The organism is Micromonospora sp. TSRI0369 (genome assembly GCF_001905625.1).
Taxonomy (GTDB): domain Bacteria; phylum Actinomycetota; class Actinomycetes; order Mycobacteriales; family Micromonosporaceae; genus Micromonospora; species Micromonospora echinospora_A.
In genome coordinates this window covers 1-93,643 of record NZ_LIVU01000016.1, presented here as the reverse complement: position 1 = coordinate 93,643, position 93,643 = coordinate 1, and the positions used below count along the sequence as shown (strand labels likewise).

Below are 93,643 nucleotides of genomic sequence, written 5' to 3'. Positions count from 1 at the left end.
TCCTCCCGGCGGGCCCGGGGGTCGCCGCCGGCCAGGCGTACGACGGCGTCGCTCGCACCATGCGGTGCAAGGTCATATTCGGTATTAGCCCCGGTTTCCCGGGGTTATCCCAAAGCCTGGGGCAGGTTGCTCACGTGTTACTCACCCGTTCGCCGCTCGAGTACCCCGAAGGGCCTTTCCGCTCGACTTGCATGTGTTAAGCACGCCGCCAGCGTTCGTCCTGAGCCAGGATCAAACTCTCCAACAAAAACTTGTCGAACAGCAATCAACCTGGCAACAAAAGTGTTGCCAAAGGAATCCCAACCAGTCAGACAACAGCCTGACCAGTCCGGGGTATAAAACAATTGGCACTGGCTTTACAAGCACCCTGTTGAGTTCTCAAAGAACAACCACACACCAACCAGAAAGCCCCACACAGTGGAACCCCCGACCGGGGCATCTCGTTCAACTGCCCGCCGCTCTCGCGCCGGGCACTTTTACTACGTTACCTCACCGTCTCTGCCGTGTCAAACCGTGTGTCCCGGTCTGTCACGCTTCGTACGGGTCGGCGCCGCTGAACCCACGCAGCAGTCACCCGCTGCGTCTGATCATCGGATTTGGCAGGCCGGCCGCTGCGGTTGCCCGCTAGCTCGCCCGGTTCCCTGCCGGTCGACAACCTTACCCGGTCGGTTTCGCTCCGCCAAATCCGCCCTCCGGCGTTTCGGCAAGCCTCGCCCGGACCAGGTCCTGCGGAGGCGAACCTCGTTAAGACCTGGCGCCAGTCCCGGTTCGGTGCTTCAGGACTTTCGTCCCGTTTGCCCCGTTCCGCGCTGGCAGAGAGAAAGTTACGCGTCCGCAGGTTTGATCGTCAAATCGGGGGGTAGCGGCGCGCGTCACACCCGTCTGCGGCATGCACGATCAAGGAGTTCGCGTCCCGATCCGTGTCCCCACCCGGACGCAAACTCCTTGATCACCTGCGCGGGGCCGAGGACGGGGAAGGGCGGCGGGCGGCGCGGGACACACGGTAGGCGCGGATACCCAGAACCCCCACAGTCGTGCCGATCGCCAGGGAGGCGCCGATCAGCAGGGCGTGTACCCAGAGGAAGCTCGTCGGACTGCCCTCGCCGACGACGTCGGCAGACCAGGCGCGCTCGTCGTCCCAGATGGCGACCGCGAACCTCGGCCAGATCACCCAGGTCCACACCCCGACGGCGACCAGGAACAGCGACCAACCACGCGACAGGACCATGGTCGGCCAGTATGCCAGCGCACCCGTCCGCGCAGGTCAGGGCTCCGGGGACGGCGGAACGTGTTTCCGTCGGGGCCGCCGGGGCACTGTGCACGGTGTCGAGCCGATGCGCGGGAGGTGCCACCTATGCAGCCGTTCAACCCCTGGGCCTGGCGGGACCCGTCCGCCCTGGCGGGTGGGTACGACCAGACCCGGCCCGGAGACGTACCGCGGCAGCGCGCCGCGGACACCGACGACCAGCTGGACGCCCCCGGCCCCGGCACGCCGCTCGACCTCACGGGCTACCGGGTGGAGGCGACCGACGGCCGGATCGGGTCGATCGACGAGGCGAACGAGGACGCCGACGCGCGCTACCTGGTGGTGGACACCGGGCCGTGGATCTTCGGGAAGAAGGTGCTGTTGCCGGCCGGCACGGTGGCCCGCGTCGACCACCTGGACCGCGTGGTGCACGTGGACCGCACCCGCGACCAGGTGAAGGAGTCGCCCGCGTTCGACAGCGATCACTTCGCGCACCCGGAGTACCGGGAGCGGGTCGGCAGCTACTACTCCGAGAGCTATCGACAGCAGTAAGCGCGGCAGGAGGCAGCGGCGCCGGCCGGTGAGCGGTTACCGTGTCAGGCATGGTCCGGCTGCGCAGCTGCCTCCCGGAGACCCGTGCCGGTCTCCCGGGCCACGCTGCCGACGGCCGGGAGCAGATCCTCGACGTACTCCGTGCCGGCGGACTTCGGTTCCGCGCCGGCGGGCGATGGCGGCGCTCGTTCTGACGAGCCCGCTCCACCGATCCGGGTGACACCCGGGTCGCGTCTCCCCGCCAGCGAACGGCACGAAAGGCGTACGACCATGCCCTCTGCACGCATGCTCACCGGCGACCGCCCGACCGGGCGGCTGCACCTCGGCCACTACGTGGGCAGCATCGCCAACCGGGTGCGGCTGCACCAGCGGTACGAGAGCTTCTTCATCATCGCCGACCTGCACATGCTCACCACGCGCAACAGCCGCGCGGACATCGAGCAGGTGGCGCACAACGCCCGCGAGATGGTCACCGACATCCTGGCCGCCGGGGTGGAGCCGGAGCGGGCCACGTTCTACCTCCAGTCGGCGATCCCCGAGGTCGGTGACCTGAACACGCTGTTCCAGAACCTGATCACGGTGCCCCGGCTGGAACGGGTGCCGTCGCTGAAGGAGATGACCCGGGACGCCGGCAAGGACGAGATGCCGTACGGCCTGCTCGGCTATCCGGTCCTCCAGGCCGCCGACATCCTCTGCGTGAAGGGGCAGGTCGTGCCGGTCGGGAAGGACAACGCCGCGCACGTCGAGGTGACCCGGGAGATCGCCCGGCGGTTCAACCACCTCTACGGCGAGGTCTTCCCGGTGCCCGACATGCTCATGTCGGCCACGCCCACGCTGGTCGGCACCAACGGCGCCGGGAAGATGAGCAAGAGCAAGGGGAACGCCATCGGGCTCTCCGACGACGCGGCGACGGTGCGCCGCAAGGTGATGGGGATGTACACCGATCCGAACCGGGTCCGCGCCGACGTGCCGGGCACTGTCGAGGGGAATCCGGTCTTCGAGTTCCACGACGTCTTCAACCCGGACCGGGCGCAGGTGGCGGAGTTCAAGGACCGCTACCGGGCCGGCCGGGTCGGTGACGTCGAGGTCAAGGAGGCGCTGGTGACGGCGCTCAACCGGTTCCTCGACCCGATCCGGGAGCGCCGGGCCCGCTTCGAGGCGCAACCCGGCCTGGTCGACGAACTGATCGTCACCGGCACCGAACGGACCCGCGTCGAGGTGCGCCGCACGCTCGTCGAGGTCCGCCGGGCGATGGGCCTGAGCAGTGCGTACACCCAGGTGCGGCGCCGGGCCGAGCGCTACCGCAAGGCCGTCGCCACCTCGGCCTGACCACAGACCGGCCCGGGGTACGCGCTTGCGCCGACCCCGGGCCGGCCGGTTACGCTGCCGACATGGCCAGTTCGCACGCGTACCCGATGACGTCCCCCGGCGTCCGGCTCGGCGCGCTGCGACGCCGGCGGTCCCGCGACCGCCTGCGCTGAGCCTTCCTCTCCTGCGACCGGCGGATCGAGCCGCCGGTCGTCATCGATCGTCCTCGCTCCGCCGTCGCGTTCCCGTCAGGTGATCCGCGCGACGGATCCACAGCGAGATCGGCGTACCCATGGATCTTGAAAAGCTGCTTGCCGACCGGCTGGCGCCCGCGTTCGCGACGGTGGCCGGCGTACCGGTGGACCCGGCCGTGCGGCGCTCGCAGCACGCGGACTTCCAGTCCGACGCGGCGCTGGCGCTGGCCCGGCTGCTCGGCCGTCCGCCGCGGGAGATCGCCGCGGAGGTACGGGAGCGCGCGGCGCTCGCGGACCTCTGCGCGGCGGTCGAGGTGTCCGGTCCGGGCTTCCTGAACCTCACCGTGTCCGGGCACGCGCTCGGCCGCCTGGTCTCCGCGATGGCCGCCGACCCGCGGCTCGGCGTGCCGGTGGTCGCCGCGCCGGAGACCGTGGTGGTCGACTACTCGGGGCCGAACGTGGCGAAGGAGATGCACGTAGGGCACCTGCGCTCGACGGTGATCGGGGACGCGGCGGCCCGGACGCTGGAGTGGCTCGGGCACCGGGTGCTGCGCGCCAACCACCTCGGCGACTGGGGCACGCCGTTCGGCATGCTGATCGAGCACCTGCTCGACCTGGGTGAGGCCGGGGCGGCGCAGGAGCTGTCGATGGGTGACCTGGACGGGTTCTACAAGGCGGCGCGGGCGAAGTTCGACGACGACGAGGCGTTCCGGGAGCGGTCGCGGCTGCGGGTGGTGGCGTTGCAGGGCGGCGACCCGGCGACGCTGCGGCTGTGGCGGCTGCTGGTGACGCAGTCCGAGAGCTACTTCCTGACCGTCTACGACCTGCTCGACGTGACACTGACCGGCGACGACTTCCGGGGCGAGAGCAGCTACCACGACCAGCTCGCGCCGACTGTCGAGGAACTGGACCGGCTCGGGCTGCTGCGGCGCAGCGACGGCGCGGACTGCGTGTTCCCGCCCGGTTCGGTGGGGCGTGACGGCGAACCGTTGCCGCTGATCGTGCGCAAGTCCGACGGCGGGTACGGCTACCCGGCCACCGACCTGGCCGCGCTGCGGCACCGGACCGGCGCGCTCGACGCGACCCGGCTGCTCTACGTCGTCGGGCTGCCGCAGCGGCGGCACTTCGAGATGGTGTTCGCGGTCGGCGCGCAGGCCGGCTGGCTGGCCGCGCCGGTACGGGCCGAGCACGTCGGGTTCGGCTCGATCCTCGGCCCGGACGGACGGATGCTGCGCAGCCGGGCCGGCGGGTCGGTGAAGCTGGTCGGGCTGCTCACCGAGGCGGTCCAGCGGGCCACCGCGCTGGCCCGGGAACGCAACCCGGAGCTGAGCGAGGTGGAGGCCGCCGAGGTGGGGCGCGCGGTGGGCATCGGCGCGATCAAGTACGCCGACCTGTCCGGGGACCGGCACAAGGACTACGTGCTGGACTGGGAGCGGATGCTGTCGCTGGACGGCAACACCGCGCCGTACCTCCAGTACGCGTACTCCCGGGTCCGGTCGATCTTCCGGCGGGCCGGCGCGGCGGCGCGGCCGGACGCGGAGGTCTCGCTCGCCGAGCCGGCCGAGCGGGCGCTCGCGATGGAACTGGTCGGCTTCGGCGCGGTGGTCGAGGAGGTGGCGGACGGTCTGGAGTTCCACCGGCTGACCGCGTACCTGCACCGGCTGGCTGTCGCGTTCAGCGCTTTCTACGAGCGCTGCCCGGTGCTGCGGGCCGACGGGCCGGTACGGGAGAGCCGGCTGGTGCTGTGCGACCTGACCGGTCGGGTGCTGCGGCAGGGCCTGGACCTGCTCGGCATCCGTACCCCGGAACGGTTGTGAGGCCGAGCGGATGCCTCCTGGGCATAGCACTTTGGGCAGCTTGTGGGCCTGATTCGCGCGTATCTATGGTCGGTGCGTCTCCGCGAGCCCGACATGGGGGTGGGTCATGCCCGAACGTCCGACGACCGGCGCGGCGACGGTGGCGCCGTCGTGAGCACCACCGAAGCACCGACCACTGTCGCCTGGGACGGCGCGGCCCGGATCCGCCGCCTCGCCGCCACGATCGCGCTCGGCGAGACGGCCGGCGTCCTGGTGCCGGTGGTGGTGATCGCGCTGATGGCCCGGATCAGCGTCGAGGCGATGTACGTGCGCTCCCTGTACGTACCGTTGGCGCTGCTCTTCGCCGCGCTCCAGGTGGGCTTCGACGTGAGCAACCAGGTCGCCGCGTCGGTGAGCCGCGGCGCCGGCCGGGCACGGGACGTCCTCCCGGTCGCCGCCAGCATGGCCCGCGTCGGCATGGCCGTCTGGGGCACCGTCAGCCTCGTACTGATCCTGGCGGCGCCCTGGCTGGCGACGCTGCTGAACGTCCCGGACGCATCAGTGGGGGAGTTCGTCGCCTTCACCCGCTGGGCCTGCCTGGCCAACCTGATCTTCTTCCCGACCGTGCTGCTCTCGTCGAGCCTGCGCGGCTACGGCCGGCCGGGCTCCGCGGCGGCCGTGGTGCTGACCGGCGCGACCATGGAGGTGGGCGGCGTCGCGGTCCTGGGCTTCGGCACCGACCTCGGCGTGTACGCGCTTCCGGTCGCGATCGCGGGCGGCGGGGTGGCCGCACTGACCGTCGGTTTGGTGCAGGTGTACCGCTGCGGGCTCTGGACGGCGAGCGGGCCGTTGACCTGGCGGCCGGAGGCGATCGGGCGTCTGACCGGCACCGGGCTGCCGGTCACCGCGTCGTTCGTGGTGATGGCCGTGGCGAACGCTGGCCTGCTGTGGGCGCTCAGCCCGTTCGGGCCGGACGTGGTGTCCGGGTACTCGGCGGCCGGCGCGCTGCAGAACCTGCTCATCGTCCCAGCCTCGGCGCTCGGTTCGGCGACCGCGATCGTGCTGAACCAGCTGCGGGGCGCGGGGCGGCCCGGGGAGTGGCTGACGGCATTCGGTTCCGGGCTTCGCCTGACCGCCGTGGTGTACGCGGTGCTGGCCGCCGCGATCTGGTTGTGCCGGGACCCCCTGGCCGCGCTGCTTGCAGGTGACCCGACCGTCGCGTCGGAGACCGGACGCTTCCTGGCGATCGTCGGCCTGACCTACATCGGTCTGGGCCTGAACGTGATGACGCTGCTCCTTCTCGAACAGGTCGGCGGGGGCCTGATCGCGCTGTTGCTGAACGTGCCCTACTTCGGGGGCATGGTGGTCGTCGGCAGCGCGCTGGCCCGGACCCAGCAGGATCCGTCGGCCCTGTACTGGACGATCGCGGTGCTCAACGTCGGCGGCATGCTGCTCGTCCCGCTGCTGACGTGGCGGCACGTCCGCCGGACCAGCCGGGCGGAGGCCCGGTGAGCCGCCCCGAGTGGCGGGCGCGGGACGTCCGTCTCAGCGTCACGATCATGCACCATCCGGCTCGCGACGTCGCCCTGGAGACGCTCGTCGAGGCGTGCCGCCCGCTGTCCGCGCGCGTCGTGCACGACCCGGCCCCCGACGCCGCCCGCAGCCCGTTGCGGACCGCGAAGGTCGCCTGGGCCTCGATCGCGGAGGGCGCCACGCATCACCTGGTGCTGCAGGACGACGCCCGGGTCTGCGACGACTTCGCCACCCACGTGGTCGCCGCGATCGCGCGTCGCCCTGCGCACGGCATCGCCCTGTACACCGACTGGAGCAGCCCGCAGAACAGCTTCCTGTGCCGGCTGGCGGCGGTCGCCGGATCGCCGTGGGCGGCGCTGTCCCCGATGGAGTGGATCCCGGCGCTGGCGTTCCTGCTGCCGGCCGACGTGGCCGCGGACCTGGCCGCCTATCTGGCGCCGATCCCGGACGAGGTCACCGACGACGACCAGATGATCGCCCGGTACTGCCGGGAACGTGGAGTGCCGTTGCTGGCGACGGTGCCGCACCTGGTCGACAACCGCGGGCTGCCGACCCTGATCGCCGGGCACGGCGGCCGGCACCACGCCACCGTGTGGGCGCCGCCGGCGCCGTCCGACACGCACTGGGACCTCGACCCCCGGATCGACACGACCCTGGCGTCGCGGTCCCGCTACCAGTCCCATGACGAGTACGTCGTGCGGGTCAAGGACTCGCGCTGCCTGATCCGGCTGCTCCGGCCGCACACCGGTGAGCCCGGAGGCAACGAGTTCTGCTGGTACTGGGCGGACTGGTGCGACCTGATCGGCGTCGACGCGGAGGAGGTGACGACCGCGCTGGCCGCGTACCTGGACAACCGTCCGGGGCCGCGGCCGCCGGCGCGGGCCGCCCTGGAGATCTGGGCCGCCGGATACCTGCTCGGGCGGGAGGCCGCGGCGGTCCGCCGTGAACTGCCCGTCCCACTCGTCCCCGCCCACCCCGCCCGGATCCGTGCGGCCGTGTCGACCTGGGTGGACTCCGGCCTGACCGCCCCGGACGGTGCGGCCCTCGGCGCCGCCGGCCGGAGCGCGCTCATCGACCTCGGCGTGGCCGCGGTCGTCCTCGGCCTGCACCGCCGGAGCCCTGGCACCTTCGTCGCGGCCGGCGTTCCGGCCGACGCCCGTGGAGAGGACACCCGACATGACCACGCTTGCCACGACTCCTGACCCGGCCCTGGGCACAGTGGTCGAACGGATGGCGCGCCGCGAGGCGGCGGCCCACTTCCTCGTTCCGGCCGATCAACCGCCGGGGGTGATCCGCCCGCCCGCACCCCCGATGGCGGTCCGGATCAAGTCCTGCCCGGACTGCGGCGCCGACGCGGTCACCTTCCGGGCCGCGGGCGTCGCGTTGCCCTTCGCGGAGTGGCGGATCGTCGCCGCGGACGACGTCGACACCGGCGGGCTGCCCACGCTGACCGTGCTCGGCTGCGAGTGGTTCGCGCCGCGCGCGATGCTGCCGGTGGCGATCGCGATCGAGCGGTTCGGCCCGGTGTCGGCGACCGGCTTCCGCAGCCGCGCGGTGGCGGTCACCGAGTTGCGTGGTCTGCCGTTCGACGCTGTACTGGCCACCCTCGACGAGCAGGAGAACTGGGCCGACGCCGTGTGCGCCGGCAGCAGCCTGCCGCCGCGGCCGGCGCGGACCGTACCGGCCGCCAGCCGGCTGGTCAGCCCGGCGGCCACCTGGGCCGCCTACCGCGCGTCGGTCGCCGCCCGGTTCCTCGGCCCGCACGCGTCCGACGCCGGGCTGGGCCGGTGGAACGAGCTGTACCTGGAGAACCGCCGGGACGCGGCGGTCCGCACGCTGGACGGCTACGCATCGTGCCCGGCCTGACCGCGGACGTGCGCTGGCAGCCGGCCTGCTTCACCGGTTCCCGGGCGATCGTCGAGCAGCTGACGTGGGGGCAGGTGCTTGTGGAACGCGACATCCGGCGGATGCCGCCGGGCACCGCCTACAACGTCACGGTGCCCCTGCTGATCCCCGAGGGCGTGGACCTGGCCATGGTGTGCGCCGCGGTGGGCGCGCTGGCCGGTCGTTTCGAGGCACTGCGTACGCGGTTCCCGCGACGGGACGGCCGGCTGGTCCAGGAGGTGCTCGACAGCGGCAGCATCCCGGTCGGGGTCTTCTCCGGCGCCGGTCCGGCCGAGCAGTTCGCGGCGGCCGCCCGGGAACTGGACGAGCAGCTCCAGGCGACACCGTTCGACCACGATCGGGACGTGCCGATGCGCGTCCTGGTCTACGTGCACCGGCAGGTGCCCCGGGCTCTGGTGCTCTGCATCGCCCACCTGGCGGCCGACCTGCAGAGCAGCCGTCTGGCGGCGCGGGTGCTGGCCGAGATGCTGGCCTGCCGGGCGGCGGGGCGCCCGGATCCGGCGACTCCGGAACTGGTTCATCCCGCCGACCTCGCCGCCTTCGAGCGTTCCCCCCGGGGTCGTACGGTCAGCGCCGCCGCTGTGGCCCACCTGCGCCGGCAACTGGACGCGGTCCCGCTCGACAACTTCGCCGCGGTCCAGCCGGTGGCGCCGGCCGAACCCCGGTTCTGGCGCGGTGTCCTGGACTCGCCGATCTCGGCGCCGGTGCTGGGGCTGCTCGCCGACCGGTACCGCACCAGCACCGCCACTGTCGCGCTCGCGGTGACCGCGGCCCTGCTGGGCGTGGTCGCCGAGACCGACCGGTGCGGGTTGCTCCTGGTCACCGGCAACCGCACCACGGCGCCACAGCGGGCCTCGATCGGCACGCTGACCCAGCACATGCCGGCCGTCGTCGACCTGACCGGGCCGGCTTTCTCCGACCTGGTCCGGCACTGCTGGGGCACGGCCGTGCGGGCCTTCCGGCACGGCCGCTTCGATCCGGTGGACGGGTGGGCGGCGCTGGCCGAGGTGAGCCGGGAACGCGGCGCCGAGCCGGAGATCCGATGCTTCTTCAACGACATGCGCGGCGCGCCGGAGACGCCGCCCGTCACCGCACCGCTCGACCGTGACGTGGCGCAGCGGGTCCTGACCGAGCCGAGCTTCCGGTGGACCGAACGCCGGCCGGCCGGCCCCTCGTTCTTCATGGAGGTCGGCGACGTGCTCGACACCCCCGGCCAGCTGCGCTGGACGCTGCTCGGGGACACCACCCTGCTGCCCCCTGACCTCATCCGTGCGGTCCTGATCGGAGTGGACCGCCTGCTGGTGCGACTGCTCGACACGGATCTGCTCCTCTCCGAGGTGGGCGAGGCCGCCGGTCTGCGCGGCGTGGTGGCCCCGCACTGAACGACCCGATCGACCGGGGCGGGGCGGCGTGGGCCTGCCCCGCCCCGGTCTCTCAGCCCTGGGCGGTGACCGTCAGCTCCGGCTGCGCGTCACCGGCCTCCGGAGCGGAGGGGACCTGCGGCCGGCCACCCAGGAAGCGAGGCGCCCACCACGCGGCGCGCCCGAGAATCGCCATCGTCGCCGGGACCAGCAGCATCCGGACGATCACCGCGTCGATCAGGACGGCCAGCACCAGACCCAGGCCGACCTCCTTGATCGGGGCGAATCCCCCGGTCATGAAGCCGGCGAAGGTGACCGCGAGGAGCAGGGCCGCGGCGGTCACGATGCCGCCGCTTCGCTGCAGACCCTCCCGTACCGCCTGGTCCGGGGCCGCGCCGGCGAAGCGGCGCTCACGGATCCGGGAGAGGACGAAGACCTCGTAGTCGGTGGAGAGACCGAACGCGATCGCCGCGACGACCACCGGCACGGTCAGGTCGATGCCGTCGAGCCGCTCACCGCCGAGCAGGCCGACCAGGTGCCCCTCCTGGAACACCCAGACCACCACACCGAGCGCGGCGAACAGGCTCAGCAGGTTGGTGAGCACGGCCTTCAGCGGGATCAGCACCGACCGGGTGAATGCCAGCAGCAGGACGAAGGTGGCCAGCAACACGATACCGCCGGCGATCGGGAGGCGGTCGCGCAGCTCCTGCTGATAGTCGACCAGGCGGGCCGCGTCCCCGGTGACCTGCACCGTGAAGGGGGCGTCCAGGTCGCGGATGTCGCGTACCGCCTGGGCGGTGTCCGGATCGCTCGTCGGGTTCTTCGGCGTGGCCTGGAGAACGGCCAGCCCGCCGCCGCTGCGCCCCGGGTTCACCACGGAGACGCCGGGCACCGCGGCGGCCCGCTGCCGGAACTCGGCCAGGTCGGGGTCGTCGGCCGAGGTCCGGGCGACGATCGTGATCGCGCTCGGGCCGGCAAGTGCCGGGAAGTGTTCACGCAGCTCCTCGGTGAGCTGGCGGGTGGCACTGTCGGCCGGCAGCGACCTGGGGTTGCTGGTGTCCAGCCGCAGGTTGGTCGCCGACAACCCGGCCACGAGCAGGCCGACGAGCACCACCAGCAGGGTGAGCACCGGCATCTTCTGCACGCCACGGGCGACCGTGGCGAAGGACCGGCCACGTTCCTTCCGCGCCCGGGCCGGCTTGATCCTGTTACGCAGCAGCTGGAGCAGCGCGGGAAGCAGTGTGATCGCGGCAAGCATGTCGATCAGCACCACGGCGGCGCCGGCCACGCCGATCGACCGCAGGAACGGATCGGCGAAGACCACCAGGCTGGCCAGGCTGACCGCGATGGTCAGACCGGAGAAGACGATGGTCCGGCCGGCGCGTTCGGAGGCCCGCACGAGCGCCTCCTCCGCGTCCTCGGTCAGCGCCCGTTCCTCCCGGAACCGGCTGACCATGAGCAGCGCGTAGTCGACGCCGAGGCCGATGGCGAGCATCGTGGTGACCTGGATCGAATAGATCGACACGTCGGTGAAGAAGCTCATCACCAGCAGCGTGGAGAAGGTTCCGCCGACACCGACCAGCGCGATCAGCAGCGGCAGCCCGGCGGCGATCAGCGACATGAAGACCAGCAGCAACAGGAGCAGCAGCAACGGCGCGGACACGATCTCGGCCCGCCGGGTGTCCGAGGTGGCCTGGTCGTTGAACTCGCGGTCGGTGAGCGGGCCGCCGGAGACCACAGCTGTCGTGCCGTCGATCCCGGTCAACTGCGTCCGTACCTTGTCGGCCAGCACGTCTCCCTGGTGCGCCAGTTCCACGTTCACCAGGACCGCCGCGCCGTCGGTGGCGACCGGGGCCTGGGGACCGAACGGGTCGGTCACCGCCAGCACGCCGTCGATGGAGCGCAGCTCGGTGAGCGCGGCGGAGACCTTGGTACGAAAGGCGGGGTCGGTGGCCGGGCCGCCGGAGATGACCGCGTTGATCACGGGTGGCGCCAGCTTGGCGTCACCGAGCGCCTGTGCGCCCTGCTGCGACTCGCTGCCGGCGATGGCGCCGACGCTTGTCGTCATCCGGGCGAAGACGCCGTTTCCGACAGTGAAGCCGGCCGCCGCGATCACCAGCCAGATGACGAGCACGACGGCAGGGCGCCGGCGAGCGAAACGCGTAACGGCACGGATCATCACACGGCTCCTCAGGACGGAAAGATCGATGTGATCTCATCCTGATGAAGCGGGCCCTCCGGCGGATCGCCGACGAGAGCGAAATCCGGTCTCACCCGAGCGAGGGAGAGCGCTCAGTCGAGATCCTCACCGGGACTGATCAGCCCGGCCTCGTAGGAGAAGACCACCGCCTGCACCCGGTCCCGCAGGCCCAGCTTGGCCAGCACGTTGCTGACATGGGTCTTGACGGTGTGATCGCTCACCGTCAGCCGGGCGGCGATCTCGGCGTTGGAGAGCCCACGGGCGACCAGGCAGAGGATCTCCCGCTCCCGGCCGGTCAGCTCGGCCAGCAGAGCCGGCGGGCGGATCGCGCCCTGGGGCCGCCGCAGCAGGTCGGCGATCACCCGCCGGGTCACCGTCGGCGCGAGCAGCGCCTCGCCCTTGGCGATCACCCGTACCGCCTCGACCAACTCGGCCCGGCGCATGGTCTTGAGCAGGAAGCCGTTCGCGCCGGCCCGCAACGCGTCGTGCACGTGCTCGTCGACGTCGAACGTGGTGAGGATGAGCACCCGCGCGTCCGTGGTGGCGCAGATCCGGCGGGTGGCCTCGATGCCGTCGATCGGGCCGTCCATCCGGATGTCCATGACCACCACGTCCGGCTTCTTCTCGGCCACCACCCGCAGGGCCTCCAGGCCGTCCGCCGCCTCGCCCACCACCGTCAGGTCCGGCTCCGCGTCGAGGATCATGGCGAAGCCACCCCGAACCAGATCCTGGTCGTCGACGACCACGATGCGCACCATGGGGCGCCACCCCTCGATTCGTAGCAGCTCACTCGGTGGGCAGGACGGCGCTCACAGTGAAGCCGCCGCCATCGGGACCCGCTCCGATGCTCAGCTCACCACCACAGGCGGTGACCCGCTCCCGCATGCCCATCATCCCGTATCCGCCGCCGACATCCACCGCACCGATGCCGTCGTCGGTCACCGTGACCCGGATTTCCCGCGGATTGAACTCGATCAGCACGTCCACCATCGACGCCCGCGCGTGCCGGATGGTGTTTGTCAGCGCCTCCTGCACCACCCGGAAGACCGTGGCGTCCACGTCGGCGGGCAGTGGCCGCTGCTGCCCGCGCCAGCGCACCGCCGCCTCCAGGCCGCCCCGGCGCGCCTCGCCGAGCAGTTGCGGTACGTCACCCACCCCGGGCGCCGGGGCCGGCCGCTGCTCGCCCTCCGCCGAACGCAGCGCGGCCAACGACCGCCGGAGCTGGGCGATGGCGGACCGGCCGCTCTCGGCGATCACCTCGAAGGTCTTCTCGACCCGAGCCGGGTCGGTGCGGGCCACCACCGGCCCGGCCTCCGCCTGGACCACCATGATCGCGACCGTGTGCGCCACGATGTCGTGCACCTCGCGGGCGATCCGGTTGCGGTCGCGCGCGGCGGCGGCGGCTCGTTCCTCCTCCTGGCGGGCAGCCCGTTCCTCGAGCACCGCGATCCGGTCGCCGCGCCCTCGGGAGGCGATCCCCATGCTGTACGCCGCCACGTACGCCATCCCGACGTACCCGAAGGTGGCGGCGCTCTCGCCCGGGACCACAAGTGAGACGACCACCCCCACGGCCTGCACGCCGATCGCGACCTGCCGCCACGGGGACGGGCTCAGCGACGCGAACGTGTACGTCGCGACGAGCGGCCCGAAGGGCAGCGGCGGCATCTGGTGCGAGAGCCCGAGGACGCTGATCGCCAGGCCCACTGTCACCGTGGTGAGCAGCGGAGCCCGTCGGCGCCAGATCAGCGGTAGCGACGCGCCGGCGGCCACCAGGATGTGCCAGACCTTCCCGTCCTCGGAGAACGCCACCGGCAGGGCGGTGCCGACGAACACGGCCACCGCGATCAGCCCGTCCAGCCAGAGCGTGGCGTTGCGGGGCAGCCGCGCGGGTCGCGCCTGCGCCCGGACGGTGGCCGGAAGAGGCATGGACAACGGCACGATCGGCTCCTCAACGCGCGGCGGTCCCCAGTATGCGGCTCCGGAGAGCCGTCCGGCCGGTACGCACGCCCTCGGACCGCCGTCGATGTCCTGTTCAGGACATCGAGGTGGAGACCGCGACGAGCGGATCGGTTGAATCGGGTTCTGTCGCAGAGAGAAGGAGGCACCACGTGGGCGCAGTCCGCGTCGCCATAGCCGGGGTCGGCAACTGTGCCGCGTCGCTGGTGCAAGGCGTCGAGTACTACCGGGACGCGAGGACGACCGACACCGTTCCCGGCCTCATGCACGTCGCCTTCGGCGACTACCACGTCGGCGACATCGAGTTCGTCGCGGCTTTCGACGTGGACGCGAAGAAGGTGGGCCGGGACCTGTCCGAGGCCATCGTCGCGAGTGGCAACAACACCATCAAGATCTGCGACGTTCCCCCGTCCGGGGTCGTCGTGCGGCGTGGCCCGACGCTCGACGGTCTCGGTGAGTACTACCGGGAGATGATCGAGGAGTCCGACGAGCGGGCCGTCGACGTGGTTCGCGTACTGCGCGAGTCCGGGGCCGACGTCCTCGTGTCGTACCTGCCGGTGGGATCGGAGGATGCCGACCGGTTCTACGCCCGGTGCGCGCTGGAGGCGGGGGTGGGGTTCGTCAACGCGCTACCGGTGTTCATCGCCTCGGACCCGGTGTGGGCGGCCCGGTTCACCGAGGCCGGCGTGCCGATCATCGGCGACGACATCAAGTCGCAGGTGGGCGCCACCATCACCCACCGGGTGCTCGCGAAGCTCTTCGAGGACCGCGGGGTCCGGCTGGAGCGCACCTACCAGCTCAACTTCGGCGGCAACATGGACTTCATGAACATGCTGGAGCGTCGGCGGCTGGCATCGAAGAAGCTGTCCAAGACCCGGGCCGTCACCTCGCAGATCCCCCACGAGATGGCCGCCGGCGACGTGCACATCGGTCCCAGCGACTACGTGCCGTTCCTGGAGGACCGCAAGTACGCGCTGGTGCGCCTGGAGGGGCGGGCGTTCGGCGACGTGCCTCTGCAACTGGAGTACAAGCTCGAGCTCTGGGACTCGCCCAACTCGGCCGGCGTGATCATCGACGCGGTCCGGGCGACCAGGATCGCCATGGATCGGGGAGTCGGCGGGCCCATCCTCTCCGCCTCCTCGTACTTCATGAAGTCGCCGCCCGAGCAGTACGACGACGCCGCCGCCCGGGACGCCGTCGAGCGCTTCATCCGCGGCGAGGTCGAACGCTGACCGGCAGGTGACGGGGGAGCCGGAGTCCGGCTCCCCCGTCGTCGTCCGTCAGGGTTTCCGCCTCAGATCGCGACGGAACTCGTGGTGGTGACAGGCCGCGGGATGCGCTCCGGCCAGCGCCACGGAAGGCGTCGTGGTCGGGCAGGTCCCGCAGGAAGTAGGCGCCCGTCCAGGTGGACGGTCCAGACGTCGACGCCGTCCGGCTCAGTCACTGTCGAGTTTGCCCTGGACGAGGCCCTGGAAGGTGTTGAGTCGCTGGATGTTGCCGGTGCCTTCCATGAATTCGACGCCCCGGGCGTCGCGGATCAGCTTGTCCAGCATCGGCTGCGTCAGCCGTGCGCCCGGGCCGAAGTACTCCAGCGCCTCCAGCGTCACCTCCTCGGCCAGCCGGGCCGCCCGGGCCTTCGCCGCCGAGGCCAGGTGGCCGTTGGCGGGCTGGGCGTCCACGATCGCGGCGGCCTGCCAGATGAGCTGTCGCACGCCGTCGATCCGCCGGCCGGTCCGTTCCCAGCGCAGCCGGTCGGCCTTGGACAGCGAACCGCGTTGCTCGGTGACGTAGTCGTGCGCGGACCGGGCGATGCCCAGTGCGATCGCCGCCACACCGGGTCGGAGGCGGTTGAACATCTGCACGCCGCTCCACACCCCGCGCCGGGTGGGGCTGAGGTGGCGGCCGAGCACCCGGCCCTCCGGTACCGGCACGCCGTCCAGGGTGATCGCGCTGAGCTGGGCGCCGCGCAGGCCGATCGTCGGGATCGGCTCGGCCTTGAAACCGGGCGCGCCGGTCTCGACCAGCACCGCGGTGGCGCCGAGGGGCCCGGGCCGGTCCCGGGCGAAGACGACGCCGACCTGGGCGCGGGCGCCGTTGCCGATGTAGCGCTTGGCGCCGCGCAGGAGCAGACCTCCCTCGCCGTCGGGGTCCAACCTCGTACCCATCGCAGCCGCGTCCGATCCGTGGTCGGGCTCGGTCAGCGCGAAGAAGGTCCACGTCGGCGCGGCCAGCAGCCGGCCGTAGAACCACTCCTTCTGCTCCTTGTCGGCGAGCAGGTCGACGAGCACCCCGGACAGCGAGGCGCCGGGGGACGCGAGCATCATGCCGGCGTCCCCGGCGGCGATCTCCTCGGCGAACACCACGCGTTCCATTGCCGTCATGCCGTCGAACCGGTACCCGCCGATGAGCGTCCGGTCCGGCAACCACGGCGCCGGGATGAGCATGGTGGACAGGTGCCGTACGGCGGGGTTGTCCAGGCACCGGTACACGGTGTCCGGGTCGCGGTCCAGCTCCAGCGCCGTCGAGCGCAGGTCGCGCGCCCAGTCCCGGGCGTGCGCCCGGGCGGCGCCGAGCCGGTCGTCCAGTTCGATCACGGCGCCCACTCCTCTCCACCGATCCAGGCGTCGGCCAGCAACTCCGACGCATTGACCACCGCGCCCGGTCCGTCAGCGGTGAACCCGCTGGCCCCGAGCAGGCGCAGCAGCATGCGGTCGGCAGTGGTGATCTGCCGATGCAGCCAGGCCAGGGAGCCGGCCGGTGGCGGCGTACCGGTCAGCCGGACCTTGATCTCGATCTGCTCGGTGACGGCGTCCGCCAGAGCGCCCTTGATCATCTGTTGCAGCACCAGCGGGGTGTCGCCGACGCGGCGGTCACCGAGGTGGGCGAGAGTGACGTCGAGCAGGGCCTCGGAGAGCCCGAGCCGGAGCCCGGCCAGCGCGGCCAGCCAGTCCGGCCAGGGCGCCGGCGTACCGGTCGGCCCGGGGGCGCCCCGGTAGCGGACGGCCGTCAGCGGGCCGTCCGGTGTCTCGACAGTGCCGAGCCGCTCCACGGCGACCGGGTCCAGGGCGGCGATCGTGTCCCCGGTCCAGACCCGGCCGGCGTCGTGCAGCGCCGGCTCGGGCAACACGCAGCACCCGGTCGGGCCGCACGGCAGGACCCGGTCCGCCAGCGTGGCGTGCATCGCGGTGAGCGTGGCGGTGAGCCCGCCGGTCCGGGCGCTGCGCCGGGCCTCGTCGGCGATCACGACCGCGCCTCCGGGTCCGAGCCGGCGAAGACCGCCACACAGAGGGTGCCCGAGACCGGGTCGTGGTCCGCCACCGCGATCGGCCCGGCGGTGCCCGCCCGCTGCCGGGCGAACTCGGCCCAGACACCGGCCGCACCCAGCCCCGGCGCCGGAACCGCCGGGCGGCCGGCGGTCAGGCCGGGACCGGCGATCAGGACGGCGTCCGCCGGCACCAGTTCGTCGAGCAGCGTCCCGGCCGCCGCCGGTGAGACGTCCGGGCGCTGGTGCACGGTGGTCCCGTCCGAGGCGGCCGGCTCCAGCAGCACAGCCACCCCGACGTCGTGGCCGGGTACCGGATAGCGGGGCCCGACCAGCTCGTACGACATCGTCGTCTGTTCCAGGATCAGCAGCAGCGCCCGGCAGCCCGGGAAGTCGCCGGAGTAGGTCCCGAGCAGCCGCAGGGCGGTGAACGCCGCCGCCGGCCCCTGATCGGACACCGCGAAGGCGAGGGGATCGCCCGGCACCAGCTCGTTGAGGTAGCAGGCGGTGACCCGGCGTGGGTCGCCGTCCGGAGTGGAGTGCGCGATGGCGATCAGGTCCACCGGCGCCGCGAGGTCGAGATCGCGCACCAGGCGGTCCGCCATCCCGGTGAACGAGTTACGGGCGGCCGCCGCGTGCAGATCCCGGTCGAAGCGACGACCGTACAGCTCGGTCATGTCCGAGAGGTATTCCTCGAGCAACGGATCGTCCCGGTACGGCTCCGGATCGGGGTCGAACCGGCGGGCGATCACCTGAGTCGGCCTGAGCCGGCCCGTACGGACCGATGGGGCCGGGGCGATGGACAGGAACATCGGCGTCAGGCCAGGCCCTGGCCGATGACGTAGTCGGCGAGGGTGCCGACCGACTCGAAGTGGTGCTGCTCCAGCGTGTCCGAGTCGATCACGACGTTCAGCCGGTCCTCGATGTGCATGAGCAGTTCGAGGACGTTCGTCGAGTCCAACCCGAGCTCGTCCATCAGCCGGGTCTGCTCGGTCACCTGGACGGAGTCGCGGTTCAGCACCGCGACAACGGCGTCGATCATGTGGTCGACGACCGCGGCGCGGTCGACTGTGGCTTCCGAAGCCATGGTCATGGCGGGCCTCCTGTGTGCCGGTCGGGATGGGTTGTCAGTCGAGGATCTGCGGGCCGAGCAGGTCCTCGACGGTGTCGCGGCGGCGGACCAGGCGGGCCCGGCCGCCGTCCACCAGCACCTCGGCCGGGTGGCCGTGGCTGAGGAAGAGCACCGGCGAGGCGCTCGGGCCGTACGCGCCGGAGCGCAGCACGCCGACCAGGTCGCCCGGCCGCAGCTCGGGCAGATCCACGTTGCGGCCGACGGTGTCGTTCGGTGTGCACAGCGGGCCGGTGACGTTCCACGGGCCGGCGTCCGTGCCGGCCCGGTTGAGCAGCCGCATCGGAAAGTTGCGTTTGACGTAGGAGCCGATGCCGACGGCCGCCATGTGGTGGTTCGTGCCGCCGTCGGTGACCGCGAAACGCTCCCCCATAGAACTCTTCACGTACCGCACGCGGGTGACGTAGGTGCCGCACGGCGCGGCCAGGTACCGGCCGAGCTCCAACAGCAGCCGGGCCCCGGGGTGCGCGGCGTGGAACGCCTCGACGACCGGGTTGAGCAGGTGGGCGACAGCGGCCGGGTCGAGGTCCGGCTCGCCGGGGAAGTAGGCCACGCCGAGGCCACCGCCCACGTCGACCGCTTCCAGGACGAAGTCCAGCCGCTCGGCGAGTCGCTCGGCCAGGTCGATGATCCGGCGGGCGTTCTCGGCGATCACCTCGGGATCGAGGATGCGAGTGCCCAGGTAGGCGTGTACGCCCAGGACGCGTACCCCGGGATGGTTCTTGACCAGGTCGGCCTCGTCGAAGAGCTGCTGCTCGTCGATCCCGAACTGGCGCGGTTTGCCGCCCATGGTGAGGCCGGAGCCCTTGACCGCGAAGCTCGGGTTGACCCGCAGCATCACCGGGGCGATGACGCCCCGCTCCCGGGCCAGCTCGTCGATCACCGCCAGTTCCCCGAACGACTCGCAGACCAGCGCGAAGACGCCCTCGGACAGGCATGCCTCGAGTTCGGCGCGGCTCTTGCCGGGGCCGAGGAAGATGATGTCGCGCGGAGCCACCCCGGCGGCGAGCGCGGTACGCAGCTCCACCATCGACGACACCTCCGCCCGGGCGCCCAGCGAACCGAGCAGGGCGCAGACGGCCACGTTCGGGTTGGCCTTCAGCGAGTAGAAGATCTCCATCGCCGGATGCAGCCGCTCGCGCAGCCCCAGGTACTGCCCGCGCAGGCTGTCGCCGTCGTACACGTAGAGGGGCGTGCCGAACCGCTCGGCCAGTTCGGACATCGCCACGCCCTGGATCGTCATTTCTCCGGTCACTGTCGTGTTCCTTCCGCCACGGCCGCCAGGCGGCCCGCGATCTCCCCGTCCATCGCCGCCAGCTCGTCGGCCGTCGGCGCGGTCAGCAGGCCGTACAGCCGGCCGTCGGCAGCTCCCGCGCCCTCTCGCACCAGGGCGTTCACCGTCGAGAAGTTCTGCACCACCATCCCGGCGTCACCGGCGGCGCTCAGCAGCCACGGCCCGAGCCCGTCCCGGACCTCGCCGAAGCGCAGCGGCCGCGCCAGGCGCAGCGGGTACTGCCGGGCCAGCGCGTACCAGCCCGCCGGCACCAGGTGTTCCTGGAGACCCACCTGGTACGTCGACATGTTGTGCCGCGCGTTGATCTCCACGACCGGATAGACGCCGCCCTCCGGGTCGAGCATCGCGTCCACCCCGACCACGCCGTGGTAGCCGTCGCGGGCGAGCCGGGCGCCGAGCACCGCGGCGCTGTGCGTCACGATCGCGAGCTGGCCCTCGGTGAGCCCGGCCGGCATCCGGTGCCCCTTGTGTACGCCGTTGGCGGTGACCGCCTCCTTGACGAAGTCGAAGTGCACCCCGCCGTCGCGGAACACGGTGAACTGGTAGTTGAGGTCGACGGTCTTGGCGACCCACTCCTCGACCAGCAGCGCCAGCCGCTGATCGCCGGAGCGGTCGGCCCGGCGGCGCAGCGTCCGGTGGATCTGGTCCAGGCGCGCCGCGTCCCGGATCAGCAGCAGGCCCTTGCCGGACACCCCGTACGAGTCCTTGAGCACCACCGGCCGCCCGGCCGCGAGCAGGGCCCGGGCGTGTTCCACCGCCTCGTCCAGGTCCTCGACGGTCTCGCAGATCCAGCCCGCGGACTGGCGCAGCCCCAGCTCGGTGGCGATCCGCCGGCTGTAGATCTTGCCGTTGACGGCCTTGCAGACGGCTGCCGGCGACCCGGCCAGCGCGACCCCGGTCAGCGCGGCGAGCGCCTCCTCGTCCCCGGAGACCCCGTGCGGGACGATCGCGGCCGCCCCGGCCAGGGCGGACAACCGGGCCAGCAGGGCCGGGCTGTCCAGCGCGTCCTGGGTCACCGTGCGGTGCGGGTCCTGGCGGTCGGTGATCAGCAGATGCGGCAGGGCCGTGCCGAGCGTCTCCAGATGGGCCAGGTGCTCCGGGTCCGGCCGGTCCTTGAGCACCACGTAGTCGTCCGGGCCGGCCAGCAGCAGGGCGAACTCGTCCATCCGGTTGACCATCGCGTCACCCGCGGTCAGCGCGACGCGGGGCAGGCCCGGCTCGTCACCGCCCCACCGCTGCTCGACCTCGAAGTTGCCGAGGAACACCAGCGGGATCCGGGCGGTGCCCAGCAACGCCGTCCGCAGCCGTCTGACGAAAGGTTCCTGTGTCGTCGTCATAGCGTCCTGTCAGTGCTCGAAGACCGCGGCGGCGAAGGTCGAACCCAGTCCGACCGCTGCCATCAGGTAGCGGTCGCCGGGCCGTAGCCGGCCCAGCTCGCGGGCCGCGACGTAGTTGAGGAAGGAATCGGCGCAGAAGCAGTGACCGGTGACCGGCATGTTGTCCAGGAACAGGCGCTCCACCGGGATCCCGACCTTGCGCGCCACCCGGACCCAGGACACCCGGTTCACGTTGTGCGGCAACACCACGTCCAGGTCGGCGACGGTGATCCCGGCGCGCGCCACCGCCGCGAGGATCACCTCGGCGAGCGCGTCCGGATAGCGTTGCTGGAACTCCAGGGACATCTGCGCGGTCAGGGACAGCCCGGCGTTGAACTCGCCGTGGGTGGCCGAGGCGTACGACAGCAGCCGGTCGCGCCGGCCCGTGCCGACCAGGACGGCCGCGCAGCCCTCCCCCATCAGCGCGGTGCCGGGGATCATCCGGGCCGACGGGGTGAACGCCTTCTCACCGACGAAGACCAGGGCCAGCGCGCCGGGCTCGCCGTCCTCGGCGAGCAGCCGGCCGGCCATCTCGACGGCGAGCAGCCCTGAGGCGCAGGCGTGCTGGGTGACCGCGAAGGCCCGCGCGTGCCGCAGGCCGAGGGCCCGCACCACGTCGTGCAGCGGATCCTCGGGGTACGGCGCGATCGCCTGCAGGGTCCGGGCCTGCACCACGTACCGGACCTGGGATTCGCGGCCGCGCAGCTCGGACAGTTTCGCCGCGGCGTTGAGCATCAGGTCGGTGATCGTGCCGGTCGGTTCCCGCAGCACCTCGGCCAGTCCGTAGTACCGGCGGAACATCCGGACCTGCGTGTCGGTCAGTCCCAGCTCACCGGCCAGCGAGTCGATCGGCACCCGTTCCGGCGGCAGGTAGGCGGAGACCGCTTCGAGGGCGGTCACGTCCCGGCGTCCAGCGGCAGGCCGGACAGGTACTCGGTGAGCGCGTCGATGCTCGGGTGGTCCCACACGATCGTCGGTTCCAGGGGCACCCCGAGGTGGTCCTCGATCTCGCCGCAGAGCGCGAGCGCGTACACCGAGTCGAGGCCCAGATCGGCCAGGGGCGTGGCGGTGTCGATGGTGGCCGGGTCCCGGTTGGTGAAATCGGCGACGCGGTCCCGCAGCCACGGACGGAGCTGTCCGGCGGCCCGGTGGTTCGGCAAGATGGTCAATTCCGGCTCCTAGGAAGGTCGGGCAGCACGCTGTCGGACAGGTCGAAGGCCCGGCCGGCGGCGTACCGGCGGGCGAGCTCCGCGTGGATCGGGCCGGCCAGCGCGGCCGGTAGCGACCGGGACGTGCCGTCCAGCTCGTCGGCCAGCCGCAGCAGGGCCGCCGTCACCCAGGCCGGGTCGGCCAGGAAGGTTCCGGGGCGGCGCTGCTCGGCCAGCCAGAGGTTCAGGCAGGTGGCGGCGGTCAGCACCGTGGTGTACCGGGCGGTCAGGTCGAGTGCGGCCGGGTCGCCGCCGATCGCCAGGTCAGCCGGACGGAGTCCGAGCGCCGCCGAACGCAGCCGGGCCAGCTCGGCGGTGAAGCGCCGGACCAGTCCGCGCAGCCGGTCGTCGCCGGCCGGCATCGCCTCGGCGGCGGCGAGCAGCTGCGCCGTGAGCGGGTCGGCCGTCGAGGCGATCCGGAGCCGGTCGAACGGCAGGGCCGGAAGATCGGCGTCCAGGTCGTACAGGGCGGGCGGTGGCTCCTGGCCGGTCGCCCAGGAGCGCCGGGCCAGCCGGGGGAGCTGCGGGAGGACGGTGGCCAGGCAGGCGACCCGGGCTGCGTGCCCGAACCCCGCCGGCGCCAGGTCGCGCTGCAACTTCTGGAAGATGCCGTACTCGCCGGTGCGCAGGTAGCTCTGCGCGCCGAGCAGCTCACCGAGCCGGGCCATGGCGCGGATGGATCGGCCGGACACGACGTACTTGACGGCCGAGGCGTACGCGTTGGTGTCCTCGGGCAGCAGGTGCACGGCGCGGGCGACGGTGGTGGACAGGCAGTCGGCGATCAGCAGGTCCGTGAACGCCTCGGCCAGTGCGGTACGGACCACCGGCATGGCGCCCACCGGCCGTCCGCGCAGCCGCCGGTCCTCACCGAACCGCAGCACCGCGCGCAGGCCGGTGTCCAGCACGCCCAGCGTCATCGCCGGCAGCCCGGTCCGGGTGAGCTGGAACGAGCGCAGCGCGACCTCCATGGCCGAGCCGGGCGGCCCGAGCGCCACGCCCGCGTCGACCGGGCACCGGTCCAGCTCGATCCCGCCGAGCTGCACGCCGCGCATCCCGCTGCTGGAGAACCGCGGCAGATACCGCAGCGCGTCCGGCGGCAGCGTGTCCTTCTCCACGAACAACTGGGTGTGGCTGCGGCCACCGGCCGCGTCCGAGGTGCGACTGAAGATCACCATCGCGCTGCACCGCTGCGCGTTGGTGACCACCTCCTTGCGGCCGCTGAGCAGCAGCTCGCCCGGCCGCCCCGGGTCGGCCCGGAAGTCCACCCGCGCGAAGTCGTTGCCGTGTGCCAGCTCGTGGTAGACGGACGCCACCCGCCGGCCGGAGAGCAGCAGCTCCGCCAGCCGTCGCTGCTGGGCATCGTCGCCGCCGGCCCACACGTTGACCGAGGCGATGAACGAGCTGGCGCCGTAACCGAGGCCCAGGCAGGGGTCCCGCCGGAACACCGAGCGCATCATCCGGATCAGCCGGTCCAGGCCGGCCATCCGGCCGCCCCGGGCGACCGGCACGAACTCGGCGTTGAGTCCGAAGTCGTCGAGCATCCGCTCACCGTCGGCGAACATCTCCTGCCGCTCGTCGGCCGCCAGCACGGCCCGGTTCCCGAGGGGGTTCGCCGGGTCCCACGGATCACCGAAGCGGCTCTCCAGCTCCCGCACGGTGCTCATCACGCCTCCTCGGCGCCGTCGAGGTCGAGCACCGAGGGGCGACGGCCCGGGACGAGGACCGCGTACACCCGGTCGTAGCTCTCGGGACGGTCCGGCGCGACGCCGAGGCGGTGCAGCACCCAGGTCAGCGCCGCGTCGAGCCACAGCCCGTCCGCCCACAGCGGGTCGGCGCCGGCGTGCTCGTGGTTGTGCAGCCACAGGTGCACCGCGCTCGCGCCGGCCACGCACAGCTCGTACCGGTGGGCCAGGTCGTAGGCGGCGGGTTCCACGTCGTGCGGCCGTGGGCGGTACCCGGCGAGCTCGGTGTGCAGCAGTTCGGTAGCGGCCAGGAGCGCCTCGGCCCGGGCCGCCGGGCCGCCGGCCGCGCGGACGGCCGGCACCGCAGCGGCCAGCCCGCGCAACGGCAGGCAGCCGCGACCGGCGGCCAGCGAGATCCGGTCCGGGTCCAGCTCGGGCACCGGCACCCGCAGGTCGGCCAGCGACCGTAGCCGGGCCGCGTCCACCGGGCCACCGGGCCAGCCCCGCGCCAGTTGCGGGAACTGGTTGATCAGCGCGTTGCGGTTGACCGGGGTGCTGCCGTCGAAGATCCCGACGATCCGGTGGTCCCGCTCCACCTTCTGGAAGCGTCCGTAATCAGGGATGCCGGTCAGGAAGGCACGGGCGCCGAGTTGCTCGCCGCACCCTGCGATCAGTTCGTCGGTGAGTGCCGGCACGAAGGCCTTGAGCACCGGGGCGAGCACGCCCAGTTCCTCGGTCTCCGCCGTCGCCGCCCGCGTGACCAGGGCGGTCACCGCTTCGGCCAGGAACAGCATGGCGTGCAGCCGGCCCACCCCGCGCCGCAGGTACGGCACGTCGGCCAGCCGCCGGCCGTACAGCCGACGGTCGGTCAGGTACCGCCGGACCAGCGCCAGCGCGTGGTCGGCCGCACCGAGCGACAACGCGGCGCAGGTGGTACGCGTCAACTGCAGGGCGCGCAGCACCGTCTCCAGGCCGGTGCCACGCGCGCCGACCAGGGCCGTCTCCGGTAACCACGCGTCGTCGAGGACGATCCCGCTGATGTCGGCGCCCCGGATGCCGTGGGTCGGCTCCCTGGGCAGGCACCGGTACGAGTGCGCGGGAAGTTCCCGCTTGTCGACGAGCAGCACCGTGAAGCCGCGTGGCCCGCCGGCCGGGTCGGTCCGCGCCAGCAGGCACACCACGCCGGCCCGGGTGGCGTTGTTGATCAGCCATTTCGTCCCGGTCACCCGGTACCCGTCGTCGTGCGGAACCGCCGAGACCTCACCGCCGAGCAGGTCGCTGCCGTGGCCCGGTTCGGTGAGCGCCCAGCAGACGGGCACTCCGGCCAGGATCGTGCCGGCGAGCGCGCGGGCCTGCGCCCGGTCCGCCTCGTCGCGCGGCGGCCGGGCCCAGACCGAGGCCGCGCCGAGGAACGTCTTGCCGTGTCCGATGGCAGTCGTCAGGTCCCGGCGTGCGATCACCCGCAGGACCTGGACCAGGGTGTCGAAGCCGCGCAGCTCACCGCCGTACGCCGCCGGGACGTAGTGCGCCGGCAGGCCGAGCCGGTCCAGGTGCGCGCAGATCTCCGCCGGGAACGCCTCGCTCTCGTCCGCGGCGGCGACCCGGGCGTGGCTGAAGACGACGTCGGCGTCGTCCGGATCGCCCAGCCGCTCGTCGAGGTGCCGGGCCACGGTCGCGGCCAGGGGCAGGGTGGGCGCGGTCATCTCAGGCCCGCACCCGGTCGTCGGACCGGCGCGCGGCCCGGACGCCGTCGGTGAGTTCTTCGTGCTCGGTGCCGAGGGCGCCGGTCAGGAAGAGCATCCGGGCCAGGCCGCGCTGGATCTTGCCGCTGGTCGTGCGGGGCACCGTGCCGGGACGGACCAGCACCACGCTGACCGCGCCGGTCCCGAACTCCCGCGACAGCACGTGGCGGACGGCGGTGACCACGGCGGCGCGGCCCGCCGGGTCGAGGGACCGGGAGCGGCACTCCTGCACCACCACCAGTTCCTCGTGCGGCACCTCGACGGTGAAGGCGGCACCGACACCTCGGGACAGGCTCTCGTCCACCGCGCGCACCGTCACCTCGATGTCGTGCGGGTACAGGTTGCGGCCGTTGACGATCAGCAGCTCCTTGATCCGGCCGGTCACGTAGAGCTGGCCGTCGCGCAGCAGGCCCAGGTCCCCGGTACGCAGGAAGCCGCCCTCGCCGTCGGCCAGCTCGTTGTCGAACACCTCCCGGGTGGCCTCCGGGTTGGCCCAGTAGCCGCGCGCCACGCTGGTGCCACGCAGCCAGATCTCGCCGATCCGGTCGGGCGGTTGCGGCAGCCGGGTGGCCGGATCGACGATCCTGATGTCGAACTCCGGAGTGGACTCGCCGCTGCTTACGAGTTCGCGCACCGGCTCCGGGTGGTCGGCTCCGACCGGTGTCACGACGTTCCGTTCCAGCTCTTCGGCGTCGACAGTGAGCACCACCGGCGGGCGACCGATGGTGGCTCCGCTGACGCTGAGCGTGATCTCGGCCAGGCCGTACCCGGGGCAGATGGCCTCCGGCCGCAGCCCGGCGGCGGCGAATCGACTGCCGAACGCGGCCAGGGTGGCCGCCTGCACCGGTTCCGAGCCGTTGACCGCGCGCTTCCACCGGGACAGGTCGACGCCGGCGATCTGCTCGTCGGTGATCCGCCGGGTGCACAGGTCGTACGCGAAGTTCGGCGCCGGAGAGATCTCGATGTCGTGGCGGTCGATCAGCCGGAGCCAGGTAGCGGGGCGTTTGAGGAACGTGGTGGCCGACATCCCGACGCTGCACCCGCCCCGCGAGAGTGGGGCCAGCAACTGCCCGATCAGGCCGAAGTCGTGGTACATGGGCAGCCATCCGCCGACGCGTACGCCTTCGCCGCCGCCGAGGATCTCGTTGAACGCCCGCAGGTTGGGCAGCAGGTTCGCGTGGTCCACGACGACACCCTTGGGGTCGCTGGTGGAACCGGAGGTGTACTGCAGGAAGGCGATGGTGGACCCGGCGACGGCCGGCCGCCGCCATGCCGCCGCCCGATCCAGGGGGATGTCGTCGAAGGCCAGGCACGGTACGTCGGACAGCCCGGACTCGCCCGCCCAGTCGCGAACCGCGTCGAGGGCCGCGGCGTCGGTGACCACCGCGGCCACCTGGGCGTTGTGCGCGATGCCGGCCAGCCGCTCCCGTTGCCGGCGATATCCGTCCGGCAGCGGGGCCGGGACCGGGATCGCACCGGCGTGCTGGACGCCGAGGAAGTTCTCGGCGAAGGCGGTGCCGGGCTCGTTCAGCACGAGCACCCGGTCACCGGCGCGGACGATGTCGGCGAGCAGCACGGCGATCTGCCGGGCCCGGGCCGCCAGGTCGGCCCACGACACCGTACGCACCCCGGCGTCGCCCGGTCCGGGATCGGTGTCGAAGATCAACGCCGGTCGCTCCGGGTGGACGGCGGCACGCTCCTGCAGCAGGTCGACGAACGTTTCGTGGTCGGGCATCAGGCGCTCCCCGCGGGTCGGTGACGTGCCGGACCCAGCGTCGCGCCGGATCCGGCATGTGCAGAAGGCTCGATCGAGCGGGCGGTTGGGGTAGCCGAACAGGTATGCCAGGCGGTCACGACGCCTCCTGCCAGCCGCCGAGCCAGCCCTGCGACACCCCGGCCAGGCCGATGGCGACCAGCGCCGCACGCCGTTCGACGGTCAGACCGGCGGCGTCCGGCTCCGCCAGGCCGGAGGTGATCCAACTGGTCATCGCGGCCTGGGCGAGCCCGGCCCCGACGGCTGCCGGGGGCCAGACGCCGTCCGCCTCGCCGCGGCGGACCGTCACCGCGTCCGCGCCGAGCAGGTAGCCGGCCGCCCACACCTCCAGGGCGAGTCGCCAGGGCAGGCCCGAGGGCAGGCCGGTGACCCCGAGCAGGCGGTCGAACCCGTCCACCACCTGGCTCACGGTCAGCCCGACCAGGCCGCAGTGATCAGCCCAGTACCAGCCGAAACCGTGTTCGACCGGTTCCCCGCTGCCGGGTCGCAGCGGCCGCAGCAGGCACCGGCTGCGATGCAGCTGCACGGTGTAGGGCAGCTTCTCGTCGGAGCGGCACCGCCGTGCCAGGGCCTCCTCGGCGCTCGTGCTGAACTGCCAGTACGTCGGCGACAGGACCGGAGCCGGCAGGAAGACGGTGGCGTGGAACCGGCCGGGATGCCCGACGATCGTCGGATCGAACCGGTGATCGACCAGGTGCGGCACGGTCCCGACGACCGGGATGCCGGCCTCCCGGCAGAACATCACCACCATCTCGTCGTCGTCCTTGACGTCGTCCGGAATGCCGGCCAGGTAGTCGGCCAGCTCCCGGGCCACCCGCACCGGCAGGACGAACCCCTGGGTGGGGGTCCACTCGAACAGCGACAGCGGCGCGAACGGCCAACCGGCGATCACCGCGCGGCGTACCAGGTACGAGTTCTGCGGGCTGTCCCAGTGCGAGTAGAGCGAGATGCCGTGTTCCGGACGGGCCGCGATCGCGTGGTGGACCTGGGTGGCGAAGCTCCGGATCAGCCGGATGTCGTCCTGCAGCACCAGGTGGTGGGTGGCGCCGTCGGCGACGGCGCGCCAGGCCACCTTGGCGGTACGCAACGGGCTGGGCACCCCGTCCGGGTCCGGATCGGTGACCACCCGGGCGGTCAGCGGGGCGCAGTCGCGCACGAGCGGTGGGATGCGCTCCCGCCGCCGCGGGTGGTGCATGATCGCCACGCTGAGCCGGATCTCGCTGGCCGTCACCGCGCTTCCGCGGCCGAGAGGCCGGCCGGCACGACCGGCTCCCCACCACAGGTCGCCGACCGGTAGGCCGCCTCGATCAGCGCCGTCGTGGTGACGACCTCCCGCATCGGCCGGTCCCAGCCGGTACCAGCGGCCACCAGGCCGGCGAAGTCGGCGAACATGCCGGGGAACCACTCCTGGTGGGTCTGGTCCCGGTTCGGCGGGGCCAGGTCGGTGCGCTCCAGCCCGTCCGCCGTACGCACCTCGGCCATCCCGTCGTGCACGTCGGCGGCGCCGTCCGGGCCGCTGACCAGATAGCGGTTCGACCGGGTGTCACTGACCCAGCTCAGGTCGATCTCGCAGGTCCCGCCGTCGCCGAACTCCAGGTCCAGCCGGGCGGCCACGTCCATCCCGGCGGTGGCGTCACCGTCCGCCCACTGCGCGACGCAGGAGACCGTCCGGGGCGCCTCGCCGAAGAGCTGGGTGGCCATGTACGCGCAGTGCGTCCCGTGGTCGAGCATGATCCCGCCCCGCGCCACCGAGATGTCCCGGCGCCAGTCCGGTTGCCATCCCGGCACTCCGCGGGCGTGCGAGTCACGGGCGATCCGGAACCGGGCCCGCAACGGGCCGCCGAGCCGCCCGCCGGCGACCGCGCCGGTGAGCACCCGCATCATCGGCGAGAAGCCGTAGTTGTGCGCGGGGTAGAGCAGCAGCCCTCGGTCCCGGGCCAGGTCGATCAGGTCGAGCGCCTCGTCGGTGCGCACCGCGACCGGCTTCTCGCAGATCACGTGCAGGCCGGCGGCGAGCGCCTCGCGTTCCAGCTCGACGTGATGGTTCGGTGGGGTGCAGATGTCGACCGCGTCCACCGGCTGGGCGGCGAGCAGCTCGGCCAGTGTCGGGTAGGTGGCCAGGCCGGGGTCGAGCTGCCGGGCCCGGGCCCGCCGCTCCGGCGACGGGTCGAGCACCGCGACGACCCGGCCGGCGGTGACCGTACGGTATGCGTGCAGTCGCCCTTCCCCAGCGGTGCCGAAACCGATGACGGCGATCCTCATGCCGGTACCTCCTCGAGGTGCTGGGGCGCCGCGCCGTCGATCAGGACGCGGCGGATGATCTCGACGGCCTGCTCGGCCAGCTCCGCGTCCACGTTCAGCGGTGGGTAGAGGCGCAGCGTGGTGCCTCCGGTCATCACCAGCACCCCGGCGTCGACCAGTGCCAGGAACGTCTCCCGGAAGGTGCCCTTGTCCAGTGGCCGGCGGGACCGCTTGTCGGCGACCAGCTCGATGCCGATCGCGAATCCGGCGCCCCGGACGTCGCCGACCAGCGGGGACTCGTCGACCAGCGGCTCGAGCGCGGCCAGCATCTCGGCGCCGAGCTTGCTCACGTGGCTGGGCAGGTCCTCGTCGACCAGCACGTCGGTGGTGGTGGCGACCGCCCGGCAGGCCAGCGGGAACGCGCCGAAGCTGGACGAGCTCGCGCTCGGGTCGGCGAACGGACTGGCGGCCATCAGCTCCGCGGTGGAGATCACCCCGGTGACCGGGTATCCGGCGCCCATCCCCTTGCCGACCGTGACGATGTCCGGCGCCACCTCGTCACGCATGAAGGCGAACGACTCACCGGTACGACCGAAACCGGTCATCATCTCGTCGACGATCAGCAACGCGTCGAACTCGTCGGCGACCGAGGCCAGCGCGGTCAGGTAGCCCGGTGGCGGCACCACGTTGCCCGACCGGCCCTGCACCGGCTCGACGACGAGGGCGGCCAGTGAGCCGGTGGAGTTCTCCTTGATGGTCTCCCGCACGGTCTCCACGCAGGCGTAGCCACAACTCGGGAAGGTCATCTTCAGCGGGCAGTGGTAGCAGTTGGCGTACGGTGCGCTGAAATAGCCGGAGGGCAGCGGGCCGAGACCGGCCCGTGCCCCCGCGGTGAGCGCCAGGCTGCCCAGCGTCTTGCCGTGGAAGCCGCCCCAGAACGACAGGAACTCGTGCTTGCCGGTGACCGACTTGGCCAGCCGCAGCGCCGCTTCCACCGCCTCGGTGCCGCCGCTGTAGAGCTGGATCCGGTCCAGCGGCGGCGGCAGGAACTCGCGCAGCGACTCGGCCATCGCCCGGCGGCCGGCCGACCCGAACGCACCGGCCGGCGCGGTGGCGAGCTCTGCGGTGAGGGCGGCGATCAGACGCGGGTTGGCGTGGCCGATCGAGTTGACCCCGCCGGCTCCCTGGAAGTCGATGATCTCGTTGCCGTCCACGTCGACCAGGACCGCGCCGGCGGCGGACTCGACGCACAACTGCGCCCAGAGCATGACGGCCTGCAGGCCGGGTCCGATCACTTCCTGCTCAGCGGCCCAGTGCTGAGCACCACGTGGCCGGTCGGGCGTACGCCCAAAACGCCGGCCGTCGCCTGAACTCTCTGCCATCGCTCCGCCTCTCGGGTGCGGCCGATCCGCCGGTCACGCCGACAGCGGACCGCTTTCCGCCCATGCTCGGGATCCGGCGGCGGGCCCGGGAGCCTCCATCGGCCACGACGAATGGGCATGCCCGGACGGCTGACACGTCCGGGCAGCGCGGCACCGGGGCGGACGCGGTTAGCGTGGCGCCGTGACCAGCACGGTGCAGGACCTCATCGACGTGGCGGCGCAGTCCGCCGTGGACGCCGGCCGGCTGGTCCGGCAGCGGTTCGGCGAACCGACGGACGCTTCCCCGAAGCAGGCGGCCCACGACGTCGTGACCGGGACCGATCTGGCCGCCGAGGCGTTGATCCGCGCCGCGTTGGGTGACGCCGCCGCGCGCTCGACGGTGGTGGGCGAGGAAGGCGGCCGGCAGGACGGCCCCCCGACCGGCCCGGACGACCCGGTGTGGCTCGTCGATCCGATCGACGGCACCTACAACTTCGTCCGGGGCATCCCGTTCTTCTGCGTGTCGATCGGACTGCGGATCGGCGGTCGCACCGTGGGCGGCTGCGTCTACGACCCGCTGCGCGAGGAGTTGTTCACCGCGGCGGACGGCCGCGCCTGGTTGAACGGCGCTGCGCTGCCCACGCGTACCTCCGCGTCGTCGGCGCCGCCGCTCGTGCTGTGCGACATCCCGAACGCCGGAGGGCCGCCGTCCACCACCGAGACCGACCTGCTGGCCGCGCTGCTCACCGCCGCCGCGGACGTGCGGCGGCTCGGTTCGTCCGCGCTGGCGCTGGCGTACGTCGCGGCGGGCCGCGCCGACGTGGCCGCCAACGCGGACGTCTACGACTGGGACACCGCTGCCGGGCGGGCGCTGGTCACCGCCACCGGCGGCGGTTACCTGAGCCATCCCGATCCGCTGCCGACCCGGCGGCGGGGCAGCTTCGTCGCATGGGCCCCCGCGTACGCGACCCTCGGCCGCGCGGTCGGCGAGGCCCTGCAGCCCGACAGCCTCGCGGAGGTCGTGTGACACGCCGGCGCTTTCTGATCATGGGCGGCATGCACCGCAGCGGCACCACCCTGCTGGCCGCGCTGGTCGGCACGAACCCGCAGGTGGCCGGGTTCCGGCAGACCGGCGCGCCGATGGACGAGGGTCAGTACCTGCAGACCGTCTGCCCCTACGACGAGCAGCACGGCGGTCCGGGGCGGTTCGCGTACGCGCCTGGGGCGCACATGACCGAGCACCACGAGCTGGCCAACCCGGCCACCGCCCGGCTGCTGCGCGAGCAGTGGGACCGCTACCTGGATCCCGGCCGCCCGGTCGTGCTGGAGAAGTCGCCGCCCAACCTGTTGCGCTTCCGGTTCTTCCAGCGGCTCTTCCCGGGCTCCCGGTTCGTGCTGGTCAAGCGGCACCCGGTGGCAGTGGCGATGAGCACCCGGAAGTGGACGCCGGCGCTGACCGTGCGGCAGCTCGTCGAACACTGGCTGCACGCCCACGAGCTGGCCCGGGCCGACGCCACACACCTCGACGCGATGTTGACCGTCCGCTACGAGGACCTGATGGACGACCCGGACCGGACGTTGGGGGCCGTCGCGGCCTTCGGCGGCCTTCCACCCGTCTTCGACGTCGGCGACCTGGACCGGGACACGAACACCCGCTACCTGCGGGCATGGCGGCAGGGCCCGGGGGCCGACGACGACCTCGCCGACCTCGCCGATCGGGTCGCACGGTACGGCTACCGGCTGCCCGCGCGCGCCTGAACCGGCTTCGACCGAGAGGGAGAACGGATGTCCCGGTTGCTCATCGTGCACGGCACCGGCGGACCGCGGCGCTCCGACGACTCGGTCCGCCGGGAGTGGATCGGCTCCGTCGAGGACGGTCTGGCGCTGGCCGGCTATCCCGCGGTGGCGCCGGATGCCGCCCTGGTCAACCTCGACGCCCCGGACCGCGTGCCGGCCGTCGGCGACAGCGATCCGGCCGCCGAGGCCGCACTGTTGCGGCGCTGCTGGCGGGCCGCCACCTTCGACACCGAGGCCGGTGCGGAGCCGGTCGGCGCGGACGCGTTGGCCGGCCGGCTGGCCTGGTCCCGATACTTCTGCGGGCTGACCGCCGAGGAGTTGACCGGGACCCTGCGTCAGGTGCTGGCGTTCGCCGCCGGCGCGACGGCCGGGCACGCCGCGATCGACGCCGTACGCGCCGCGCTCACCCCGGACACCGAGATCGTGATCGGCCACTGCCTGGGCGGGGTGGCCGCCGCACTGGCCCTCGCCGACGCCGGCGCCGCCGCCCCCGCGTTGATCACACTGGGCGCACCGCATCCCCCGGCCGTGGGACCGCCCGCCTCCGGACCGGCCGTCTGGGTGGATGTCACCGACGTGCAGGACACGCTGCTCCTCGCGGCCGGGACCGGTCCGGCCGGCGTCACCGAAAGGGTGTCAATCGACTGCGACCCTCGACTGCGCGGCGCTCGCAACTATCTGGCCTCGCCGGAGTTCGGCAAGGTGCTCGGCAGCCTGCTGGAGACGTCTGACGGCGGCTGACCTCCGGAGCATGTCCGGAACGAGACATGGTCCTGGATGGGGCGTGCCGCCGTCCGTTTCGATGATTCGTGTGACTCCGAGTGAGAGGAGCGCGGTCATGACCGCGACGATCGTCGAACACCATCCGCACCGCGAGTCGGCAAGCCTGCGCATCGCACTCGTAATGATCAACGACATCCTGCGGGACGGCCTCAGCATGGCACTTCGCGGCCTGGCTCTGACCACTTCCGTCCGTTCCTACCGCTCGATGCCGGAACTGCTGACCGAGGCCGTCGACAAGCGACCGGAAGTGCTCGTCGTCAACGCGGCCGACGGCGTCGCGGGCATCGCGGCCGCCGCGCTGATCGCCCCGGAGAGCAAGATCGTCATGCTGATCCACGACGCCCATGCCGCCGAGGCGGTACTGGCAGACGGCGTCGTGGTGGACGGCTTCCTGCTTCAGCAGGACCTGTCCGGTCGCACCTTGGAGAACGCGCTCCGGGCGATCATGACCGGTGAGGTGCCGATGCCCGCGGTCCTGGCGCAGCAACTGCTGGCCCGGGCCGGCATTCGCCGTACACCCACCTCGATGGCGCCCATCAAGCTGACGCCGCGCGAGCACGAGACGTTGTTGCTGCTTGTCGAAGGGCTGAGCAACAAGCAGATCGCGCGACGCCTCAAGATCTCCGACCACGGCGCGAAGCGGCTGGTGGCAGGGGTACTGCTCAAGCTCGGCTGCACCAATCGGACGTCGGCGGTGGTCACCGCCATCCGCTCCGGCCTGGTGGAGTGCGCGTAGGGCGGGCGGCGCGGGGCGACCGTACACAAAGGTGGCGGCACCGCAGCGGTGCCGCCACCCGCACGGTCCCTCAGACCGCCTGTCGCAGCGGGGGCCGCTCGTAGAGGCCGTGCACGGCCAGTTTGATGCCGAGTTCGAGCCGACTCCGGGCACCCACCATCTGCATGATCTGCGTGACCTGCCGCTGGACGGTACGGGTGGACACGGCCAGCGCCCGCGCGACCACGTCGTCGGTGGCCCCGCCGGCCAACCGCCGCAGCACGTCACGCTGCAACGGGTTGAGCCTGCCGTGAAGGTCACTGAAGTCCGCCCGCGCCTCGGACCAGTGGTGGTGGAAGATCGTCGTCAGCGCCTGCACAGCGGTCGGCGAGCGAACGGCCAGCGGCGACGTGGCCCCGCCCCGCGACACGATCGCCAGGTTGCGGTCCAGCACGACCATCAGCGTCGGCGAGTGCTTTCCGCTCCGCACGTCGGCCCGGACGCCCAGCAGGGCCCGCAGCCGGGCGCCCCGGTCCAGCAGGGTTTCCCCGGCCACCACCACGCGCACCCGGGCGGCTCCGGACCATCCGGCCAGAGGCGGCCAGGTCCGGCCCGGCTCCTGATCGGACAGCAGCGCACAGTTGGCCGGAATCAGCGCGAGCACCTCGTCGCGCGCGGCTCTGATCACCCGCGCCGCCAGACGCCAGCCGGCGGCCTCGGCCTCGATGACCTTCGGCTCGGGATCCACGGCTTCGTTCTGCATCAACTCTCCCCCGAGTTGACGTCGCCGACACGTGGTCATGCGACAAGCGGACAGTGATTGAAAGGTAGCGATGGGCGAACGTCGCGGGTACCGGGAAATCCCTGCCTCGCCGAGCCGGATTTCACCGGCTCACCCCGGGCCGGCGTCCGTATGGAACGGCGCTAAGGTCCCCAGCCGCCGGAGCTGTTCGACCGGAGGTACATCAGCACTGCCCGTACCCGCCGGTGCACACCCTCCGCCGCGTCGATCTGCAGCCGCTCCAGAATGCTCGTCACATATGACTCGATGGTCTTGCTGCTCAGCCGCAGACGGTCGGCTATCGCCCGGTTGGTAAACCCCTGCGCCATCAGTGCCAGCACCTCCTGCTCCCGGACGGTCAGGCGGTCGATCCGGCCACCCGTCCGGCGCCGGGCCATCAGCTCCTCGACCAGGGCCGGATCGATGACCGCTCCACCGCTCGCCAGCTCACGCAACGCGGTGACCACCTGCTCGACGTCGAGGATGCGCTCCTTGAGCAGATATCCGACGCCACCCTCACCCGAGTTGACGATCGCCAGCGCGTACTCCGTCTCGATGTGCATGGAGAGGACCAGCACGGCGATGCCGGAGTAGTCCCGCCGGATCCGCTCGGCGACGGCCAGCCCTTCGGTGGTGTAGGTCGGCGGCATCCGGATGTCGACGATCACGGCGTCCGGACGGTGCCCGGCCACCGCGTCCAGCAGTTCGTGCGCGTCCTTGACCGCCGCGAGCACTGTCATCCCGGCCTGCCGCAGGAGGGCCGACAAGCCCTCCCGGATCAGCACCGCGTCGTCTGCGATGACGATGCGCACGGGATCACCGTCCGCAGCGTCGTGCCGACGCCGGGTCGGCTCTCCAACTCCAGCCGGCCGCCGAGTGCTTCGGCGCGGCGGCAGAGGTTACTCAGACAGTCTTCGTCGTCAAGGGTCCGAGTCGAGCCGGAGCCGTCGTCGCACACCTCCAGGTACAGGCAGTTCTGCTCCATCCGCATCCGGATCACCACCGTCGAGGCGCCCCCGTGCCGGACCGCGTTGGTCAACGCCTCCGCCACGACGAAGTAGGCGGCTTCCGCCACCTCACGCGGAACCAGGCGAGGCCGGCCCTCGATCCGCACCGTCACCGGCGTGTTGGTGGTCAGGGCGGCCAGCGCCTCGTGCAGCTCGCGCCGATCCAGCGCGGGCGGACGCATCCCTCGGCTCAGCAGCCGCAACTCGGTGAGTGCCATGCCCAACTCGGTGACCGCCGCGTCCAGGTGAGCGTCCGCCTCGGCGGTGTCCCGCTTCGTCCGGCGCGCCATCTGCACCAGCAGGGTCGCGGTGACCAGCCGCAACTGCGCGCCGTCGTGCAGGTCCCGTTCGATCTCGCTGCGCGCCCGGTGCCGGCCGTTCCGCGCCTCCTGCTCGTAGCGACGTTCCCAGAGCGCGGCGTCGGCCCGCCAGCCGCGTGCGTTGGCGAGCAGCACCGACGGCGGTATCAGAATCTGCAGGACCACACCTGCCGCATTACTCACCAGCCAGGCCAGATGGGGCGTAGTGGTCAACACAGGCACCATCGCCGCGGCGCTGACCTGCACGCAGAGGAGGATGCCCGGAAGCGCGACGACCCGCTGCGCGCGCTGCCATCGCCTGATCAGGTGGACGGCGAGCCAGATCGCCACCACCGAGACCACCAGCCGCGCGGCCACCGGCCCGTACGGCTCGGCGGCCCAGCCCGGCTCGGGAAGGCAGGCCAGGCACGGGTCGATCGGGCTGGCCGGAGCGGCATAGCTGTCGATGACCAGCAGCGGCAGCCCGCCGAGCGCGGCGGCCAGCAGGACGCGATCCGCCCGGGTACGCGTACGGCCGTGCGGCTGGGTGACCAGGACGGCCACCAGGAGAGTCCAGATCAGCGGGTGCGCGACGGCGGCCACTCCGGTGCCCGTCTCGCCGTGCAGCGGCCCGGTGCTCCGGGCCAGCCACACCATCGCGACGGTGAAGAACAGTGTGCCGGTCACCGGGTTGGCGGCCGACCCGATCAGGATCATCCCGGCGGTGCCGTAGGAACAGACCAGAGCCAGAGCCGTCGCGACGAAGAACGTGGTCTCCGCGTCACCAGACTGGATCACCCGAACCGCGGCGACCACGCTCCCGCCCAACATCACACAGACCAGCATCGCGACAGCCGCGCCCCGCAACGCTGGCCCCGCGTCGACTCGGCTGACCCTGCCGGGCATCGGAAGCCGGACCAATCGTCCCTCCGCGGTCGGTAGCCGATGGAGCCGACCAGTGGACGGTGGTGAACCGATGAACGGTCGCTCGACGGTCGCGACGCGATCCCTGAAGATGATCAGACCGCCCGAATCGATCTCCTCGATCGGCGTCAATACTATCGCATCGCCGATTAATTGGGGGCAGGTAAATTGCATAAGAGTTTCCACAAAAGCGGTCATTACTCACCCACAGCCGCCGTAGCGACCCCAAGCGCTCGAACCGGACAGTCCGATGAGCCGCAGCCCGATATCACCTATGATTCTGCGGGTATTTGGCTTCCATTCGTAGCAGCAGGTCGACGCCCTCCCTATCCGCCCCGCCCCGGCCGCACGGCAGCGAATTCCACCCTGCGGGCAGGCTCCGACGACGGAGCAGTTCGGCAGCCAGATCGACGCGCCACGCGACAGCCCGGCCGGCCGGGAAGCCGGCACGCATCCCAGCAATCAGGATAATTGTCGTCCACTCCCGGGAAACAGGCCCGCGCATACCGTCGGCAGCCAGATGTCGGGGCGCCGACACAATAGAGATAGTCCGGGGCGATCCCGGCAAGGCGTGATCGGCATCCATCCGAAACCCGCCCGACCGCAATTTGCCTGGCCATGCGCCGCACAGGACCGAACTGCGCGTCCGAAAGGTGACCTCGTCCCGAGCACTACTCGCCTCTGCGGCTGCCCTGGAACGGCGGACAACATCGTTCCGGACGAAGCAGTAGCGTGACGCATCGATCGAACGAGAGGCAGGCGACCGTGGCGGATCGGCGCGCGGTACTCGCTCCGGGAACGGGGCTACGACACCCGGGGGCCGCTCTTCGTCTACATCGGGGAGGCGTTGCGCCGACTCGGCTTCGACGTGCCGGCGCTGTCGACAGCTGACGGTCAGCGGCGCTCACGTGACCGGCGCCGCGCCCACACCCCCGCCGCCACCGCCGCGACGAGCGGCACGAGGCAGCAGATCGCCAGGACGGACAGGTGCCACGGCTTGATCGCTCCCATGGGCCGAACGATAGGCGTCGCTGTCCACACCCGCTACGCGGAGGCTCGGGCGGCCTTGCCGTCCAGCCACAACGTGTCGCTGTCGTCGCGGTGCGAGCCGGTGGAGCCGACGTGCTTGACGCTGATCTTCGGCCCGTTCTTGATCACGTGGACCAGGGCCATCGCGTGTCCCCTGCCGAGGCCGTACTCGTCCTTGAGCCAGCCGACGATCACGCCGGCCTTCACGTCCGCCGCGTCGTAGCCACGCTCCCTGGCCTGGTCGACCAGGACGCGCGGGGTCTTGCCGGTCTTGTCCTCGATCGCGTCGAGGTATGCCTGGAACGACATCTGCCCAACCCTTCGCTCGGGAGGTGGTGACAACTCCACCCTCCCGGGCCAGGCGGTGCCGATCAACGCCGGACCGGGCCACCGTCGTTGCCTCCGGGGCAACGATCGCCGTCGGGCGAGACGCCGGAGAGCCCGGCCCGCGTGGTTCGCGGGCCGGGCTCTCCACACCTCGGGGTACGCGCTCAGCGCTGGAGGGTGAGCAGTCCGGGGCGGTAGGGCAGGAGGCCGTAGTCGCCGCCGGAGTTGGGGGAGCGGCCTTGGTAGAGCAGTTGGAGGTTGCAGGGGTCGACGGTGAAGGTCTGGTCGGCGGTGGTGCGGATCAACTCGCCGTGGCTGATGTCGTTGGTCCAGGTGGCGCCGCTGTTGGCCTTGCCGGCGAAGGGGTTGGATTCGGTGGCGGCCTGCGGGGTCCAGGAGCCGCCCAGGCTGGTGGCGGTGAAGGACCGGAAGTAGCGGCCCTGGGAGCCGATGGCCTCGACGATCATCAGGTAGCGGGTCTGGCCTTGCAGCTTGTAGACCTGCACGGCTTCGAACAGGTTGTTCGTCGAGTCGCTCATGATGGTGGTGTAGTTGGAGCCGAAGCTGCCGGGGAAGTTTCCGATCGGCATGCTGGAGCGGTAGATCTTGCCGTTGTCACCGGCGAAGAACAGGTACATGTTCTGGTCGTCGGCGATCAGGGTCTGGTCGATCGGGCCGGTGCCGGAGCCGGAGATGCTGCCGGTGAACAGCGGCTGCGCCGACGACCAGCCGTTCGGGTTGGTCGGGTTGGTCGAGGTGCGGTAGGAGAACGCGGTCGGGCCCCACTGGTAGGCCAGAACCCAGATGTTGCGCGGCGCGAAGTAGAACAACGTCGGCGCCACAGTCCCCGAGGACATCGCGTTCTGCGACGCCGTGGCCATCTGCGACCAGTTGGAGAACAGACCGAAGTTCATCGACCCCCACGACGAACCGGTGTCATGCGTGGTCGCGTAGACCAGGTGCTGCCCGTTGTAGGGCACCACTGTGAAGTCCTTCAACGACACCCAGCCCGAACGCGGCTGCGCCAGCACACCCGTCGACGACCACCGGTACGACGACGGCAGATTGCAGGTGCCACCCGGCGGCGGCGTGGTGGGCGGCGCCGTGGTGGGGTTGCCGCCGCCGCCGTCGACGCGGACGAGCTGCCACTGCTGGTTGGCGCCGTTCCAGTCGTCGTACTGGACGATGTTTCCGCCGTCGGCGGTCGAGGCGCCCTGCACCTCCACCACCTTGTTGCTGTTGCGGTTGATCAGGCGGACGTACCCGCTGTCGGAGTCGGCCAGCCGGAACTGCTGGTTGGTCCCGTTGGTGTCGGACCACTGCACGATGCTGCCGCCGTTTGCGGTCGACCAGTTGTAGACGTCGAGCACCTTGCCGGACAGCCGGGACTTCAGCCGGTAGTAGCCGCCGCCGGAGTCGACGAACTGCCACTGCTGCTGGTTGCCGTTGTTGCGCGACCACTGCACGATCCGCGCGCCGTCGTTCGTGGCCAGGTTGTAGACGTCGAGCGCCTTGCCGCTGTTGCGGTTGACCAGGACGTACCAGGCACTCGTGTCGACGCTCGCGGCGGCGGCGGGCGCGGACACGACCGCCACGGCGCCGGCGCCGACGAGGAGCGCCGCGGCGCCTGTCGCGACGACTCGCGGCAGCCATCCGCGCCGTCGTGGCGGCGACACCGTCGATGGGGATCTACCAAAAGCAAACATGTTCCTCCCTCAGATCACATTTGTGAGCGCTAACAATTAGCGCTGGCGCACTGACCCCACACCCGGCCTGCCACCCGGCCGCCCGCGCCCGCTCGGCGACCCGTCGCTCCCGCCGCGCTGTGCCATCGACTGTGAGCGATAACACGTCGTTCGTCAAGTCGTAACAGTCGATGGATGCCGGGCCCGACGGCCACGGAGGTCATGTCGGCTTGTCGACCCAGCACTAGCGACGCCCGCATGGCGGCCCGACAGTGCACACGGCTGGAGGGCGGTGGGGGATTTGGGGCAGCCGGCGGACGAATCCGTCATGATCCGGGACTGGTTCAGCGTGCCGCGGGTGTCCGCCGAGGACCGGGCCGCGGTCTTCGGCGTACGCACTCAGGACCCGCGGGTGGAGTTCGTCGCGCTGACCGTCAAGTACTGGATGGACGCCCACGCCACCCGGTCGATGACCCGCGACCGGGTCCTGACCGCGATGAGAGGCCGCATCACCACCGACAACGTCTGGGACCTGGTCGCGATGCTCGCGAAACTGCGGCTGGCCGAGGCGTTCTTCGACCTGGCCGCCTCCGACGTCGACACCGACGGCGCGTTCCGCCGCCACCTGCTCGGCCTCGACCCCGCGCTGCTCGACGCGATGCGGCACTACGCGGCCTGGAACGGGATCAACCCGAAGCTGTTCCTCGACGGGTTCGCGGTGGGTGTCGGGGAGTCCGTCGCGACGGTGGTGGTCGACCTCGGCAAGCTCGTGCAGTTGATCGGCCGGCTCCAGCAGGAACAGTTCACCACGCTCATCGTGCTGACAGTCGATCCCCGCGCCGGTGTGCAGCGCATCGCCGACCAGGCCACAGTCGTACGCCAAGCGCTGGCCGGGATCGTGGCCGCGCTGGACCCGACAACCGTCCCGGAACGGTTGCTGGCGCTGTGGCGCGGCTGGGCGGCCGAGTTCGCCCGGCACCTGGAGAACCTCGACCCGTTCGCCGCCGGCCGACTGCTCGGGCGCGTCGCCGGCGACCTGTACCAGGTGCTCACCGGACTGGTACATCTCGCCCGGCTGCTCGGCGGCGTCGCGGTGCGCGCCGCCGTCCGGTACGTGCCGCTGCTGCTCGCGGGCGCCCGCGAGGCGCGCCTGCTGACCGCCCAGATGGCCGCGCTGCTGGTGGCGATCGGCCGGGCCGCGATCGCCGCCACGCCCCGGGTGGGGCTGGCCGTCCTGCGCACGCTCTTCCCGCCGAAGGTGCTCGACGCGCTGTTCCGGCAGGGCCGGGTGCTGCTCGCCGACGCCGAACTGACGCTGAGCGTGTTCAACCAGGCGGCGCACGCCGAGGCGTTCGCGGGCGCCGGGGCGGGCACCCGGCTCGGCGCGCTGGTCAGCCTCGACGGCCGGCCCGTGCTGATGGCGAGCATGTCCGAGACGGTGTCCTCGGCCGGCCGGGCGGCGACCCGCGCCGAACTGAACGAGGCGCTGGACGAGATCATCAAGCGGATCGAGGACCTGCGCGAGCTGAAACCGCCGAAGACACCCCGGGACATCCAGGCCGCCGTCGTGCGCGCGGCCATCGCCCGGCAACTGGAGCAGCGGCTGACCACCGCGTTCAACCGGGCGCTCCAGACCGCCGCGTACGAGGAGTTCCGCGCGCTGCGCAAGGCCGGGCAGGCGCAGCCCTGGCGGCTCGGGCAGCAGGTGCACCGGCGGATGGCCGCCGAGGTCGCCCAGCTCGTCGGCCGGTCACCGGGCCTCGAGGCGTTCGCGGAGAAGTCGCTGGCGACAGTGGTCGAGGCGGTCCGCGCGGCCCACCCGGAACTGGCGCCCGCGCTGCGCGGCTCCGAGGCGGTGCTGCGCCAGACGGTCGCCCAGATGCTGCTCGGCCACCCGGACCGGGACCTGCTGCTGCGCCTCGTCGGCTTCACCGGCAACCCAGCCGCGACCGGGGCGGAGAAGGCCCTCGCCGGCCACCTCGCCGAACGGTTCCGGTGGAAGGCGTCCACCACTGTCGGGGACCTCCGTTCCGACCTGCTGCTCGTCGACCCCGATGCGGCCCGCGTCACGAACGTCGACTGGACCTCCTCGACCAAGCTGGAGCGCTTCGAGAAGACCTGGGGCACCGTCGCAGACGACCTCGGGGAGACGTTCGACGGTCGCTGGGAGGCGATCGCGGAGGCGTACCAGCGGGCCGCCAAGGGCGGGGTGCCAGCAGAGGTCGTCGCCGGTCTCGAAGAGCTGACCGCGCACGCCGTACGCGAGACGGTCGTCCGGCAGGCCGCCCTCAGTCAGTTGTTCCCCGGGTTCTTCGTCACCTCGCACGAGATGACGTACCAGGGGCTGCACTCCCTGTTCACCCTGCCGCTGTAGAGGAGCACCGATGGGCAGAGTCGTCGTCGCCGACGCCGATCCGGCGACGCTTGGTTTCAGCACCGCGCATTCCGACCGGTACGTCTACTCCAACTACTTCGTACCGGTCCGGCTCACGTTCGGCGGTGGCGAGACGCCCATCCTGCCGTTCTACGTCAAGCAGGCGCTGATCGAGGCGATCCGCTACGGCGGGCTCGACGGCGACCGGCTGCCCCACCTGCTCAAGCAACTCGGCCTCTACGACCTGTGGAAGGCCAACGAGATGGACGCCGCCACCGAGGCACTGCCCGGCGCCGACTCGGGCATGTCGTACCGGGAGCCGCCGGCGCGACGCCAGACGCTCCTCGGTGACCAGCAGGCGGAGTTCGTCGCCGGGCTGCTCCAGTCCGACGTGGGCATCGCGTTCCTCGACCGCACCCGGATCCGGCCGGTGGGCTTCGCGCTCGGCGAGCACGTCTACGCGCTGGCGCTCGCCCCCGGTGAGGAGGCGGTGCTGGAGCAGCGCACCTACACCAAGCGCGAGCTGACCCTGGAGGAGCAGAACGAGTCGGAACAGCAGACCGACGTCGAGCTGACCAGCGCGCTCACCACCGAACTCCAGGAGGGCTTCGAGCGGCAGAAGTCGCTCACCGACACCTGGGGGCTCAACGCGAGCCACACCGGCCAGTACACCAGCCCGACCGGCATCTGGGGCACCTTCAACGCCAGCCACACGATCGGCTTCGCCAGCAGCGTCACCGCGGCGAGCCAGGAGACGAGCCGCCGCGCGGTCAAGGACAGCCGGACCGCCACCTCGAAGGTCGCCGCGCGCTACCGCACCCAGCACAAGACCGACTTCAAGCTGGTCAGCGAGACTGGTACGGAGTCGGCCTCGAAGCGCACCGTCCGCAACCCGAACCGGGCCACGCCGATCACGCTGCACTACTTCAAGGTGCTGCAACGGCTGGAGCTGGCCCACGAGCGGTACGGCGCACGGGTCTGCTGGGCCCCCACGATCAAGGATCCGGCGTTCGCATTCGCCCAGAAGATCGTTGACGGGCGGCAGCGGATCCGCGACAACGCGGTCGCCGCACTGCCCCCGATGCCGGTGAAGCCGGAGCGCCCGCCGCGTGGCGCGCCCGCAGCGGTGGAGACGCGCGTCGTGTACTCCCCCGTGGTCACGCTCGACAAGTGGGGATTCACGGGTGACATGAGCGCGGACTACGACGTCGACGTCCCCGTCGACGCCGGCTGGGAGTGGGACGGCAACGTCGACACGATCCGGCAGAACCTCACGCTGATCACCCGCCGCCCGCCGGACGCGATCGCCGCCCGGGTGGTGGGCGTGCCGGTGGTCACCGAGGCGGACGGACGGCCGGTGCTGCGCGTACGCGTGCACGTCGGCGCCCGGAGCTGGCTGGCGGGTCCGGGCGCGGACGTGCAGCTCGCCGCCGGGTTCCGGCGTACCCCGACCGTGGTGGACCAGACCGCCGATGACGCGGCGTACAACGCGCTGGTCGCCGGCTACCTGACCGACCTTCAGGAGTGGCAGGACCGGCGCGACGCAGCGCTGGCGGCGGCCCAGACGGCGGGGGACGAGTTCGAGGCGCGGCTACGGGCCGGCTTCTCGCCGGTCAACGAGATGGTCTCGCAGATCGTGGAGGCGCACTTCCCGGCCAGCGTGCGGGACGAGGCGTGGGAGATCGACTTCTGGCACCGGGTCTTCGACTGGGAGCGCGCGTCGTTCGTGTCGTACCCCGGGTGGTGGTCCGGCGGTGACGCCCGCGCCCCGGAGCGCGATCCTGGCGACTTCGTCAACGCCAGCTGGGCGAAGCTCTACCTGCCGGTGCGGGCCGGCATGGAGCTGACCGCGCTGCGGTGGATCTTCGGCAAGGTGGTGGCGACCAGCCTCGCGCCGCAGGTGGAGCACGAGCTGAAGGCATTCGTGGACGAGCTGACGGCGTACCGGACCGGCCACCTCGGCACCGGCGACGAGATGCCCGAGCTGGCCACCGAGTGCCAGGACGTGCCGGAGCGGGTGTACTGCCTGGCGAAGTGGACCGAGTTGATGCCCACCGACGGCACTCACCTGGAGGTGGTGCAGGGCGCCACCACTGCCGCCGACGCGGTGACCGCCAAGGAGATCAGCGACGCGGAGGAGCTGCGGGCGGCGCTGCTCGACGGCGAGGTGCAGACCAACCGGCTCCGGACCAGGGCGTACGACCAGATGACCGAGCCGGCCGACGTCGGCATCCATCTCGGCACGCCGTCCGGGAGCGGCCCGGCCGTCTGAGCCACTCGTCCACCCCGACCCATCGCCTGACCAGGGGATCGGGGTGGACGAATTCTGGCAAAGTCTGAACTTTCGATTCGTGGCCTAGATGGGCAAAAAGGCGCATAATTGATCCCTTACGGTCGCTCCCTCGGGACGACGACGACGCCGGCCGGCGAACCGTCCAAAAAGAACCGTCTCCCCACCGGTGGGTCGATGGTGCTGGATCCCCAGAGGCACTAAGTTGGCCGTCGCCGCTGTGCTCGGCCGGCGCATTCACGAACCTAAGGAACACTCATGACAACCGCACCCTTGCGCCAGGATGAGCCCCCGGTCTCGCTGGTCAGGGTCCGCGCGGAGCCGCTCGACCGGCTCTCCGCCGCGGACATCTCCCCCATCGTGCGCCGGGTGATGGCGGCTCACCTCGATCAGAGCAAGGTTCCGGCGGCCAAGTTCGCGTCGTTCATCTGATCCGCGATGACCCCGGAGCCCGCCCGCGCGGCGCTCACCGAGTTCGTCCTCAAGGTGCACGCCAGGTGTGACCTGGCGTGCGACCACTGCTACGTCTACGAGCACGCCGACCAGAGCTGGCGCCGCCGTCCGGTGCGGATGACGCCGGACGTGCTCCGGGCCGCGGCCGGACGGATCGCCGAGCATGCGGCGGCCCACGAGCTGCCGGACGTCACAGTCGTCCTGCACGGCGGGGAGCCGCTGCTGCTCGGCCCCGACGGGCTGGGCCAGGTGCTCGCCGAACTGCGGCGCGTCATCGGCCCGGTCACCCGGCTCCGGATCGGCATGCAGACGAACGGCGTGCTGCTCTCCGAGCGGTTCTGCGACCTGCTCGCCGAACACGACGTCGCGGTCGGTGTCTCGCTCGACGGCGACCGGGCCGCGAACGACAGGCACCGGCGCTTCCGCTCCGGCGCCAGCAGCTACGACCAGGTGCTGCGCGCGCTCGCCCTGCTGCGCCGCCCGGCGTACCGGCGGCTCTGGTCGGGTCTGCTCTGCACCGTGGACGTGCGCAGCGATCCGGTCGCCGTGTATGAGGCGCTGCTCGCCCAGGAGCCGCCCCGGATCGACTTCCTGCTCCCGCACGCCACCTGGGACAACCCGCCGTGGCGGCCGGCCGCCGGGGACACCGCGTACGCCCGCTGGCTGCGCGCCGTCCACGACCGCTGGCGCGCGGACGGCCGCCCGGTCCCGGTGCGCCTGTTCGACTCGCTCCTGTCCACCGCCCGCGGCGGACCCAGCGGCACGGAATGGCTGGGCCTCGACCCGGTCGACCTGGCCGTGATCGAGACGGACGGCGAATGGGAGCAGGCCGACTCGCTCAAGACCGCGTACGACGGCGCGCCTGCTACCGGCATGACCGTCATCTCGCACGCGGCCGACGCCGTGGCGGCCAGCCCGCTCCTGGCCCGCCGCCGCTCCGGCCGGGCCGGTCTCAGCGACGAGTGCCGGCGGTGCCCGGTGGTCGACCAGTGCGGCGGCGGACTCTTCGCCCACCGGTACGGCGCCGGGCACTTCGACCATCCGAGTGTCTACTGCGCCGATCTGAAAGAGCTGATCGTGCACGTGAACGAGAACCCACCGGAACCCGTCCGGCTCGACGCCGGCCTGCCCGACGACTTCATCGACCGCCTCGCGGCGCCGACCGGCGACCGGGTCGCCATCGGCCGGCTCGTGGAGGCACAGATCGCCATCGTCCGCGCGCTGCTCGCCGAGGTGGCCGACCGCCTGCCGGCCGGCGGGGCCGGAGCCGACGGCTGGGAGGCGCTGACCGCCCTCGACCGTGGTGCGCCGGAATCAGTCGCCCGAATCGCGGCCCACCCGTACGTGCGGGCGTGGGCTGTCGACTGCCTCGCCGGCACCGGCACCGGCGCCCGCCAGGGGCCCGACTACCTGAGCGCGATCGCCGCCGCCGCCGCGCTCGCCGCCGGCGTTCCGGTACGCCTCGCCGTGCCGGTACGAGGCGGTCGCCTGCACCTGCCGACGGTGGGCACCGTCCTGCTGCCCGAGACGGCCGACGGCACCGCGCGGGTGGAGATCGACCCGGGCTCGCTGCGGGTGCGGGCCGGGGACGTGACGGTGGCCGTGAGTCCGGGCGCGGCGGGCGGGCCCCGCTGGTGGCCGACCCGCCGTCTCGTCGCGCCGGACGTGTCGGTGCTGCTGGAGGACGGCGACCCGCACCGCGACTGCCACCGGCTGCCCGCCGGTGACCGGGTCGACGACGCGGGCGCCGCGCGCTGGACGGAGACGTTCGCGGCGGCGTGGCAGGTGATCCGGGACGAGGTGCCGGGCCACGCCGAGGAACTGCGTACCGGGCTGCGGGCGGTGGTGCCGTTGCGGCGCAGCGGCGACGGGGTCAGCGAGGCGTCGACCGCCCGGCAGGCGTTCGGCGGCGTCGCGGCCACGGAGACCGACGCCGGGTCGCTGGCGGTGCTGCTCGTGCACGAGTTCCAGCACAGCAAGATGAACGCGCTGCTGGACGTCTGCGACCTGGTCGACGGCACCCGGCCGATCGACATCACGGTGGGCTGGCGGCCCGACCCGCGGCCGGCGGAGGCCGTCCTGCACGGCATCTACGCGCACGCGGCGGTGGCCGACATCTGGCGCGTCCGGGCGGACCGCCAGGTCGACGGCGCGCAGGCGGTCTACCGGCAGTACCGGGACTGGACGGCCGAGGCGATCGGCGCGCTGCAACGGGCGGACGCGCTCACCCCGGCCGGCTCACGGCTGGTCCGGCAGGTGGCCCGCTCGATGTCCGGATGGCCGTCGTGACCACCGCCGTCCCGGCCGCGTACCAGGTCGACACGCTCGCCGCCGACCTGCGGGCGCTCGGGCTCGGCAGCGGTGACGTCGTGCTCGTGCACTGCTCCCTGCGTGCCCTCGGACCGGTGGCCGGCGGGCCGGCCACCCTGGCTGCGGCGCTGCGGGCCGCCGTCGGTCCGTCCGGCACCGTCGTGGTCCCGGCGCAGACCCCGGACAACTCGGTGAGCAGCCCCGCGTACCACGCGGCGACCGTCGGGCTGACCGACGAGGAACGCCTGGCGTACGAAGACCGGATGCCCGGCTTCGACCCGGCCGTCACACCGTCGTTCGGGGTCGGCTCGTTCGCCGAGCACGTACGCCGCCTGCCCGGCGCGGTCCGCAGCCGGCACCCGCAGACGTCGTTCAGCGCGTGGGGACCGCTGGCGGAGGATCTGATGCGCGTCCACGACCTGGACTCCCACCTCGGGGAGCGGTCCCCGCTCGCCGCCCTGGAGGCCGCCGGTGCCCGGACGCTGCTACTCGGTGTCGGTTATGCGACATGCACCGCGCTGCACCTCGCCGAGTACCGGTTGCGCCGCCCGGCGCCGCGTCGTCCGTACCGCTGCTACGTGGTGCGCGACGGCCGCCGGGAACGGCTCGACTTCGAGGCGCCGCACCTGGATGCGGCCCCTTTTCCCGCAATCGGCGCGGAACTCGACCGGGCGGCGTTCACCCGGCACGGGACGGTCGGCGACGCCCCGGCCCGGCTGCTGCCGATATCCGACGCGGTACGCACCGCCGTCGCCTGGATGGACACCCACATCGGACGGTGAGGGCCTGGTAACCCGAGCGCAACCTCTCTACCCTGATCGATAGACGCCGTATCGTGTCGACTGGGGAGCAGCGCGTGATCATTGACGGTTGGGGGTCAGGCGCTCTTCCCGTGGAACGGTCGTGTCGTCGTGACCTCTGAGCGGCCCGCGCTGCCGGGCCCGCCCTATTTCTTCCTCAGCTACGTTCCCCCACCGACACACAACGACCGCACCCTGGGCGACCACTGGGTCCGCCGCTTCTACCACGATCTCAACCTGGCGATCGACGGCCGGCCCGGCGACCGGTTACGCCGGCAGGGCTTCGCCGACTTCATGGTGCGACCGCCGGAGGCCCGGACGGAACGAAAACGCATCGCGCTGGCCGAGGCCGAGGTGTTCGTCCCGCTGTACTCACCGGCCTACCTCAACCGGAACGACTCGCGCCGGGAGCGGGAGTGGTTCCGGCAACGGCTCATCCGGGCCGGCCGGCCGCCCGACGGCGACAACATCCTCCCGGTCCTGTGGATCCCGTCGCCGGCCTCCGTCCACGCACCGGACCAGGCGCGCGCTGTGGCGATGGCCGCCGACGTGGACGCGTACGCCGCCAACGGGATGAGCGCGCTCTGCCGGCTCCAGAAGTTCCAGCATGCCTACAAGGAGGTGCTGGGCCGGCTCGCCCAGCACATCGTCGACACCGCCGAGCAGACGCCGCTGCAACCGGCCGAGCCGCCGACCGGCCCGACCGACCTGCCGTCGTCCCCGACCAGCGAGGTGCCGTTCCGGGCGGTGGTGATCGCACCCGAGCAGCCGGGGGACCCGGGCCGGCTCAACGGACGCTCCGACACGCACGCCGGGCGGTGGCGCCCGTTCCGCGGCCGGCCGCCGGTGGTCGACGACGTGGCCGACGCGGTGCAACGGCTGCGAATGCCCATCGACGTTCGCGACTTCGTACCGGACGCCGGGCTGTTCCGGGCCTGTCCGGGCGTACTCATGATCGATCCTCGGGTGGTCGCGACGCCGGACGGCGCGGAGGCCGTCCAGGCCGCCGTCGACTGCCTGCACAGCTGGGTGGGCGTCGTGCTGATCAGCGAGGACGCCCGCCCCGGCCACCGCTCGCACGCGGCGGGACTGCTCGACCGGGCGGCGAGCATCCTCTCCGCCACGACGCGTCCGCTGATGATCACCGCGTGGGACGACTGGCGGACCGAGATCCACGATCTGGTCCGCCGGATGCGACGCCGATACCTGGAGGCGGGACCGAACTACCCACCGCCGGGACCACCCATCAACAAGCCCCGGCTCTGGGAGAACCCGCCGCCCGACGAGGGAGTGGACACATGACCCGACGTGAGGGACAGGTCGTCACCTTCTACTCCTACAAGGGCGGCACCGGCCGGACGATGGCGCTGGCCAACGTCGCCTGGATCCTCGCCGCGAACGGCAAGCGGGTGCTCGCCGTCGACTGGGATCTGGAGTCCCCCGGCCTGTCGCGCTTCTTCGCGCCGTTCATCGACCGGGACGCGCTGGAGAGCACCGGCGGGGTGATCGACCTGATCCGGGAGTACGAGTGGGCGACCACCACCAAGCAGGACAAGAGCGACGACCGCTGGCACGAGCAGTACGCCCGGGTGCACAAGTACTCGTTCTCGCTGAACTGGTCCAACTTCCCCGGTGACGGGACGCTCGACTTCCTCGGCGCCGGGCAGCAGAACAACGACTACGCGGGCGCGCTCGCCGGGATGAACTGGGACGAGTTCTACGAGCGGCAGGGCGGCGGCTACTTCTTCGACGCGCTGCGCGCCGACATGAAGCGCAACTACGACTACGTGCTCATCGACAGCCGTACTGGGTTCTCCGACGTCGCCGACATCTGCACCATCCAGCTGCCGGACGTGCTCGTCACCTGTTTCACCCTCAGCGAGCAGGGCATCACCGGCGCCGCGAAGGTGGCACGGCTGGTCGAGCACCGGTACGGGTCGCGGCGGATCCGGGTGCTGCCGGTGCCGATGCGTATCGACCCGGCGGAGAAGGTCAAGGCGGACACCGGGCGGGCCGTGGCGCGACAGCGTTTCAGCGGTCTGCCCAGCGGCATGAGCGAGGCCGAACGGGACCGGTACTGGGCCCGGATGCAGGTGCCCTACCAGGCGTTCTACGCGTACGAGGAACTCCTCGCCACGTTCGCCGACCAACCAGGCGTCAACGGGTCGCTGCTGTCCGCGTACGAGGCGCTGACGCGCGAGATCACCCGGGGCGAGGTGGAGTCGCTGCCGTCGATGAGCAGCGCGGTACGCGAACGGGTCAACGCCCGGTTCACCCGCACCTCCAACTCGGTGGAGAACGAGATCCTGCTCCGGCACGCCCCGTACGACAGGGTGTGGGCGGAGTGGATCGGCCACCTCCTGGTCTCGGCCGACGTGCGGGTGACCGACCCGTGGTTCACCGACGACGAGACGCCCCGGACGGCCCGGGAGCTGATCATCGTCTCCGAGGCGAACGCCACCGAGGAGGCGGTGCTCGCCGCGCCGGACCGCTCGCCCGACCAGGTGCCGCTCGTCGTCTACGTGGCCGACGTACGGCGCCTGGCCAACGTGCCGGTCGCGCACACGGTTTCGGTGGCCGGCCTGGAGGCCCGGACCGCAGCCACGCGGATCCTGCGCCTGGTCGGCCGGGAGGGGGTGCCGGCCGACCTGGAACTGCCGACCGGCCCCCGGTTCCCCGGCCGGGACAACACGGTCTTCGAGGTGCCGGGCCGCAACAAGCGCTTCACCGGCCGCGAGGCGGACCTGCGCGAGCTGCGGACGCTGCTGCGCAGCAGCCCGAAGGTGGTGCTCTCCGGCACCGGCCCGGTGGCGTTGCAGGGCATGGGCGGCATCGGCAAGAGCCAGCTCGCGCTGGAGTACGCCCACCGCTACCGCGCCGCGTACGACATGGTGTGGTGGATCGACGCCGACCAGGTGCCGTTCATCGAGTCTGCCATCGGCGACCTCGCGCCCTACCTGGGCGTGCCGTCGTCGGAGTCGAACCGGGAGAACGCCCGGCTGGTGCTGCAGGCGCTGCGCCGCACCGACCTCCGGTGGCTGCTGATCATGGACAACGCCGACGAGGTCGAGGGCGTCCTGCCGTACGTGCCGGACGGCAGGGGCCACGTCCTGATCACGTCCCGGAACCTGCAGTGGATCGAGCGGGCCACCACTGTGCAGGTCGACGTGTTCAAGCGCCCGGAGAGCATCCAGCACCTCACCGAGCGGGTGCCGACCATGCGCGTCGACCAGGCCGACCGGATCGCCGCCCTGCTCGGCGACCTGCCGATCGCTGTCACCGCCGCCGCGGCCTGGCTGGCCGACACCGGCCACTCGGTCGACAGCTACCTCACCGAGATCGCCAAGTTCGGTCCGGGCGCGGTGATGGAGCCGAACAGCAACGTGTCGGTGGAGGCCACCTGGGAGCTGTCGCTCAACCACCTGCGTACCCGGAACCCGGCGGCCTACCGCGTGTTGCAACTCTGCTCGGTGTTCGCGCCGGAGATCTCCGCCGACCTGGTCTACAGCGACGAGTTCGCCGAGGCGCTCGTGCCGTTCCACCCGCAGGCCAAGGAGCGGCTGGTCCGCCAGCAGTTGGTGCAGCAGGCCAACCGGCTCGCGCTGGTCCGGGTCGACCTGCGGGCCGAGAACCCGTCCGGCGGTGACCGGGGCCGCGGTGGGCTGGTACTCATGCACCGGCTGCTCCAGCACGCCGTCCGGTCCCGGATGACCGAGGAGGAACTCGACGAGGCGCGCCGCCAGGTCCACCTGGTGCTCGCCGCCGCCCGGCCCGAGGGCGAGGTGGACGACCCCGACGGCTGGCCCCGGTTCCGGGTCATCTGGCCGCACCTGGAGGCGTCGAAGGCGCCGCTGAGCCGCCGGGTGGAGGTGCGGGCGTTGATGATCGACCGGGTCCGCTACCTCCAGTTGCGCGGCGACCTGGAGACCGGCCGGCGGCTCGGGGAGGAGGTCGCGCAGACCTGGGAGCAGATGCTCGCCGACGAGACCGACCCGCGGGCGCGCGACGACCTGCGCCGGCAGTTGCTGCACCTCCAGTTCAACCTCGCCAACGTCCTCTCCTTCCTCGGGCAGTTCACCGAGTCCCGGGCGCTGGACGAGGAGGTGCTGGCGGCCCAGCGGGAACTGCTCGGCGAGGACCACCCGCACACGCTGATGACCGCCGGCGGGCTGGCCCGCGACCTGCGCGGCATGGGCATGTACAACGAGGCGCTGCGCCTCGACGAGATCACGTTCAACGCGTGGAAGCGGAACTTCACCGAGGAGCACCCCCGTACGCTCGCCGCGCTGAACAACCTCGCCGCCACCCAGCGCCTGATGGGCGACTTCCGGGAAGCCCGCAAGAACGACGAGATGGTGCTGGCCGGGCGCCGCGCGATCCTCGGGGAGAACCACCCGGACACGCTCGCCTCGTCCGCGTACGTGGGCATCGACATGCGCGACGCCGGCGACTACGAGCAGTCCATCGCCCGGCTCCGTGGCGTCCACCGGGACCTGCTGCAAACGGCCGGAGCCGAACACCTCATCACCCTGCGGACACAGACCAACCTGGCGGTGTCGCTGCGCTCGGCCGGGCACGCGGTCGAGGCGGGCAAGCTCCTCGAAGCCGCGTACGAGCTGCTGAACGAGCGGTTCGGGCCGGACAACCCGGAGACGCTCACCTGCCGGCTGAGCCTGTCCGTCAATCTGCTCACCGTCGACCTGTTCCAGCGCGCCAGCCGGGAACTGACCGAGGTGCACCGCGTCTACCAGCGCAACCTCGGCCCGGAGCACCCGCTGACGCTGGTCTGCATGGTCAACCTCGCCATGGTCGCCCGCCGCGCCGGGGACTTCGCCGAGGCCCGGCAACTCGCCGGCCGGTCCGCCGACGCGCTCGCCGACGTGCTGGGCAGCGATCACCCGTACCCGCTGTCCGGGTGGATGAACCAGGGCATCTGCATCGCCGAGCAGCCGGACCCGCCGGAGGGCCGGGAGGCGGCGGACCGGGAGGCGCTGAGGCTGTTGCGGCGCGCCCACGACGGCCTGACCCGGATGCTCGGCCGCGACCACCCGAACACGCTGCGCTCCCGGGCGAATCTGGTGGTGATGCAGGAGCGGATGGAGAGCGGGCGGCGGGCGGAACTGGAGGCGGTCATGCGTGAGCTGGCCTACCGGCTGGGCGAGAACCACCCGGCCGTCAAGACCGTCCGGGAGAACCAGTTGCAGCGGCGCATCATCGACCCGCATCCGATCTGACAGCGGCGCGCTCCACCGGGTCGGCCAGCCAGGCGAGGATCTCCGGCAGCACCTCGACCGCGCCGAAGTGCGCGCTGCGCGGCTGCACGTGCAGTTGCGCGCCGGGGATCTGCTCGGCCAGCCACCGGGTGTGGCTGGCCGGGGCGAAGTTGTCGTCGGCGCCGTGCCAGAGCCGGACCGGCATCCGGATGTCCGCCAGCGTGACGCCCCAGTCGGCGCGCAGCGCGAGGACGTCGTCGATCCAGCCGTGCGGCCCCTGGCGCAGCGCCTCGGCGTAGGCGTCGGTGAGCTGCCGGCGGATCGGCACCCCGGCCACCACCCGGCGGTCGGCCGCGGTCATCTGCTCGACCAGCAGCGCGAGCAGTGAGCCCGGGTCGTCCATCGTGCGCTCGGCCCGCAGCCGCAACTGCTCGGCGAGCACCGGCACGGCGCGCTCGGCGGCGCCGTAGTCCCGCACGTTGGCGTCGGTCATGCCGCCGAACCAGTCCAGTCCGGCCGCCCCCGCCGGGGCGAGGCCGACCAGGACGGCCGTGCGCCGTACCCGCTCCGGCAGCAACGCGGCGCAGGCCAGGGCGTGCGGGCCGCCGCCGGATCGGCCGACCACCGAGAACCCGTCCAGGCCGAGGTCGTCGGCGATGGCCGCGACGTCGGCGGCGGCGTCCGCGATGCGGCGGCCGGGCAGGCGGCTGGAGCCGCCGTAGCCCGGCCGGTCGTAGGAGATCAGGCGTACGCCGAGGCGGTGTAGCACGATCGAGCGTGGTCGCGGGCCGTTGCGGCTGCCCGGCGTGCCGTGCATCAGGAACACCGGCCAGCCGTGTTTCGCCCCGGCGATGTCGACCGCCAGGTTTCTCCTTCCCGTCCGGACGATGTGCTCACGATGCGGGGGCGAGTGTGCCAATCGGGGCCTCCGAACGGGTGGTGGCGGTGCGGGTGGCGCGGTCAGACCGCCTTGGCGGCCGGGATCTGGTCGGTCTGCTCGGGCTGGTCGGTCGCTGCGAGGACGCGCAGCGTGTCGAGGGCGGACGCCAGCGAGACCTCGGCCGGCGCCCGGTCGTGCGCCCGCAGGTAGTCCACGAGCAGCCGGCACAGGCTCGCCTCGTCGAGGAACTCGTCCGGCAGCCGGTGGGCGAGCAGCTCGGCCATCGTCCGGGGCGGGATCTTCCGCCAGGCCAGGTCGCCGTACTCGGTCAACGCCATGAGCAGCCACAGCGCGGTGCGGTTGTCGACCCGCGCGGCCGCGAACTGCTCGGCCATCTCGGCCGACACCACGCCGTCCTCCAGCGGCAGCTCCGCGAGCCGCCCCTCGATGTCGGCGAGCACCGCCCGCACCCGGGGCACGTACCGCCGGGGCAGCCGGCCGAGCCCGTGCCGCAGGATGAGCGCGTGCAGGACCGCGTGGTCGTCGGTCGTGCCGAGCGAGTCGACCAGCTCCGGGAACTCGTCGATCAGGTACGGACACGAGATGATCAGCTCCGGCGGCGCTGTCGGTGAGCTGGGCAACCGGCTCAGCGCCACCCGGGTCAGCCCGCACACCACCTCGCGGGGCAACTGCGCGCCGTCCTCGGCGAGGCATTCCAGCAGGACCGTGGCGCTGGTGCTGGACACCGCCTCCGGGAACTCGACGGCACGCGCCCACAGCCGCCGGTAGCTGCGCTCGTCGTACAGGATCAGCTGGTGCAGTGACGGCACCGGCCAGCGGCGGGTGGCCAGCTCCACCAGGTCGGCGTGGAACCGGCCCGCCTCGAAGCTGGTCGGCGCCTGGCCGCGCCACGTCCGCGCGCCGGCCTGCAACTGGCCGTAGGTGGTGACGTCGCCGAGCAGCCGGGCCTCCTCGGCCGCCACGTTCACCTTCTCCCCCCGCCGTTCCCGCCGCAGCCCGGCGACGATCCGGCCGTCGGCGTCCCGGCGCAGCCAACTGATCATCGCGAGCTGGCCCTTCTCGTCCAGGCCCGCCCGCCACAGCCGCACCGTGGACATCCAGGTCTCGTCGTCCATCAGGTCGCTGTGGCGCACCCCGTCCGGTGACACGAGCGCGGCCAGCGCGACCAGGTTCGCGGTGTACGCGGCGAGCAACCGCACCGGGTCGTACGGCGCGGGCCGGTAGCCGTCCACCCCGGCCAGGTTGGTCCGCTGCCGGGCCTCGGCCAGCAGGCCGGCGACCGTCTCCACGATCGAGTCCCGCTCCCCCGGGTGGCGGGAGGCGAGTTCCCGCGCGAAGCTGACCACCGCCTCCCGCTTGACCAGCGGCTGGTGCGAGAGCAGCGCCCGGAACTGGCCGGTGTCCAGCTGATACCCGAACCCGGCCGGGCTGCGGGTGTGCCGCCGCAGCTCGGCCAGGCTCCGCAGCGCCCCGATGACGTACTCGGCGATCAGGAAGTCGCCGATGGTGGCGTGCAGGAACTCGTACGTGCGCCGGGCGTCCTCGCCCTGCACGTCGTCCGGGCCGTACACCACGAAGAAGGCGGCGGTGACCAGTTGCTCCGGGCCGAGCACGTCGCCGAGTTCGAACCGGGAGCCGTCGCCGGCCCCGGGCCCGAAACAGCCGAGGTCGGCGCGGAGCGCGGCCCGGTTCACGAGTTCCCGGTTGCGGTTGAACATGGCGAACGCGGTGATCGCCAGGTCGCGCCGCAGTTGGTGTTCGCGGGCCTCCCGTTCGTGGTGCGGGAGGGCGGTCGGCGCCTTCTCGCTCACCTGCCGTCTGATGAACGCGGTGAGCAGGCCGGTGAACAGGTCGGACGGGGAGATGGCGGCGCCCGGACGGCGGTCGGCCCAGTGCTCGTTGTAGTAGATGGCGAGCAGCGTGAGCAGCAGCGGCTGGCGGGCCAGCTCGCCGTGCGACAGCAGCTCGCGGGCGGCGAGCCGGCGGTATCCGGGCCGGTCCTCGTTTGCCGCGTTGACGGCGGCCAGCCAGGCCGTCACCTGGGCGTCGGTCAGGTCCTCCAGCCGCACCAGCACGGTGCCCTGCGGCACGCTGGCGCGGTCCATCACCAGGATCCGGGACGTGATGATCGGGATGACGGAGTAGCCCAGGTCCCACTGGGCCTCCTGGAACTCGGCCACCCGGTCGATGTACTGGGAGTGGGCGGTGCCGGTGACCTGGACGAGCTCGTCGAACCCGTCGAAGATCACCACGACTGTGGTGTTCTCGGTGGCCCGCCGCAGATCCGCCCAGCGGATGCGCTCGTCCATCACCTGCTCGATCGCGGCCTCGATCTGTTCCGTCGGCGACGTGTCCCCGGACATCCGGCGCAGCGGCACCACTATCGCGGTGAACCGGCTCGCCGGCAGCCGGGCCGCGATGACCCGGGTCAGCAACGTCTTGCCGGCGCCCGGCTGGCCGAGGAGCAGCAGCGGACGGTGCAGGCTCGCCGGATCGGTCAGGTACTCGGAGAGGAAACCGACCAGGTCGCCCCGGCGCGGCTGGTCGTCCCACCAGCGCTCCCGCTCCGGCGACGTGTGCTTGCCGTACTCGGCGGCCCGGAAGTCCGGGCTGATGAACCCCTCCTCCACAGTGGGCAGGCGCAGGTGGAAGTCGACGTCCTTGATCCGTAGCAGCGGCTGCCGGAACACCGCGGCCAGCGAGCCGGTGAGCCGGTCGAGGGACTCGCGCAGCAGGTCGGGGCGGTCGGCCGAGGCCGGGCCGGACAGCTCGGCGAGATTGCGGTACAGCTGCGCCAGCGCGTCCAGCCGGGCCGAGACCTCGGTGGTCAGGTTCCGGTTGTCGATCAGGTTGTGCTCGATCGCCTGCCGGAGCATCCGGAACCCGAACTCGGGGAGGTCCGCGGCGAGGCGGTCGAAACGGTCCTCGTAGTGCCACATGGCCCGGCCCACCACCCGGGACCGCAGCGACGTGAGGTCGAGCCCGCGCCGCACCGACGGCCAGGCGGCGAGGCCCTCGCAGAACGCGATGGTGGCGTCGTAGAGCTTGACGTAGGCGGCCTCGACGTCCCGGCGGGTGTCGTCCATGCCGTGGACCGAGGAGGGCAACGGGAAGTACCCGCCGTCGATCTCCTTCGGCAGCGTGTGCTGGCGACGGTCGGCCGCCACCATGCCCACCTTTTCCGCGTCGGTCAGCTCCAGCCGGTCGAAACCCGGCCCGACCTCGTCCCGGAATCCGTCGAAGAACGCGGAGAGCGCCAGCACTGTGTGGCTGGCCTCCAGCAGCTCGTAATACGATTTCCCGCCGGTTGTGCGGATGCGGCCGGCCTGGTTTCCGGTGGCGTCCCGGACGAGTTGCATGAGCGCGTTCTTCGGGCCGAGCAGAGCGAGCGCCGTGCCCTGGGTGAGCGCCCCGGCGCCCAGAATCCCCGCGCTGACGACCTTGTCGGTCTCGGTGATGCGCGTGCTGCCCGGGGCCAGCAGCTTCAACGCATCTCGATAGCTGAGGCTCGAACGGCGCGGCATGCCGCCCCTTCCGCTGCTGGCGATCGGGATTCTTCAAGGATAGAAACTTCAGTGACGGAAAGCTATCGATTCCTCACCGGGCGGCTGCTTTACGACGACTTTTCCATTCATTCATCTCATTCATCTGCTAAATGCGGCCAAGGCGTCCGACCCCTATGCTCGAGCGGTGGACGACACACGGGTACGGCAGGCGTACGGGGCGGTCGCGGAGCTCTACATCGAACTGTTCGGCAGCACCGCCCATGTGCATCCGGACGACCTCGCCCTCATCGGGCGGCACCTGGCCGGCCGGACCGGCCCGGTGCTCGACCTGGGGTGCGGACCGGGGCACCTCACCGACCACCTCCGGTCGCTGGGCGTCGACGCCACCGGGATCGACATGGTTGCGGAGTTCGTCGCGCACGCGCGGGCTACCCATCCGGGCGGCGCGTACCGGCTCGGGTCGCTGGCCGACCTCGCCGTCCCCGACCACTCCGTCGACGGCATCCTCGCCTGGTACTCGCTGATCCACCTCCCGCCGCCGGATCTCGACGCGGTGCTGGCCGGGTTCCGCCGCGCGATCGTGCCGGGTGGACCGCTCGTGGCCGGCATCTTCGTCGGCGACGAGGTGAGCGCCTTCGACCACAAGGTCACGACCGCGTACCGCTGGCCGGTGGACGAGTTCTCCGCGCGGCTGCGGCAGGCCGGGTTCACCGAGGTCGAGCGCCTGACACGCCTGGACGACACCCACCGTCCGCACGCCGCCGTCGTCGCCGTCGCAACCGGGCCCTGAGCGTCCGCTTCTCCTGCGCGAAAAATGGCGGAGCGAACGGCGGCGACTGTGCCAAGATCGACACTCGGAGCCCGACCGACCGGAAGGACACCATGCCCGCGTACGTAATCGCCCACCTCCAGGACGCCGCCCCGCACCCGGACATCGCCGAGTACGTCGAGCGCCTTCCGGCAACCCTCGCCCCGTACGGCGGACGGTTCCTCGTGCACGCCACGCCGCACGAGGTGAAGGAGGGCGCCTGGCCCGGCGCGGTCGTGATGCTCGGCTTCCCGGGCATCACCGAGGCGCGCGCGTGGTGGGACTCGCCCGCCTACCAGGAGATCGCGCCGCTGCGCTCGCGGCACATCGAGGGCGACATCATCCTGGTCGAGGGCGTCCCCGACGACTACTCACCGACCGGCCTCGTGCAGGCGATCCGGGCGGCGCTGCCCTGAGCCGGACCGGCCGGCGCGCCCGGGACCTCGGGATCGTCGTCGGGTCGCTGCCCCCCGGACGCCACAACGCGATCACCGACGTCCCCGGCGTCCTGGTCGGTCACACCACAGTCGACAACGGTGGCGACCTGCACACCGGCGTCACAGCCGTCGTACCGGGCCGGCTCGGCCCTGGGCGGTGGACGATGCCGGCGGCCGTGTTCTCCGGCAACGGGCACGGGAAACTCGTCGGCTCGACCCAGGTGGACGAACTCGGCGTACTGGAATCCCCCGTGGTCCTGACCGCGACGCTGTCGGTGTTCCGGGCGGCGGACGCGCTGCTCAGCTGGTTGATGGAGCGCCGGCCGGACGGGGTGTCGTTCAACCCCCTGGTCGGCGAGACGAACGACGGGCACCTGTCGGACATCCGCCGCCGCCCGATCACCGAGGACCACGTCCTGGCCGCCGTCGCCCAGGCGTCCGACGGGCCGACCGCCGAAGGCTGCGTCGGCGCCGGCGCCGGCACCACCGCCCTGGGCTTCAAGGCCGGCATCGGCACCTCGTCCCGGACCGTGCGGACCGCCGGCCGTACGGGGACGGTCGGCGCCCTGGTCCAGTCGAACTTCGGCGGCGTCCTCACCGTGCTCGGCGTGCCGATGCCGGCCGACGAACTGGTCCCCGCCGCCGACCGGACCGAGCCGCCCGGCAACTCGTGCATGATCGTGGTGGCCACCGACGTACCGGTGGACGCGCGACAGCTCGGGCGGCTCGCCCGCCGGGCGGTCTTCGCCATGGCCCGGGTCGGCGCGTCCTTCAGCAGCACCAGCGGCGACTACGCGATCGCGTTCACCACGTCGGATCAGCCGCCGATCCCGGACGGGGAGATCGACCCGGTGTTCGCGGCCGTGCTGGACGCCGTGGAGGAGGCGCTGCTGAATTCGCTGTTCACGGCGGTCACCACCACGGGCGTGGGCGGTCGTACCAGTCACGCGGTTCCGCACCGCGCCGTGATCGAGCGGCTGACGGCGGCCGGCCGGTTGCCCGCCCCTCCGCTGATTCCGGAATCACCGTCGGAAACGCGCTGATTGCTCGCAACTCGGCGCTGCCCGCCCCGCCGCGGCGGCTACGGTTGGCGCTGCCGGAGGGTCCGGCCGAGGAGGCGTCGAACTGGCCGTGGACGGCTATGGCGTGCAGGTCACGCTCGTGTTCGTGTTGGTGTTGGTGAACGCGGTGTTCGCGGGCAGCGAGATGGCGTTGGTGTCGCTGCGGGAGAGCCAACTGCAGCGCCTGGAGCGGACCTCCCGGGGCGGCCGGGTGCTGGCGAAGCTGGCGCGGGATCCGAACCGATTCCTGGCCACCATTCAGATCGGCATCACGCTGGCCGGTTTCCTCGCCTCGGCCGCCGCCGCGGTGTCCCTCGCGGCGCCGCTGGTGGGCCCACTGGGATTCCTCGGGTCTGCCGCCGAGCCGGTCTCGGTCGTCGTCGTCACGATCATCCTGACCTTCGTCACCCTGGTGCTCGGTGAGCTGGCGCCCAAGCGGATCGCGATGCAGCGCGCGGAGGGCTGGGCACTGCTGGTGGCCCGCCCGATCGACGCGCTGTCGACGTTCTCCCGCCCCGCGGTGTGGCTCCTGAGCAGGTCGAGCGACGCCGTCGTACGCCTGGCCGGCGGCGACCCCCGGGCCCGCCGGGAGGAGGTCACCACCGAGGAGCTGCGGGACATGGTCGCCGCGCAGCGCAACCTCACCCCGGAACACCGCACGATCATCTCGGGCGCGTTCGAGGTGGCCGAACGGATCCTGCGGGAGATCCTCGTCCCGCGCCGCGACGTCGTCACCCTGTCGGCGGAGCTGTCCGCGCCGCAGGCGCTGCGCGAGCTGGGCAAGTCGGGGCAGACACGCGCACCTGTCGTGGGCCGCGGCGGACTGGACGACACCGTCGGCGTGGTGCACATGCGGGACCTCCTCGACCAGGAAGGGCCGGTCGCCGACCACGCCAGCCCGGCGGTGTACCTGCCGGAGACGCTGAAGGTGACCGAGGCGATCCGGGAGCTGCGCGCCCAACGGCAGCAGTTCGCCCTCGTGGTCGACGAGCGCGGGTCCATCGACGGCATCGTCACGATGGAGGACCTGGTCGAGGAGATCGTCGGGGAGATCTACGACGAGACCGACCGGGACGTGCAGGCCGTCGTACGGGAGGCGGACGGCGCGCTGCTGATGCCCGGCGGGTTCCCGCTGCACGACCTGGTCGACGTGGGCATCGACCTCGACGAGGCCACGCTGGAGGCCGGGGACTACACCACGGTGGCCGGCCTGGTCCTGGCGCATCTCGGCCACATCCCGAAGGCCCCCGGCGAGACGATCGAGCTGCCCGGCCTGACCGCCGAGGTGGCGGAGGTGACGGGCCGGGCCATCACCCGGGTACGCCTGCGGACGCCGCCGACGCGCGGCGAGCCGGGCTCCTGAGTCCGGCCGTACTAGTCAGCCCGGCTCGGCGTCGAAGGTCCGGCGGGCCTGTTCGATCTGGGGCAGGTGCGCGTCGGCCCAGTCGAGCAGGACGTCGATCGGGGCACGCAGGGTCTTGCCCAGCCGCGTGATCCGGTACTCGACCGCGACCGGACGGGTCGCCACCACGTGGCGTTCGACGATGCCGTTGCGTTCGAGCCGTCGCAGCGTCGCCGTGAGCGACTTCTGTGTCACCGCCGGGATCGCGCGGCGCAGTTCGTTGAATCGGCACGGCCGCTCGCACAGCTCGTTGAGGACGCTCAGCGACCACTTGTCCAGCACCTGATCGAGCAGCTCGCGGTGCGGCGCGTCGATGCGCAGCTCGTCGGCGCGAACGCCTGCGGTATCGCCCATGAAACCAGGTCTCCTTGAAGTGTCCTTCGTCAACTAGGTATCAATGGTAAACCTAGCTTGGTTCGTGAAGGAGAAACGATGTCTGTCACCCGCTTCAGCCCCGCCGGTCTTCAGCCGCACACGCCGTACCACCACGTGGCGGTGGGCACCGGCACCCGTCACATCCACGTCAGCGGTCAGGTCGCCCGGCTCGGCGACGGCTCACCCGTCGCACCTGGGGACCTGGCCGGGCAGGTCGCTCAGGTGCTACGCAACACGGGGCGCGCCCTTGCCGGAGCCGACGCCTCGTTCCAGGACGTGGTCCGGCTGACCTTCTACGTCACCGACTGGACGCCCGACAAGATCGGGCCGTTCATGGCCGGGATCGAGTCGGTCGTCGAGGAACTCGGCCTGCCGTGGCCGCTTCCGCCGGCATCCCTGATCGGGGTCGACCACCTGTTCGAGCCCGACGTGCTCGTGGAACTGGAGGCAACTGCCGTCTCGCAGAACGGTGACTTCCTGGGCCAACTCGACCGAGCTGGTGTTCGCCGCCGTGCTGGGCGCGGTCGAGGAGAGTCACTGGTGAGCTCGAACGTCCTGTTGGTCGTCGACGCGGCCGGGCATCCGCGAGCCCGGCTGCGCCGACACCGATCCGCTGCCGACCGCCCGTTCGGTTCGCACAGCCGGAGGGCGCGCCGATCAGGCCCACTGTCGTCACTCTGAGTGACCACGCCGATAAGGATATCGCGGTGGCTGCCGTTACCGTTACGAGACCGGGACAACGTTGCCGGTCGAATGTGGACTCCCTAACCTCGACCACGACGAGGGAAATTAAACGTCATCTTTATGACGCGATGACCGCCGATGCCGGTCGGCAGCCGTTTCGGCGTAATGCCACCCGGGGCTGACCGCAGTCCATGCTCACCCAAAGTGAGGGAGGTTGTGGTGAAACCAGTTCCCGAGGCCTCTCCCCAGATCATCGGCGCGGCCGAGGCACGGACCGGAACCGAGTGTCCGGAACCGAGGGCGGAGGGCGGCCGGTACCTGGTGACCGGCGGGCTCGGATTCGTCGGCAGTCACCTCGTACGGCACCTGCTCGCACTCGGCGTCCAGGTCACCGTGTTGGACAGCGACCGCACCTCGACGCGCGCCGACCGATTGCGTGCCGGCGTGCCTGCCGGCTCGGTGGCACGGCTGAGGATCGTGGCCGGTGACGTCCGGCGTCCGGAGGACCTGCACGATGCGCTCGCCGACGGCCCCTTCCGCGCGGTGTTCCACCTGGCGGCGTACTCGGTGATCGAACGGGCCGCGCAGGATCCGACCGGTGCCATCGCGACGAACGCGATCGGCACTGTCAACTTGCTCGACGCGCTGCGGCGCGCGCCGTCCGCCCTGCCCGACGCGGTGGTCATCGCCAGCACCGACAAGGTGTACGGGGAGATGGAGGGGAGCCGGTACACCGAGCAGAGCGCACTGCGGGGGATCGGCATCTACGACGCCGCGAAGCTCGCGGGTGACGTCATGGGGCAGGCGTTCCATCAGTCCTTCGGCGTCCCCACCGTCGTCCTCCGCCTGTGCAACGTGTTCGGCCCGGACGACCGGAACAGCCGCTATCGGCTTGTCCCTCGCTCGCTGTCCCTGATCTTCGACCCCGCCGGCCCACTCCCGCCGGAGTTGTACTTCGAATCGATCGGGCATTGGCGGGACTACATCTACGTCGACGACGTGGTGACCGCGTTGCTGCTCGCCGCGGGTCACCCCGCCTGCCGGGGTGAAGTGTTCAACGTGGCGGGCTGCGTCAACCTCAGCACCCCGGAGGTGCTGCGCCGGGTCGTCGAGGCCGCTGCCGAGTACGAACGCCGCCTCGACCCGGAGCGCGCCGAGCGGATCATGGCCAACGGGTTCCGGGTGGTGGTCCGTGGCCAGACGCCCGGGGTGACCACGATCAGCCGCCAGCACCTCGACGGCACGAAGTTCGCTCAGACCACCTCCTTTCGGGCCCGGACCGACTTCGACCACGGGCTGCGGGTGACCGTCCGGGCGGCCCGGGCGGGGTACCTCGACCCGACCGCCGACCCGGTGCTCGCCGGCACGACGCGATGACCGCACCACTCCCCTCCGTGGCAGGGCACCCGCCCGCGAGCGTCGACCCGGCGAGATTCTGGGCCGGCCGGCGGGTCATGGTCACTGGTGGCTGCGGTTTCGGCGGTGGTCATCTGGTGCTCCGGCTGGTCGCGCTCGGCGCCGAGGTGGGCGTCTTCGACCGGCAACCGGAGCAGCCCGGCGTACTTTGCGGGGATCCGGCGCGAGCCGAGGTCGACGTGATGCGTGGAGACGTCCGCGACCAGGCGGCGGTGGTCGCGGCACTGCGTCGGTGGCGTCCCGAGACGGTCTTCCACCTGGCCGCCCAGCCCCTGGTGCCGGAGAGCATCCGCACGCCGGCCGACACCCTCGCGGTGAACGCCGGCGGCACATACACGCTGCTGGAGGCGGTCCGCCGGATCGACCAAGGAACCGCCTTCGTCCTCGCCTCCACCGGCGGCTACTACGGCGAGAACCACGACGATCGGCCGTTGCACGAGGAGGACCCGGCCCGCGCGGCGGCGAATCTCTACGGCGCCTCGAAAATTGCTGCCGACGTGGCCGTACAGGCGTACGCCCGCACCTTCGGCCTAGCCGCCTCGGTGTGCCGGTTCATGAACACCTACGGGCCGGGCGATCGACAGACCTCCCGCCTGGTGCCACACGCACTCCGGCGGCTGCGCGAGGGTGGTCCGTACGACTTCGGCGACCGCGATGACGGCACGACGCGGTTGGACTTCCTGTTCGTCGGTGACATGGTCGAGGGCTACCTGCGGGTGGCCGAGCGTCTCGCCGGGAGTCCCGGGAGCTGCTACAACTTCGGCTCCGGCCGTCCCACTGCCATACGGGCCGTCGCCCGGATGGTGAGCGAGGCGTACGACGGTGTGGCGCGGGAGCCGCTGTTCCGGGGCCCGCGCCGGGACCGGCCGATTGTCAAGAGCCTGGACGTCACCCGGGCACGGACCGAATTGGGGTGGGTGCCCACCGTCTCGCTCGCCGACGGGCTGGCCCGCACCGTGCGGTACGCGACGGCGGGACCAGCGGGATGAGTGGCCCGCTGGAGCGGATCCTGCGGGACGCGCACTTCCGAATGGATCTGTTCCCGGTGAGCCGGGATCGAACCTTCCTCGCCCATGCCGCAGTCGCTCCGCTGCCCAGGCCCGTGGTGGAGGCGGTCACCGCCTACCTGGAGCGGGCCGGCCGAGAAGGACAGTTCGACCTGCTCTGCCCGGGCCTGGCAGAAGACGTGCGGTGTCTCGCAGCCGAACTGCTGGGGGTCGACACCGAGGAGATCGCTCTGAGCCCGTCCACCTCGGCCTCGCTGGGCACGGTGGCCGGGGCTCTGCGCTGGCAAGCCGGCGACCGGATCCTGGTGGCCGCCGACGACTTCCCCAGCCTGCTACTTCCCTGGACCAGTCTCCGGGAGCAAGGCGTCGAGGTGGCCACGCTGCCGTACCGGGACACGCCCGTCGGCACCGATGAGGTGCTCGACGCCGTCGACCACCGGACCCGGTTGGTGGTCGTCTCCACCGCCCACTTCGTCACCGGTCGGCCCGTGGCAGACCTGCCCGGCCTGGGCCGCGCCCTGCGCAGACGGTCGGTGCTGCTGGCGGTGGACGCGATCCAGACCCTGGGGGCCGTCCCGGTGGACGCTCGTGACGTCGACTTCCTCGCCGCCGACGGGCACAAGTGGCTGCTGGCCCCGGCCGGAATGGGCGTGCTCTACGTCCGCCGGGCACTGCTCGAGCAACTCCGGGTCCCGGTCGTCGGCTGGCACAGCATGGACGACCCGAAGCGGTACACCGCCGACGGCGTGCTCGCCGCCGGCGCACGGCGGTTCGAGCCCGGTTCGCTCAACGTGCTCGGGCTGCTCGGTTTGCGGGCCGCGCTGCGCCTGCTGCACGAAGTAGGGGTTCCGGCCGTCGCCGACCGGCTCGGGTCGCTGCGCCGGACGCTTGTCGCCGGCCTCACCGGGCGTGGCTACCAGGTGCCCGGAGCCACCGAGGAGCGCTGGAGCGGCATCACGGCGTTCCGCCGGGACGGCGTCGACGCCGAGGACCTGGCCCGGCGGCTGCTGGCCGGCCGGGTCGTCACCTCGGTGCGTCGGATGCCGGGTCCGGGAACCGCCCACATCCGGCTGGCCCCGCACTACTACACCACCGACGAGGATTTGGAGCGGCTGTGGACGAGGCTGTGAAGCCGGGAGCGCCGTACGCTTTCGACGGGCTCGCCGCGCAGTACACGACGCTGGTGGAGACATCGTGGCAACGACTGCGGCACCGGCTGATCGTCGCCAATCTCCGGCGACACCTGACCGACGGGCCACGCCGGTGGCTCGACGCGGGCGCAGGGGACGGTCTGCTCGCCGTGGACCTCGCCGGGGACGGCCATGGGGTCACCCTGGTCGAGCCGGCCGCCGACCTGCGGGACGCGGCCGGTCGCCGACTGTCCCGGGCGGGACTGCTCGCACGGTGCGACATCGTCCCCGGCACCCTCGACGACGTGCCCGCATTGATCGGGCGGTCCGGACCGCGAGGACTGAGCCTGCACAACGTGCTGGAGTACGTACCCGATTGGGGTGCGGCCCTGGACGGCTGCCTGCGTGCGGTGCCCGTCGGTTGCCTGGTCTCCGTGGTGGTGAGTAATCCGTACGGCCAGTTGCTGGCCGCCGCCGCGCGGGGCGCGGACCCCGGTGATCTGCTCGACCGGCTGCGCTCCGGCACTCTCACCGTGGGCCTCGACGGGCACCGGTTCAGCCGAGCGGCGCTACCGGTCGGGCAGGTCGCGGAGCGGATGGAGGCGGCCGGACTGCGCCTGGTGGGCCGGTACGGCGTCCGGGTCTTCCACGACGTCCTGGCCGCCGGACACGGCGACCGGATTCTTGACCCGGAGACGGTGTTCGCGTTGGACGACGCCGCCGGCCGGAACCCGGAGCTGGCCATGCTGGGTCGACACGCGCACCTGGTGGGAGAGAAGGCGTGAACAGCTCCCCGGTGGCCGAGGTGCCGGCCTTCCACACCCTCTGGACCGCGCCGAGCCGAGCCCGAGGTGTGGCGTACGAGTTCACGCCGTGGGAAGTCGTCACCGCCGTCCTGTCGGTTCGTTCGTGGCAACGATTCCACGGACCGGTCCGCCTTTACACCGACGACGCAGGCGCCCACCAGCTGGACCGACTGGGACTGCTCGACCTCTATGCCGACGTGTCCACCGACCTCGACGACGTCACCCCGTACGACGTCGACCCGGTGGTCTACTACACCGGCGGGAAGCTGGTGGCGCTGGCCGCCGAGCGCGCCCCGGTGGCCATGCTCGACCTCGACCTGTTTCTGCTCTCCTCCGTCGACACCACCTGCGCCGACTTCGTCTTCGCGCACGTCGAGCGTGCCACCGGCGACATCTACCCGCCGCTGGAGCGACTCCCCGGCACCGACCGGGTCGCCGGCACCCCGCCGGACCTGGCAGCGAACACCGCGTTGGCGGTGTTCAACAACGAACGGCACCGGGCCGCCTTCACGACCGCTGCCCGCACGTTCATGCGGGGCAACGCCGATCCGGCCGGCTGCGCCCCGGTCGCCCTGCCGGCCTTCTGCGAACAACGACTGGTGCTGTGCGAGGCGGAGCGGCTCGGACTGAGCTACGCGCCGGTGACGCCGGCGGTCTGGGATCCCCGGGAGCGAGCCTGGTCGGGCGACACGAGGAGGGCTCCGTTCCACCACACCTGGATCCGCAAGCGTCTGCTCGCCCGCGACCCGTTGCGGCAGGCCCGCTACGTCCGCCGACTGGTCACCGAGGTCGCCCGCAACTGGCCGGCGGACCTGGACCGGCTCACCGCGCTCGCTTCTCTCGCCCCGGCGGTCGCCGAGGTGCGGAGCCGGGGACCGGTGTCGGGGCCATGACCCTGCGGTTCACTGTGCTCGGTCCGGTCGGCGTCACCGTGGGAGCGCGCCCGGCCGAGATCCATCGGCCCCGCCGGCTGGGAATCCTGGCATATCTCCTGCTCCACGCGAACCAGGTGGTCACGGTGGATCGGTTGATCGCCGCGACCTGGGGCGACGCGCCACCGACGACCGCCCGCGCACAGGTCCAGTCGGACATCCACGGGTTGCGGCGGGCCATCCGCGCGGCCGGTTCGTCCGACAATCCGATCTCCACCCAACCCGGCGGGTATCGGCTCGAACTGCGCCCGGAGCAGCTGGACCTGGCCCTCTTCACCGACCAGGCCGCCCTGGCCCGCGCCGAAGCGGCCCGGGGCGAGGCGGAAACCGCAGCCGGCCTGATGCGGTCCGCCCTGTCACTGTGGCGGGGCCCGGCCCTCTCCGGGGCCAGCGGCGACTTCCTTGAACCGGCACAGGCCCGCCTGGAGGAGGCCCGCCTGGATCAGTACGAGTGGCTGGTCGACCTGGAACTGGCGCTCGGCCGGCACCACCGGCTGGTCACCGAGCTGACCGAGTACCTCACCGAGCATCCGCTCCGGGAGCGGCTGCGCATCCAGCTCATGCTCGCGCTGTACCGCAGCGGACGGCAGCCGGACGCGCTGCGGGTCGGGCGGCGGGGCCGGGAGATCCTGGTCGACGAGTACGGTCTCGATCCCGGTCCGGCGCTGACCGAACTGGAGACGGCGATCCTGCGTCAGGATCCCGCGCTGAAAGCCCCGGGAGGATCACCGGCCGAGCCCGCCGCCACCACGGTCGGCGACCGTCCGGCCGTCTCGACGTCCTGCCGCCCGGCGCAGTTGCCGCCGTTTCCGGTGCCGTTCGCCGGGCGGGCCGACGACGTCGTCCACCTCGGCGCCCACCTGCACGCGGAGGAAGGCCCCGAGAGCCGGCCGGCCCCACCGGTGCTGCTGCTGCACGGGATGGCCGGTGTCGGGAAGACCGCCCTGGCGGTCCGGATCGCGCACACCGTCCGGGCCGACTACCCGGACGGTCACCTGTACCTCGACCTGCGCAGTGGCGGATCCGAGGCGCGGGCGCCCCGGCACGTCGTCGCCGAGGCGCTACGGGGCCTCGGGGTGGACCACCGGGAGCTTCCCTACTCGCTTGACGAACGCGCCGCCCTCTACCGCAGCCGGCTGGCCGACCGGCGGCTGCTGGTCGTGGTGGACGACGCCGGCTCGGTCGACCAGGTCCAGCCGCTCGTTCCGGCCGCCCCGGGCTGCGCGGTGCTGGTGACCAGCCGATTCCTGCTGGACCTCCCCAGTGCGCGGCGGCACCGGGTGGACCCGCTGCCCGAGTGCGCCGGGCTGGACGTGCTGACGGCGCACCTCGACGACCGGCGGAGTGAGGTGGCGCCGGCCGCCGCGCGGGCGGTGGTCCGGGCCTGCGGCGGGCAGCCGCTCGCGCTAAGGATCGCGGCGGCCCGGGTCCGATCCGGAACGCGGCTGACCGATCTGGCGGAACTGCTCGCCGATCCACGGCACCTGCTCGACGAACTCGCAGTCGACGGGCTCTCGGTGCGGGAGGGCCTGGCCGCCGTTCACCGGTCGCTCAGCCCATCGGCGACCCGGGTGCTGGCGGCGGCGGCCCAGCTGCCGACTCCGTCCGTGCCGGACTGGGTACCGGTCGCCTGCGCCGGTCTCGGTGCCCGCGAGGCGGTTCGCGTCCTGGACGAACTGGTCCGCTGTCACCTACTGACCCTCGCCCCGGGTTCGGCCCCGGGGCCGAACCGGTACCTGGTCCATCGACTGGTCGCCGCGTTCGTGGCCGCCGGGGAGGGCGGCGACCCGCCGGGCGACGATCCGGTGGCCCGTGCCGCGCACACCTGGGGTGTGCTGGCCGGCGAGGCGGTCCGGCGGATCACGGCTTCTCCGCACCCCGCCGAACCCACGCCGCCGCCGGACGTGGACCTGCACAACCGCACCCTCGCCGATCCGGCCGGGTGGCTGCGAAAGGAGCGGGCGAACCTGATCGCGGTGCAGTCCCTCGCCCAGGACCGGGACTGGCCGGAACTGGCGGATCGCATCGCCGCCGCCCTGGCCGACCGGCACAGTCACGTACGCGCCTGCCCGCCGGTGCCGACCGCCGTCGGCCAGTCGAGAAGTTCCTGGTAGGCAGCCACCGTCGCGGCGGCGGCGCGGGCGCGTAGGCCCGGTGCCACCTGGGGGGCGTCGCCCCGTACGGCAGCGACCATTGCCTCCAACCAACGCCGGATCTCCGCAGCGCTCATCGTCACCGCGTAGTCGGCGTCACTGGCCGGCGGGTCGAGACAGACGCCACCGGCGCCGACGGCCTCGGGCAGGCCACCGACCCGGGTCGCCAGGACCGGTAGGCCGTGCAGCGTCGCCTCCCGCGCGACCATGCCGAAGCTCTCCCGCCAGAGGCTCGGCGCGAGCAGGAGATCGGTCTCGGCGTACAGCGCGCAGACGTCCTCCCGGAACGGCGTCACCTCCACGTTCGGGCAGCGGTCCGGGTCGACGCCGACCCGGCGCAGGTCAACAGCGGTCCACCGCCCCTCCACGAGCCGGAACCGGAACGGCAGCCGGCGCGCGGCAGCGACCCCCGCCAGGGTGAGCACGACGCCGAGGCCCTTGGCTGGTTCGGGGTTGACGAAGGTGACCCGGACCGGTCCGCGCCGGCCGACCGGCGGGCGCACCGCCGGGCAGGCGCAGGGGCGCGACATCGGCGCGACGACGTGTGCCCACGGGCCACCGCCGGCCGCGAGCTGCTCCCGGGCGTACGCCGACGGAACGACGACCTCGTCGGCGCGTTCGAGGGTTCCGGCGGCGGGTGGCAGGTCGGCGGCAGGGTGCTCGACGACCAGTCGGACCCCGGCGGCGACCAACCGATCGACGAGAGGCGTCTCCTCACCGTCGGCTCCCGGCCAGAGCAGGGCCGCGTCCGGCCGGTCGGCGCGGAGCAGCCGGTCCAGTTCGGCGCGGAGCGGACCGAGCTCGGTCTGCGGGTCGCTCACCGGCCGGCCCGGATGCAGTGGTCCGTCCAGCACGGTCGTCCGGTGCCCGGCGACGGTCAGTGCGCGGGTGAGCTCGCGTAGGTGAACGGCCTCACCGGAGCGGCCCTCCGCCAGGCGGTACCCGCTGAGCACCAGCAGGTGCCTCACCGAGGCGTCCACAGGCCGCCACGGCGGTACGCGGTCAGGCCGAACGCGGTTCGTATCCGTTCGAACGCGACCACGCGGCGACGCAGATCGGACCGGCTGGCCGGATCGCTCTTGCGGTAGGTGAACGGGGCCAGCCACACCAGCGCGCGGGAGTCCAGCGGGCGTAGGGTCCACGGACCGTCGGCCAACGCCGGATCGTCCTGGTTGGCCCGCCAGTACGCGACCACGAGCGCCGGGTCGAACGGCAGGCAGGCGGTGTGCCACTCCAATCCGACCGGGCGGCCGGCGACCGCCTCCGGCTGGTCCGCGCTTCCTCCGACGACGCGCAGGTCGTCAGCGTGGCCGACTGCGTCGAGAGCCACCCGCAGGCCGTGCTGCCCGGCGATCCGCCGGATCTCGGCGACGATCGTACCGAGCATGGGCCGGGAGACGGCGCCGACGGTCAGGTACAGCACCAGACCGTCATGAGCGGTGGTGACGCCCTGCATCTGCCGCCGCGCCACGGGCTGGAGCAGTGAGCCGGTGACCAGCCGATGGTGCAGCAGTTCCCGCCAGCATCGCAGCAGTGCTTCGGTCGGTTCGGGGCCTGCGAGCAGCACCAGTGGCGCGGTGTACGGCACCGCGGGCGGCAGGACGTGCGTCAACTCGACCACCACCGGACCGTGCCCTCCGGTCTGGAAGACCGTCCCGCGCGAGTGCGGACCGGGCGGGTAGGGCAGCGCGCGCCGGACCCGGTCGTCCTCGTCGCCGGTCCAGTCGAGCCGGGACAGTGTGCCCTCCCGGCTGAGCACGAGGAAGTCCCGGCAATGCTGTTCGCGTTCGCCGAGCCCGGCCAGTAGCCCTCGGTCGAGAGCGTTGCCCAGCACCGAGGTGTGCGGACCGGAGCCGGGTGGGGGCAGCCGGTACGGTGCACCGGCCTCGTCGAGCGCACGCTGCAGTTGCGCGAAGGTGACCCCGGGCTCGACGGTGGCCAGGCCCAGTTCCGGGTCGAGGTCGAGCCGGTCCAGCCGGGCGAGCCGGACGATCGCACCCGGCTCGGGCACCCGGGCGTCGTCATAGCCCCAGTTGCGGCCGAGTGCGTCGACCCGCCAACGGATCCCGGCGGCGTTGAGCACACCGACGACGGCCATCAGTCCGGCCAGCGATTCGGGCTCGACCAACCAGTCGGGTCGGTGTCCACGCGGGACGGTGGAGTCGGGGGCCGCGCGGACCACCGCACCGGCGTTCGCCAGCAGATCTGGCAGGGCTGTGGCAGTCATGCCTGCTCCAGGGCGACGCGCAGTTGCCCGGGCGCCACGCCGTAGTCACTGACGAGGATCCGGCGGATCATGGTGAACACCTCGACGATCTGTTCGGCACCGCCGCCTCGTTTCAGGTTCCACAGGTGGCCGAAGGCCGGGGGTGGGCTCAGCCAGCGCAGCGAGCGGGTGGACCAGCGGGCGGCGAAGATGCTGGTGACCGGCTGGCCGGCGCGCACCGTCAGGTCGGTGGCGAGCACCTGCTCGGCAACGGTCATGTGCAGGTGAGGGTCCCGCCCGTGAGTGGCCGGGTTGCCGTCCAGGAAGGCCAGACCGGTGGCGCTGATCCGATCCGCGAGTGCCCGGTCGGCGGCGCGGAACAGGGCGGTGTTACCGACCAGTCCGGGAGCGTCGGGCAGATCCACCCCGGCCGGGTTGCACAGGCCGCGCAGGCCGGCATAGAAATCACCGTCCCCCACCTCGAGGTGCGCGAAGTGCGATCCGGGGCCGGTGAGCCGCAGCGGCGCGAGCAGGTAGGCGTCGGTGTCGACCAGGACCGCGTCCGGGAACCGGGCCAGGGCGAGCAGCTTCGGCAGCGCGAAGCAGGCGCTCCTGTCGTACCGGTGGTCGAGCCCGGTGTCGTCGAGCGGTGTGGTCCGGTCGTAGAGGTCGAGCCAGCCCAGCCCGGCCAGCCAGTCCGTGGTCGGGGCGTCGGCGTACAACTCGACCGGGCCGGCGTGACGCCGCCAGGACAGCACGCTGAGCAGCCAGGTGGCTGCGGCCAGCTGCCGGTACGCCCGGGGCCGCCGGCCCGGCACCCGCCAGTACGCGTGCACACCGCGCAGCCCCTCAGCCATGGTCGGGCACCAGCCGGGAGATGCCGTCGGCGGACCGTTCCACCACAAGGTGCCGACTGCCGAGATGCGCCGCGACCGGCCGATGGCTGACCACCACGAGGGTCTCCACCCGCTGCTGCACCGCTCGCAGCAGTCGCAGCTCCATCGCCCGGTCCAGGGAGTTCGTGGCCTCGTCCAGGATGAGCAGGGACGGCCGGCGCAGCAACGCCCGGGCCAGCGCGAACCGCTGTACCTCCCCGGCGCTGAAGGTGGCGTTGTCGATCTGGAGGGTGGTGCGCAGCCCCAGCCGCAGCGGTCGCAGAACCTCGTCCAGCTCGAACAGGCGAAGCACCTCGTGCAGGTCCGCCTCCCCGATGTCGTCGGCACCGCTGCACAGACTGTCCCGCAGGCTGGTCCGGGCGAAGTCCGATCGGGGTGGCACGTAGCAGACCATCGGGCGGAGCCGGTCGGGGTCCCAGTCGGCGACGGGGACGCCGTACACCTCGGCGTAGCCGGACGGGACCGGATCGAGCCCGCACACGATCCGTGCCATCGTCGACTTGCCGGCACCGCTCGCCCCGCCGACGGTGACCGTCTCACCTCTCGCCACATGCAGGTCCAGCCGTAGGTCGAACCCGTCGCGCGGCCGGTGCACCCGGACGTCGCGCAGCACCACAGCGGGGGCACCCGGTACCGGCTCGGTGCGGGTGCCGGCCGGTACCACCGGCAGGTCCATCAGGGTCGCGACGTAGCGAAGCTGTCGTTCCAGTTGGGCGGCGGCCGGCAGGCTCTCCGCGACGTTGACCACGGCGAACATCACCGTGCCACCCATGGTGAGGAAGCCGAAGAGTTCTCCGGTGCTGACCGCGCCGGCGGAGACGAGCACCGAACCGACCAGCAGAATCGCGTAGAGACCGACGAACCTCAGCGCCTCGGTCGGGCCGGTGACCCAGGAAAGCCGGAAGTTCAGTGCGCGGATCGCCTCGTTGAGCTGGTCCAGGCGGCGCGCGTGGGTGTCTCGCAGGTGCCCGGTCGCACCCAGTCCCCGGAATGTGGACAGCCCGCGGGTGAGGGTGATCAGAACCTCGTGGACCTCACCCTCGAGCCGGAGCCGCTCGTCGTAGTGCCGCACGATCGGCCGCCGGGCCAGCATGGTCAGCCCGACGTGCCCGACGGCGAGCGCGGCGACCACCGCGGACAGCGGCAGCGACATCGACACCATGAAGCTCATCAGGACCAGCACCGCGCAGACGTCGGTGAACACCGCCAGGGCCAGCCCGGTGCTTCCCTCACGGACCTCGCGGACGGTGGTCACCCGGTGCAGCAGGGAACCGGACGATGTCTCGACGTTCGTGGCGGTCCGGGAGAGCCGGTCCACCAGGTGGTTGAGCAGGGCCCTGTCGAACGCCAGCCCCAGCGTGGTGAGGTGGCGGTGCCGGAACCAGAACATCGCGCTGAGCGCGAGGAAGAACAGAATCAGGCCGGCGACGAGGCCGGGAGCGCTGTCCCCGCCCTGCCCGCTCGCCCGGTTGAGGTACGGCATCAGCACCAGGTTGAGCAGCGTCAACCCGGTGTAGAGCAACAGGCTGACGGCGAGTACCGGCACGACGTGACGGAAACGGAGACCTCCTGCCCGTACCAACGGGCGCAGCCACCCGAGCCGGGCCACGCGGGGCCGGACGCTCGGTGCGGGGCTTTCCCGCGGCACCAGCACCCAGCCGGAGCAACGTTCCCGGTACCGGCGCTCGTCCAGCCACTCCGGGCCGGTGGCCGGGTCGAAGATCCTGACGCGGCGGAACCGCCGGCCGATCACTGTCACGAAGTGGTCGGCGCGCAGGTGCACCACCGCTCCGGTGGTCAGCGCGTCGAACGGGCAGTCGCGCGTACCCCGGTAGCCGACACCGCAGACCTCGGCGGCGGTGTCCCTCAACTCCCGCATCGATCGGGCGCCCCGGGCATCGAGTGTTTCCCGCAGCCGCGCCTCGGGCGGGTCGTGTCCCAGGAGCCGCAGGCTGACGACCAGGGCTTCCACGCCGCAGTCGTTGTCCTGGCGTTGCAGGGTGAAGGTCATCCCCGCGCTCCGACCACGGTCGCCGTCCCGTCACCCAGGCTCAGAACCGCGCCCCACCACGGCGGTGTCGGTTCGGTCGCCTCCACCAGCGCCAACGCGACGCCCAGCGGACCACTGAGCAGGGCGTGCGCCAGTGGCATGCCGAACACGGCGTTCAGCCCGCCGTCGTCGGTCCGGTCGAGATAGGCGACGAGCCGCGCGGTGAGCCGGACACGCAGGTCATCGGGTACGAGGCCGGCCCAGAGTGGGGCGAGCCTGGCCGCCAGGGCCACTCCGGCCAGGCCGTGACAGAGCGTCTCGTCGCTGCCGGGATCGGCGACCAGGGTGGCCAGCCGGGCAAGCGTCGGGGTGGTGACCGGCGCCTGCGTCACCGAGACGGCCAGCGCGGCGTCCACGTCGGGGCCGAGCGCGACCGCCGTCCCCGGCAGCCCTGAGCACAGGGTGACGCCATCGACACCGAGTTCCCCGGTGTCCAGCGCGGCGGGGGTCAGTCGGAGCAGGTCGCCAACAACCGTCGTGGCCGCGGCCTGCTCGTCCGCGACGTCCGCCAGCATCCGCCGGAGCAGGAGGTTGCCCGGGCGGCCGTGGTACAGGCCGTTACTACGCTGTGCGGCGATCCGCCGGGCCACGTCCGCGAGCGAGGCGGCCATGCTGCCCCGCAACTCGTCGTCGGCGACGTCCCACAGTCGCATGCCCACCCCGCCGGCCCCGTTGATCAGGTCGACGTTTCCGGCTTCCAGGTCGGACCGGTACTGGGCCCGAAGCGCGGCGACGGCGTTCCGGTGGGCAGCCGCAACCAGGCGCGGGTCATCCGGCTCGTCGCCGAGGCACTCCCGGGCCAACCGGTGGAGCAGCCAGGCGGTGCGGTCGTCGGCAGCCGGCCCGGCGCCGAGTGCGACCCGGGTCAGCCCGGCCGCGAGTGGTCGCCGGTGCAGGCGCTGTGCGAGCAGTGCGATGCCGGCCAGGGTCGCCGCAGGAGCCCCGCCGCGCTCCCGCAACTCGACGACGAGCTTGGCGAGCAGACGCCCGGCGGCCTGCGGGTCAGACATCCGCGCCGTCCCGGTCGGGTGTGCGGGTCGGGCACGCCGTCGCCGGTGTGGCGACGCGCTCCGCCGACGACCGGCCGGCCCGACCGGCATCCACGGAGCGAGCCGTACGGGCCCGTAGCAGGCGGGCGGCGGCCATCACGATCTCCGGCTCCCGGGACACCGCCTGGTTGAGCGGGAGGCCCCGGTTCACAGTCATGTGGATCAGGCTGTTGAGCGCCAGTAGGCGCGCGTCCGGCTCCAGCCCGGTCAGGTACGCGAGGGTGGGTTCGGGAACGCGGCTCTCGGTCGCGAACCGGTCTTCCAGCTGGGGCCGGGCGATGCGGTAGCTCGCCATCCACTCCCGTTGGTCACGGCTACTCGGCAGGCGAGGGTCCAGGCCGCGCAACCGGGCCAGGAAGGCCACCGCGTCGGGCCCCGCGAGTTGGTGACACCAGGTGGCGATCCGGGTCACCGCGAGGACGTACCGCGCGGTGACCTCCGGGGTTCTGGCCAGGCGGCGGATCCACCACGCCGAGTCGGCGCAGAAGTGGGCCACGGTCGCGGCGCGGGCGTCCCGGCCGCCGTACCGGTGGTCCTCAGGCACCCATGGGTGCGTCTCCACCGGGCAGGGGTGGTGCGGTGACCAGGCGGCGAGGTGGGCGCGCAGGTCGGCCAGCAGCTCCGGGGTGGCTGCCGGCAGCCGCAGCCGCAGCCGCAGGTGCGGGCGGTCGTCCCGGTAACGGATGTGGAACAGTTCACCGCGGTCCATCAGGGCGAGCACCTCTGCACGGGCCAGCCAGGTCTCCACTATCCGGTCCGGCGCGTAGACGTACCAACTGGTCCATTCGGGGTCTGCGGCCGGCGGTCGTCTGACGATCCGGGTGCTCGCCAGCCTCGCGGTAGCCGGGAGGTCGGCGCGCACCCACGGCACCCAGACGTCGTGTGCGTGGTCGCCGAGCCGTGAGGTCACCGGCGTGGCGACGGGCAGTGCCTCCTGCAGGACCAGCCGGTCGGAGCGGCGCAGCCGGCGAACCAGCCACCGACGGTGGTCGGCGTCGGTGACGTCCACCCGCAGCGTCAGGTCCGCGGAGCGTTCGGTCACCTCGACCACCGGGCCGAGCCCCACCTCGCCGAGCACCCCGGCCAGCGCGCCCGGGTCGTCGGCGAGAGCGAGCAGGTCGGCACGGTGACCGGCGTCCAGGACCACCCCGCGCCGGGCGAAGAGACAGCGGCCACCGGTGATCCGGGGCACAACCGACCCCGGGGGCAGCTGGAACGCGGGGTCGATCATCCGGCCGGTGGCGTTGCCCTCGACGGCCACCATCCCCAGCAGCCGCACCACCCACGGGTTGGTCGGCTGATCCAGGTTGAGTGGGCTGTCGAACCGCAGTTCGACCAGTCGCCCGTCCGGCCGGTGCACCAGGTGCAGGCGACCGTCGAGCACGGTCACCGCCAGGTCGGCCAGACCGATGTCGCCGGGCCGGGCCGGCAGGTTGAGGTTCAACCGGGGCAGCGGCCCGGCCGGCCGGCGGGTCAGCGGAGCACGACCGTCGACGGGCGTCCAGCCGAGCTCGACGGTCAGCCGGTCGGGGTCCACCCGCTCCGGCGGCGCCGGCAACGCCACCACGTCCGCCAGCCGCGCACCCGGACCGTGCCAGAGTCCCGACAGGGCCATCTTGAGCCACACGTCCGTCCCGGAGACCGGGTTGGCCAGCACTGCGCCGCAGACCATGCCGTTCGGCGGTTCGACGGCCGCGACCGGACCGGCCGGTCCGCCCGCCCGGGAGGTACGCCGCGGGCGCCAGCGGTCCACGTCCTGAGCGGTCCGCCACCAGTCGACCAACACGCCGTCCCGGTCCTCGGCGGGCACGAACAGCCGACGGGCCGGACCGGGCGGCGGCTCGGTCCCGACCGGCGGCGCTGGTTCCCGGCGCCAGCTACCGAGCGGATGGTCCACCGGTGCGCTCAGCAACCAGGACAGCGGCACCGCCCCACCGCTCACCATGGACTCCAGGTGGTTGCGCAGGGATGCCAGCCGGTCCCAGGGCCAGGTCATTCCGAGCAGCCGGGCCGCGCCGGCGACCAGGGCGGTGGCGGCCGTCCGGTCCACTGCGGGACGCACCGCGCTGAACGCGTCGGCGAACTGGTCTGGGCGGAACGGCCGCTCGGTGGCCATCAGAGCGCCCACCGTCACCGCATGCGGCTGCGGAATGGCCGCGGAAAGCCGCGGGCGGTCGAGACGTGGCGTGTCGACGAACGGTCCCGGCGTGTGGACCGGCAGGAGCACCTGCTGCTCGACGCACCTGTCGAACTCCTCGCGGCCTAGTTCACCGATCCAGTCGGCGGCGCCACGAGGGCCGGTTGTCCGGCGCTGCGCGATCAGACGCAGCGCGGGCGTGTCCGGGGCCGACGAGGCGGCGCCCCGGTCCGGACGCAGGTACATCCACCGGCCGGCGTCGGCGGCGAGGGTGGGGTTGGCGAACCACTCGTCGATGCGCCGGGGCACGTCAACCGGATGTACCACGACGTCGGTCTCCAGGTCGACCCGCGTGGGTCCGGGGTCGTCGACCAGGTCGGCCCGGGCGGAGAAGGCGAACAGACCGAACGGGGTGGGACGGTGCCTTGCCCGCGCCGCGTACACGGCCCGTAGGGTCCGATCGGCCCGCCATTCGCCGTCCGGCCCGGAGGACCGGCCGTACGTCGAGGCGTACCCGACCGCCAGGTCGAGCAGCCGCCCGGCCGCCTCGTGCGCGTGTACGTCGGCGGGGTCGACCCGCGGCACTGCAGGCAGCATCGGCACCCGGATCAGGCACCAGTCGCCGACGCTCAGCCGGGGCGCCGTACCGCCACTCACCCCGACCGTCCGTGCAGGTAGGAACGCATGGCACCGTGCGGGCGCATGGTCTCACCGTCCCGCCGCGCCGTGACCAGCCGGGCCCGCAACGCGGGGTCGGCGGTGTCGCAGGCGGCCGCCAGCGCCAGGACCGCGTCCAGCGCTACGTGGTACGCCCCGGACAGCAGCGCCCGGAACTCGGCGCGCAACGGCGGGGCGAACGGCTTGAGACGCCCGTTACGGGCCAGGGTGTCGAGGTCCCGCAGCATGTCGGTGACGCCGTGCCGAGCCAGGACGCACCTGCTGTAGGCATCGCTGTAGGTGGTCGCCCACGCCGAGGTGCCCGTGACGGTGGGCCCGAGCAGTGCCAGCAGACCTTCGGCCAGGCCCAGTGGCACGCCGGGCATGTTGGCCAGGAAGAGTTCCCCGTCGCCGTAGATGCCGGTGGGCCGGTCCGACGGGACGTCGGTCAGGTCGACGACGTCTGTCTCATCGACGTGGACGTCATCGGCTCGCAGTGTGTGGCTGGTGGTGGCGAGCAGGCCCGGCCCGGCCCAGGGCTCGTCGACGCGGAGCAGGTCCCGGCGCAGCAGCGCACTCCGCCGCCGGCCCTCCACCGGCACGCAGCCCATGGCGAGGTAGGTCGCCCGATCCGCGCCGGAGGCGAAACGCCACCGTCCGTCGATCCGCGCGGTCCCGTCTCCATCGGGACGGAGCACGCCCACCGGTGCGACGACGCCGAACACCTGGTTGTCCCGGGCGTACGTCCGGTCCAGCAGTTCGTCGGACGCGAAGGTCGAGAGGTAGTGCGCCGTGCCGTTCGCGATCATGCACAGCCAGCCCTCGGCGACGTCCCCGGCCGCCACGTGACGGACCAGTTCCAGCCCTTGGACGAGGCTGCGCGACTCCTCCGGGCCGCCTCGAAGCCACACCAGCGGGTACGGCGACTCCGCGCCGGCTCTCGGATCAGCGGTGTCCGGCGAGACAACCTGCTCCACGCGGCCCACGCGGCCTCCCGTGTCGGTGCAAAGGTCAGACATGGTGGATGCTTCCCGCGCCGGAGCGGGCTCCTCGTCTGCGGAACGAGTCTGGTCCGACCCGCTATCCGGCTTCTCCTCGTCCGCTATCCGGCGTCGAGCCGGCCACGCGCACACGCCGGGCGGTACGGGGCCGACAATTCGGCAGTGCCCCGTACCGCCCTCAGCCGGGTGTCGGACGGATCAGTACTGCTGACCGTTGCAGCCGGCGGTGGCGCACCTTCCGGTGATCGTGCACAGGTCGGTCGGCCGGAACCCGCCCGCGACATCCTCGGTCGCCTCGACCTCAAGAGCGGCGAAGTCCAGGTCGTCGAGGTCGATGAAGTTCTCGCTGGCGGACGTTCCCGGCACGGCGGCCGAGTTCGTGTCGTACGACATGCGTTCTCCTCGTGGTCGGACCCTGTTGGACGGCCGGCGTACCGGCCTGTGTCAAGTCTCGGGCCCGGCGCTATCCCCGCCCTATCCCGCGGCGATGCGTCGGATGACGCCCTCGGGCAGGCTGGCGGCTCGACGCGCCAGCTCACCCACCCGCATGACGCGACCCTGAATCCGCACCCTCGGGTACGGGTCAAGCTCCGCACCGCGGACCACAGTCACGGCCAGAGCATGCAGTGGGCCCAGCCGGCGATCGAGATCAGCTTTTGCCGGGGGTGCCCCTACGCTCCAGGGTCAGCTGGACCGTAGGGGCACCTGGTCGACCACACCCACCCGAGCCGTTGCGGTGGCCTGGGCGGGCCACCGGGATCAGCCCGTGGTGCAGGAACGGATCTGCGGTCTGGCGCTGCTGTTGCCGTTCATCATCGTGGTGAAGCCGAAGGTGTTGCCGCTGCCGTTGGACCGCATCGTCATCACGTAACCGGTGCTGTCCCAACTGGGGGAGCCGTTCCAGGTAGTGGAGACCCGCTGCGGCGGGGTCAGAGCCACGACCACGGTCCAGTTGCTGGCCCCCTGAACCGTCACCGAGGTGTTGTACCGGTCACCCCAGACGTTGGGGGTGGTCGCCGTCGCCGTGCACCCGCCGCTGGGAGGCGGAGTGGTCGGCGGCGGAGTGGTCGGCGTGCCGGTCGGCGGCGGAGTCGTCGGCGGCGGGGTGCCGTCCGGGGCCACCGCCCGGCCGGTGCTCGGTGAAATCATGCCCGGACAGAGGTTACGGCTGCTCAGGTTGGCCATGATCTGCGGAATCGCGTCGCGGGTGTTCTGAATGCCGTCGTGCATCAGGATCACCTGGCCGTCCTGAAGGCGGCTGGCGTTGGAGACGATCTGGCTGACGCTGGCGCCGTTCCAGTCCTGGGAGTCGACGTCCCAGATCACCTGGCGCAGGCCGAGCGACGAGGCGACCGACTGGAGGGTCGAGTTCGTCTCCCCGTAGGGCGGGCGGAACAACTGCGGCCGGACGCCGGTCGCCGCCTGGATCGCCGAGTTGGTCTGGGAGAGGTCCGACTGCATCTGGCTCTGGTTCATCGAGGTCATGTGCGCGTGGTTCCAACTGTGGTTGGCCACCCACATGCCCGCGTCGACCTGGGCCCGCGCGGCGGACTGGTTGTTCTGCACATTCTGGCCGACGTTGAACATGGTCGCCCGTACGCCGTTCGCGCGCAGCACGGACAACAGGGCGCTGGTGCTGCCGGTCGGCCCGTCGTCGAAGGTGAGGCCGACGTACCCGTTGCAGGTGGCGGCGCTGGACGGAGCGGCGGCGACCGCGAGACCGGCGGCGGTCAGCGCCACAGTGGAGGCGAGCACTGCCAACCGGACGGTGAGACGCGATGTTCGGAGGGCGGACGGGCGGCGGGAGCCGCGGATGCTGGCGTACATGCGCAGGTCCTCCTTGGGACGGGTGACACCCGACGACGCGTGGCTTCAATCGACACACGCTGATGTCGCAGTGCTCGGAGTATTGCAGCGGCGTTTCGAACAGGTCAATGATTTTCCGGAAGTTTTCCGGAAGGATCGGCTCTCAGCCAGTCGCTGCGCATCCAGCGCCGTTGCTGTCAGCTTGGCCCTACGGCCGCTGGCCGACCTTGTCCACGATCGCCTGGACGGTGGTGTCGGTTCCCGTTCCGAGATAGGCGTACGAGACCGGGTCGAAGATCCACATCGCCGTGCCGTTCCCGAATCGCCAGGACACGCCCGTGCCTTGCCTCCCGGTGGCATCCACCGCACCCTCGACAACCGTTACTCCCTCGATCTTCGCCGCCGCCTGGTAGAGCGCCGCTCGCTGTGCCGGCCGGAGGTAACGCGAGGTCGCCAGATGCCACATGTCCTTCGCGATGCTGTTCGTCTTGTTCGGCGCGGGATCGCCGTTCAGGTGGGCGTTCTGTTCGTTGAGGTAACGCACCATGGCGTAGACATCCGTCGGAAGATTCGGCAGGTAGGCAGGCATGGGTGTGCACTTCTCGCCCCGCTCGGTCCCGGAGATGTAGCGCCCGTCCCGGCAGCCGGCAAAAACGAACCGCGCCATGCCGCTGCTCTCGCGGTTGAAGCCGAGGCCGTCCCTGGTGCCGTCGATCGAGTACCACCGCTCGGCGTTGACACGCCCGTCGCGTCCCACCTCCCGCATGTAGAGGTACTGGTCATCCCGCGGCAGTACGTCCGGCTCCCGGGCTGCTGTCTCGGCCGCCGCGCCGAGCACCTGCGAGACGGGCCGCAGCGACAGCTTCGTGCCCGGCCCGAACCCCGGCGTCTCCGACACCATGCCCGGAGCGCGTACCGGACCGGCCGATGGCGCCGCCACGTCCTGGAACGGCTCGGGCGGCACGGCCACCCCCACCATGACCACGGCCACGGCGGCCGCCGCGACACTCGCCGCCGCACCCCACGCCCAGGCGGTACGGACCCGGGCGGCCCGGACGCCACGGCGCGTGACGGCCACGAGATCCTGTGCCGGCGGGGCAGCCGCGGCGTCGGCCGCGAACAGCTCACGCAGTCGCTCTTCGATCACGGTGCTCATCGGGTCTCCTTCACGGGGGAGAGGGCGGCGAAGCCACGCAGCCTGGCCAGGGCACGGGATGCAGTCGCGCGCACAGCGCTCTCGGTGACGCCCATGGCCTCCGCGATCGCGGCGTCGTCCAGGTCGAGGTAGTACCTCAGCACCAGCACTGTCCGCGCGCGCGGTGCGAGACCCGCCAGCAACGTCCGCAAGTTCTCGCGTTCGACGACTGCGTCGCTCGGGTCCCGCATCTCGTCGGCGGCGGCGTCACCCAGTTCCGCGGGTCGTTCACTCGTCCAGCGTCGCCGTCGCCAGCTCAGGTGCGCGTTGATCAGCATCCGACGCACGTAGGCCTCGGGGCTCCGGGCCGCCACCACCTTCGACCAGTGCCGGTACGCGTCAACGAGCGCGCTCTGGGTGAGGTCTTCCGCAAGCTGGCGGTTCCCGGACAACACGAATGCCAGCCGCAACAACGACTGGCCGTGCTCGGCCACAAAGCCCTCGAATGTCATGCCTGACTCATCAGTTGCCATCGCCCTGTAGACGCACCGACGATCCGCGTCCGCTGCAACCGATCACCGATCGGTGCGCGCGGGGGTGGCTGGGCGACCCGATGCGAGGCGGCACGACCGCCGCTGGACCGCACGAAAAAGGAGCCGTCCCGGTTTCCCGAAACGGCCCCTCATCTGCTGTGCGCCCGAAGGGACTCGAACCCCTAACCTTCTGATCCGTAGTCAGATGCTCTATCCGTTGAGCTACGGGCGCTTGTGCTCGGCCAGTCTACACACCCGGCTTTCGCGCGGAGACTCCGGGATTCGAACCCGGGAGGGGCTTTAAGACCCCAACCGCATTAGCAGTGCGGCGCCATAGACCAGACTAGGCGAAGTCTCCCTGGTGACCCTGAGGTCACCGCGCCCGAGGATACAGGCCCGGACCCGCCCGGGGCAAAGCGGATACCGGGACCGGCCCTCGCGACCGCGTTTCCGTCGTGTGCCAGATCACGCCCACGGCTACGCTCCATCGATATGCAGGAGCAGCCGCCGAGCGATCCGCCCCGTCGCGAGCCTGCCGCGAAGGCCCGGCGGACCCGCTCCCCCCGCCCCACGTTCAGTCCGCCGCCTACGCCGGAGCCTCCCACCGGGAGCGCGATGAGCGACACACCACCGCCTCGGCGTCCGCGCCGGGCCGCGCCGACTGTCGTCTTCCAGCCGCCGACGGCGGCCGACGCCGCAGTGCCGGCACCGCGACCACGCCCGGCCGCCGAGCCTCCGACACACGATCCGGGTACGCCTGCCGCCGCGCAGCCCGACCCCGTGCCCGCCGAGACTGACGCGAGCACGCCTCCGGACAAACCGGCCGCGCGATCACGCCGTCCGGCCGAGGAGTCGGTGCCGACCGAACCGCCGAGCGAGGACGAGACGCCGAAGCGGACCCGCCGTGCGCCCGCCGCGAAGAAGGCCGTCCCGAAGGAGGCCGCTCCCGCGGTCAAGAAGGCCGCCCGGAAGGCGACCCTCCCGAAGCAGGCGGCGCCCGAGGCACCGCCCGAGCCGGAAGCCACCGTGTCCGGGCAGAAGCCCGGCGGGACCGACGCGGTAACGGTGGAGAAGCCCGGCTCCGCGCCGGCGAGAAGAACCCGGACCACCAAGAGCGCCAAGGCCCCCATGACCACCGAGGCCTCGACGGCGGCCACGGGCGCCACCCCCGCCACGGCGGCCACCCCGGCCACACCCGCCACCGAAGCTACGGCCGTTACGGCGACCACCCCAGCCACGGCGGCCACTTCCGCCATAACGGCTACGGGCGTGGACGCGACGGCCGAAGCGAAGCCGCACGACGAGACCGAGAACCTGCCGGCCACCGTCGACGTCCAGCACGCTGCGCGTACCCAGGAAAAGGGCTGGCGGGCGGTGGGGCCGCAGCTGCGCGACCACCCCGGGTTCGCGCCGGAGCTGCTGGCGCTGGCGGCGGTGGACGCGCTCGGGCCGCGCGCCCGGGACTGGGTGGCGCAGGTCCGGCGGGCCTACCCGGAGGCGGACGCCGACGGGGTGGCCCGGCTGGCGACGCGGCGGTTCGTCCGGATGGCCGGTACGGGTGGGGCGCTGGCGGCTGGCGCCGGGATGTTCGCGCCGGTCGCGGAGCTGGCCGCGGTGCTCTGGACGCAGGCGAACCTGGTGCTGCACCTGGCCGCTGCGTACGGGCGGGATCCGGCGCATCCGGATCGGGCGGCCGAGCTTCTGGTGCTGACGTTGGTGCACCCGGACGACGGCACCGCGCGGGCGGCGCTGGCGGCGGCTCTGGCGGCCAACGAGCCGGCGGACGGGCCGTGGGGGCGGGCGGCGCAGGCGGCGTGGCGGCTGGCCACGCCGGTGGCGGCGCAGGCGGGCGGGTGGCTCGGGCTGCGGCTGGCCGCCCGGTTCCTGCCGGGTGCGGCGGCGTTGGCGGCCGCGACCGGCGGTACGGCGACGGCCGAGCGGGTGGCCGCGCGGGCGGTCGCCCGGTACCGGCCCGGCCGCACCTGATCAACACGTGTTCGGCGAGGTGGCGGGGTCCGTCGGGCCGCGATACCGCCACCTCGCCGAACCGGCGCGGGCCGACGACCTGCCGGGCCCACGGAACCACCAGGCCGGGCAAGCCGGCAGCCGGGGTCAGAGCCAGTCGAACCAGGACTTGGGCAGCATCGCGTACCCGACGAACGCGAAGATGTCGAGCAGCGTGTGCGCGACGATCAGCGGGGCCACCCGGCGGGTGCGCAGGTAGAACAGCCCGAAGATCACGCCCATGACGGCGTTGCCGACGAACGCGCCGAAGCCCTGGTAGAGGTGGTAGGAGCCGCGCAGCAGGGCGCTCGTGGCCAGCACGGCGCCGATCCGCCAGTTGAGCTGCCGCACCCGGGTGATCAGGTAGCCGACCACGATCACCTCCTCCAGCACGGCGTTCTGCACGGCGGCGAGGATCAGCACCGGCACCGTCCACCAGAGGTCGGGCAGCGCGGCCGGGACCAGCGTGGCGTTGAGGCCGAGCTGCGCCGCCGCCCAGAACAGCGCCAGCCCGGGCAGGCCGATGAGCGCGGTCAGGCCCGCGCCCCGGGCCAGGTCCGAGCCGGGCCGCCGGAAGTCGACGCCGAGCGTCCGTGCCGGGTCGCCGGGGTCGCGCGCCAGCAGGTGTACGGCGAGCAGCACCGGCAGCAGCGCGAAGACGATCCCGAGTAGCTGGTACGTCAGGTCGAGGTAGGGCCGGGCCGACGCCGAGGTGTTCAGCGCGGCGGTCTGCTTGGACAGCCCACCGGTCGCGGTGAGCTTCGCGATCAGCGACACCAGCGCGTACACGGCCGACTGGCCGAGGGACAGACCGAGCACGAGCAGCGTCTCGGTGCCCAGCATCCGGCGGGAGACCGGGCGGGCCAGCTCGTCAACCGTCACCGGACCATGAAATCACTTCGGCGTCCCGACCTGGCGATCGCACAGTCTGTGCGACCGGCATACACGCTCCGTGGAGATTCTATTGCTGCCGATCCGCCCGTACGGAGAAGGAGCGTGCCCCTGTGGAGAACTTCGCGCGGCTGCTGAAGGAGAGCTGGGCCCTGGTCGAGGAGGACCGGGAGCGGCTCAGCGGTCACTTCTACGCCCGGCTGTTCCTCCTCGACCCGGAGCTGCGCAAGCTCTTCCCGGTGCAGATGAACGGGCAGGGCGACCGGATCCTGGAGGCGATCGTCACCGCGACCCAGACCGTGGGCGACCCGGAGAGCTTCGACGAGTACCTGCGGGCGCTGGGCCGGGACCACCGCAAGTACCACGTGTCGGCCGAGCACTACGCGACCATGGGTGTCGCGCTGCTCGACGCGCTGCGCAGCACCGCCGGGGACGGCTGGAACCTGGAGTACGACCAGGCGTGGCGGGAGGCGTACGCGAGCATCAGCGCGCGGATGCTGGCCGGCGCGGAGGCCGACGGCAACCCGCCGTACTGGCACGCCGAGGTGCTCACGCACGAGCGGCACGGCCCGGACACGGCGGTGCTGACCGTACGCGCGCTCCAGCACCCGCTGCCCTGGCAGGCGGGGCAGTACGTCAGCGTGGAGGTGCCCCGCTACCACCCACGGGTGTGGCGGACGTACTCGGTGGCGAACGCGCCGAACGAGGAGAACGTGCTGGAGTTCCACGTGCGGACGCCGCCCGGCGCTGCGGGCTGGGTGTCCGGCGCGCTGGTCCGCCGCACCAAGCCGGGTGACCTGCTGCGGGTGGCCGCGCCGATGGGCTCGATGACGCTGGACCCGGAGTCCACCCGGGACGTCCTCTGCGTGGCCGGCGGGGTCGGGCTGGCGCCGATCAAGGCGCTGGTGGAGGAGCTGACCCGGGTCAACCGCACCCGCTGGGTGCACGTCTTCTACGGCGCGCGCCGCCCCGACGAGCTGTACGGGCTGGCCGGCCTGGAGGACCTCGTCGCGACCCACCCGTGGTTGTCGGTGACGCCGTCGTGCAGCGAGGACCCGGACTTCGGCGGGGAACTCGGTGACGTGTCCGAGGTGGTCACCCGGTACGGGCCGTGGACCACACACGACTGTTACGTCTCCGGCTCGGCCGCGATGGTCCGGGCCACCCTGCGGGCGCTCGCCGCCGACGACGTCCCGCCCGATCACATCCGGTACGACACGTTCGGCAACCTCTGAACCTTGCTCCCCCCGAGCCGGGTCGCGTGCCCCTGCCCCCTGGGGCACGCGACCCGGCCCCCCGTTTCAGTAGCGCCAGGGGGTGCCGGTCTCGCGGTACTCCTCCACCGGCACGAGCGGCACGCCGGGCGCCATCCGGTCGACGTAGAGCCGCCCCTCCAGGTGGTCGATCTCGTGCGCGACCAGCCGCGCCATCGCGTACTCGAACGAGGTGATCACCCGGCTGCCGTCCCAGAGCGCGTGCTCCACGTCGATCCGCAGCGGCCGGGGCACCAGGCCGCGGTGGTCGAAGAAGGAGAGGCAGCCCTCGTACTGCTCGTCGGTCTCGGCGGCGGTGTCCACGACGCGCGGGTTGAGCAGCACCACCGGTTCGGCCGCGCGGTCGGCGGGCCGGACCAGCGCGGCGGCCCAGCCGATGCCGAGCTGGGGCGCCGCGAGACCGACGCCCTTGCTGAACGGGTGCAGCTCGTCCAGCCGGGCCAGCATCGCGGCGAGCCGGTCGATGACCTGCCGGGCGTGCGGCTCCTCGGCCGGCAGGTCGAACTGGCGGGCCGGCTGCCGCAGCAGGTCGTCGCCGCGCTGCACGATGCCCACGGCACGCATCCGGTCGCTGGCCCGCACGCGGGCGCCACCGGTGGGGGCGTTGTCCGGCTCGGCGTCCGGCTGTGGGCTGCGGAACCGCCACTGCATCCGGTAGCGGGCGTTGAGCGGCGGGTCGTCGGTCCCCCAGTCGAAGATCACCCGGTCGCCGTCCACGGCACGCTGGATCGGCGTACGCAGCGGTCCTTCCTCGGCCGACAGCGAGGTCTCCGCGCCCCGCACCTTGGGGTCGAGGTCCGCGGGCAGGTCGAGCCGCACCGCCAGGTGCCGGGTGGGCAGGCGTACGGCCCGCTGGAACCAGGGGCCCCACTTGTCCTGGCCGACGCGGTACGCGTACTCGATGGTGACCCGGTCGCCCGGGTAGAGCGGGAAGCGTCCCTCGTCGTTCTCGAAGAGCAGCCAGATCTCCTTGAACGCGTCCCGGTCGTGCTTGGCCCGCCAGTGCATCGGCTCGCGTCCGCTGCCGTCGTCCCGGTACGCGGTGAGTTGCAGCTCGGCGAAGGTGAGCGGGTGTTCCCGGTGGTGCCGGTTGGAGCGGCCCGGGTCGCTCGGGTAGCGGTCGACGGCGACCCGGACCAGGTAGCGGGTGACCGGTTCGGTGCCCGCGTTGTACAGCTCCCGCCGGATCGCGCAGTGGTAGCCGTCGCCGATGTGGGTGAGCGTGGCCACCTCACGCTCGACCACGAGGCCGGTGCCGGGCGGCAGCCACTGCCCGGGTACCGGCGGGTCGCGGTGCGCTCCGCCGGCGCGGCCGTGCCGCAGCTCGTCGTACTCCCGGAAGCGCTGCCAGATCGCGCCGCTGGCCTCCAGGACGGCCTCGGCGCGGCGGGCGAAGTCCTCGGTGGGCCGGTGCCGGCGCCCTTCGACGTGGCTGACGTAGGACGGGTCGAAGCCCATCAGCGTCGCCAACTGCTTCTTGGACAGCCCTCGGCCGGTCCGGTGCCGGGCAAGTTCCGCCGCGAACGAGTCCGCGGCACGCTCGATCGGTGAGGTCGTCATCAGCTTCCTCGTGGCGGGAAGCCCATTTTCACGTTGGGTGGCCGAACGTGTACGGAAACTGCCTCGTATTCGACATACACCTTGACATCTCAACGGAGCGCGTCGATCCTTACACCGTGCGTCGCCGTTTCCGGCGGCGTTTTTCGTCTCCCGGGCCGGGTAGTACGCGACCGGCGCCGGAGTGACCGGGACCTCCCCGCGATACCGCGACGTCACTTCCCCTCCCGCCGCGGGAGTGGTTAGGCTAGCCTTAGCTACGGTCGACGGCGCACGCCGGCCGACAGGGCGACCAGACAGGGGACGGCCAGGTGACTGCGGTGATGCCGGGGCGCGACGCCGCCACCCCGTTCGCCCCGGTGACCGCAACCCTGCGCGCCATGTTCGGCACCGACGACCTGCCCGGGCTCGCGCCCGGCCTGCTGGTCCGCGACGAGCTGGACCGCTGGTCCCCGGCCGCCCGGCTGATCGACGGCACACTGCTTCCCGAGTTCCTGACCCGCGCCGGCCGCCGCTGGGGCGGCACCCCGCACGCCTGTGCCGCGCTCGCGTGGAAGTCCTACAGCTACTGGACGGCGCTCCCAGCGGTGCTCGGCTGGGCGTCGGCCCGGCGGGTGCCGCTGCTCGATCCGGCCGACGTGCTCGTGCACTTCGAGGACCACCACCAGTTGCTCACGCTGGGGCTGCGCGCGTCGACCCCGGTGGCGGTGCTGCCCGCTGACCCGCTGGCGCTGGCCGGCGCGCCCGGCGTGCGGGTGGTGCCGGACGAGGCCACGCTGCTCGGCGCGCTGCGCGCGTCCCTGCTCGACGCGCACTTCGCCCCGCTGATCGCCGCCATCCAGGGCGAGGTCCGGATCGGCACCCGTACGCTGCTCGGCTCGGTGGCCTCCGGCATCGCGCACGGCATCCTGCGCGCGGCGGACGCGCTGCCCGGCTCGTCAGTGGCGACCGTCGGCACGCTGCTCGGCGCGCTCGACCTGAGCGACCTGGTCGAGTTGGTGCCCGGCCCGGGCGGCGAGCCGACCGTGCAGCGGCGCACCTGCTGCCTGGCGTTCACGCTGCCCCGGCCCAAGGTGTGCCAGGGCTGCTGCGTCCGCCAGGGCTGACCGCTCAGTCGGCCAGCGGCCGGACGTCCCACAGCCACACCCCGCCGGTACGGGTGGGGGTGATCCCGCTCAGCTCCGTCATCGCCCGGCGCAGCGCCTCGGCCTGCGGCAGCCGGGGGTCGAGGATCACCGCGCCCGCTCGCCAGTAACGCAGGTCGTCGACGGCGGCCACCCGGTCCTGCGGCGTGATCGGCGGGACCGCGTCGGTTCGCCGTACCGTCTCGAAGAATGTGCTGGTGGGACGCGGCGGCGCGGTGAACAGGGCGATCCGGTCCCCGCCGGGTCGGGTGTCCGGATAGAGGAAGTAGCCGCGGGCCAGCGGCATGTCCAGCCGGGTCTCGGCGGACCAGCGCAGCGGGACCGCGTACGTGGTGTCGGGCAGCGGCAGCGTGACCACGCTGCGCCCGTCCGCCACGTAGGGGCGCCAGGCGCCGGAGGTGACGAACGCCGGAGTCTGGTCGAGGCGCTTGGCCGGCAACGGGGTGGGCAGGATCGGCAGCAGCGCCATCGCGAGCACGGTGACGGCGGCGAACCGGATCTGCCCGCGCGCCTCCGGGTGCCGGGCGGCGAGCCGGCGGACCTGCTCCGCGCCGAGCGCGAGCAGCACGCCGATGATCGGGGTGAGCGCGAGCGACCAGCGGGTGGGCACCACCGAGTGCAGGACCGGCAGGTTCTCCAGCGCGGCCCAGGGGCCGGGAATGCCGGTGTCGCGTCCGTCGTAGCGGATCTCCCGGCCGAGCGAGAAGAGCGCGAACACGAGGCCGACCGCGGCCAGGCCGAGCACGACCGCGTTGCGGCGCATCCACCAGACCAGCGCGATCACCAGGATCACCAGCGGCCAGCCGAAGAACGCGTTCTCCTCGGTGGCGTTCTTGACAAGCGGTTCACTGCCCCGGGCGTCACCGGCCACCGACTCCCGCGACCAGGCGACGTACGCGGCGAGGTCGGTGGAGTAGCCCCGGATCAGCGTGGAGAGCCCGCTGTACGCGCCGGGACCGAAGAACTGGACCCAGAGCGGGTACGCGAGCAGCGCCCCGGCGACCACCGCGGCCACAGCGAGTCCGGCGGCAAACGGGCGGGCCGCCGAGCGCAGCGCGGGACGGCCGAGCGCGAGCGCGAGCACCACCGCGCCGAGGCCGATGGCGGTCATCAGCAGGATCTCCAGGTTGAGGAACGCCTGCCAGACGATCACCAGGGCGAGCAGTACGCCGTTGCGCAGCCACCGGCCGGGTTCGGCCAGGCGCAGGGTGCGCCAGATGATCAGCGGCACCACGAACTGGCTGACGATGTTGGGGTGCGAGTTGGCGTGCGAGATCATCGCCGGCGCGAACGCGCAGAAGGCGGCGCCCAGCCAGGCCGGACCGCGGGACCGCACGACAACTCGGGAGAGAAGGAAATACCAGGACACGCCGGTGGCGGCGAGGCCGAGAGTGAGGAAGATCAGGAATGACCAGCGCGGACCCGCCCAGAGCGTGATCGGGGTCAGTGGCAATGAAACGGATAATACGGACGTATTAGCCATGAGATTGACGACATCCGGCACATTCATCCGGTCCGAGGTGAACGGATAGGCGAAATCCGTGACGACGCGCGCACCATGCGCCATCATCCATTCGAATTGCGCCTGATCTGTACGATTGTCCCGGATGCCATTGCGAGGGTCCACCCACAACCGGGCGGTGACCCAGAGCGCGAGCAGCACGAAGCTGAGCACGGCGAGCGCATCGATACGCCTGCCCTGCCCCGTTTTCGACGGGTCCGCCGCTGATTCCGGAGTAGTCATGACATTTCAGAGCGTAGTCAGGGTATGACCGGCAGGTGCAATGTTCCGCAGACTCACGTACTATGTGCCGAGTTCGCCGATCGCCGATCAGGCACCCCTCCGCATCACAATTCGACCCCCCTCCGTCCCCCGATTTCCCCATCAGCCATCCAGATGGTTGACTCTGACGGTCCAGGCGCGGGTCAGTCATATCGTGAGGAATCGACGCATGGCAGAAATCACTGGGGATCAGCGCGTCCAGTCCGAGGTGCTCGAAGGCCTCGCGACCGCGGTCAACCACCGGCAGTGGTTCGTCGAGCTGGCGGTGCCCTACCTCGGTGACAACCCGATCGAGATCGGCAGCGGCCTGGGCGACTACGCCTCCGCGTGGGCCGAGCAGGTACCCCGGATCACCGCCACCGAGGCGGACCCGGACCGGCTGGTCCAGCTCAAGGAGCGGCTGTCCGACCACCCGGGCGTCGAGGTCCGGCAGATGCTGCTCCCGCACCACGAGCGCGGCGACTACAGCGCGGCCGTCTCGTACAACGTGCTGGAGCACATCGACGACCACGTGGGCGCGCTGCGCAGCATGCGCGACCTGGTCCGCCCGGGCGGCGCGGTGGTCATCATCGTGCCGGCGTTCCAGTTCGCCATGAGCCCCGCCGACATCGCCACCGGCCACGTCCGCCGCTACACCAAGAAGACGCTCGCCGCGGCGATGACCGAGGCGGGCCTCACCGTGGAGCGGATCCACTACGCCAACGCGCTCGGCCTGATCGGCTACTTCATGGCCACCAAGGTCTTCCGGCTGATGCCGAAGGAGGGCCCGATGGTGAAGGTGTACGACACCCTCGTGCTGCCCGTCACCAAGGCCGCCGAGCAGCGCGTCCGCCCGCCGTTCGGCCAGTCCGTCTTCGCGGTCGCCCGCGTGTAAGGAAGGGCCCCTTTTCTCCGTGGGTACGCTGAGCAACGGATCAGGGGACGCGCTCCTGCCGATTCCCCCGAACGTCGACCTGCGCACCTACACCGTGGTCGACATCAGCGCGGAGCAGTA

At 72.0% G+C, this 93,643-nt stretch carries 74 protein-coding genes, 2 tRNA genes, 1 rRNA gene and 1 pseudogene; 35 read left to right on the top strand and 43 right to left on the bottom strand.

What is annotated here, in order from left to right; genetic code table 11:
* A 16S ribosomal RNA gene (locus AMK25_RS32525) occupies positions 1-247 on the bottom strand; the annotation flags it as partial.
* 702 nt (positions 248-949) lie between these two features.
* Positions 950-1,228 carry an SCO4848 family membrane protein gene (locus AMK25_RS30240; RefSeq protein ID WP_073831763.1) on the bottom strand — a complete coding sequence of 93 codons (279 nt, stop codon included), beginning with the start codon at positions 1,226-1,228 and terminating at the stop codon, positions 950-952.
* A gap of 126 nt (positions 1,229-1,354) precedes the next feature.
* Here AMK25_RS30240 and AMK25_RS30235 point away from each other — a divergent pair, with 126 nt between their 5' ends.
* From AMK25_RS30235 to AMK25_RS30205, 7 genes are all read left to right on the top strand, one after another.
* On the top strand, positions 1,355-1,798 hold the full coding sequence (locus tag AMK25_RS30235) for a PRC-barrel domain-containing protein (protein WP_064448820.1): 444 nt from the start codon (positions 1,355-1,357) through the stop codon (positions 1,796-1,798).
* Positions 1,799-2,068: 270 nt separating this feature from the next.
* Positions 2,069-3,127: a tryptophan--tRNA ligase gene (gene trpS / locus AMK25_RS30230; RefSeq protein WP_073831762.1), complete on the top strand. Its 1,059-nt coding sequence runs from the start codon at positions 2,069-2,071 to the stop codon at positions 3,125-3,127.
* Between the two features lie 271 nt (positions 3,128-3,398).
* Positions 3,399-5,117 (top strand): arginine--tRNA ligase, encoded by a 1,719-nt coding sequence (argS, locus tag AMK25_RS30225; RefSeq protein ID WP_073831761.1) that lies wholly within the window; start codon positions 3,399-3,401, stop codon positions 5,115-5,117.
* A gap of 150 nt (positions 5,118-5,267) precedes the next feature.
* Positions 5,268-6,608, top strand: coding sequence for an MATE family efflux transporter (locus tag AMK25_RS30220; RefSeq protein WP_073831772.1), 1,341 nt, complete (start codon positions 5,268-5,270; stop codon positions 6,606-6,608).
* Positions 6,605-7,831 (top strand): hypothetical protein, encoded by a 1,227-nt coding sequence (locus tag AMK25_RS30215; protein WP_143194822.1) that lies wholly within the window; start codon positions 6,605-6,607, stop codon positions 7,829-7,831. Before AMK25_RS30220 ends, AMK25_RS30215 begins: the two co-directional genes overlap by 4 nt.
* Complete coding sequence (locus AMK25_RS30210; RefSeq protein ID WP_143194821.1) at positions 7,806-8,495, top strand: hypothetical protein; 690 nt, start codon at positions 7,806-7,808, stop codon at positions 8,493-8,495. Before AMK25_RS30215 ends, AMK25_RS30210 begins: the two co-directional genes overlap by 26 nt.
* Positions 8,483-9,916, top strand: coding sequence for a condensation domain-containing protein (locus tag AMK25_RS30205; RefSeq protein ID WP_073831758.1), 1,434 nt, complete (start codon positions 8,483-8,485; stop codon positions 9,914-9,916). Before AMK25_RS30210 ends, AMK25_RS30205 begins: the two co-directional genes overlap by 13 nt.
* Before the next feature lie 52 nt (positions 9,917-9,968).
* Here the strand turns inward: AMK25_RS30205 and AMK25_RS30200 are convergent, their stop codons facing one another.
* The 3 genes from AMK25_RS30200 to AMK25_RS30190 form a co-directional block, all read right to left on the bottom strand.
* Complete coding sequence (locus tag AMK25_RS30200) at positions 9,969-12,074, bottom strand: MMPL family transporter (RefSeq protein WP_073831757.1); 2,106 nt, start codon at positions 12,072-12,074, stop codon at positions 9,969-9,971.
* 113 nt (positions 12,075-12,187) lie between these two features.
* A complete protein-coding gene (locus AMK25_RS30195; RefSeq protein ID WP_073831756.1) occupies positions 12,188-12,853 on the bottom strand; it encodes a response regulator in 666 nt (221 codons plus the stop codon).
* A gap of 28 nt (positions 12,854-12,881) precedes the next feature.
* Positions 12,882-14,033, bottom strand: coding sequence for a sensor histidine kinase (locus AMK25_RS30190; RefSeq protein ID WP_143194820.1), 1,152 nt, complete (start codon positions 14,031-14,033; stop codon positions 12,882-12,884).
* Positions 14,034-14,203: 170 nt separating this feature from the next.
* Here AMK25_RS30190 and AMK25_RS30185 point away from each other — a divergent pair, with 170 nt between their 5' ends.
* Entirely contained in the window at positions 14,204-15,283 is a 1,080-nt protein-coding gene (locus AMK25_RS30185) for an inositol-3-phosphate synthase (protein ID WP_073831754.1), read from the top strand.
* 204 nt (positions 15,284-15,487) lie between these two features.
* On the opposite strand, the gene AMK25_RS30180 is transcribed toward AMK25_RS30185, so the two are convergent.
* From AMK25_RS30180 to AMK25_RS30115, 14 genes are all read right to left on the bottom strand, one after another.
* Positions 15,488-16,645 (bottom strand): acyl-CoA dehydrogenase family protein, encoded by a 1,158-nt coding sequence (locus AMK25_RS30180; RefSeq protein ID WP_073831771.1) that lies wholly within the window; start codon positions 16,643-16,645, stop codon positions 15,488-15,490.
* A complete protein-coding gene (locus AMK25_RS30175; RefSeq protein WP_073831753.1) occupies positions 16,642-17,295 on the bottom strand; it encodes a hypothetical protein in 654 nt (217 codons plus the stop codon). Before AMK25_RS30175 ends, AMK25_RS30180 begins: the two co-directional genes overlap by 4 nt.
* Entirely contained in the window at positions 17,292-18,065 is a 774-nt protein-coding gene (locus tag AMK25_RS30170) for a hypothetical protein (RefSeq protein WP_073831752.1), read from the bottom strand. Before AMK25_RS30170 ends, AMK25_RS30175 begins: the two co-directional genes overlap by 4 nt.
* A 65-nt stretch (positions 18,066-18,130) precedes the next feature.
* Positions 18,131-18,406: an acyl carrier protein gene (locus tag AMK25_RS30165; protein WP_198937718.1), complete on the bottom strand. Its 276-nt coding sequence runs from the start codon at positions 18,404-18,406 to the stop codon at positions 18,131-18,133.
* A gap of 34 nt (positions 18,407-18,440) precedes the next feature.
* Positions 18,441-19,697: a diaminopimelate decarboxylase gene (lysA, locus tag AMK25_RS30160; protein WP_143194819.1), complete on the bottom strand. Its 1,257-nt coding sequence runs from the start codon at positions 19,695-19,697 to the stop codon at positions 18,441-18,443.
* Entirely contained in the window at positions 19,694-21,073 is a 1,380-nt protein-coding gene (locus AMK25_RS30155; protein WP_073831750.1) for an ATP-binding protein, read from the bottom strand. Before AMK25_RS30155 ends, lysA begins: the two co-directional genes overlap by 4 nt.
* 9 nt (positions 21,074-21,082) lie before the next feature.
* Complete coding sequence (locus tag AMK25_RS30150; RefSeq protein ID WP_073831749.1) at positions 21,083-22,012, bottom strand: ketoacyl-ACP synthase III family protein; 930 nt, start codon at positions 22,010-22,012, stop codon at positions 21,083-21,085.
* Complete coding sequence (locus tag AMK25_RS30145; RefSeq protein ID WP_073831748.1) at positions 22,009-22,281, bottom strand: acyl carrier protein; 273 nt, start codon at positions 22,279-22,281, stop codon at positions 22,009-22,011. The genes AMK25_RS30150 and AMK25_RS30145 overlap by 4 nt, the downstream gene beginning before the upstream one ends.
* Entirely contained in the window at positions 22,278-23,984 is a 1,707-nt protein-coding gene (locus AMK25_RS30140; RefSeq protein WP_073831747.1) for an acyl-CoA dehydrogenase family protein, read from the bottom strand. The genes AMK25_RS30145 and AMK25_RS30140 overlap by 4 nt, the downstream gene beginning before the upstream one ends.
* A complete protein-coding gene (locus tag AMK25_RS30135) occupies positions 23,984-25,705 on the bottom strand; it encodes an acyl-CoA dehydrogenase family protein (protein WP_083664873.1) in 1,722 nt (573 codons plus the stop codon). Before AMK25_RS30135 ends, AMK25_RS30140 begins: the two co-directional genes overlap by 1 nt.
* 1 nt (position 25,706) lies before the next feature.
* Positions 25,707-27,479 carry a fatty acyl-AMP ligase gene (locus tag AMK25_RS30130; RefSeq protein WP_073831746.1) on the bottom strand — a complete coding sequence of 591 codons (1,773 nt, stop codon included), beginning with the start codon at positions 27,477-27,479 and terminating at the stop codon, positions 25,707-25,709.
* A gap of 115 nt (positions 27,480-27,594) precedes the next feature.
* On the bottom strand, positions 27,595-28,749 hold the full coding sequence (locus AMK25_RS30125) for a hypothetical protein (protein ID WP_073831745.1): 1,155 nt from the start codon (positions 28,747-28,749) through the stop codon (positions 27,595-27,597).
* Complete coding sequence (locus tag AMK25_RS30120) at positions 28,746-29,780, bottom strand: Gfo/Idh/MocA family protein (RefSeq protein ID WP_073831744.1); 1,035 nt, start codon at positions 29,778-29,780, stop codon at positions 28,746-28,748. The genes AMK25_RS30125 and AMK25_RS30120 overlap by 4 nt, the downstream gene beginning before the upstream one ends.
* Positions 29,777-31,054, bottom strand: coding sequence for an aspartate aminotransferase family protein (locus AMK25_RS30115; protein WP_158070688.1), 1,278 nt, complete (start codon positions 31,052-31,054; stop codon positions 29,777-29,779). The genes AMK25_RS30120 and AMK25_RS30115 overlap by 4 nt, the downstream gene beginning before the upstream one ends.
* A gap of 268 nt (positions 31,055-31,322) precedes the next feature.
* Between AMK25_RS30115 and AMK25_RS30110 the strand changes: the two genes are divergently transcribed.
* From AMK25_RS30110 to AMK25_RS30095, 4 genes are all read left to right on the top strand, one after another.
* On the top strand, positions 31,323-32,147 hold the full coding sequence (locus AMK25_RS30110; protein ID WP_073831742.1) for an inositol monophosphatase family protein: 825 nt from the start codon (positions 31,323-31,325) through the stop codon (positions 32,145-32,147).
* The gene (locus AMK25_RS30105) at positions 32,144-32,878 is read left to right on the top strand and encodes a sulfotransferase family protein (RefSeq protein WP_158070687.1); all 735 of its coding nucleotides are present in this window, start codon (positions 32,144-32,146) and stop codon (positions 32,876-32,878) included. Before AMK25_RS30110 ends, AMK25_RS30105 begins: the two co-directional genes overlap by 4 nt.
* A gap of 27 nt (positions 32,879-32,905) precedes the next feature.
* Entirely contained in the window at positions 32,906-33,658 is a 753-nt protein-coding gene (locus AMK25_RS30100; RefSeq protein WP_073831740.1) for a hypothetical protein, read from the top strand.
* 97 nt (positions 33,659-33,755) lie between these two features.
* Positions 33,756-34,436, top strand: a complete 681-nt coding sequence (locus tag AMK25_RS30095) for a response regulator transcription factor (protein ID WP_073831739.1) — start codon at positions 33,756-33,758, stop codon at positions 34,434-34,436.
* 70 nt (positions 34,437-34,506) lie between these two features.
* Here the strand turns inward: AMK25_RS30095 and AMK25_RS30090 are convergent, their stop codons facing one another.
* The 5 genes from AMK25_RS30090 to AMK25_RS30065 form a co-directional block, all read right to left on the bottom strand.
* Positions 34,507-35,178, bottom strand: coding sequence for a helix-turn-helix transcriptional regulator (locus AMK25_RS30090; protein WP_073831738.1), 672 nt, complete (start codon positions 35,176-35,178; stop codon positions 34,507-34,509).
* A gap of 161 nt (positions 35,179-35,339) precedes the next feature.
* On the bottom strand, positions 35,340-36,008 hold the full coding sequence (locus AMK25_RS30085; RefSeq protein WP_073831737.1) for a response regulator transcription factor: 669 nt from the start codon (positions 36,006-36,008) through the stop codon (positions 35,340-35,342).
* Complete coding sequence (locus AMK25_RS30080; RefSeq protein ID WP_143194817.1) at positions 35,975-37,624, bottom strand: sensor histidine kinase; 1,650 nt, start codon at positions 37,622-37,624, stop codon at positions 35,975-35,977. The genes AMK25_RS30085 and AMK25_RS30080 overlap by 34 nt, the downstream gene beginning before the upstream one ends.
* Before the next feature lie 846 nt (positions 37,625-38,470).
* A complete protein-coding gene (locus tag AMK25_RS30070; RefSeq protein ID WP_073831735.1) occupies positions 38,471-38,764 on the bottom strand; it encodes a DUF4287 domain-containing protein in 294 nt (97 codons plus the stop codon).
* Between the two features lie 182 nt (positions 38,765-38,946).
* Positions 38,947-40,488 (bottom strand): non-reducing end alpha-L-arabinofuranosidase family hydrolase, encoded by a 1,542-nt coding sequence (locus AMK25_RS30065; RefSeq protein WP_073831734.1) that lies wholly within the window; start codon positions 40,486-40,488, stop codon positions 38,947-38,949.
* A gap of 307 nt (positions 40,489-40,795) precedes the next feature.
* Between AMK25_RS30065 and AMK25_RS30060 the strand changes: the two genes are divergently transcribed.
* The 7 genes from AMK25_RS30060 (at position 40,796) to fxsT (ending at position 53,928) form a co-directional block, all read left to right on the top strand.
* Positions 40,796-42,841 carry a hypothetical protein gene (locus tag AMK25_RS30060; RefSeq protein ID WP_241826562.1) on the top strand — a complete coding sequence of 682 codons (2,046 nt, stop codon included), beginning with the start codon at positions 40,796-40,798 and terminating at the stop codon, positions 42,839-42,841.
* 10 nt (positions 42,842-42,851) lie between these two features.
* Positions 42,852-45,113: a hypothetical protein gene (locus tag AMK25_RS30055; RefSeq protein ID WP_073831732.1), complete on the top strand. Its 2,262-nt coding sequence runs from the start codon at positions 42,852-42,854 to the stop codon at positions 45,111-45,113.
* 276 nt (positions 45,114-45,389) lie between these two features.
* Positions 45,390-45,563, top strand: a complete 174-nt coding sequence (locus tag AMK25_RS32520; RefSeq protein ID WP_198937717.1) for a hypothetical protein — start codon at positions 45,390-45,392, stop codon at positions 45,561-45,563.
* A 6-nt stretch (positions 45,564-45,569) separates the two neighbouring features.
* Complete coding sequence (locus AMK25_RS30050; protein ID WP_073831731.1) at positions 45,570-47,873, top strand: FxsB family cyclophane-forming radical SAM/SPASM peptide maturase; 2,304 nt, start codon at positions 45,570-45,572, stop codon at positions 47,871-47,873.
* On the top strand, positions 47,861-48,676 hold the full coding sequence (locus tag AMK25_RS30045; protein ID WP_073831730.1) for an aminoglycoside N(3)-acetyltransferase: 816 nt from the start codon (positions 47,861-47,863) through the stop codon (positions 48,674-48,676). The genes AMK25_RS30050 and AMK25_RS30045 overlap by 13 nt, the downstream gene beginning before the upstream one ends.
* A gap of 129 nt (positions 48,677-48,805) precedes the next feature.
* A complete protein-coding gene (locus tag AMK25_RS30040) occupies positions 48,806-49,996 on the top strand; it encodes a TIR-like protein FxsC (protein WP_073831729.1) in 1,191 nt (396 codons plus the stop codon).
* A complete protein-coding gene (fxsT, locus tag AMK25_RS30035) occupies positions 49,993-53,928 on the top strand; it encodes an FxSxx-COOH system tetratricopeptide repeat protein (protein WP_073831728.1) in 3,936 nt (1,311 codons plus the stop codon). Before AMK25_RS30040 ends, fxsT begins: the two co-directional genes overlap by 4 nt.
* On the opposite strand, the gene AMK25_RS30030 is transcribed toward fxsT, so the two are convergent.
* A complete protein-coding gene (locus AMK25_RS30030) occupies positions 53,906-54,826 on the bottom strand; it encodes an alpha/beta fold hydrolase (RefSeq protein ID WP_073831727.1) in 921 nt (306 codons plus the stop codon). The two genes, fxsT and AMK25_RS30030, sit on opposite strands and share 23 nt — an antisense overlap.
* Before the next feature lie 41 nt (positions 54,827-54,867).
* Positions 54,868-58,332, bottom strand: coding sequence for an NACHT domain-containing protein (locus AMK25_RS30025; protein ID WP_073831726.1), 3,465 nt, complete (start codon positions 58,330-58,332; stop codon positions 54,868-54,870).
* Between the two features lie 166 nt (positions 58,333-58,498).
* Here AMK25_RS30025 and AMK25_RS30020 point away from each other — a divergent pair, with 166 nt between their 5' ends.
* The 4 genes from AMK25_RS30020 to AMK25_RS30005 all read left to right on the top strand — a co-directional run bounded on the left by AMK25_RS30020 (position 58,499) and on the right by AMK25_RS30005 (position 61,983).
* Positions 58,499-59,104: a class I SAM-dependent DNA methyltransferase gene (locus AMK25_RS30020; RefSeq protein WP_073831725.1), complete on the top strand. Its 606-nt coding sequence runs from the start codon at positions 58,499-58,501 to the stop codon at positions 59,102-59,104.
* A gap of 92 nt (positions 59,105-59,196) precedes the next feature.
* Entirely contained in the window at positions 59,197-59,538 is a 342-nt protein-coding gene (locus tag AMK25_RS30015) for a DUF1330 domain-containing protein (protein ID WP_073831724.1), read from the top strand.
* Entirely contained in the window at positions 59,535-60,602 is a 1,068-nt protein-coding gene (locus AMK25_RS30010) for a P1 family peptidase (protein ID WP_241826563.1), read from the top strand. The genes AMK25_RS30015 and AMK25_RS30010 overlap by 4 nt, the downstream gene beginning before the upstream one ends.
* A gap of 88 nt (positions 60,603-60,690) precedes the next feature.
* Positions 60,691-61,983 carry a hemolysin family protein gene (locus tag AMK25_RS30005; RefSeq protein ID WP_073831723.1) on the top strand — a complete coding sequence of 431 codons (1,293 nt, stop codon included), beginning with the start codon at positions 60,691-60,693 and terminating at the stop codon, positions 61,981-61,983.
* A gap of 15 nt (positions 61,984-61,998) precedes the next feature.
* Here the strand turns inward: AMK25_RS30005 and AMK25_RS30000 are convergent, their stop codons facing one another.
* Positions 61,999-62,376 (bottom strand): winged helix-turn-helix transcriptional regulator, encoded by a 378-nt coding sequence (locus tag AMK25_RS30000; RefSeq protein WP_073831722.1) that lies wholly within the window; start codon positions 62,374-62,376, stop codon positions 61,999-62,001.
* A gap of 78 nt (positions 62,377-62,454) precedes the next feature.
* Between AMK25_RS30000 and AMK25_RS29995 the strand changes: the two genes are divergently transcribed.
* From AMK25_RS29995 to AMK25_RS29965, 7 genes are all read left to right on the top strand, one after another.
* Complete coding sequence (locus AMK25_RS29995; protein ID WP_241826560.1) at positions 62,455-63,078, top strand: RidA family protein; 624 nt, start codon at positions 62,455-62,457, stop codon at positions 63,076-63,078.
* A 222-nt stretch (positions 63,079-63,300) separates the two neighbouring features.
* Positions 63,301-64,458: an NAD-dependent epimerase/dehydratase family protein gene (locus AMK25_RS29990; RefSeq protein ID WP_158070686.1), complete on the top strand. Its 1,158-nt coding sequence runs from the start codon at positions 63,301-63,303 to the stop codon at positions 64,456-64,458.
* A 17-nt stretch (positions 64,459-64,475) separates the two neighbouring features.
* Positions 64,476-65,486 (top strand): NAD-dependent epimerase/dehydratase family protein, encoded by a 1,011-nt coding sequence (locus tag AMK25_RS29985; RefSeq protein WP_073831720.1) that lies wholly within the window; start codon positions 64,476-64,478, stop codon positions 65,484-65,486.
* Entirely contained in the window at positions 65,483-66,634 is a 1,152-nt protein-coding gene (locus tag AMK25_RS29980) for an aminotransferase class V-fold PLP-dependent enzyme (protein ID WP_083664869.1), read from the top strand. Before AMK25_RS29985 ends, AMK25_RS29980 begins: the two co-directional genes overlap by 4 nt.
* Complete coding sequence (locus AMK25_RS29975; RefSeq protein WP_073831719.1) at positions 66,619-67,419, top strand: hypothetical protein; 801 nt, start codon at positions 66,619-66,621, stop codon at positions 67,417-67,419. The genes AMK25_RS29980 and AMK25_RS29975 overlap by 16 nt, the downstream gene beginning before the upstream one ends.
* A complete protein-coding gene (locus AMK25_RS29970; RefSeq protein ID WP_073831718.1) occupies positions 67,416-68,333 on the top strand; it encodes a DUF6734 family protein in 918 nt (305 codons plus the stop codon). The genes AMK25_RS29975 and AMK25_RS29970 overlap by 4 nt, the downstream gene beginning before the upstream one ends.
* A complete protein-coding gene (locus AMK25_RS29965; RefSeq protein WP_073831717.1) occupies positions 68,330-70,486 on the top strand; it encodes an AfsR/SARP family transcriptional regulator in 2,157 nt (718 codons plus the stop codon). Before AMK25_RS29970 ends, AMK25_RS29965 begins: the two co-directional genes overlap by 4 nt.
* On the opposite strand, the gene AMK25_RS29960 is transcribed toward AMK25_RS29965, so the two are convergent.
* The 13 genes from AMK25_RS29960 to AMK25_RS29900 all read right to left on the bottom strand — a co-directional run bounded on the left by AMK25_RS29960 (position 70,426) and on the right by AMK25_RS29900 (position 84,353).
* Positions 70,426-71,493: a glycosyltransferase gene (locus AMK25_RS29960; protein WP_143194816.1), complete on the bottom strand. Its 1,068-nt coding sequence runs from the start codon at positions 71,491-71,493 to the stop codon at positions 70,426-70,428. The genes AMK25_RS29965 and AMK25_RS29960 overlap by 61 nt on opposite strands.
* Complete coding sequence (locus tag AMK25_RS29955) at positions 71,490-72,752, bottom strand: FAD-binding protein (protein ID WP_073831715.1); 1,263 nt, start codon at positions 72,750-72,752, stop codon at positions 71,490-71,492. Before AMK25_RS29955 ends, AMK25_RS29960 begins: the two co-directional genes overlap by 4 nt.
* Positions 72,749-73,588, bottom strand: a complete 840-nt coding sequence (locus AMK25_RS29950) for a hypothetical protein (RefSeq protein WP_073831714.1) — start codon at positions 73,586-73,588, stop codon at positions 72,749-72,751. The genes AMK25_RS29955 and AMK25_RS29950 overlap by 4 nt, the downstream gene beginning before the upstream one ends.
* Complete coding sequence (locus AMK25_RS29945; RefSeq protein ID WP_073831713.1) at positions 73,581-75,638, bottom strand: ATP-binding cassette domain-containing protein; 2,058 nt, start codon at positions 75,636-75,638, stop codon at positions 73,581-73,583. The genes AMK25_RS29950 and AMK25_RS29945 overlap by 8 nt, the downstream gene beginning before the upstream one ends.
* Positions 75,635-76,687: a hypothetical protein gene (locus AMK25_RS29940; RefSeq protein WP_073831712.1), complete on the bottom strand. Its 1,053-nt coding sequence runs from the start codon at positions 76,685-76,687 to the stop codon at positions 75,635-75,637. Before AMK25_RS29940 ends, AMK25_RS29945 begins: the two co-directional genes overlap by 4 nt.
* Positions 76,680-79,520, bottom strand: coding sequence for a thiopeptide-type bacteriocin biosynthesis protein (locus AMK25_RS29935; protein ID WP_073831711.1), 2,841 nt, complete (start codon positions 79,518-79,520; stop codon positions 76,680-76,682). The genes AMK25_RS29940 and AMK25_RS29935 overlap by 8 nt, the downstream gene beginning before the upstream one ends.
* On the bottom strand, positions 79,517-80,506 hold the full coding sequence (locus tag AMK25_RS29930; RefSeq protein ID WP_073831710.1) for a hypothetical protein: 990 nt from the start codon (positions 80,504-80,506) through the stop codon (positions 79,517-79,519). Before AMK25_RS29930 ends, AMK25_RS29935 begins: the two co-directional genes overlap by 4 nt.
* Positions 80,507-80,719: 213 nt before the next feature.
* On the bottom strand, positions 80,720-80,914 hold the full coding sequence (locus AMK25_RS29925) for a hypothetical protein (RefSeq protein WP_073831709.1): 195 nt from the start codon (positions 80,912-80,914) through the stop codon (positions 80,720-80,722).
* Positions 80,915-81,280: 366 nt separating this feature from the next.
* Positions 81,281-82,348, bottom strand: a complete 1,068-nt coding sequence (locus AMK25_RS29920; protein WP_083664868.1) for a polysaccharide deacetylase family protein — start codon at positions 82,346-82,348, stop codon at positions 81,281-81,283.
* Positions 82,349-82,535: 187 nt separating this feature from the next.
* Positions 82,536-83,483: a CU044_5270 family protein gene (locus AMK25_RS29915; protein ID WP_073831708.1), complete on the bottom strand. Its 948-nt coding sequence runs from the start codon at positions 83,481-83,483 to the stop codon at positions 82,536-82,538.
* Positions 83,480-83,974 carry a SigE family RNA polymerase sigma factor gene (locus tag AMK25_RS29910; RefSeq protein ID WP_073831707.1) on the bottom strand — a complete coding sequence of 165 codons (495 nt, stop codon included), beginning with the start codon at positions 83,972-83,974 and terminating at the stop codon, positions 83,480-83,482. The genes AMK25_RS29915 and AMK25_RS29910 overlap by 4 nt, the downstream gene beginning before the upstream one ends.
* A 180-nt stretch (positions 83,975-84,154) precedes the next feature.
* Positions 84,155-84,227, bottom strand: a tRNA-Arg gene (locus AMK25_RS29905).
* Between the two features lie 35 nt (positions 84,228-84,262).
* Positions 84,263-84,353: transfer RNA gene (locus AMK25_RS29900), tRNA-Ser, on the bottom strand.
* A 422-nt stretch (positions 84,354-84,775) separates the two neighbouring features.
* Between AMK25_RS29900 and AMK25_RS29895 the strand changes: the two genes are divergently transcribed.
* A complete protein-coding gene (locus tag AMK25_RS29895; protein ID WP_241826559.1) occupies positions 84,776-85,981 on the top strand; it encodes a hypothetical protein in 1,206 nt (401 codons plus the stop codon).
* A gap of 126 nt (positions 85,982-86,107) precedes the next feature.
* Here the strand turns inward: AMK25_RS29895 and AMK25_RS29890 are convergent, their stop codons facing one another.
* Complete coding sequence (locus AMK25_RS29890) at positions 86,108-86,881, bottom strand: CPBP family intramembrane glutamic endopeptidase (protein WP_073831706.1); 774 nt, start codon at positions 86,879-86,881, stop codon at positions 86,108-86,110.
* A 122-nt stretch (positions 86,882-87,003) separates the two neighbouring features.
* Here AMK25_RS29890 and AMK25_RS29885 point away from each other — a divergent pair, with 122 nt between their 5' ends.
* Positions 87,004-88,125 carry a globin domain-containing protein gene (locus AMK25_RS29885; protein WP_073831705.1) on the top strand — a complete coding sequence of 374 codons (1,122 nt, stop codon included), beginning with the start codon at positions 87,004-87,006 and terminating at the stop codon, positions 88,123-88,125.
* A gap of 66 nt (positions 88,126-88,191) precedes the next feature.
* On the opposite strand, the gene AMK25_RS29880 is transcribed toward AMK25_RS29885, so the two are convergent.
* Positions 88,192-89,724: a peptide deformylase gene (locus AMK25_RS29880; protein ID WP_073831704.1), complete on the bottom strand. Its 1,533-nt coding sequence runs from the start codon at positions 89,722-89,724 to the stop codon at positions 88,192-88,194.
* 320 nt (positions 89,725-90,044) lie between these two features.
* On the opposite strand from AMK25_RS29880, the gene AMK25_RS29875 reads away from it, so the two are divergent.
* On the top strand, positions 90,045-90,827 hold the full coding sequence (locus tag AMK25_RS29875; RefSeq protein ID WP_073831764.1) for a hypothetical protein: 783 nt from the start codon (positions 90,045-90,047) through the stop codon (positions 90,825-90,827).
* A 4-nt stretch (positions 90,828-90,831) separates the two neighbouring features.
* Here the strand turns inward: AMK25_RS29875 and AMK25_RS29870 are convergent, their stop codons facing one another.
* Positions 90,832-92,610, bottom strand: a complete 1,779-nt coding sequence (locus tag AMK25_RS29870) for a hypothetical protein (RefSeq protein WP_073831703.1) — start codon at positions 92,608-92,610, stop codon at positions 90,832-90,834.
* A 208-nt stretch (positions 92,611-92,818) separates the two neighbouring features.
* On the opposite strand from AMK25_RS29870, the gene AMK25_RS29865 reads away from it, so the two are divergent.
* Together AMK25_RS29865 and AMK25_RS33295 are read left to right on the top strand one after the other, a co-directional pair.
* Positions 92,819-93,523 (top strand): class I SAM-dependent methyltransferase, encoded by a 705-nt coding sequence (locus tag AMK25_RS29865; protein ID WP_073831702.1) that lies wholly within the window; start codon positions 92,819-92,821, stop codon positions 93,521-93,523.
* A 10-nt stretch (positions 93,524-93,533) separates the two neighbouring features.
* A pseudogene (locus tag AMK25_RS33295) lies at positions 93,534-93,643 on the top strand (anti-sigma factor); the annotation flags it as partial.

Excerpts from the sequence above, each read along its gene's own strand:
- AMK25_RS30240 (WP_073831763.1), bottom strand. The coding sequence starts at position 1,228 with ATGGTCCTGTCGCGTGGTTGGTCGCTGTTCCTGGTCGCCGTCGGGGTG.
- AMK25_RS30235 (WP_064448820.1), top strand. The coding sequence starts at position 1,355 with ATGCAGCCGTTCAACCCCTGGGCCTGGCGGGACCCGTCCGCCCTGGCG.
- trpS (WP_073831762.1), top strand. The coding sequence starts at position 2,069 with ATGCCCTCTGCACGCATGCTCACCGGCGACCGCCCGACCGGGCGGCTG.
- argS (WP_073831761.1), top strand. The coding sequence starts at position 3,399 with ATGGATCTTGAAAAGCTGCTTGCCGACCGGCTGGCGCCCGCGTTCGCG.
- AMK25_RS30210 (WP_143194821.1), top strand. The coding sequence starts at position 7,806 with ATGACCACGCTTGCCACGACTCCTGACCCGGCCCTGGGCACAGTGGTC.
- AMK25_RS30200 (WP_073831757.1), bottom strand. The coding sequence starts at position 12,074 with ATGATCCGTGCCGTTACGCGTTTCGCTCGCCGGCGCCCTGCCGTCGTG.
- AMK25_RS30195 (WP_073831756.1), bottom strand. The coding sequence starts at position 12,853 with ATGGTGCGCATCGTGGTCGTCGACGACCAGGATCTGGTTCGGGGTGGC.
- AMK25_RS30165 (WP_198937718.1), bottom strand. The coding sequence starts at position 18,406 with ATGACCATGGCTTCGGAAGCCACAGTCGACCGCGCCGCGGTCGTCGAC.
- AMK25_RS30155 (WP_073831750.1), bottom strand. The coding sequence starts at position 21,073 with ATGACGACGACACAGGAACCTTTCGTCAGACGGCTGCGGACGGCGTTG.
- AMK25_RS30140 (WP_073831747.1), bottom strand. The coding sequence starts at position 23,984 with ATGAGCACCGTGCGGGAGCTGGAGAGCCGCTTCGGTGATCCGTGGGAC.
- AMK25_RS30135 (WP_083664873.1), bottom strand. The coding sequence starts at position 25,705 with ATGACCGCGCCCACCCTGCCCCTGGCCGCGACCGTGGCCCGGCACCTC.
- AMK25_RS30130 (WP_073831746.1), bottom strand. The coding sequence starts at position 27,479 with ATGCCCGACCACGAAACGTTCGTCGACCTGCTGCAGGAGCGTGCCGCC.
- AMK25_RS30120 (WP_073831744.1), bottom strand. The coding sequence starts at position 29,780 with ATGAGGATCGCCGTCATCGGTTTCGGCACCGCTGGGGAAGGGCGACTG.
- AMK25_RS30100 (WP_073831740.1), top strand. The coding sequence starts at position 32,906 with ATGTCCCGGTTGCTCATCGTGCACGGCACCGGCGGACCGCGGCGCTCC.
- AMK25_RS30095 (WP_073831739.1), top strand. The coding sequence starts at position 33,756 with ATGACCGCGACGATCGTCGAACACCATCCGCACCGCGAGTCGGCAAGC.
- AMK25_RS30090 (WP_073831738.1), bottom strand. The coding sequence starts at position 35,178 with ATGCAGAACGAAGCCGTGGATCCCGAGCCGAAGGTCATCGAGGCCGAG.
- AMK25_RS30080 (WP_143194817.1), bottom strand. The coding sequence starts at position 37,624 with ATGACCGCTTTTGTGGAAACTCTTATGCAATTTACCTGCCCCCAATTA.
- AMK25_RS30070 (WP_073831735.1), bottom strand. The coding sequence starts at position 38,764 with ATGTCGTTCCAGGCATACCTCGACGCGATCGAGGACAAGACCGGCAAG.
- AMK25_RS30065 (WP_073831734.1), bottom strand. The coding sequence starts at position 40,488 with ATGTTTGCTTTTGGTAGATCCCCATCGACGGTGTCGCCGCCACGACGG.
- AMK25_RS30060 (WP_241826562.1), top strand. The coding sequence starts at position 40,796 with ATGATCCGGGACTGGTTCAGCGTGCCGCGGGTGTCCGCCGAGGACCGG.
- AMK25_RS30055 (WP_073831732.1), top strand. The coding sequence starts at position 42,852 with ATGGGCAGAGTCGTCGTCGCCGACGCCGATCCGGCGACGCTTGGTTTC.
- AMK25_RS32520 (WP_198937717.1), top strand. The coding sequence starts at position 45,390 with ATGACAACCGCACCCTTGCGCCAGGATGAGCCCCCGGTCTCGCTGGTC.
- AMK25_RS30050 (WP_073831731.1), top strand. The coding sequence starts at position 45,570 with ATGACCCCGGAGCCCGCCCGCGCGGCGCTCACCGAGTTCGTCCTCAAG.
- AMK25_RS30045 (WP_073831730.1), top strand. The coding sequence starts at position 47,861 with ATGGCCGTCGTGACCACCGCCGTCCCGGCCGCGTACCAGGTCGACACG.
- fxsT (WP_073831728.1), top strand. The coding sequence starts at position 49,993 with ATGACCCGACGTGAGGGACAGGTCGTCACCTTCTACTCCTACAAGGGC.
- AMK25_RS30025 (WP_073831726.1), bottom strand. The coding sequence starts at position 58,332 with ATGCCGCGCCGTTCGAGCCTCAGCTATCGAGATGCGTTGAAGCTGCTG.
- AMK25_RS30015 (WP_073831724.1), top strand. The coding sequence starts at position 59,197 with ATGCCCGCGTACGTAATCGCCCACCTCCAGGACGCCGCCCCGCACCCG.
- AMK25_RS30000 (WP_073831722.1), bottom strand. The coding sequence starts at position 62,376 with ATGGGCGATACCGCAGGCGTTCGCGCCGACGAGCTGCGCATCGACGCG.
- AMK25_RS29995 (WP_241826560.1), top strand. The coding sequence starts at position 62,455 with ATGTCTGTCACCCGCTTCAGCCCCGCCGGTCTTCAGCCGCACACGCCG.
- AMK25_RS29980 (WP_083664869.1), top strand. The coding sequence starts at position 65,483 with ATGAGTGGCCCGCTGGAGCGGATCCTGCGGGACGCGCACTTCCGAATG.
- AMK25_RS29965 (WP_073831717.1), top strand. The coding sequence starts at position 68,330 with ATGACCCTGCGGTTCACTGTGCTCGGTCCGGTCGGCGTCACCGTGGGA.
- AMK25_RS29955 (WP_073831715.1), bottom strand. The coding sequence starts at position 72,752 with ATGACTGCCACAGCCCTGCCAGATCTGCTGGCGAACGCCGGTGCGGTG.
- AMK25_RS29950 (WP_073831714.1), bottom strand. The coding sequence starts at position 73,588 with ATGGCTGAGGGGCTGCGCGGTGTGCACGCGTACTGGCGGGTGCCGGGC.
- AMK25_RS29945 (WP_073831713.1), bottom strand. The coding sequence starts at position 75,638 with ATGACCTTCACCCTGCAACGCCAGGACAACGACTGCGGCGTGGAAGCC.
- AMK25_RS29940 (WP_073831712.1), bottom strand. The coding sequence starts at position 76,687 with ATGTCTGACCCGCAGGCCGCCGGGCGTCTGCTCGCCAAGCTCGTCGTC.
- AMK25_RS29925 (WP_073831709.1), bottom strand. The coding sequence starts at position 80,914 with ATGTCGTACGACACGAACTCGGCCGCCGTGCCGGGAACGTCCGCCAGC.
- AMK25_RS29920 (WP_083664868.1), bottom strand. The coding sequence starts at position 82,348 with ATGTACGCCAGCATCCGCGGCTCCCGCCGCCCGTCCGCCCTCCGAACA.
- AMK25_RS29915 (WP_073831708.1), bottom strand. The coding sequence starts at position 83,483 with ATGAGCACCGTGATCGAAGAGCGACTGCGTGAGCTGTTCGCGGCCGAC.
- AMK25_RS29910 (WP_073831707.1), bottom strand. The coding sequence starts at position 83,974 with ATGACATTCGAGGGCTTTGTGGCCGAGCACGGCCAGTCGTTGTTGCGG.
- AMK25_RS29880 (WP_073831704.1), bottom strand. The coding sequence starts at position 89,724 with ATGACGACCTCACCGATCGAGCGTGCCGCGGACTCGTTCGCGGCGGAA.
- AMK25_RS29875 (WP_073831764.1), top strand. The coding sequence starts at position 90,045 with ATGCCGGGGCGCGACGCCGCCACCCCGTTCGCCCCGGTGACCGCAACC.
- AMK25_RS29870 (WP_073831703.1), bottom strand. The coding sequence starts at position 92,610 with ATGACTACTCCGGAATCAGCGGCGGACCCGTCGAAAACGGGGCAGGGC.
- AMK25_RS29865 (WP_073831702.1), top strand. The coding sequence starts at position 92,819 with ATGGCAGAAATCACTGGGGATCAGCGCGTCCAGTCCGAGGTGCTCGAA.